Origin of the sequence: Ochrobactrum sp. S1502_03 (assembly GCF_044435015.1) — a bacterium.
Taxonomy (GTDB): Bacteria; Pseudomonadota; Alphaproteobacteria; order Rhizobiales; family Rhizobiaceae; genus Brucella; species Brucella chromiisoli.
The window spans coordinates 1-115,343 of sequence record NZ_JAYEXN010000002.1 but is presented as its reverse complement, the minus strand read 5'-3'; the positions used below and the strand labels follow the sequence as shown (position 1 = coordinate 115,343).

The following is a 115,343-nucleotide window of genomic DNA, read 5'->3' as shown; positions in this document are numbered from 1 at the left end:
GGTGCGGCTGCAAAACGCACAGACGCTTATGAATTTCATATCCGTCCGGGTTTTCCTGCGGCGAGATGGTAAAATGTCCGCCATCACGTGCAGCAAGACGATTTGCTGCCCGCAAGGCACCGACAACGCCTGTCGTCTCATTGGCATGCTGACCAGCACTGATCATCATCGGTGTTTCGTGGCCCGATACATAGGTGGCGCGCACTGTGCGCCCTGCACGTGTCTTCGCTTCAAAAGGCGATCCGCCAAGTTTCGCGATTTCACGGCGTATCTGATCAGCGGAAAGGGGAGCCTGCGCATTTTCCAAAACCTGCTCGGCAGTCAGCGCATCAGCTGTTGCAAGCGGACGTGTTTCCACTTTCACCACCGGACCAGCATCGCGAAAACGCACCTCCGGCACGATTTGCCCCGGCTGCAAGCCACGATCACCGACCGGGCGGCCAGACTTTTTCTGAAAAACTTCGAGCAACGAGAAATAAATATCCTCGTGCAGAGCTTCCGTCAGGCTCAAAGCCTCTTCATCATAGGGCAGACGGCGATCAGTAATCGGCAGACTGACCGAAATGTTCAGCTCTTCGAAGTAAGGTTCACCCCTGCCCCAATCATGGGTCGCAATGGTCGAAATCGTATCGTGAAACAGCTTTTCATAGGCTGTCTCGAAGCGTGCACTTTCAATACGACCGTCATGCTCGACGATCAGCCAGCCAGTTGGTGAAACAAGCGTTTCGCCGATAAAATCTTCATGCACACGATTGGGAGCGAAAACGCGATGAGTTTCGCTGCGGCCACCGGTAAATGTCAGATCGACTTCATAGAAGAAATCATCCTTACCGGATGCGCTGAAACTGATCTTTACATCTGGAAGGAGTGCTGACAGCGGATATGTTTCCAGCAAAAAGCGGTTCTCGACACAATTGTCATGGCGCGGATAGCGAATTGTTGCAGCCTTAAGGGTTGCCCCATCCACCTCTTCCAGAAAGAAATGCAGAAGCGGCTTATAAGACGAACGCAGGCGCGCCTCAATGCCTGCCTCACGCAATTTCGTTTCCGCAGCAAAGCGGCTTGGCTGATCATCGAACAGCCATCCCTCTAACTTAGCTCCGCGCATTTCCGGCTTTGAAAAGCGTTCGATCAACACATCAATTGAACGCTGGTAGGTCTTTTCAAAAATTACGCTCATCGTGAAGTCCTGCCGGTTGGATCAAGACTATCGCGCAGCCAGTCACCCAGAAGGTTGAGGCCAAGCACCGTGAAAAGGATTGCGAGGCCGGGGAAAAGGCTTACCCACCATGCCGTCTGAAGATAGGTACGGCCATCGGCCAGCATGCCACCCCAGCTAGGAATGGTTGAATCAATACCAAAACCGAGGAACGTCAGGCTTGATTCAAGCAGAATGTTATTGGCGACATTGAGCGTCATCAAAACGATAACAGGCCCCATAAGGTTTGGCAGCAGATGCTGGAAGATGATGCGCCAGTCTTTAACGCCGATGGAACGCGCTGAGAGGATAAATTCGCGCTCACGCAGCGACAAAACTGAGCCGCGCACCAGTCGCGCATATTGCACACATTGTGAAACGATCAGCAGGATGATTGTGTTGACCAACCCGCCACCGAGAATAGCCATGAAGGTGATTGCGAGCAGGATGAATGGCATTGCCAGCTGCACATCAACAAACCGCATCAGTGCCATGTCCCAGAAGCCGCGATAATAGCCTGCAACCAGCCCCATGATCGTACCGATGATCACCGAACCAATCACAGAGACAAAGCCAACGAACAACGAAATTTTGCCGCCGATAATGACGCGTGCCAGCACGTCACGTCCGAGCGGATCGGTTCCGAAAATATGCGCAGGATTCACAAATGGCGGCGTCAGACGTGCCAGAAGATCCACCTTGTTCGCGCCAGCCGGGAACAGATAACCGGAGAAGATAACGGCAAAACAGATGCCGCCTGTCAGCAGAAAGCCGACAATGAATTCCATGGTTGCGAAGCGTGAAAGCCGAAGGTTTGAGGTCTTTTTAACCGCTTGTGTAGCCATTGCTCTACTCCGTCCGAATACGCGGATCGACAAGGCCATATGCAATGTCTACCAGAAGATTGACGCCGATAATCATCATCGAAAGAATGGCAATCGTTGCCTGAAGAACCGGATAATCGCGGCCACCAACTGCATCAAAGGCAAGCGTGCCCATGCCCGGCCAATTGAACACTTTTTCAATGACCACGATGCCGCCCAAAAGACCACCAAACTGAAGACCAATGAATGTAATCAGCGGAATGGCGCAATTACGAAGAGCGTGCTTGTAAAGCACTTTGTTTTCACTCAGCCCCTTTGCGCGCGCCACCATAATATATTGCGATTGCAACGTTTCGAGCATCGAAGTGCGCACCAGACGGACATTGGTTGCCGTCAAAATAATGCCCATGGTCATTGCTGGCATAATGAAACTTGAGATACCGCTCATACCACTTGGTGGCAGCCATTGCAGCGAAATACCAAAAAGCAGAACCAGCATTGTCGCCAGCCAGAAATTCGGGAATGACAGGCCAACCAGTGAGCAAACACGGATAAGCTGGTCTGCCCATTTACCGCGCGAAACAGCTGCCTTGATGCCGAGTGGAATGGAGATCACAAGCGAGACAAACAGCGACGCGAACGCAAGCATCAGCGTTGCGGGCAAGGCTTTTCCGACTAGTACAGAAACCGGCGTACCGCCGAGGAAACTACGACCGAAGTCGAATGTGAGCAGCCCTTTGAGGAATTGCCAGTACTGAACGAGGAACGGTTGGTTCAAACCGAGCCCTTCTCGGATGCGCTCAAGATCAGCCTCTGTGACACTGCCCGCACCTTGCGTCAGCATCAGTGCAGGGTCACCCGTCAAGCGGATTGCATAGGCGACGAGCATCGTCATTGCGATCAGCACGAACAACGCCTGCAAAATTCGTTTTATCAGAAATCCGGCCACCAGAGCGCCTCCGAAATAAAGCGGCAAGCCGTTAACCGGCTTGCCGTATACATTTTGACTATTCTACAGTTACGTCTGTGAGGCGCAGACGGTTATCCGGTGCCGGCACAAAGTTCTTGACCCGCTTGTTCACGCCGTAAATCGCCTTGGAGCTATAAAGCGGCATTTCATATGCCTTATCAGCCGCATATTTGGCGATTTCCTGCAACATCTTTTCACGCTCACCGCGGTCGAGAACAGAGCGTTGCGCTTCGAGCATCTTGTCGAGCTGCTCGTCCTTTTCGTACGGGTTCCACTTCTCACCCGAATGATACATCGCGTAAGCCGTGTTATCGTAATCAAACGTCCAGCCGCCCCATTTCTGCTGGAACATAGCGCCGGTCTTGCCCTGTGGAATGACGTCATTCAGCAGCACATTCACGTCATATGGCTTGATGGTTGCATTGATACCAACCATTTGCAGGAAGCTTGCAACAGCCTGTGTCACTTCATTGAAGGTCGCATCATTACCACGAACGTCAATTTGCACCGTTGCGCCGGGCTGAACACCTGCTTCTTCGAGGAGCTTCTTGGCCTGATCAGGATCGTATGGCAGTGGCTTGAGTTCAGGATCGTAACCAAAAGACAATGCGCCCTGGAAGCTGGCAATTGGCTCTGCCTGACCGGCAAGGATCGACTGGATGATTGCATCGCGATCAACAGCCATAATCAAGGCTTTACGAACGCGCTCATCCTTTGTGATACCATCGCGCGTGTTAAAGCGCAGAGCATCGACAGTTGGACCAGCGGTTGTAACCAGTTCCAGATTTTCATCGCCTTCAATCGTCGGGATCATGCCGATTGGGATCGTTGGCGGAATAACGAGATCAACGCGACCGGCCTGAAGTTCCGCAACGGCAGTCGAAGGCTCTGTAATAAAGCGGTATTCAAGTTCTGAAATCTTTGGTGCGCCGCCCCAATGATCAGCAAAAGCCTCAAGTTTAATGTTTACCTTAGGCTCATAGGAAACAAACTTGAACGGACCAGTACCAACTGGATGCGTGTTGAAATAGTCCTCACCCTTTTCGGCGATATATTTCGGAGGCACGATCATTGCGCCATAGCCGGCAAGCTTGGTGATCAGCACCGGGTCAGGCGCTTTGAGGTGAAAATCAACGGTTTTGTCGTCAATCACTTCTACCTTTTCAATCGCCATATAATTGGAACGCTGCGGACCTTTTGCGCCTTCGTCACCAAGCAGACGATCAAAGGTGAACTTCACCGCTTCTGCGTTGAAGGGCTCGCCATCGTGAAACGTCACACCTTCACGCAGGTTGAAGCGGATGCGCTTGCCATCGTTCAGTTCTTCCCAAGAGGTCGCAAGGCCCGGTACGATTTTGAGATCAGGGCCGCGATAAACAAGGCCGTCAAAAATATTGGTTGCAACCGAAGCCCAGTTGACGAGAAACGTATCGATCGGATCCCAGCTACCCGGATCTTGCGGCGACGAAACAGTGAGCTTGCCTGCGGCGAAAGCCGGAGCCGATGCGATCACGGCGGCCGACAGAGCGGAAGCCAGAAGAGCGGCTTTCAGTGCTTTCTTTATCATTATTTTCCCCTTTGGGTTTGTTGGAGCATTTCCAGCAAAAGCGTGAAGCGGTTTTGCGTTGGATAATGCGATGGAAAAAGTTGCAGGAGTTCAGGCGCTTTCGGCAACGAAATGGCCTGGTGAAATCTCGCGGTGATTATAGATCGTCGGCTTTTCGTCGATCCGGCGCGTTGTGCTCGGAATTTCACCTTCAAGGGCTGCGCGCTCCGTACGCGCCGATGGATCGGCAACGGGAACGGCAGACAACAAACGCTGCGTATAAGGATGCGACGGCGTTTCAAAAACCTGCCGGCGCGAGCCAAGCTCCATGATTTGCCCAAGATAAAGCACAGCGACGCGATGGCTCATCTTTTCAACAACTGCCATGTCATGACTGATGAACAGATAGGCCAGTCCCTGCTCCTTTTGCAGATCCATAAACAGATTGATCACCTGCGCCTGAATGGAAACATCAAGCGCAGAAAGCGCTTCATCGGCAATGATCAGCTTCGGCTTTGAAGCAAGGGCTCGCGCAATACAGATACGCTGACGCTGACCGCCTGAAAACTCATGCGGATAACGCGAAGCATGTTCCGGGCCGAGGCCGACGCGTTCCAGCAACTCTGCCACCCGCGCATTGATCGCTTTGTTGTTATCAAGAAGGCCATGGGTGCGGATCGGTTCTGCGATGGAGAAGCCGACAGTCTTGCGCGGATCAAGCGAAGCGAACGGATCCTGAAAAATATATTGCACTTCGCGGCGCATCGCATAGCGCTCTTGCGCGCTCATCTGCGAATAGGCTTTGCCATTAAAACGAATATCGCCGGAGAGCGGTGATTGAAGCTGCTGGATCGTCCGGCCTATAGTCGATTTGCCCGAGCCGGATTCCCCAACAAGTGCCAGTGTTTCACCCGGATAAATGTCAAAAGCAACTTTTGAAACGGCATTGCAGACATGGGTGACTTTGCCGAACAGGTTTTTCTTGATCGGAAAGCGAACATAAAGATCATCAACAGCAAGAAGCGGCTTGTCGCTATAACGTGCGGTATCCTGAATGCGCTCTTCGCCTGACAGCACGGGCACACCATCGCGCATCATCATCACAGGCATACGCTTCGGAAACGTCTCGCCCGTCATACTGCCAAGTTTCGGAACAGCCGACAAAAGAGTCTGCGTGTAAGGGTGTTGAGGGGCTTCAAAGATACGGCCGACCGGGCCTTCTTCAACCTTCTTGCCCTTCCACATGACGACAACATCATCCGCCATTTCAGCCACCACACCCATATCATGCGTGATGAAAATGACAGCCATTTCGAGCTCTTTTTGCAAATCTTTAATAATATGAAGGATTTGGGCCTGAATGGTCACATCAAGTGCAGTGGTCGGTTCGTCAGCGATAAGCAACTTCGGGCGGCACGCAATGGCCATCGCGATCATCACGCGCTGACGCATACCGCCGGAAAGCTGATGTGGGTAACGCTTGAGAAGTCCTTCTGCATCCGGCAGGCGCACCATTTCCAGCAGACGCTTGCCTTCAGCCAGAGCAGCACTCTTTGACATACCTTCATGCAGCATCAGCACTTCTGAAATCTGGTTGCCGATGGTGAAGACCGGATTGAGCGAAGTCATCGGCTCCTGAAAGATCATCGCAATGTCTTTGCCGCGAATGCCGCGCATTGCTTTCTGATCGGCTTTCAGCAGATCGCGTTCACCTTCGGGACCATTAAACAAAATGCGCCCGTTGGGAAACTTTGCGCCGCTCATATCGGCAAGGCGCATGATCGAGAGTGAGGTGATCGACTTACCCGAGCCAGATTCTCCGACAACCGCCAGAGTACGCCCCGGCGACACCGAAAAACTCAGATCATCAACAACACGACTAGCTCCGAATTCAACACTCAGACCCTCAACCGACAGAAGAGGCTTGGACACAGTTCCGATCAAAATCGTTACTCTCTTATAGTGTTATCGCAGACCGCGTGGCCTGATTAAATGCACCTGACATGAAGCGCAGGAGAGCCGCCACTTCCGACAGCGTTTCTTCCGAAGGTCGGGCATTGGCTGTTGATTCAATCAACAAACGCTCTCGTATCTCCCGATAACGTTCGCAGGCCTCAGCCCCCTTCTCTGTAATTTTGACCGTCTTTTCCTTGGCTGCCTTGCCAGTGGTCAACAAGCCAGCTTTTTCGAGTTTACGGATCGCGTAAGTGGCAATGTGCGTGTCTTCGATATCAAGCACGAGACAAATATCAGCAAGCTTCTTCTCACGGCCACGATGACGGATCGAATGCAGAATCAGAACTTCAATCGGCGACAATCCGGGCATACCGGCAGCAGCCATGCAACGAACCATCCAACGCGAGAAAGCATGCGACGCAAGAATAAGCCCGTATTCAACTTCCGACATGCCGGGCGACCCGCCTTCGGCAAGGTGGGCAGAGGATACGATAGGACCCAGAGAAGCAACGGAACGCAGATGCTTTGGCAGAGAAACTTCATCGAAGCTCTGCTCATGCCCACTTGTCAGCGTTTCCGGCACAAACTCCATATCCCGATTGCTCCCCATTTCAATGCCCCCAGTTTGTTTGGATTTTATGTCACCATCTTATCGACATTTTGTCAATAAAGTGGAGCTATAAAATCTGTAATGATGGACTTGTCGACAATTTCAGATAAGGTGGCGCTGAATATCACTAAGAGAATACTGCGCTTTTCGCCCCAATACGCCTCTTGAAAGCCCGGTTCGCACGATATTTTAGAACCAGAAATCGCAAATTCCGATTATACGGATTGATATTGCGAAAAAAGATATAAAAATAGAAATAATTTCTCTATCATGCCTTATGGCTGCGATTTTCAACGCTACATTAGAATGGAATTCCTGTATTTTACATTTCATCGAATAATTTTACAGGTGGCCTCAAAATGAAGTTTGCAAAAATCCTCGCAACGGTCGGCGTTCTCCAGGCAGCCCTCCTCTCGACTGCACTTGCAGGCGAAAATCTAGACGCAATCAAAGCAGACGGTGTGCTCAAGATCGGCACAGAAGGCACCTATGCGCCATTCACCTATCACGATAAAGACAACAAGCTCGTTGGCTTTGACGTGGAAATCGGTGAAGCCGTCGCTCAGAAGCTCGGCGTAAAACCGGAATTCGTTGAAGGCAAATGGGATGGCCTGATTGCTGGCCTCGATTCCAAGCGGTATGACGCCGTTATCAATCAGGTTGGCATCACAGAAGAGCGCCAGAAGAAGTTCAACTTCTCCAATCCTTATATCGTTTCCAAAGTCGTTCTGATCGTCAATGACAAGAATGACACGATCAAAGACTTCGCCGACCTGAAAGGCAAAAAGTCAGCACAGTCGCTGACCAGCAATTATGGCAAGATCGCGAAGGAAGCTGGCGCGGAGCTCGTCGCGACCGACGGTTTTGACCAGTCGATCCAGCTTGTCTTGACGGGTCGCGCTGACGCCACGCTGAATGACAGCCTGTCATATCTGGATTTCAAAAAGCAGCAGCCAAACGCGCCAGTGAAAGTTGTTGCTGAAAAGAAAAATGCAGATGCTTCAGGAATTATCGTGCGCAAGGGCGACGATGATCTGGTTGCAGCACTCAACAAGGCACTCGACGAAATCAAGGCTGACGGCACTTACGAAAAAATTTCGCAGAAATATTTCGGTCAGGACGTTTCCAAGTAAGCTTTAGAGAATCGTCGCAAAGAAGCCGGAACGTGTTTCCGGCTTCCTTTCGTTGTGCATATATAGAATCTGTTTCGTCACATCTATTCCCTGAGTTTAATATTTAAGGATCGAACACGTGCCCGACTGGCTTCAACTCATGGCGGATTCACTGCCCACCCTGCTCTGGGCTGGGCTCAAGTTCACGATCCCTCTGACAATTCTGTCGTTTATTTTCGGACTGTCGCTCGGATTGCTGACCGCGCTGGTACGTCTGTTTGCACCAGTCTGGGTATCGTTTGTTGCGCGTTTCTACGTATGGATATTTCGCGGAACGCCTTTGTTGGTACAGCTATTCGTGATTTTTTACGGCTTACCAAGCGCGGGCATCTATCTTGATGCCTTTCCCGCAGCGGTGATCGGGTTTTCGCTCAATGTCGGCGCCTATAGTTCCGAAGTTATCCGTGCGGTTATCTCTTCAGTACCCAAAGGTCAGTGGGAAGCCGCCTATTCCATCGGCATGAGCTGGCGTCAGGCGCTGACCCGCACCATTCTGCCGCAAGCAACTCGCACAGCTGTGCCGCCCTTGTCGAACACCTTTATTTCGCTGGTAAAAGACACCTCGCTCGCCGCAGCCATCACGGTGCCTGAGCTTTTCCAGTCAGCACAGCGCATCGTCGCAACAACCTATGAACCGCTCATCCTCTACATAGAAGCCGCACTCATCTATCTGGCATTGAGCACCATCCTGTCCAACCTTCAGGCAAGACTGGAAAAACGCTTCAGGCGCTATGGTGGAACGATGGAGACAAACGCATGATCGAGCTGAAAAACATCGTAAAAAGCTTCGATAATGTTGTAATCCTCAACGACATTAACGTGAAGATTGCCGAAGGCACGGTAACGGCTCTCGTTGGCCCGTCGGGCGGTGGCAAGAGCACCTTGCTGCGCTGTATCAACCTGCTGGAAATTCCCAATTCCGGCACACTTATCATCGGCGGGCAGAGCATCACGCTTGACCCGGATCGCAAGCCGAGTTGGCAGGCAATCCAGTCCGTCCGCCGCCAGACGGGTATGGTATTCCAGAATTTCCAGCTTTTCCCGCACCAGACAGCAATTCAGAACGTCATGGAAGGGCTCGTCACAGTTCTCAAATGGCCAAAGGAAAAGGCCAGAGAACGGGCAATGGAACTGCTGACAAAAGTTGGCATGGCGCACAAAGCCGATGCGTGGCCAGCAACGCTCTCGGGTGGCCAGCAGCAGCGTGTTGCCATTGCGCGTGCACTTGCGCCTTCTCCGCGTGTTCTTCTGTGTGACGAACCAACGTCGGCTCTTGATCCAGAGCTCGCATCCGAAGTGGTGGATGTCCTGAGCAAGCTGGCCAAGGAAGGCACCACAATGGTTGTGGCAACCCATGATCTGCGTCTTGCCTCAAAGATTGCGCAAAATGTCGTGTTTCTGGAAGCGGGTTCGATTGTGGAAACTGGAAGTGCGCACGATATTTTCGTCAATCCGGCACGTGAACGCACAAAACAATTTGTGGCGACGATCAACGCAGCGCACAGCTACGACATCTAAACAGGCTCAAGCATCGCCCCAAAATCGAGGATCATTTTTTGGGCGATGCTTCGATTCAATAAGGGAGCGCATTTTTATGCGTCCCAATGGGCGCAACGGGTTAGAAGGGCTTCCGTTCTGCAAGGCCCTTTGTCCTATAAGTAATTTTAAATTCATTCGCGGTTTTATCGATTTTCCAACACCACTTTCCTGCCTGCCCCTTGGTAAATGTCCAAAGCACTGCTACATTAAGCACAACGTAAAAATTGAAGCGCCATGCTTGCGTCCTTTCAGGTTCGCGCGGCGCCATAAGGATAGAAACCTTGAAAAACCCCGAGGAGCGCCCTGCAGGATTGGCGCAACAAGGGGCGTCCGGCGGACAAACGGGCAATACACAGACCCGGAATCCGTCCGAGAACGGCAAGCGCAAACAGCGCAAGCAAGCCGTTCCAGAAGTCGGCAAGGCATCCAGCGCCTCCGAACAAGGACGCTCAGACACTGAAAACAAGGGCTCTCAAAGCCAGCGTAAACGCGCGCGCCGCCGCAATCGCGGCAAGGCTTCTCGTGATGCGCAGACGCCTGTGCAAAAGCTGGCTGTTGCAGCCCCTCCCGGGGCTGACGCAAAATCTGCCGAAGGCAAACCCGCTGGAAAGCTATCGAATCGTCGCCGACGCGCCCGCAAGAAAAAGCAGGCACGTCAGCAAGCGGGAGCACCCGCGCACACTGACAACGCAACGAAGGCACAAAGCACTGCTCCGCGCTCTGACAGCGCCGCAGTCCAGCCGCCCAAGCGCTACAATGCTGGTGCACACACCTTGCGCGCCAATGTGCAGGAAGCGCCACTTTATGCAGCACTTGATCTTGGCACCAACAACTGCCGCCTTCTGATCGCGTCACCTACCCGTCCCGGCCAGTTTCGCGTGGTGGACGCATTTTCACGAATCGTCCGTCTTGGTGAAGGTTTGAGCGCAACAGGTCGATTGAGCGAGCATGCCATGCAGCGCGCGATTGATGCGCTCAAAATCTGCCGGGATAAACTTGCGGCACGCAAGATCAGGCGGTCCCGCCTGATCGCGACCGAGGCCTGTCGGGCAGCGGAAAATGGCGAGGCGTTTCTTAATCGCGTTCGTCAGGAAACAGGGCTTGAGCTGGAGATCGTTGATCGTCAGACAGAAGCGCGCCTTGCTGTGTCGGGCTGTGGAACCCTTGTGGCGCGCGAAACGGAAGCGGTTGTATTGTTCGATATTGGCGGCGGTTCTTCGGAAATTGCCTTAATCGACATATCGCAGCGTCGCTCGCCCCGTTTGGCCGAGCATATCATGGCATGGACATCACTTCCGGTCGGCGTGGTTACGCTTGCCGAGCGTTTTGGAGGACGCGATGTCACGGAAGCAAGTTTTAACGCAATGGTGGAGCATGTAACGGAGCTGTTATCCAGTTTTTCCGAACGCCATTGCCTTGGCAGTCTTGCAACCAGCCCGCGTTTTCATCTTCTGGGCACCTCCGGCACAGTTACGACGCTTGCAGGCATTCATCTTGGGCTTGAACGCTATGATCGTCGTCGGGTGGATGGCATGTGGATGAATTCCGATGACGTTACACAGATGACGAGCCGCCTTTTGTCATGGGATTTCAACGCCCGCGTTGCCAATCCCTGCATTGGCGCGGACCGCGCAGATCTCGTTCTTGCTGGCTGTGCTATTCTTGATGCCATTCGCAATGTATGGCCGAGTGAAAAACTTCTTGTTGCTGATCGCGGTTTGCGCGAAGGCATATTGACCGAACTCATGTCGCGTGACGGTGCCTGGCGCCATAACCGCGCTCAGATCGCCAAGACCGGCGGCAAACCCGACTTAAGAAACAGGCATTAAAGATGAGCAAAGCAGGCGGAAACAAGGGCGGCACGAAAACCGGCGGACGCGGTGGCGCTGGCACAAGCAATCTTCGTGTTCGCGTGAAGAAAAAAGCCGGGACCATCAAGGAATCGTCGCGTCGCTGGCTGGAGCGACATCTCAACGACCCTTACGTTCACAAATCAAAGAAGGACGGCTATCGCTCACGTGCAGCTTATAAACTCATTGAGATTAATGATCGCTATGACCTGTTGAAAAAGGGCCAGCGTATTATCGATCTGGGTGCAGCCCCCGGCGGCTGGTCGCAGATTGCCGCCAAAATTGTTGGCTCAACCGATGAAAACCCGTTGGTTGTCGGCATTGACTATCTGCATGTTGATCCACTGCCCGGCGTCATTTTGCTTGAGATGGATTTTCTCGATGATACCGCTCCCGACAAACTTATGGAATCGCTGGGTGACAAGCCAGATCTGGTCATTTCCGATATGGCAGCGCCCACCACCGGGCACCGTCGTACCGACCATCTTCGCACCGTCCATCTGTGCGAAGTTGCGGCAGACTTTGCAGTTTCCGTGCTGAAACCGGGCGGGCATTTTCTCACCAAAACGTTCCAGGGTGGCACCGAAAACGATTTGCTGGCCATGCTGAAACAGAAATTCAAATCCGTACACCACATCAAGCCGCCAGCGTCGCGTGCGGAATCTGTCGAGCTTTATCTGCTGGCCCGCGATTTTAAAGGCTGACTTTATTTTCCGGCAATGCTGTCCGCAGCTTCGGCTGCAACAGCTTCGCGGGTCTTTTTTCTGTTTGTAACAGGCGTGGATAATTCATGGCCTGCATCGGGTGAGAGCCTTACAAACCAGAAGAAAGCCATCGCGGAAACAGCGGCAACCACGAAAAACGCGATATGGAAGTCGGCCAGCTCCAGCCCTTTTCCACGCAAACCCGTGCTCATTTCCAGAATACCGCCTGCAAGAGCCACGCCAAGAGCAATGGAAACCTGTTGCGCGACTGCGGTGATGGGGGTTGCCTGGCTGGTCTTGTCATCCGGGATCTCCGCAAAAGCCAGCGCATTTACGCCCGTGAAAAACAACGAACGGAAAAAACCACCAATCAGCAGAAACCCAATAATTAAACCATAAGGCATATCGGGGAAGAAAACCCCATTGGCTGCAATGAAAAATGCTGAAATCAGTGAACCATACATCAGGGTTCGGCGAAACCCGAACAGGTTGAAAACGCGTCTGGCACCAAATTTCATGCTGATAGCGCCAATGGCCGAAACGAACGTCATCATGCCGGACTGAAACGGCGTCATGCCGAAACCGAGCTGGAACATGAGCGGCAGCAGAAAGGGAATTGCTCCAATGCCAAAGCGGAAAACACTGCCGCCCAGAACAGCCGAACGAAACACCTGATTGTCGAAGAGTTTCAGATTGAGAAGTGCATGTTCGTTATGCCGCGCATGGATAATGTAGCCAATCGTCGAGGCCAGTCCAATAGCAACGATGATCAGACCGATCACCGGAGGCAGCGCTGGCAAGCTTACAACAGACAAACCAAACACCACCCCTGACATTGCAATACCAGAGAGCAAAAAGCCGGCCCAGTCGAGTGGCTTTAAAATGCGCTCGTCATTGTCCGGCAAAAAACGGGTCGCAAACCCGATACCCAATATTCCAATCGGCACATTAATCAGAAATATCCAGTGCCAGGAGAAAAAGGTTGTAATGAAGCCACCGACCGGGGGGCCAACCAATGGCCCAACCATTGCTGGGACTGTCAGCCACGCCATCGCAGACACAAGTTCACTTCGCGGAGTTGAGCGCACAAGCACCAGACGCCCCACAGGCGTCATCATTGCACCGCCCATCCCTTGCAGAAAACGCGACACGACAAATGCAGCAAGCGAGTTTGAAGCAGCACATGCCACAGAACCAACCACAAATATCGCAATTGCCGCTCTGAACACGTTTTTCGCGCCGAATCGATCAGCCATCCATCCGCTGACCGGAATGAACACCGCAAGCGAAACCAGATATGCGGTCAATGCCAGCTTTAAAGCGATTGGGCTTGTGCCAATATCAGCAGCGATGGCGGGAAGCGATGTAGAAATAACATTCGAATCCATATGCTCCATGAAAAGAGCAATTGCCAGCACGAGAGGAACGATGCGGTTCACGACTAAATCCGAATAAAAGCAGTTACTTAAATACTGCCATTAATAATTGTCTCACGCGCTTTATTTATAGAGAACTCGAAATTTTCCAAGCAATTGTATGTAACAATGCGGTGAGTATAGGATAATTTACACGCAAGAGCCTTGCGATGAAAAGTGGCAACCGCTTCCCCATAATGAAATATGTAAAAACAAAGAGATAGAGCGTCCGATTCAGCGCACGGCATGTTGGCAGCATGTTCAAAGACACCTCACGCAATCTTTCATTCGTTCACATTTGTGTAAAATGGGTTGCGCATCGCGTAACAGGCTGTTACATTTCGTTATAGTTCTCGTGCTTTAGAATCCGATGTGGAGGCGTCGCGGTTCAAGGAGGTAGAAAATGAATGACATTACAAGAACAGCCATCGTTTATGGAATGATGATCATTTCGTTGAATACAGCGCTGGCAATTGGTCTTCTTGGGCTGGACTTTCTGCGATAACCGCTGCGTCCGTGAAGTTTTATTTGCCCTCCAGGCAAGTCTTAAAAGAGTGTTCCTGCAATTTGCAGGAACACTCTTTTCATTTGTAAAGCATGCCGCGGAAAAGTGGGAGCCGCCTTCGCGGGGAAAGCACTCTACCCGACTGATTTCTATTCTCGCTACGATCCGAGAATAGATGTCGTGCAAACACCCTTAAGCAGTTTCTTCTTCAGAATTTCATTATGGTCATACGCACCTGCATGCGCCGTCCCAGATCCAGTCGCCGCGAATGCCATTCCAGGGATTTGCCTGCAAAAGCTCAAAGTGTGTGACTGTCATGACTACCGAATACGCTCTTCGCTCTTTGGATCGAAAAACACCGACTTATCCAGATTAAACGCAAGCGGTGAGCGCTGCCCGGCATCAATCCGCGCATCCGCACGCAACCGCGCAACCACTTGCTTTCCACCGATGCGCGTCACTGCAAAAGTATCGGAACCAGCAGGTTCGACCACGTCAATGAGGCAATTCCCTTCGACAACAGAACGCGCATTGCGATCCGCGCCATCGGGATCGGTCAACGCTTCTGGACGGATGCCGAAGATGATTTCCTTGCCGACATGATCAACAAGAGTTTTCGGCGCATTCTTGACAGGGAGCTTCAAGACCTCCCCGTCGCCCTGCTTGAGCAGAATGGCAAGCTCCTCTCCATTTTTCTCGACGCTCGCATAAAGAAGGTTCATGGCAGGCGAGCCCATGAAATCGGCAACAAACATATTGGTGGGATTGTTATAAATTTCGGCGGGCGTCCCGAACTGCTGCAAGATTCCGTCCTTGAGGACCGCAATCTTGCTTGCAAGCGTCATCGCTTCGATCTGATCATGCGTGACATAAACGATCGTGGTCTTCATGCGATGATGCAAACGCTTTATCTCTGTACGCATATCGACACGCAGCTTGGCATCAAGATTTGACAAGGGTTCATCGAACAGAAAGACCTGCGGGTTGCGCACCAGAGCGCGCCCCATCGCAACGCGCTGACGCTGACCGCCGGAAAGCTGGCTTGGTTTGCGATCAAGAAGATGACCGATTTGCAGAATATCGGCGACTTCCTGAATGGCCTTTTCACGTTCAGCCTTCGGTACTTTGCGAATTTCCATACCAAAAGCGATATTGCCGCCCACGGTCATGTTTGGATAAAGCGCATAGGATTGAAACACCATCGCGATATCGCGCTGCGAAGGATGCAGACCTGATACTGAGCGACCATTAATCGAAATATCACCAGACGTAATGGGCTCAAGACCGGCAATCGTGTTGAGCAAAGTGGACTTGCCGCAACCCGAAGGGCCAACCAGCACAAGAAATCCGCCTTCCTCAATTTCGATATTGATGTCCTTGAGCACGGAGACGCTGCCATAGGCCTTGTAGAGATTGGAGATTTTCAAAAATGACATATGAGACTTATCCCTTAACGGCACCGGACATCAGACCGCGCACGAAGTAGCGCCCGGAAACGATGTAAACGATCAGCGTCGGAAGAGCGGCCAGAATGGCTGCTGCAAAGTGAACGTTATATTCCTTGACGCCAGTGGAGGAGGAAACGAGATTGTTGAGTGCGACCGTCATAGGCGTTGAATGTGCGCCTGAAAAAGAAGCACCGAACAAAAAGTCGTTCCAGATATTGGTGAACTGCCAAATAACCGAGACGACAATGATCGGGCCTGAGGATGGAAGAAGAATGCGCCAGAAAATCTGGAAGAAACTTGCTCCATCAATCTGCGCAGCCCGCACCAGCTCGGTCGGAAATGCCTCGTAGTAATTGCGGAAATAGAGCGTTGTAAAGCCGATACCATAGACCACGTGAACGAGGATCAGACCCCATATTGTGCCTGCAATGCCGAGCATGCCAAGCACACGTGCCATCGGGATCAGCACAATCTGAAACGGAATGAAGCAAGAGAGCAGCAGCAATCCAAAGAAGATGTTTGAACCGCGAAAGCGCCATTTTGTGAGCACATAGCCGTTCAAAGCGCCCGCGACTGTTGAGATCGCAACCGCTGGCACAACCATCAGGATTGAGTTGATAAAAAATGGCTTGAGGCCGGTCGGCTGCACCCCGATCTGTGCAGTCGACCATGCCGAAAGCCATGGTTCAACCGTCCACTGCTGCGGCAAGCTCAACATGCCGCCTTGACGAATTTCTTCCAGCGGTTTGAATGAATTCACCAGCATCACATAAAGCGGCAACAGGTAGTAGATCGCAAACAGCAGCAGCGCCGAATAAATCAGGGCGCGTGTAAGCTTACCACTGTTGATCGCATTTTCCTGGGTCTGGACACTCATGAGCGTGAGCCTCCGCGCAATTCGGAATAAAGATACGGAATGATGATCGAGAAAATCATCACCAGCATGATAATTGCTGATGACGCACCGATACCCATCTGATTGCGGGTAAAAGTATAGGAATACATGAAAGTTGCAGGCAGTTCAGTTGCCTGTCCCGGTCCACCACCCGTCAATGCAATCACAAGATCATAGGCCTTGATCGCAAGATGGGCGAGCACCACGAAAGCTGACAGAAAGACCGGGCGCATCAGCGGAATAATAATGCGGCGATAAATCGTTGTCGTTGAAGCACCATCAATCTGCGCGGCCTTGATGATTTCATTATCAACGCCACGCAGGCCTGCAAGAAACATCGCCATGACGAAGCCTGAGGATTGCCAGACCGCCGCAATCACGAGGCAATAGATCGCCATCGTATTGCTCTTGATCCAGTTGAAGGTAAAACCCTCCCAGCCCCATAGCCGCATCGTGTGTTCAAGTCCAATGCCCGGATCAAGAAACCACTTCCAAGCGGTGCCGGTAACGATAAAGGAAAGCGCCATCGGATAGAGATAGATCGGGCGCAAAAAACCTTCGCCACGGATTTTCTGATCCAGCAAAATGGCCAGAAACAGGCCAATGACCGAACAGATAATGATGTAAAGCGATGCGAAGATCGCGAGATTTGTGACGGCACGCCACCAATGTGGCAAGGCCCACAGCTTTTGGTAATTCGACAGACCAACGAAGCCATAAGAGGGCAACATGCGGCTGTTGGTGACAGAAAGAACGCCCGTATAGATAATAAAACCATATACAAAGACGAGAACGATCAAAAAGCTCGGCGCCAGAACCAGCTTGGGCACCAGTTCCTGTAGTCGGCTGTTACGCTTCATGTCTGCGCCACCCATTTCTGCGCTGCGCACCCGGCGCCGTTCAATCGCGGCGCTCTTGATGCGGGCTATTGTTTCAACGGCATTTCTGTCTGCCGTTCACTGCAATGAATTTATTCAGCGAAAAATCCGCCAAAAGTTCAATGAATTGTCATGCTTGGAAAGACAGCGCCCGGACGTGCCGGGCGCTCACTTTTACTTACTTTGCGCCTTCAACAGCGGAGACCAGTTCCTTGACAGCGTCTTCAGAAGAAAGCTGACCGTTGAACTGACGGGTCACAACATCATAAATGGCGTTCTTCACCGAAGCCGGGTTTGCATAGCCATGGGCCATGGAACCGAGCATCGTGCCCTTTTCAGCCGCTTCCTTCACGTCAGCGATTGCCTTCTTTCCGCAGGCATCGAAAGCGGTGTCCGGCACGTCAGTCCGTGCAGGAGCCGATCCCTTGACCACGTTGAAAGCCGACTGGAATGCCGGGCTTTCGATAGCCGAGGCCATTTCGAGCTGTGCTGGGACCTTGTCTTCAGCAACCTTGAACATAGCAAACATATCAGAGTTGAAGGTTACTGCGCCTTGCGTTCCGGGGTAACGCATGCAGACAAAATCTTCGCCGGGCTTTTTTCCAGCCTTGACGAATTCGCCCTTTGCCCAGTCACCCATGAACTGAACACCAGCCTTGCCTTCGATGACCATGGCCGAAGCAAGGTTCCAGTCACGACCGGAGAAATTGTCATCCACATAGGAACGCAGCTTGGTCATGCGATCGAACGCCTGCTTCATCGTATCGCTGCCCAGCGCTTCCGGGTCGAGATCAATGAATGCTTTTTTGTAGAAATCCGGCCCGAAAGAAAGCACAACCGCATCGAAAATCGTTGCATCCTGCCAAGGCTGACCACCATGGGCGATTGGCGTAATGCCCTGCTGCTTGAAATTATCAAGAAGTGCAATGAGTTCGTCCCAATTGGTCGGCTCTTTACCACCGGCCTTGTCGAGAGCAGCTTTGTTGATCCACATCCAATTTGTGGAATGGATATTCACGGGCGCAGCAATCCAGTGACCGTCATATTTCGCAAAATCCTGCAAAGGCGCTGGAATGACCTTGTCCCAGCCTTCCTTGCCTGCAACTTCGTCAAGATTGCCAAGCGCACCCTGCTCGGCCCAATCGCGAATGTCGAAGCCGAGCATCTGAACGGCAGTTGGCGCATTGCCTGCGGTAACGCGGGCGCGCAGAACGGTCATAGCTTCCGTACCACCACCGCCTGCAACTGGCATATCTGTCCAGCTGATACCCTTGCTCTCAAGATCTTTTTTGAGAACATCAAGAGCCGCAGCTTCTCCGCCTGCGGTCCACCAGTGCAGAACTTCAACGTTCTGCTTGTCCTGCGCATTTGCAACCGGTGCCATTGCAGCAAACATTGCGCATGCTGCCGTACCCATTGCGGCTATTTTAAAAAATTTATGCATATGTCTACCTCCCGTAGAACTCCATAAAACAAAACACGCCGGATGATTACGGAAGCCTTGCCCCGCACACCCGCAACAGCCTTCACTCTGTTTTGAGACCTCCATCCCACTGTAATTCACGCAGCTCCACCTGCGATTGACAACGTTGTCTTTTTTGACCGAAAAAATAAACGTAAGACAACATATGCCCCTAGCATAGGCTCATGCACCCGATATGTGTCAATAAGATTTCCTCTGACAACCCCAAAATAGAGCAGGCAAGAAAGACATCAGCTGAAAAAAACAACCAAAAAATGTTGAAAAATGAGGCATTTACCCCCTCAAGTCCATTTCGTGCGCCAACATTTCATCTCGGTGTCAAAATGCAGAAAAATCAACGCCGCGATACTCAGGCACGCGTATAAATTTCCTGTGATATGGCTGGACATTCGCGATCAGAATGCATAATTTCCGTTCACCTGCACAATGGTGTGCGGGTTTGTTCTCGGGGCGGGGTGAAACTCCCCACCGGCGGTATGAAGAGCGATCTTCGAGCCCGCGAGCGCCTGAAACCAAAACCTTTTGGGTAAAGATTTCAGGGTCAGCAGATCCGGTGAGATGCCGGAGCCGACGGTTAAAGTCCGGATGGAAGAGAGCGAAAGAGCGTTAAACTCGGCTTGCGCGCGGGTTTGCGTTCCTTTGTGCGCCCTGATTCTAGTTTCGTGAGGAACCTATGAACCAGAGCTATCCGAACAAGACATCCTTCAAAATTGCCTTCATTCAGGCGCGCTGGCACGCCGATATTGTCGATGAAGCACGCAAAAGCTTCATCGCTGAACTCAAAGCCAAGACCGGCAGCAACGTGGAAGTCGAAGTCTTCGACGTTCCCGGCGCTTATGAAATTCCGCTTCACGCAAAAACACTTGCAAAGACAGGCCGCTATGCGGCGATTGTTGGTGCTGCATTTGTGATTGATGGCGGTATTTATCGCCATGACTTCGTCGCCACTGCCGTCATCAATGGCATGATGCAGGTGCAGCTCGAAACCGAAGTTCCGGTTCTCAGCGTTTCGCTCACGCCGCATCATTATCACGACAGCAAGGAGCATCACGACTTCTTCTTCAACCATTTCAAGGTGAAGGGTGTCGAAGCTGCACATGCAGCGTTGCAGATCGTCAGTGAGCGCGCCCGTATCGAAGCATTGGTATAATCCAACGCAGAGTGCGAAACCGTGAGCGTTGGTTTTCCAATAACCATATGCCCCTAAAAAGACAGCCGACCCTGCAAATGCGAGGTCGGCTATTCAGTGATGATGCGTTCTGGGTGGGTGTAGACATCAAAATCGTCGCCGCGCACCAGTGCGACGAGTGTCAGTTTGGCTGCTTGTGCCGTGCGAATAGCAAGTGCAGTGGGCGCTGAAATCGCAGCAAGCAGCGGCGCACCAAGAATAACCGCCTTCTGAACCATTTCGACAGAAACACGACTTGTCAGCGCGACGAGACCCTTGCTGGCAGATATATTTTCGCGTGCCAATGCACCAATCAGTTTGTCGAGCGCGTTATGCCTTCCAACGTCTTCGCGAACCATCAAAAGCTCCTCACCCGGCACATAGAAACCAGCGCCGTGCACTGCATGAGTCTGCGCATTCAATTGCTGCAAACGGCCGAGTTCACTCACTGCGGCGATGACCGAAACCGCTTCAAACATTGTTTGTGTTTCAATTCCGGCAAGCGGGCGGATGGCCTGATCAATGGAATCGATACCACACAAGCCGCACCCAACAGGACCGGCCATAAATCTGCGCCGGGCTGTGAGCATTTCATTGCGCGCATCAACCAGTCGCATCTGAATATCAATGCCTTTATCGAGCACTTCGATATTCAGATCCTCAATTTCCGAAAATTGACTTATGATACCTTCCGTCAGGCTGAAGCCGACGGCAAAATCTTCAAGATCAGCGGGTGTTGCCATCATTACGGCCTGTGTGGAGCCATTGTAGCTCATCGCAATCGGAACCTCTTCAGGTACCTCACGATCACTTTCTTGATAATTGGAGTGTCGGCGTGTCAGACGCGGCAAATTCTGGCTGATTTTATGTATCATCATTGCTCTCCCCGCAAACACATGCAAACTCACCCTCTGTCATAGCATTTACGGGCCACACCTCAACGACTTTGAAGCAACATGCTCAACCCTTGCGATACACCTTGCAAACAAGCTATATCAGCTAACCTCAGAAGGTCTGAAAAAGACGCAGCTCATTTTTAGGTGGAAAAGAATGGATATTCGCCAGATCGACGACAACTATTCGGTCACAGGCCAAATCACGCCGGATGACGTGCGTGATATTGCGGCCGAAGGCTTTCAGACGATCATTTGCAATCGTCCCGATGGCGAAGGCGGCGAGGATCAGCCTTCTTTTGCCGAAGTTGCAAAAGTTGCTGAAAAGGCTGGCATCAAGACCTATTATATTCCAGTGATCGGCGGCCAGCTAACGCAGGAAAATGTCGACGATATGGCTTCAGCAATTGCCGAAGCCGAAGGCCCTATTTTGGGCTACTGCCGCTCTGGAGCGCGCTCAACGAATATTTACGGGATCGTGCAGAACCAAAAGCGCGGATAAAGAACGAACGCAGACTACGCGGACGGTGCTGGCGCAAAGGCATTTGAACAGTCTTTGCAAACATGGCTATCACCGTCCAGACGTGTGAGAATGTGTGAGTTTTGTACGGCGACCATTATGCGCCGAATACTGGCGATAATAGCTCATGCCGGTGCGAATGGTCGTCGCAGCAACGCCGCCCGCCACCATCATCCAGCCAATGACCTGTGGCCAGTTGAAACTTTCTATTCCGCTGCTCAAAGCAACGATAACGACACCCGCCCAGAGAACCGCAGCGGTGCGACGCCAGAAAACGGGGTTGAGTTCATCAAAGACCGCCTTCCACAAAGAGTGAACAAGGCAAGCGAAGAAAACGGCGGCAGCCAAACCAATATTGAGCAACTCGACCGGGAGCCAGTGTTGCGTATCCAGCATTGTTTTCATCATCCAAGTCATGCCGGGATTTTATAAGACCAGCCCGAATGGCTATTGCCTGCAAATCCCCGGCGTTGTTTCCATGTGGCCATTCAGCTTTCGCTTTGTGGCGTCAAAGTGGTAGAAGCATGGAAACCGCGCTTTAATACAGTCACATATTATTGCGATCACGCGAAATATCGTGTTGAAATCATTGATCTATCTGACTTGAAGATGATGCCGTTCCCCTTCAAAACCTTTGATAGTCCTGGGTTTTTAAGCTTCAAGACTTTGGAAAAGGGTATGTAACGCGCTGTTAAAGCCACGGCACATAACAATATTGTAACAATTTGATATTGCAGAGCTTCCACAGCTATCAATGAGCGCGCCCCAGTCGGCGACCGACACGAGCCAACAAAATAACCGGAAGGATGCCGACCACAACAATTGCCAGCGCCGCAACAGAAGCTTCTTCATAAGTGCCGCGCGCGGCCTCGCCATAAAGATGCGTGGCAAATGTCTCAATGTTAAGCGGACGCAACAGAAGGGTTGCAGGCAGCTCCTTCACACAATCCACAAAGACCAGCAATCCCGCCGCCACGATTGCAGTCTTGGAAAGCGGTAGATGCACATGATAGAATGTGGCCGTCACACCGCGCCCCAGACTACGCGACGCCTGATCAAGTGATTGTGGAATGCGCTCGAGTCCCGCATCGATGCCACCCGCAGAAATCGCCAGAAACCGCGCAACATAGGCATAGACAATTGCAGCACCTGAGCCAATGAGCAGCAGTCCGGTTGATAGTCCGAACAGATAACCAAAGACCTGATCAAACAACCGATCAACTGCGCCCGAAACAATCATAATGCCGATTGCGATCACCGTTCCGGGGGCCGCATAGCCCATTGTGGAAAAACGATAAAACCAGCGCGATGCAGCACCGGGAAAGAGCCGCATTGCATAAGCGACCATCACACCCAATAACAGCACCAGAATGGTTGCGGTAGACGCGAGCATGACCGTGTTAAAGGCTTCTCCCGCAAGGCGCGGTGAGATGCCTGCAAAGCGCATACGTTTAATTGCTTCGATGACCAGATAGGTCGCAGGCATGATGAAGCCGATGATGATCGGCAGAGCACAAAGCACCGCCAGCCATAGACCTCTGAGTGGGGTTACTTTGAGTGGTTCAAACCCGCGCGAATGGCGAATATTGGATGAAAAGCGCTGCTTGCGGCGCGCCCAGCGCTCAACAGATACAAGGGCAACAACCAACAGCAAAAGCGCCAGCGCAAGTTGTGCCGCACCCGGCAGATCAAAGCGCGTCACCCAGGTCGTATAGATCGAAACTGTCAGTGTACGCACGCCAAGAAACTCGGCAGCACCAACGTCGTTGAGTGTTTCCATCAGGGCAAGACTTACCCCCACTGCAACCGCAGGGCGCGCGAGCGGCAGCGCCACGTGCCAGAAAATTCCTCTCCGGCTCACGCCCAAGGTGCGAGCAGCCTCGATCAAACTTGCCGACTGCGTGAGAAACATCGCGCGGGTCGGGATATAAACATAAGGGTAAAGAACAAAGCCCAGCAGAATGATGCAACCGGTCATTGATCTTATATCAGGCAGACGAAACTGGCGCGGCGTATCAAAACCCAGCACAAAGCGGATTGCACTTTGCACGGGGCCAATGGGATGCAGAATATCGAGATAGGCATAGGCGACGATATAAGTCGGCACTGCAAGCGGCAGCAAAAGCGCCCATTCCAGCATGCCACGTCCGCGAAAATCATAAGCCGTCACAAGCCATGCCGTGGATGTGCCAACCAACGCCGTGATAAGCCCGACCCCCACCAGCAGAATAACTGTGTCTTTGAAAGCAGAGGCAAAAATCGTCGAGAAAAGATGGCCCCACAAACCGGAAGAACCTCTGAACGCTTCCGTTATAAGCGCTAGCACCGGCAGACAAACAAGCAGCGCAATCAGACCGGAAAGCCACAGCCAACAGCGCCCGGAGCGGGTCCGATAAGGCAGGGATGACGATGCGGCTTGCGCTGTTTGCGGCATGCTTTCCTCATATTACAACGCCGGCGCAAGGATGTGCACCGGCGTCGTGTTTACAACAGTAATCGACTTTTAATTGTCAAAACCAACTTTGTCGACCAGTTCGCTGGCCTGCTTGCGGTGGGTAACAATTTCCGAAAGTGGAACCTGATCGATCTTCAGCTCGCCGAAGGATTCGACAATCGGATCGACCGAAGCACCCGGCTTCACAGGATATTCGTAATTGGCCTTTGCATAAAGCTGCTGAGCTTCGTCCGAAACGAGGTATTCAAGAAGCTTGACGGCTTCTTCCTTGTTTGGAGCGTTTTTGGCAACGGCTGCACCGCTGATATTGACCTGTGTTCCGCCATCCTTGAACGTTGGGAGAACGACCTTAATGCTATCGGCCCATGTCTTCTGCTCATCGCCACCCTTGCCTGACCGCATCAGTCCGACATAGTAGGAATTCGCAACCGCAATGTCACAAATTCCGCCAGCAATATCCTTGGCGCCGTCACGGTCACCACCGGCAGCCTTGCGCGCCAGATTGGCCTTGAGACCTGTCAGCCACTCTTCGGTCTTTTCTGCGCCATGATGCGCAATATAATCCGCAATCAGCGCCGTATTATAAGGGTGCTGACCGGCACGGATGCAGATCTTGCCTTTCCATTTCGGATCGGCCAGGTCTTCATAGTTAATCTGGTCCAGTTCGAGATCCTTGTCCGCATAGACCACACGCGCGCGCATCGACAGGCCGTACCAGTTGCCGTTCGCATCGCGAAGCTGTTCAGGAACAGCATCCTTCAGCGTCTGGGAATCAACTGCCTGCGTCAATCCCTTGTCAACGAGATCGACAAGATTGCCTGCGTCCACCGTCATAAGAATATCGGCTGGGGATTTATCACCTTCCGAAGCAACACGTTCTGCAAGACCATCTTTAAGGAACACGGTATTGACGGTTGTTCCCGTCTTTTCCTTATAGGCATCAAGCAAGGGCTGAATCAGGCCTGGTTCACGCGTTGTATAGATATTCACCTCATTTGCATTTGCAGCACCTGAGAGAAACGTCGCAGCCATAAGAGCCAGTCCAGCACGCGCGATCTTGGGCATATTACCTCCGATAAAATATGTTCATTTGGAACTATATGTGATGCAATCGGAATATATTGGCTGCATTTTGCAGGGTCAATCTTGCGGGGCAATAAATATGATAAATTCACTCATTATTTTGCAAATACCAGTGCTTTGTCCCAATCGACACGCACACGGACAGACGTTGTGCTCTCAGGCAGATGATGTTGGTTACGCACACGCACCCGTTCTTTACGATCAACGAGATTGATCAGCAGTTCTTCCGTCTCACCCAGATAGGTGCGAGTTTCGATATAACCGCGCAATCTATCGGGCGCATCATCGGAAATAATCGCGATGTCACGTGGCCTGACATAAACCAGCACATTCCCCGTTAACAAACGATCCTTTGGCAGATTAACCTCGCCGATTGCCGTTTCGATAACGTTACCGCGAACCACGCCCTCAAGCGCATTGAAATCACAGAAAAAATCCGCAGCATAACGGCTGCTCGGATGATCATGCAGATCCCGGGCCGGACCTTGCTGCACAATCTCGCCAGAGCGCATCAAAACAACCCGGTCACCTGTGGAAAGCGCTTCTTCGGCCTCATGTGTGACGATGATAACCGGTGTGCCAAGCGCGCGCAGAAGCGCCATGGTTTCTCTGCGAACCCGCGCGCGCAAACCACGATCAAGATTGGAAAAAGGTTCATCCATCAACAGCAGATCGGGCTTGGGCGCCAACGCCCTGATAAGGGCCACACGCTGCTGCTCGCCGCCTGACAACATGTGGGGATAGCGCTCGGCCATGGCTGAAAGACCGACAAGATCCAACAGTTCATTGACCCGCGCCAGCGCCTTGTCCTTATGCAGCTTTCGCAAGCCAAACATTACATTTTCCCGCACTGTCAGATGCGGAAACAAGGCATAGTCCTGAAAGACCACCCCGATATTGCGCTTTTCCGGTTCAACAAAAACCGAAGGACCAACCAAAGTGCGCCCACCCATGATCAATTGGCCTTCGTCGGGCGCGTCGATACCGGCGATAATCCGCAACAGCGAAGTCTTTCCACAACCGGAATGCCCCACCAGACAGATAATCTCTCCCGGCTGCACATCGAGCGAAATATGATCCAGCGCACGCACCGTTCCGAACTGACGCCCAATGCCTGAAAGTGTCAGTGCCGGGGCCGTTTCGTACTGTAGCTTCATGTCTTGTTGCGTGCGTGCATCCATAGAAGAGGCCGAGAGTCCTGTTTTCATCAAAGCGCATATAAAACGAGTTGAACGTCTTTGCCAATAAAACAAGAGAAATTACGTCAGGCATTTGCCAGAATACACTGACGATGAGAATAATTTGCCTCCTTATCCAGTTGAATAAGCTCGCAAATCACGCAATGCTGCACCCAACATATTTGCATGACAGGAGACGCACCATGGGGCCAATCACCGACAAAGTGACAACCGCTGAACGTTTGCCCTTGGAAACGAAGGTCGCCGTCATCGGTGCAGGCGTGATAGGGGTTTCAACCGCGCTTTTTCTGGCAGAACGCGGCATTCCTGTCGCATTGTTCGAAAAGGGCGAGATTGCGGGTGAGCAATCAAGCCGCAATTGGGGCTGGTGCCGCCGCACAGGTCGCGACAGCCGCGAACTGCCGCTGATCGTCGAGAGCATGCGCCTTTGGGAAACAATGAATGAACATACCGGGCGCGAAACAGGCTTTCGCGTGACAGGCATTGTTTATACTGCCGAAAAAGAAGAGGACGTTGAGCGCTATGATCAGTGGATCAGGATTGCGCGCGAACATGGTATTGAGACACAACTTCTCAGCAGCAAGCAGGCAACGGACATTGTACCGGGGCTCAAGCGTTCGCTCAAAGGCGGCATGATTACGCCACTTGATGGGCGCGCCGAACCACAAAAAGCGGTTCCAGCGCTTGCCGCAAAAGCGCAGGAACTGGGCGCTGTTATTATGCAGAACTGTGCTGTTCGCGGCATCGAAACCACCAATGGCCGGGTTTCAGCGGTTTTAACCGAGAAAGGCCGCGTTGCTTGTGAAGCGATTGTCGTAGCCGGCGGCGCATGGTCGCGACTGATCTTGTCAGGCTTTGATGCGCATCTTCCGCAGTTGAAAGTCCGTTCATCCGTATTCCGAACTGCGCCCATTGATGCGGGTATCGATCCGGCGATCGCGTTTTCCGACTTTGCGCTGCGCAAACGCCTTGATGGCGGCTATACGATTGCCAGTCTTGGCGGCTCGATAGCCGACATCGTGCCCGACAGTTTCCGCTTCTTCCGGGATTTCATCCCGTCACTCTCAACCGAATGGCGCTCATTGCGCTTTCGTTTCGGCGAACGGTTCTTTGAAGAGGCTTTTCAATGGAAACTTCGCCCGGCTGATCAAACTTCCATCTTTGAAAAAATTCGTATCCTTGATCCAGAGCCGCATCGCGCTGCCAATGCGCAAGTGCTGACCAAACTCAAGCAAGCAATTCCGTCTTTCGCTTCCGCTCAAATCGCACAGGAATGGGCAGGACTGATCGACACAATGCCAGATGTTATTCCGGTCATCTCGCCCTTGCCCGGCATTGATGGTCTTATTGTAGCAACGGGTTTCTCCGGGCATGGCTTTGGCATTGGCCCCGGAGCAGGGCGACTGGTGGCCGATATAGTGACCGGCGAAACGCCAGTCGTTGATCCATCCCCGTTCCATATTTCGCGCTTCTCCGATGGATCGAAACTACGCATCGAAAACTGGGGTTAACCCCAGTCAAAGCCGGTTAATTGTTCCCGCCGCCGCCATAACCAATGGCGCGAAATGGCTGGAGAATGTTTCTTTGTTCCATTCGCTCAGTGAACCGCCCACATGCAGCGCTGCAACGGGACGCCCATCAGGACCACGAATGGCCGCTCCAATCGCGATTTCGCCCTGCAAAACCTCTTCCGATGCAAGCGCATAACCATTCTCGCGCGCTTCCAGCACCTTCTCCCAGATAGCCTGAGGATCGGTGATCGTGCGCGGCGTAAACTTTCGTCGATTGGACCGCTCGATGATTTCATTCACCTCGTCGTCGCTCAACTGCGCCATGACCGCCCGTCCGCCTGACGTGCAATAAAGAGGCACACTGTTACCGATAAGGGTTGCGAAGAAAGCCTCGCGTTTACTTTGCAAGCGAAGAGCATAGACCAGTCTGAGATTGTCGCGCACGCTCAAATCGACGCGCTCACTCGCATCACGCCGCAACTCAAGCAGCGATGGCAGCGCGCGAACGATCACAGAATTAAGCCGCAAATAATCCAGTGTGTGATCGAGAATACGAATACCGGGTACATACCCCCGATCATTCGGATCGCGTTCGATATAGCCCTGCTGGCGCAAGGTATGAACGATGCGCTGAACGGCACTTTTGCCCATTCCGCATATTTTTGCGATCTCGTTGAGGGTGAGCGGTTTGCTGGTTCCGTGAAAAGCAGAAAGCACCTGCATGGCCCGCGCTATGGCGTTTACGAACAGCGGATCCTCCGCCTCTGTTTCCGGAACCGGACGCACTCCGTATTCCACTCTTTCAACATCGCGCATAGCCCCTCCTTCAAATCCCCTTGACACCCTATCAAAATGCCAGCTATCGTCAATAGCAATACTACCGTATTGCCTAACGATACTTATGTCAATCATGAGGAGTGACTGACGGGTGGATTGGAGGAGGAAAAAATGCGCGAAACACATCTGAATTTCGACGCGAGCAAAAAGGTTGGATGTCAAAGCCACCAGGCAGCCTTAACGCTGTCAGAAAAAACAACGGAACATCATCTGCAAATGGGAAAAACAATGTTTTATGAAAAGAACTCTCAGCCTTCATGGAAAGCGAAAGCGCAGCCAAAGCGCAGCTTAAACAGGTTCAGATCTGCTCTCGCAGGAATGGCAGCCGTACTGCTCGCCAGCTCTGCTGCATTTTCCTTGCCAGCACAGGCGCAGACAATCACAGCAGTCATGGAGGGGCTGCGGGTTCTTGATCCGGTCATCACAACCGCGCATATCACACGCAATCATGCTTATATGATTTATGACGTGCTTGTGGCCGTTGATGACAAGTTTCAGCCACAGCCACAAATGGCAAGCTGGACCGTTTCCGATGATAAAAAGACCTACACATTTACACTGCGCGACGGATTGAAGTTCCATGACGGCGCGCCTGTCACTGCCGCCGATGCCGTTGCATCGCTCAAACGCTGGGGCCAGCGTGATTCCGGTGGGCAAACGATCTTCAAGCTGACGGAAAGTCTTGAACCAAAAGACGACAAAACCATTGTCTGGACATTGAGCGAGCCCTTCGCGCCGCTTCTTGATACCATCGCCAAGCAGTCTGCACTTCCGCCCTTCATCATGCCTGCGCGCATCGCGGCAACACCGGCAGATACCGCAATCACCGAGCATATCGGATCGGGTCCATTCAAATTTGTGGCTGAAGAATTTCAGCCGGGCGTAAGTGCGAGCTATGTCAAGTTTGAGGATTATGTACCGCGCGATGAGCCACCAAGCTGGATGGCCGGTGGCAAAAAAGTCAATGTCGAGAAAGTCAAATGGGTCACGATGGCAGACTCCCAGACCGCCGTTAACGCGATCATGTCTGGCGAAGTCGATTTCATTGATCAGGTCCCTGTCGATCTGCTTCCGATCCTTGAGACCAGTGACGATATTGCAATCGAACTGCGCGATGATCTGGGTTATCAGGCCATTGGCCGCATGAACTTCAAATACCCACCTTTTGATAACAAAAAAGTCCGTCAGGCGGCTCTTAAGGCACTGAGCCAGAAAGACTTTCTGGCCAACATCGTCGGCAACCCGGAATATTACAAAGTCTGCGGCGCGATCTTCGGCTGCGGAACACCACTGGGTGATGAAACGGGCGGTGAGACGCTTGTGAACGGTGGTGATATTGAAGGCGCAAAAAAGCTTCTTGCAGAAGCAGGCTATGACGGCACACCTGTCGTCATTCTTCAGCCGACCGACGTTCGTGTCATTGCCTCCCAGCCTATCGTGGCTGCACAGGCTCTGCGAGCAGCAGGCTTCACTGTGGATATGCAGCCAATGGATTGGCAAAGCGTCGTCACGCGCCGTGCCAATAAGGGCAAGCCAAGCGAAGGCGGCTGGAACCTGTTCTTCACAAACTGGATCGTGCCGGAAGTTGATAATCCGCTCATCAGCCCGATGCTCAATGGCCGCGGCGATCAGGCGTGGTTCGGCTGGCCGAAAGACGATGAAATCGAAGTCATGCGTCAGGAATTCATTGACGCGACGACACCTGAGGAACGCAAAGCAGTTGCGAAGAAAATTCAGGTCCATGCGATGGATACTGTGAGCTACCTGCCGCTGGGCCAGTTCTATTCGCCACATGCACGCAGCAAGGCTCTCGAAGACATGGTCATGTCGCCGGTGCAGGTTTTCTGGAACGTGAAGAAGGCCGAATAGGCTTTTGCAACGGCTGCATAAAAGCGGCGGACACCAGACAGGCGGCGCGTTCTGATCGTTAAGAACTGCCGCCTCACAAAATCAGACAAGGGTGTGAACGTAGCGTTGCTTACATTTTACAACCTTCACACCCCTTTGACTAATTTCCGACAAGGACAACTCGATGTTCGGTTTCATCCTGCGTCGCATTCTTGCCGTCATCCCGGTGATGGCAATCGTCGCGATCTTTGTTTTCTTGCTTTTGCGTCTGACGCCCGGCGATCCGGCGGCAATCATTGCGGGTGATGCCGCAACGACCGAGCAACTGGACCGCATCCGTGAATCACTGGGGCTTAATCTGCCACTTCATGTGCAGTTTATAACGTGGCTCGGCCATCTGCTTCAGGGCGATCTCGGCACATCGCTGATCTCGGGAACGTCGGTCACAACAATGATTGGGCAGCGCATCTGGCCAACGCTCAACATCGCCGTGCTGACAATTGTCCTCTCGGTTGTCATCGCTGTACCGCTTGGCATTCTTGCGGCATGGCGTCATCGGAGCTGGATCGATTATGGTGTCATGACCCTATCGGTTCTGGGCTTTTCAATACCAGTTTTTGTGATCGGCTATCTGTTCATCCAGTTCTTCTCTATTGAGCTACGCTGGTTCCCGGTTCAGGGATACACGGCTCCATCCCAGAATTTCGGCAAGTTTCTATCACGCGCAGCCCTGCCCTGTTTCACGCTCGCTGTCATTTATGTGGCACTGATTGCGCGCATGACACGCGCATCGATGCTCGAAGTGCTTGGTGAGGATTATATCCGTACAGCGCGTGCGAAGGGTGTGCGCGAGAAAGTGGTGCTTTTTCACCATGCATTGCGCAATGCAGCCGTTCCAATCCTGACGGTGATCGGTACCGGCTTTGCCCTGCTTATCGGCGGTGTGGTGGTGACCGAAAGCGTCTTCAACATTCCGGGCATTGGACGTCTGACCGTGGATGCAGTGCTTGCGCGCGACTATCCGGTTATTCAGGGCATGATCCTGCTCACCAGTGCGCTCTACGTGTTTGTCAATCTGCTGATTGATCTCTCATACACCCTCTTCGACCCAAGGATCCGTTACTGATGTCAGCCTCACCCCGCCCGGCAGCACGCCTGCAATGGCTGCTCAATACCTTATCCTTTTCCAAGGCAACGCGGCTCGGAATTGGCCCGGTGGTCGCTGCCATCATTCTGATTGTGATTGTTGCCATAACGCTGGTTTCGCCATGGATTGTCCCCCATGATCCCATGGGCATGGATGCGCTGCAACGCCTCAAGCCTCCAACCGACACCTATCCGTTGGGCACTGATGGTTATGGCCGTGATCTCCTGTCACGTGTGCTGATGGGTGGACAGGTTTCACTGCTCATCGGTATTGGCGCGGCCATTATAAGCGTGTTGTTTGGCTTGTTCATTGGCCTGATTGCCGGTTTCTTCCGCTTTGCAGATGCCATCATCATGCGCATCATGGACAGCCTGATGGCAATCCCTTCAATCCTGCTTGCCATCGCGCTGATTGCGCTTAACGGTCCGAGCATCTGTTCTGTTCTTGCCGCCATCACCATTCCGGAAATTCCGCGCGTGGTGCGTCTGGTACGCTCCATCGTGCTCTCGGCGCGTGAAGAGCCTTACATTGAAGCAGCGCTTTCGCTTGGTTCTTCCACACCAAAAATTATCTGGCAGCATCTGATGCCGAATACCTTGGCGCCGCTGACAGTTCAGGCCACTTATGTTTGTGCCTCTGCAATCCTGACTGAAGCAATTCTGTCGTTCCTCGGAGCCGGTGTTTCAACCGAAATTCCAACATGGGGTAACATCATGGCCGAGGGCCGGCTTTACTTCCAGCTCAAGCCATCATTGATCTTCTGGCCGGGCCTGCTGCTGTCGCTGTGCATCCTTTCCATCAACCTTCTGGGCGATACAGCGCGCGATCTGCTCGATCCACGTCTGAAGAAACGCGAGGGCTGATCATGATATTCAAGAACTGCAATTTTGATAAAGAACCCACCGTTCTCGAAATAACCGATCTGAGCGTGAGGCTTGCAGGCAATAGCAATGCTGCACCAGTTCTCAATGGCCTTTCGCTTAAAATCCGCAAAGGTGAAACGGTCTGCCTTGTCGGCGAAAGTGGCTCAGGCAAATCTGTCACCTCGCTTTCGATCATGGGGCTTTTGCCAAAAGGCGCGCTGGAACCTGCGGGCGGGCGAATTGATTTGGAGGGCAAAAACCTTCTCGATCTTGGTCCACAGGCGATGCGTGCCATTCGGGCACGAAAAATATCCATGATCTTTCAGGAGCCGATGACCGCACTTAATCCGGTGTTGCGCGTTGGCGAACAGATCGAAGAAGTGCTGCGCACGCATTTGAACCTGCCTGCCAACGAAAGAAAAGCCCGCGTTCTGGACATCATGGAACAGGTGCACCTGCCCGACATCGACCGTGTCTATCGTTCCTATCCGCACCAGCTTTCAGGCGGCCAGCGCCAGCGCATCATGATTGCCATGGCACTGGTGCTTGAGCCGCAATTGCTGATTGCCGATGAGCCAACAACCGCGCTTGACGTGACCACGCAAAAACAGATCCTCAGCCTGATTTCTGAAATGCAGGAAAAGCACGGGACGGCCGTGCTTTTCATCACGCATGATATGGGAGTTGTCGCCGAGATTGCCGACACGGTTCATGTGATGAAACATGGCAATGTGGTCGAGCATGCCCCTGTCGAAACACTGCTGCGTGCACCACAACAGGATTACACCAAGAAGCTGCTGCAATCGGTGCCGAGCCTGACGCCGCGTGCGGCCCGCGATGTTGCTTGCGAGGCAATCGCGCTTCGCGTCAATGATCTTCAAAAGAGCTACGGAACCCACTCCGTCTTCGCAAAAGGCGATCACACCTTTGCGGCAAGTGATGTGAGTTTCACGATCAAACGTGGCCGCACATTGGGTATTGTGGGCGAAAGCGGCTCTGGTAAATCAACGGTAGCGCGTTGTGTGATGCGTCTGATCGAGCCGACATCCGGTGAGATTAAGGTGGCGGACTTTGATATTGCGCAACTCACCCAGCGCCAACTTAAACCCCATCGCAAACATATCCAGATCATCTTTCAGGACCCGTTTCGTTCGCTCAATCCACGTTGGACAATTGGCAGAAGCCTGATCGAAGGCCCGGTCAATATGGGCGTCGAAAAGCGCAAAGCGACAGCGCGCGCGGCAGAACTTCTGCAACTGGTTGGCCTGCCCGAGGATGCAATCAATCGTTATCCGCATCAGTTCTCAGGCGGGCAGCGCCAGCGCGTTGCTATTGCACGCGCGGTTGCGATGGAACCTGATGTGCTGGTCGCTGACGAAGCCGTTTCCGCGCTTGACGTTTCGGTTCAGGCGCAGGTGCTGCAATTGCTCGACGAATTGCAGGAAAAACTCGGCATTGCCATTCTTTTCATCACCCATGATCTGCGGGTCGCCGCGCAGATTTGTGACGATGTGCTGGTGATGCAGCACGGACGCGTCGTCGAATACGACACCGCGTTCAACGTGCTTTCCGCGCCAAAACACGTCTATACGCGCAGCCTTATCGATGCAGCCCCCGGCAGAGAATGGGATTTTGCCCAATTCCGGGAACTCGCCATCGCATGAAGCAAATCCTTCTAAACCAAATTCTAGTTTCCCATACCATGGATAAAATCTGATCATGACTAAACTCAATGCACTGACCGCCCATGAAATGATTGACGGCTATAAGGCCGGGCGCTTTTCACCCGTTGATGTTACCAAGGCCGTTCTTGAGCATATTGAACGCCACGAACCAGAATTGAATGCAATGTGGTTCGTCGATGCGGATGGCGCACTTGCTTCCGCAAAAGCCTCTGAAGCACGCTGGCAGGCCGGAGAGCAAATCATGGCCAATGGCGTGTCATTGGATGGCGTGCCGGTTACACTGAAAGAAAACATCGCCACCAAAGGCGATGCGATGCCGCTCGGCACAGCGGTGACTGAGTTGAAGCCCCTTGCAGCCGATGCGCCTCCGGCAGCGCGCCTGCGCGAAGCCGGTGCAGTCTTCATCGGTAAGACAACGATGCCGGATTTCGGTATGCTGTCATCTGGCCTTTCAAGTTTCCATAAGCTTGCACGCAATCCATGGAACACGGACATGAACCCCGGCGGTTCAAGTGCGGGTGCGGGTTCTGCCGGTGCAGCCGGATATGGCCCCATTCATCTTGGCACAGATATTGGCGGCTCTGTTCGTCTGCCTGCGGCATGGTGCGGTCTTGCTGGATTGAAGCCAAGCCTTGGGCGTATTCCTATTGACCCGCCCTTCATGGGCCGCGTTGTTGGACCAATGACCCGCACAGTTGCAGATTCTGCCCTTGCCATGGCCGTGCTATCGCAGCCCGATCACCGCGATCATATGAACCTGCCTTTTGCAGATATTGCATGGAGCGACCTCAAACGCGATGTAAAAGGATTGCGCATCGCGCTCCATCTTGATCCCGGCTGCGGCATGCCTGTTGATCCGCAAGTTTATGATGCTGTCAAAGCAGCAGCCGACGTGTTCAGTGCCAATGGTGCGATTGTTGAAACGCTTGATCCATGGATGAGCGAAGATATGCTCAACGGTTTGGATAGTTTCTGGCGCACCCGTGCAGGTATTGATGTTGCAGCTCTCTCCGATGAAAAGCGTGAGAAGCTGTTGCCGATCATTCGCACATGGGCGGAATCGGGTTTGGGCAAAAGCGGCGAGGATGTCTACAAAAGCTACACGAAAGCGTTGCAAATTCGTTCAACCACTGTCGCAGCCACATCCGCTTATGACTTCGTCCTCTCGCCCGTATCGCCAAATGTAAGCTTCCCGGCAGACTGGGCCTATCCATATGATAACGATGTTAACCGGGCTATGGCGCATATCAATTTCACGCTGCTTTACAGCATGAGCGAGCAACCCGCGATTTCTGTCAATTGTGGTTATGACAGCGCCGGGGTGCCAATTGGTTTGCAGATTTCCGGGCGTCGTTTTGACGACCTTGGCGTTCTGCAAATGGCGCATGCGTGGGAAGAGATGCGCGGACCCCAGCGCGCCTGGCCATTCTAAAACGCAGAGTAAGCCGGGCGGCGGAGACAAGCCCCTGCCCGTCTTAATCTTACCCCTTGCCGAAAGCCTGAGCTGCTACATATCCATCTTTATTGTATCAGTCAGGGAGACAAAGAATGGGTGAGGCAGGTATAGGCTGGATTGCAGCAATCATCATTGGGGGCCTTGCAGGCTGGATAGCTTCCAATTTCATGAATAGTGACACGGGCATATTCATGAATATCATTCTGGGTATCATCGGCGCAGCGATCGCCAGTTTTATCTTCGGCTTCCTCGGTGTGTCGTTCGGTGGCTGGCTCGGCTATCTGGTTGCCGGCTTTATCGGGGCCTGTATATTGATCTGGGTCGGCCGAGCAATCAGTTGATGCCCACTCAACATCGAAAAAGCCCCGGAACGCGGGGCTTTCTCTATTTTAACCGTCAAGATTTTAAGCGGCCATTGCCAACTTCTAAACAGCCCGTCAAACGCACCGCGCGCAAGGAATAGCCCTGCTCGGTGTCAGCACAATTATCATCAACTCAGCACCGACAGTAATTTGACACTGCGGTTCGGCTGGGCGTTTGCCTGCCCGTCAAGGGTGTTATGCGCATCGTAAGTACACAGGCGGCTCGTTCCACGCGCCGTGATAAATTTGGGTGATTTAACTTGATTATTAAATTCATATTTAATAGCTACTCCTGATCAGATCATAGAATAAATGGGCAGGCAGGCGTGCATTTCTTACATCCTCTCCGGGTTTTCCTGTTGCGCAGCATAGCAAAATCCCTGTTTGTGCTAATACTGCTTCATGTTGCACCACTGATGGCCTTTGCGGAAAATACTCCCGCCAAACGCATTGTCTCTCTCGGCTCCGATATAACGGAAATCATTTTCGCACTGGGAGCAGGCGACAGGATCATCGCTGTTGACCGAAGCAGTAAATATCCAGCCGAGACTGCCGCTAAAGCCAATGTCGGCTACCGGCGCAGCCTTTCGCCAGAGGGTATTCTGGCGCTCGACACGGACCTGATTATTGCATCTGAAGATATTGGTCCGCCGGAAACAACCGATGTGCTCAATCAATCAGCGGTCGAAATTCTCTATGTTCCCGTAGACAACACCCGAGAGGGACTGATCAAAAAAATCAGCCTCATTGCACAGCGTCTCGGTCGGAAACAGCAAGGTGAAACCCTGACGCAGACAGTCATCGATGATTTTGATGCGGCCACGGCTTATGCCAGCAGAATATCGGCAGACAAGCAAAAGAAAGTGGTCTTCTTTCATGGTTTGGCGCGTCTGAGCGGTGCGGGCAGCGACACGGCAGCCGATGCTTTTATCCGTTATGCAGGCGGGATCAATCCGCTTTCAGCCTATTCCGGCTATAAGCCTGTATCCGAAGAATGGCTGGCCAAGGCTGAACCGGACATTGTTTTGATGCTCTCTGACGGCAATGGCGGGCCAAGGCACGAAGATGTCTTTTCACACAAAGCGTTACAAGAAACGCCTGCCGCGCGCAGCCGGTCACTGATTGTACTGGAAGGACCATATATGCTGGGATTTGGCCCACGCACAGCCGATGCAATCCGAAAACTGGCTGCGGCGCTTTACGAGTAACCAATGAAGAAAGCCCCTCTATTGGAGGGGCTTTCTGATTTCATGTTTGCGAAATTATGCGAAATCTTCTGGCAGAAGTTCCTTTGGGAAATTCTGGTAAGAAACCGGGCGCAGGAAGCGCCGGATCGACATCGTGCCCACACTGGTTGCACCGAAGTTTGTGGAAGCCGGATATGGTCCGCCATGAACCATCGAGTCGACCACTTCAACACCGGTGGGGAAGCCGTTGACGAGAACACGGCCTGCCTTGCGTTCCAGCACCGGAAGGAGCTTCTGTGCAGAGGCAATGTCGCCAGCATCCATATGAATGGTCGTGGTCAGCTGGCCTTCAAAGCCGCGGGCAAGCTTTTCCATCTCATCGACTGAACCCACGCGGACAACCAGTCCGAGAGGACCGAACACTTCTTCACCAAGCGCATGATCGGACAGGAAGCGTTCACCGGTTGTTTCAAACAGGTTTGGCGAAGCCTGGCGACCCGACGACTCGGTTTCGTAGAGCGGCTTGACTGCATTGCGCGTATCAAAACGCTCTTTGCCTTCATGATATGCCTGCGCAATACCATCAGTCAGCATGGTCTGCGGAGCGACTTTCTTGAGCCCCTCAACAGTTGCCGCAGTGAAGCGATCGGCATCAGTACCATCAAGAACAACGGCGATGCCGGGATTGGTGCAGAACTGACCAGCACCCATGGTGAGCGAGCCAGCCCAGCCCTGTCCGAGCGTTTCGGCGCGCGCCTTCATGGCTTCCGGCAGCAGGAACATCGGATTAACCGAACCAAGCTCACCAAAGAATGGAATAGGCTCTGGACGCGCAGCGCAAAGGTCAAACAATGCACGGCCACCGGCGAGAGAGCCCGTGAAGCCAACAGCCTTGATATAAGGGTTCTGAACGAGCGCATGACCGACATCACGGCGACCGCCCTGAATGAGCGAGAACACACCTGGATGAACGCCGGTCTTCTTGATTGCGGCTTCTACGGCTTGCGCAACAATTTCACCCGTTCCCGGATGGGCCGAATGGCCCTTCACGACCACAGGGCAACCGGCTGCAAGCGCTGCTGCGGTATCACCCCCGGCAGTCGAAAACGCCATCGGAAAGTTCGATGCACCAAAAACTGCGACAGGCCCGATTGGACGCTGAACCAGACGAATTTCAGGACGCGGCGCTGGCTGACGATCAGGAAGCGCTGCATCAAAACGGCGATCAAGATAGTCACCCTTTTCGATATGGTCGGCGAACAGTCGAAGCTGGCCGGTGGTGCGTCCGGTTTCGCCTTGAAGTCGTGCTTCCGGCAAGCCGGTTTCCTGTGAGCCGATCACGACGATATCGGCAATGCGTGCTTCAATTTCATCAGCGATTGCGCGCAGGAACTGAGCACGTTCGGCACGGGTTGAATAGCCGTAAGACCAGAAAGCGTCTTCAGCTGCTTCACAAGCACGATTCACCAGATCAACTGTACCAACTGCAAACGAATGAGCAGGCCCACTTGCTGGTGAAGATTCAAAAGTGCCGGCTCCGTCGAGCCACTCGCCAGCAACAAGGTGTTTTCCTTTGGGCGTGAATGCCATTCGTTCATCCTCCTGTAGAAATCGACGTACAATTAAGCCAGTATCCGGCTACATCTAAATTGCACATACCTAATGATTGTATACCCTAAATCTTTGTATACAGTGTGTGCGCAGATATCAATTGCCTGTAGACACCTCCTGTCAGGCGCAGCCATGAAAGACGCATAATGAGCGAGACGACCATCCTGAGCATTGCTAACCTTCACGACCGCGTAGAGGCGATTTTTCGTAAAGCAGGGTTAAACGCTATACAGGCTGCTGCCGTCGCTCGTGTGATTGTTGCGGGTGAACGCGATCACTGCAAATCTCACGGCATATACCGTATCGAGGGTGCGCTTCGCACAGTCAAGGCCGGGAAGGTAAAAGCAGACGCAATTCCTGAAATCGTGAAAGATGAAGCCTCCAGCATCGTGCGCGTCAATGCGAATTTCGGCTTTGCAAACCCGGCTTTCGAGTTGGGCGTCCCTGTGCTTGCCGAGCGCGCACGTAAGAACGGCTTAGCCGCCCTCGTCATCAACGACTGCACGCATTTTTCGGCACTCTGGCCGGAAGTCGAAGCGCTGACGAGCGAAGGTCTCGCAGCACTCGTCATGTGCCCAAGCTACGCAACGGTTGCGCCAACCGGCGGCAACAAGCCGTTGCTCGGCACCAATCCTTTTGCCTTTGGCTGGCCGCGCAAGGAAACATCGCCTTATGTCTTTGACTTTGCAACCTCTGTTGCGGCGCGTGGCGAGATCGAACTGCATCGCCGCGCAGGCAAGCAATTGCCGGAAGGCTGGGCGCTGGATGCAGAAGGCAACCCGACGACCGATCCAGAAACTGCACTGGCAGGTGCCATGCTGCCGTTTGGCGGGCATAAGGGGTCGGCAATCAGCACAATGGTTGAACTGCTTGCTGCCATCATGATCGGCGACCTGACCAGCCCCGAAGTGCTCGATTTCCTCGGCACCACCACATTGTCGCCAGTGCATGGCGAGCTCATCATCGCATTTTCACCGGAAGCCTTTGCCAAGGGCCGACCCGGCGATCCATTTGCCCGTGCGGAAGCTTTCTTTGAGGCGATCGTCGGTCAGGGCGCTCGCCTGCCATCGCAGCGCCGCTTCAAGGCACGCGCGGAATCTGAAAGCGATGGCGTCAAGCTCACCAAAGCAGAAATCGACCAGCTTGATCTCCTTCTGGAAAAAGGTCTGGATGCCATTTCCTAAACCAAAAGCGGCTGGAATTTTCAGCCGCTTTTTATTTACGTCTAAATTTGTCTAACTCTTGTGCCCGTTGAAAAACCGGAATCTATTATGAATCGCGATATTAAGAGTCGCCTCCGCCGAAGCGCCCTTGAAACCCGCAAAATATTGATGATTACCGGCTCCCAGAAGCCTGGATCTCCAGAGGAAAAAGCATGAAGACTACCGCTCCGAGGCGCCTGAAGCGCTCAACTATTCCAACTGCACTCATATTCGCCCTATGCCTTTCTGCATCGCCGCAAGCTGTAGAAGCTGCGACACCCGCTGACACGCTGGTGATTGCAATGAGCATTGATGACATCATTTCGCTCGACCCGGCAGAAATTTTTGAAATTACCACATCGGAAATGCTGACCAGCACCTACGAACGTCTGGTAACGACAGATACCAAGGATCCGACTAAGATCATTCCACAGATCGCCGAAAGCTGGACTTTTTCTGATGATGGTAAGTCGATTACATTCAAAATCCGCGACGGCTTGAAGTTTGCTTCGGGCAATCCGATCACCGCGCAAGATGCGGCTTACTCCATACAACGTGCAATTAAACTTGATAAAAGTCCCGCTTTCATCCTCAGCCAGTTTGGCATTACGCCTGATAATGTTGAGCAAAATGCAGTAGCCGTTGACGATAAGACCTTTGTTTTCACCACCGGCAAGCCTTTTGCGCCAAGCTTTGTTCTCAACTGTTTGACCTCCAGCGTCGCCTCGCTCGTCGATAGCAAGTTGGTCAAGGAACATGAGCAGAAAACTGAAAAAACCGAGACATATCCCTATGAAACTGACTTTGGCTATGAATGGCTGAAGAACAATTATGCGGGATCGGGTCCGTTTGCACTCAAGCAATGGCGTGCCAATGAAGTACTTTTGCTGGAACGGAATGACAATTATACCGACGCCAAGCCTGCAATGAAGCGTGTGATCTACCGCCATGTGAAGGAAGGCATGTCGCAGCGGCTTTTGCTTGAGGCCGGCGACATCGATATCGCACGCAATCTGGAACCGGGAGATATTGAGCAGCTGGCAAAGGACAGCAAGTTCAACATCATCAACGCCCCCAAGGGACGCGTCTATTATCTGTCGATGAATCAGAGTGTCCCTGAACTCGCCAAGCCGGAAGTGCGTCAGGCACTGAAATATCTCATTGATTACGACACCATCGAAGGTACCCTGATCAAGGGAATTGGCCGCAAGCATCAGTCCTTCCTGCCGGTTGGCATGTTTGGCGCTACGGACGACAATCCGTTCGATTACAACGTTGAAAAAGCCAAGGAACTGCTTGAAAAAGCTGGATTAAAAGACGGCATCAGCGTCACCTTAGACGTCCGCAACAACCAACCTTATGTCGGCATTGCTGAAAGCATTCAGCAGACAATGGCAAAGGCTGGCGTGAATGTCGAGATTTTGCAGGGCGACGGCAAACTGACGACAACAAAAGTCCGCGCACGCAAGCACCAGCTTGCCCTCGGCATCTGGGGGCCGGACTATTGGGATCCACATACGAATGCCGTCACCTTCACCAACAATCCGAACAATGGCGATGAAGTTAATTTGCGGACCACTGCATGGCAGGCTTCATGGGACATTCCTGAACTGACTGCTGAAACTATGGCAGCAGCCGAAGAGCGCGACACGACCAAGCGCGAAGCAATGTACCACGATATTCAGAAGAAGTTTCAGGAAACAAGCCCGATCGCTGTTATCTATCAACAGATCGAAACAGCTGCAACGGGTGCGAATGTGCATAACTTCAACATGGTTGCTGATGCCAACTATGTCGCCACAGTAACAAAAGACTAATCAAAATGGCCGGGTGATAAATCACCCGGCCATCAAACTGCTGACAAACCTTCTGGACAGAGCGTGCGCGCTTAACCGTACCCGATTGCTCGCTCTATCTTTTTGTTTTTATGCGCATCTTGGTCAGAAAACCGTTTCACACTTTTCGGGATGCGCTCTAGGCTACATCCTTCGGACAGCACGAAGTTGTTTTCAATCTATGGCTATGTCAAGCCTTGTATGTCTGAACAGCGCCAGGCAGCTTGCTCCACTCGGCATACCACTTGTTGAACAGCTTGAACTGCGCTTCAACATAACCACGCTGGCTATCTGACAGGGCATCGCTTGCATTAAAGTGCAGCGTATATTCCTTGTCCCCCTTCAGAACCATCATGTGCTTGAAATAAAGAACGAGGTCCGGGCCTTCATCGAAAGACGAAAGAACGGCAAGCGCCTGTTCGAGTTCAAGCGCGCGCTGACGGGCGTCAGCGTCGCCTGCTGCTGCGGCCTGCGAAAGCTTACAAAGATGAATAACTTCTTTTGGAAGCACATTGCCGATACCTGTGATCGCACCTGTTGCTCCACAATTAACGAAGCCGTGGAACACAGCTGTATCAACGCCAACCATCAGCGTGACTTCATCATCGCGACTGGTGATGTTTTCGGCTGCATAACGCATGTCAGCAGGCCCACCAAATTCCTTGAAACCAACGAGGTTTGGATGCTCTGCACGCAAGGCGAAAAACAGATCGGCACGGGTTGAATAGCCATAATATGGGCTGTTGTAGATGACGGCTGGAAGATCGGGCGCTGCCGAAAGAACAGTCTTGAAGTGATCTTTCTGAGCCGCAACAACCGAACCACGCGAAAGAAGGCGCGGGATAACCATAAGGCCCTTGGCGCCGACCTTCTGCGCATGCGCTGCATGGGCGGCGGCAATGGTTGTATTCACGGCACCAGTGCCAACAACAACAGGAACCCCGGCGGCGGTCAGGCGTGCAACACCTTCCATACGCTGTTCATCTGTAAGGAGCGGCCAGTCGCCCATCGAACCACAATAAACGACAGCCGACATACCGTCGGCGATCAGTTCCTTACCCTTGCGCACCAGCGCATCAAAATCAGGCGTTCGATCATCTTTGCAAGGGGTCATCAAAGCCGGAATCACGCCGGTAAAGATATTGGCAGCCATGTAGAAATCCTCTCAGAGTATTGCCGACAAACAACTTAAGCAGGCAATGCTACAAACAAAACCAGAGCCATTGGCCTGTGATGGCGATTGCCATTTTCGGCCCTCCCTATCTGATATATCAGTTTGTATTTTATTTGTCGACAGGAATTACACGGCACTACAGGTTTATTTCCAGACGGTCTTCGCGCATGACGAGTTTCTGCACCTGACGCACGATCTGCTCGGCATGTTCATGCGCAAGCTGTTCCGCCAGCTTCATGTCGCGTGCAGCAATTGCGGCGATCATTTCTTCATGTTCCTCCACGAAACGGCGAGGCAATTGATCATTATAGGATTGATAATAGAGACGGAGAATGCGTCGGCCCTCATCCAACAAACGCTTGAAAAGATTTGTAAAATATGGATTACGCCCCGCCTCGGCGATTGCAAGATGAAGCTCTGCATTGGTCGCAATCATCAAAAGCGCATCCTGCGCTTCCACAGCCTTCGTGAACTCCACCTGATGTAACGCTATAATGTCCAGATCTTCCTGCCGATGATTTTTGGCGGCAAGCTGGGTCGTGGCGCGATACATCAAAGTCAACGCGTCGAAATAGGTGTGCATATTGAGGAAATCGATATTCGATACCATGGTCGAACGATTGGGCAGCGTATCGATCAGCCCCTCACCTGCCAGCCGCACCAAAGCTTCGCGGATTGGGGTGCGAGACATTTTAAACCGCTCTGCAAGCTGCACCTCATCAATTGGGCTGCCAGGCGGCAGCACCAGATCGAGGATTTCATCGCGCAGCAGGTCATAGACCATTTTCCCACCAGAACCGCGCTTGCGTTCAGGGATGGCGTTCATATCGCTTTCCGTCATCAGCATATCCTTTTGCGGTTATCAGGAGAAAGGTTCTGTTGGTCCCTTGGCAGGCTGCGTAAACCACTGCGCGCCTTCAGCACTCATATAAATATGATCTTCAAGACGCACGCCAAACTGTCCCGGTACAACAATCATCGGCTCATTGGAGAAGCACATGCCCGGTTGGAGCGGCAGCGAATTACCACGAACAATGTAAGGCGCTTCATGGATTTCCAGTCCCAGACCATGACCCGCACGATGCGGAAGACCGGGGAGCTGATAATCCGGCCCCAACCCATGCTTGACCAGTATGGCGCGAGCGGCATCATCAAGGCTGGAACAGGCAGCCCCTATCTTTGCAGCATCAAACACGGCCTGCTGCGCCTGCCGTTCAATCGTCCAGATACGCTCAAATTCGGCGGTCGGCGCATCCAGCATATAGGTGCGGGTGAGATCAGAGTGATAGCCATCGATCCGGCAACCCGTATCGACCAGAATGACATCGCCATTTTTATAAAACTGCTCACCATCCGCGCCATGCGGCAGCGATGTTGCCTCGCCAAAAGAGACAATGCAGAAGGTCGAGCCGCCATCAGCGCCCAATTCACGATGCTGCTCATCGATAAAGCGCACGACATCAGAAGCGGCAATGCCCGGACGAATGAACTGATGCGCGCGGCGATGCACTTCCAGTGTCAGCCCCATGGCATATTTAATGATATCGATTTCAGTCTGCGATTTTACGATACGCTGTTCGCGAATGAGCGGACCAGCGTCAACAAGACGCTCAGCACCGATTTCTCTACATAAAGCATTATAGACAAAGAGCGGCACAGCATCATCAACAGCGAGCGTTTCACCGGCTTTCAGCAGAGAAGCCACAAGGGCGACACTGTTTTGTTCTTCCTGCCAGATGCGGATTTCGCCAGCCAAATGCGGCAGGCTTTCCACTCGGCTCTGCTCAAAACCCGGAACAATATAGACAATCTCGCTTTGCGTTATAACTGCGCCAAGCAGGCGCTCGCTCGAATGCCAGACAAGGCCAGTGTAATAAAGCAGGCTCTCGGTGGACCCAAGCAGCAAGGCACCAATGTTTTTTTCGCTCAAACGACGGCGCAGTACATCAATACGCGCCAGCCGCTCATCATTGGAAATGCTTGGGTGTTGAGTGGTGAGAGACATTGCTTATTCCTTTCAGCCTCTGCCACGGACTCTGTGGCATGCTGAAAGGATAAATCTCTGTACGCAATTTGTCGACAGAATTAGATTTTACCAAACCGGTGCGCTTGAGCAGCCCCATCAACAACAACGGCAACAGCGTCGTCAACAGGATCGCAATGAACGCCATCGCCATGCCAAGCCCAATTGATCCCTGTTCAAACTGCCGCCAGATAAAAATGGAAATCGTCTGCATGCCGACGGGTGCCACCAGAATGGAAGCGACCAGCTCACGCGTTGCGACTGCAAAAACCAGCAGCATTGCGGTGATCAAGCTTGGTGCGATCAGCGGCAGCATGATGCGGCGGAAGGTCATAAAACTGCTTGCTCCGCACACGCGCGCTGCCGCTTCAAGATTGTCACCAATCTGATGAAACGCCGCTGTCGCATAGCGGATCGGCTGCGGCAACAGAATGCAGCAATAAGCAAGCAGCAGAATGAGCGGCGTATTGTAAGGCGAGATGAGCAGCGACGGCTGGTTCCAAGCAAGGATCAGTCCGACAGCCACCACAACCCCCGGAAGGGCGTTCGGCAACACAGTTAGAACATCAAGCCAGAAACGCCCACGGAAACGCATTTTCACAACTGCATAGGCAGCGATAGCACCCAGCAAACCTGTCAGAAGCGCACTTGCGACGCCCAAAGAAAGACTGTTTGTCAAGGCTCGCATAGCGCCCGCGCTGTTATCAGCGATATCTGCAAAATTATCGAAACCGAGATTGGACAGCGTCAGCCCGCCGGAAATGGTTTTCGACATGGCAGTTGCGAGAATGGCAAGGAGGGGTACACCGGCTGCCGCAAAAGCGACCACACCAAACAGGATAACGACCGGAACCCTGAACGCTCCAAGATCACGCTTGTCCTTATTCTGCGGTTTACCGCCAGTCGTCACATAAGAACGGCGTGTCAAAATCCAGCGCTGAAGCATGAAAGCCGCGAGCGACAACAAAACCAGTGCCAGCGAAAAGACAGCAGCCCCCGAAAGATCAATCGGCCAATCGGATATGCGCAGGTCGATTTCCGTTACCAGCACATCGAAGCCCGAACGGCTGCCGAGAGCGGCCGGTGTGCCATATTCCTCAATTGCTGAAGCGAAAACGAGCAGCAGGCTTGCTGCAAGTCCGGGCGTTGCCAGCGGCAGTGTGATGCGAAAGAACGCGCGCCAAGGCGATGCACCAAACACGCGGCCCACGTCAGAATAGCGCGCACCGACCGCTTCTATCGTGCGGGACACCGCAAAATAGACCAGCGGAAACGTGTTGAGCGCCATCACGAATGTCATGCCTGCAAGCGAAAACAGAAATGGTGCCAGGTTGAACCCTGTAAGCTGTTCAAGATAGCCGCGCGGCTGCAAAGTCATGATCCAGCCAAGCGTTGCAATATAGGGCGGGATCATGAAGGGTACGAGCATCAGCACGTCCCAGACCAGCGCCAACGGCACTTTGTAAAGTGCTCGGAACACAGCGAGCGGCACTGCGATAATAGCCGACAGCACGACGACACTGACACCGAGCAAAATGGTATTGCCGGTCATACGCATAAGCTTTGGATCTTCAAACAATGCTGGCAAATGCACAAAAGGCGCGCTGAACACACCCTGCCCTATCTGCGGGAAAATCGCCTGCAGAACGATGAAAATAAACGGAACCGCAACGACAATGGCAAGGCCGATGACGGCCACAAGCCCAAGCGGATTTGCAGCAGTAGCGGTCTTAGCACTCATGATTGCCTCTGCGGTATTCCCGCTGTCTGGGAAAATGACAGCGCTTTTAAAAATAAACAAAATGAAACGGCTCTCCCAATATTGAGAGAGCCGCCGGTTCATTACTTCTTCGCGCCAAAAATCGCGTTGAACTCTTTCAGCGTTTCATCACGATTGCCGTAAACGGCCGCTGCATCAATCTTCAGAATCTTTAGATCGTTGATCAAAGGACGATTTGCAGAAAGGTCGGAACGTGCGGGCATCAGATAGGTTTTTGCCACCATCTTCTGGCCTTCTTCCGAAAGCATGTAATCAATGAACTGCTTGGCTTCATCCTGATTTTTGGACCATTTAAGGATCATGGCCGGACGCGGCGCAATGACGGTGCCCGATGTCGGGAAGATCACGTCAATGGCCTCGCCTTTGGCCTTGCCTGCGAGGGAAATATAATCGACAGCGCCGAAAACAGCGGCTTTCGCGCCCTGAAGCACGGGGTTCAGCGCTTCTGCGTTAGCACCGGCAGCAACCGCACCATTCTCATGGAGCTTCTTGAAAAGATCCCAGCCCTGCGTTTCCGAAAGCGCTGCAACAAGCTCGAAAGTTGCACCCGACTGCGATGGATCTGGAAGGTTCACCAGATCTTTGTATTCAGGCTTGGCAAGGTCAGCCCATTCGGTTGGCTTTGGAGTCTTGCTGTTTGGATTCCATGCGATGCCAAGTGCCGAAACGCCCTGTGCAACAGCCGTTTCATTTTTCAGAAAATCGGGAACTTTTTCAGCATTTGGGCTTGTGTATGCCACAAGCCAGTCGCGCTTGGCGAAATCCGTTGCTGTATCCCATGAGGCTGAAATCAGAACGTCGACAACAGGGTTGGCGGCTTCAGCTTCGATACGCGCCATTACCTTGCCTGTCGTTGCCTGAAAGACATTGACCTTCGTGCCTGTCTTGGCTGTGAAACCAGCGGCCAGGCCTTCAATCAGTTTGCCGGGACCAGCTGAATAAACGGTGATGTCAGCAAATGCAGCCGTGCTTGCGAGCAGAGCTGCGGCAAATGCCATACCAGCACCGATAAGCGACTTCTTCATAAATCTCTCCTGAGATATGGGACGTGAAGTGATTGTTAGGCGAACCAGCGGAGCTCTTCAGCATTGATTGCTATGCCGACAGGAACACCGGGCGTGTGACGATGATTATCAAGATAGGTCAGTTCATGCCCCTCATGCTGTGAACCGATGCGGACAGTCGTCAGGTGCCCATCACCGCGAAACTGTGTGCGCAGAACGGTCGCAGGAATCGATGCATCACTCATTTCAACACTGCGAACCGAGCGTGACGGCAGCAGCACGTGCGTGGCCATTTCGGGAGCCGTAAGATGTGAAAGATGAATGTCCGTTTGCGCTATCCGATAGCCAGCGCTCGCTCGTTCCACCGGCATCACACAGCCAAGCCGAAGAAAATCGGCAACCGCTGGTGTGGTCGGCTGCGCAACGAGAATTTCGGGTGCCGCAAGCTGTTCGATAACACCGGCGCGCATGATCGCCACCTGATGCGCCAGTGAGAAAGCTTCGCTCTGATCATGCGTCACATAAATTGCGGTCAGACCGAGATTGGCGACAAGCTGGCCGATTTCATTGACCATGTTTTCACGCAATTCACGATCAAGATTGGAAAGCGGTTCATCAAACAGCACGAGGCCAGGTTCGGCAACAATTGCACGCGCAATCGCCACACGCTGCTGCTGACCGCCCGACATATCGCTGATCGAGCGATCACCAAAACCCGAAAGGCCAACCCGATCCAATGCCGATTTCACACGAGTCTCACGCTCGGCCCGTCCGACCCCACGCATTTCAAGCGGAAACGAGACATTCCTATAAACCGACATGTGCGGCCACAGTGCGTAATCCTGAAACACCATGCCAAGCTGACGCTTTTCCGGCGGAGAAAAGCGCCCCGTTGCAGCATCGGCAACCTTCACGCCATCAATCATGACGGAACCTGTTGTTGGTGCGAGAAGACCTGCCACCAGACGCAGCAATGTGGTCTTGCCACACCCCGATGGACCGAGCAGCGCAAGCGTCTGGCCTTTTGGCAAATTCAGATCAATGTTTTTAAGGATGATGCTTGAGCCATAGGCCAGGCTTATCCCCTCGGCCTGAACAGCAAAATCAGTGCATATATTTGAGACGTGTAACATTGCCCGCAATCTTTGATTGTTTGCGCGCTTTTATTCTGCCCCCATGACAGAGCGATGACAAAAACCACAAGGCACGGGCGTGATTTTACATTGAGCCTGTCATTCAGACGCATATGGCCAAATCACGACGCTTGCAGCATCGGGAATTCGTGCACAACACCTCTCTTATAAGAAGGGGCGCCAATCGTTGTCTTACCCGCTTCTATCAGAATGCAAACCAAAGCATAGACCACGCCATCTACCGGCACATAACGTGATATGGGTGCGGTGATGATCGATTATTGAAACAGTGCGCCTTCTATTACCAATTTCTAATTTTAGGCTCACAATCTACAAAGTAAAAAAGCAATAAACTTATGAATCTTCAATAAATATTGAAGTAACTATATTCGATACTCCCATAAGACAGTCCTTTGAAAAATGATATAACCGTGTAAAATTACAATCAAAATAAGACGACGAAACGAAGGGGAATGCGTGCTAAAATTTCAGAACAATGTTCTTGAGCTGATAGCCAGAGGCAATCCTCTGAAGCAAACGCTTGAGCAGTTGTGTCTTGGAATTGAAGGGCTGATTTTAAATGCCCGCACGATGATTTGCTCCGTCGATCAGGCGGGAATGCTGCATATGCTCGCCGCGCCAAATCTCCCCGATAGTTACGGCTATTCTTTCAATGGAATTGTCGTTGGGCCGAACGTCGGCTCTTGCGGTCGTGCCATTTATTACAAAGTGCCGGTCGTCGTTTCTGATATTGAAAATGATCCCAAGTGGGCAAGTTATAAGCAGCTCGCCCTGCCACTGGGGCTGCTTGCATGCACTTCAATCCCCATCCTCAGCGATACAGGCGATGCTCTGGGCGCATTGGCGGTCTATTTTGATGAGAAGCACACGCCATCGGCAGCCGAGCAAGAAATCATCGATATAGCTGTGGGGCTTTGCAAGCTTGCGATGATGCGCGAAATGCGAATCCTCAATTATGAGCGAAGAGCGACGGTGGATATTCAGACGGGCGTCGCCAATCGCACAGCCTTTGATGATGCGCTGTCGCAATTGCGTTGCGAATTACCCGGTAGCTGGGCCTTGTTTGTTATCGACATTGATAACCTCAAAGTCACCAACGATACGTTTGGCCATGAAGTGGGTGATGTGTTGATCAACACGATTGCCACGCGCATTGCAGCGGCTCTTTCGCCGGATATAACATTCCGTACGGGCGGGGATGAGTTTACCGTCATCATCCAGAACCATAAAGCACTCTACGACCTTGATCATGCGGCAGATCTTGTTTTTGAAGCTCTGTCTTCGCCTGTCCATTGTGACGGTCAGACAATCCTGCCACGCGTGACGATCGGCGGAGCAGTTCTTGCTGCTCTTGATACGCATCCGCAGACTGTGCGCCGGAATGCGGATTTTGCGCTCTCTCATGCCAAGGAAAATGCACGCGGCAGTTTTGTGCTTTATCAAGCCAATGTCGGCACCCGGATCGTTCACAGGCGAAACTCGATCAGGGAAGTGCGTGAAGCGCTCGAAGAAAAGCGTATTACGGCACATTATCAGCCACTCATCCGGCTTGATACGAAGGAAATAATCGGCTTTGAAGCATTGAGCCGTATGACAACGCCGTCAGGTGACATTCTTTCTGCGGCCATGTTTCAGGAATCTTTCTCCGATGTGCATATTGCATCCGAGATCACCCAATATATGCTTTCTATCGTCGCGCAGGACATAAGGCGCTGGCTGGACCTGGGCCTTCCCGTACAGCATGTCGGCGTTAACGTCACAGCAGCAGACTTCTATGTGGGTGATCTTGCTGCTTTCGTTTCAAAGACATTTGCCCAATATAATGTTCCGCTGTGCCATCTCATCATAGAGGTAACAGAAAACGCCTATATCGGGCAGCGCGACGATGTTGTTGCATCAGGTATTCGAAACCTTCGCTTACTGGGTGTGCGTATCGCGCTCGATGATTTTGGCACTGGCTTTGCTGCACTGGCCCATCTTCTCACCGTTCCGGTCGACATCATCAAGATTGACCGGTCTTTTGTATGCCGTCTTGTGCCCGGTGATCCAAGTGTCGCGATTGTAAAAGGCATTGTACAAATCGCCAGAGACTTGAACATCAAACTCGTCGCAGAAGGTGTTGAAACGCTTGAATTGGCAAAAACTCTCGAAAAAATGGGATGCCAGCTTGGGCAAGGCTATGCCTTTTCCAAAGCCGTAGAGTATGACACTGCCACCACTCTTTTACGCGATTATGGGCAAGATTATCAGCCCCGACACTCAGCCATCATACAGCCGTACAGCACAAAAAATTGACAGTTTTACCTGGACTGTGATCCAGTTTCATTTTGCCTTCGTATCAAGCTTTATGAATACAAACGTTTCCTTCAGCTCACAGACGTGGCAAAAGAAAATAGAGTGCTATTCGCCGCTTCTGGCTTTGTCGCATCTGAGCATATGGGATTCAACACGGATGACCGAGCGGACTGCTTCTGAAAATCAGCCCTCCCTGGAGGAATTGATGCTGGCGGTCAGTTCGCGGCGCGACATGGACGCGTTCGAGGCGATTTTCAAACATTTCGCACCGCGCGTTAAAGCCTATATGGCCAAATTGTCTGCCGATACGCAAACAGCGGAAGAATTGATGCAGGAAACCATGATTGCAGTCTGGAACAAGGCAGACCAGTTTGATTTTTCCAAAGGAGCCCTGTCTACCTGGATTTTCACGATTGCACGCAATCAACGCATTGATGCCATTCGGCGTGCGCGGCGTCCGCAATTCGACCCAACCGACCCGGCCTTCGTGCCCGATGAAGAGCAGCCTGCCGACATTCTGATTGCGCAGAAACAATCCGCCAATCAGTTGCGGGCTGCGATGGCGAACCTGCCAAAAGAGCAAAGCGCATTGCTCGAACTCGCCTATTTCGAGGAAAGCACCCACAGTGCGATAGCCAAAAAGCTCAATCTGCCTTTAGGAACCGTGAAATCACGCCTGCGGCTGGCATTTAACAAATTGCGTTCTGCGCTCGATAATTCGGGAGCGCAGTGATGAACATTCAACACCATCTAAGCGACGAACTTCTCTCAAGCTATGCAGCCGGAACACTGGCTGAAGGCTGGAGTATCGCTGTCGCAACACATCTCGCGCTTTGCCCTGCCTGCCGCTCCCGGCTTAAACAATTTGAGCAAATTGGCGGTGAGCTTCTCGAAACAGTCGCTCCGCAGCAAATCAAAATTGATTCATGGGATTCGATAAAAGACCGGCTCACAAATCAGCCGAAGATGCCCCCGCAACCCGTGCAACATCGCGGCTCACCCCTTGCAACGCCTGCCATTCTGCCTGAACCACTGCGCTCTTACGTTGGTGGCGATCTGCCTGATTTGAAATGGAAATCTCTTGGTCGTGGTGCTTATCAGGTGCCGATTGCGATCAATGATGGCGAAACCAATGTCAGGCTGCTGAAGATCCCGGCTGGCAAACCTGTGCCCGAACACGGCCACGGCGGACGCGAGCTGACGCTGGTGCTTTGTGGCAGTTTCGAAGATGAAACCGGCATTTTTGCGCGCGGCGATATTGAAGAAGCAAATGCCGATCTTGTGCATCAACCAATCGCTTCGAACGGCGGTGATTGCATATGCCTTGCCGTGACGGATGCCCCACTAAAATTCCAGGGTTGGCTGATGCGCATGGTTCAACCGCTGATAGGCATCTGAAAAAGGCGGCAAAATTGCCGCCTTTTTCATTTTCAGTTTAGAACCACGATGGCTGCATTCAAAGCAGTCGCCAAAAACAGCCAGACGATATATGGCAAAAACAACAATGCGGATATGCGATCAGGCTGCCATGCGCGGATGATGAACAACAGCACGCAAAGCCATGCGCCAATAATAACCACCAGTCCAAGCATCGTCATATGGGCACCGAAGAAAATAGGCGACCAGATAAAGTTCAGCACCATTTGACCAAACCATGGCCCGCGACGTTGCCAACCGGTGTCCTTCAACCAGGTTCGCCAGCCCGCAATCGCAATCAAGACATAGAGGATCGTCCAGATTGGCGCAAAAGCGCCGTTGGGCGGCGTAAACCACGGCTTTTGTAGCGATGCATACCATTCACCCGGAGGAAAACTGATACCCATCGTCATGCCAATCGTAATCGTCACAAGGACGAAGACCGCCAGAAGACCCAATTTCTGCATATTACTTCTCCAGTCTAGCCGACCAAACGCGACGTTACCCAATAGCCAATATAGGCCGAGACGGCAGACAGCACAGTCCCCCAGATCAGATCGACAATTGTCAGGGCCCATGACCAGTTTTTCAATGTGGCTTGATTGGTCAGGTCATAAGTCGCATAGGCAACAAATCCTAAAAGCGCACCGTTGAGCAACACAACAGCTCCACTTCCTGCGAGAAGTCCCGGTCGCACTGCGAAAAACACCAGTCCAAATACGAAAATCACGTAGAATACGACTGCTGGAGCGAGACGGAAACTTGGCGCAAGCATATCACCCATGGCAGGGCGATAAAACACATTGGCCATATTCGTCAGCCAGACTGAATCAATGGCCAGAAAAGCGAAGGCTGTGACCACATAAGCGACAATATAGGATTTCATCTAAACCACTCTCCAGTGCCAACCGGCTTAACTAAAACATTATGCATTCTGCGTTACTTTATGCGTGACCAACTGACATCACGGCACAAAAGACCTGCCAGAACGCAGCCATAGGTCGTCATTTTATCGCCGTTTACCTTTACGCTAAGCTTGTAGGTAAGGTTGCGCTGGGGATCAAAAGCAGTTCCAGAATATTGGCCGCCCGCAATCTGGTTTATGTTCATAACCAGACGGTCGCCGGCTTTTTCTTTTGGGGTTCCGGACCTGATCCACGTATTGGTGGCGCAAATATCCTTGCCACATTCTGCAATCTTGACCCGCGCCTTGCCATCGCCGCGCGCCCAGTTGCCGCTTATGTCGCCAGCCTGCGCAATCGACGGCGTTAACACGGCTATGCTCCCTATTATGCGTATCCATTGCATCGGTGCCTCCTGCATCCGTGGATTCATGTCATCAAGCATGTTCAATCGTATAAAGGCCGACATTGATCGCGCCTTCTTCAAACCCGCCCTCGCAGTAACAAAGATAATATTCCCAAAGCCTGCGGAACCGGTCGTCAAAGCCCAGCTTTTCGATCGAAGGCCAATTGGCAGTAAAACGCTGCCGCCATTCAGCCAGCGTGAGCGCATAAGAGTGACCGAAATGATCAATCTCTTTCAAAACCAGACCAGCTTTGGAGAGGTCGCGTTCAAGCACCTTGTCGGAAGGTAAAAAACCTCCCGGAAAGATGAACTTCTGAATGAAATCCGCCTTGCGGCGATAGTTTTCATAGCGTGCATCTTCAATTGAGATGATTTGCAAAACGGCTTTGCCGCCCGGTTTTAAACACCGCTTGAGCGTCGCGAAATATTCGGGCCAGTAAGCCTCACCGACAGCCTCAAACATTTCGATGGAAACGATCCGGTCAAACTGCCCTTTGACATCGCGATAATCCTGCAAGCGCAAATCAACGGCATCCTTAAGTCCCGCATTCTGAACGACAGCCTTGCCCCAGGCGAGCTGGGAGGGTGACAAAGTGATCCCTGTGACATGCGCATCGCCATCATCTGCAAGATGGGCTGCCAAGGCGCCCCAACCACACCCAATCTCGAGGATTTTTTCGCCCCCCTCAAGCGCCAGTTTGTCAGCAATACGCTTCAACTTGTATGCCTGCGCATCTTCAAGGCTATGCGTGTTTTCATTCCAGATGGCTGACGAATACAGCATCGTGTGATCAAGCCACTGTTTGTAGAAATCATTGCCAAGGTCATAATGCGCCTCGATATTCTTGCGGCTGCCACGGCGTGTATTTGCATTGAGCAAATGCCCCACACGGTGAACAATGCGCATGAAGCGTGAACCGTGCAGCGTGGAAACAAGTGTGTCGCGATTGCGCGCGGCAAAGCGGATCACCGCTGTTAGGTCCGGGGACGACCAGTCACCGTCGATATAGGCCTGCGCAAAGCCAATATCGCCGCCCGCTAACAAGCGACGCAGGCAGCGCCAGCTCTTGATAACGATTTTTGCTTCCGGTCCGGGCAATATACCTTGAGCAACAACGGATTGTCCCGAAGGCAAAACAAGGTTCAGACGGCCATATCGCACCTGACTGAGCAGCCGCCTTAACACACGCGCCGACGGGCTTAAAACCGAACGACCAACAGATATGGGGGCCGGGTAATGGGAAGACTCATCAAACTGGCTCATGCAACCCTGTTCCTCTCCCGAGACATGTCATGATGGATATGGGATATGGGATCCTGCGGTGGGCTTGGACGCTTGCGGAGTTTCATCCCCTTCGCCCAGATTTTCAGCGCTTCCCAGTGAATGCCGCCGACAACGCGCAACGTCAGAAATGGAATGGCAAAAAAGGCACGCAACAAAGCCATGTCACTGAGCTCCACACGACGCGCCAGATGACGCGCTGTCAGCACCAGACCTTCGTCATCAAAAGTGTTGATCCTGACTGCGAGCTTATCCGCCGGAGGCTGAACCTCGAATTCATAGCGCAGCTTCATATCCATGAAGGGCGAAACATAAAACGCCTTGTCGCAGGTCTGCACGATGCGCTCGCCCTGCTCTGCTTCGACCGGGATCATATAGCCGTGGCGCTGCTTAAACGTGTTATCGACTTCCCATAGAATAGCCGTGAGCCGATCTTCACGATTATAGCAAAAGAAAATGCTCAACGGATTGAACGACCAGCCGAGGATACGCGGCATCGTCAGAAGACGGATCGCGCCTCCATCGGGTTGCATACCTGTGCTGCGCATTGCATCTTCAATCTGCGCCCGCAAAGATGTTGCTGATCCATTGCCGCGATCTTTTTCGCAAAAAGAAAACAGATTGAACCGATTGACCGAAAACAGCCTGAGCCTGCGGTGAAGCACATCCAGTTCATCAAGATCGAGCAACAGTGAATAGATTTTATAGGCGAGCTTATGTTCCTTTGGCCGCAAGCGGGCATGGGTCACATGCCCCGGAAAAAGTGCAGATTTGAAAATACCGGTCATGCCAGCGCCCTTTCCCGGATCGTTACAGGCTGGCGAACAATACGCGCGCTTTCCTGCTCAACCCGCCATGGGCGACGCAGTCCGCCGAGGTCTTCCGCTACTGCAAGACCGGCCTGCAAACCGTCCTCATGAAAACCGGAACCAAAATGTGCGCCACAAAACCAGGTTCGGCGCTGTCCCTGCAACGACCAGACTTCCCTCTGCGCGCGATCCGTTGCCATATCAAAGATTGGATGTTCATAGATCTCGCGATGGATCACCAGATCCTCACGCGGCGCACGACACGGATTGAGCGTGACAAATGTATCGGGCGCAGTTCCCAAGGGCTGCAAGCGGTTCATCCAGTAGGTGATTGAGGGCTGCGACGAACCGTTGGCTGCATTGGTCAGGTAATTCCAGCTCGACCATGCCGCCCGGCGTTTTGGCATGAGCGAAAGATCGGTATGAAGAACCGCCTCATTGCGTGAATATTTAAATGCACCAAGAATGCGGCTTTCCTCTGCACTGGGATCGGCCAGCATCCGCAAAGCCTGATCGGCGTGAGTTGCGATAACCACATCGTCAAAGAAATGAACACCACCGCTTGCATCGGTCAATTCGACCGCATTTTCATGCCGTCGCACCCATTTTATGGGTGTTGAAAGCCGGATATTGTCGGCATAGGGTTGTGTAATGCGCTGCACATATTCACGACTGCCACCCTTGACTGTCCGCCAGATCGGGCGATCCCGCAAAGCAAGCAAGCCATGATTGCAGCAAAAACGAACAAAGCTCGCTGCCGGATATTGACCAACTTCCATGGCAGGCGTTGACCAGATTGCAGCCGCCATCGGATAGAGATGATCCTCCCGGAAAGCCCGGCCATAAGCATTTCGCGCAAGATAATCATCAAGCGAAATGCCGCCCATCATCTCCAGGTCTTTGGGAGCGTTACGGTAAAAGCGCAAAAGATCGCGGATCATAGACCAAAAACGCGGGCGAACGAGATTTGAGCGCTGTGCAAACAGGCCAAGCCCGGTGCCGCCGGAATATTCATAAGCGCCATTTCCAATGGAGACGGCAAAGGACATATTCGATGCGGCAGTCGGAACATCAAGTATTTTAAACAATGCCGTCAGATTTGGATAAGTCACTTCATTATAAACAATAAAGCCCGTATCGACCGCAACGGGGCCGGTGTTGCTTGCAAATTCGACCGTATTGCTATGCCCGCCAATGCGCTCCGCTGCTTCAAAAACGGTGACGTCATGGCGTTGCGATAAAAGCCATGCAGCAGACAGACCAGAAATACCGCTCCCGATAATCGCGAGCCTAAGACGTTTAGCGCCGCCCGGATGGTTTGTAATGTCCATAAGTCCCTCACTGTGCCGCATTTCTCTATCTTACGTTTTGAGAAGACGATTGGTTCAACGGATGCTGAAACTTTCTTGGTTTTTTTAAACGGCTTAGGAAACCAAACAGCGGGACCAAACGTATTGCATGGTATAAATCGTCATTCTGACCCAGGGTGCGCCATGCAAATCGGCCTTCTTTTGATTGTTGCTATCTTTCTGTCTCTCCTCATGAGCTTTGCATGGGCGCTGGAGAGAAAAACCGGCAAAAGCGGCTGGATCGATGCAATATGGTCGCTTTCGGTTGGTCTGGGCGCGATGGTCGCCGTACTTCTGGCCGACACCTCTTGGCCGCGCCGTTCAGCGATCCTGATCCTCATCCTTGCATGGTCGCTACGGCTTGCCTTGCATATTGGACAGCGAAGCATGTCCCACGGCAAAGACCCGCGTTATGCAAAGCTGATGAAGGAATGGGGCGATAGCGCACCAAAACGTCTGTTCTGGTTTTTGCAGATACAGGCTTTGGCAGCGTTTATTCTGGTTCTTTCAGTCTACCTTGCCACTGTTAGCCGCCCTGAATTCCCGCATTTCATCGATATGATTGCTGTCGCACTTATCGCAATCGCGATCACGGGCGAAGCGCTGTCAGACGCACAACTTGCGCAGTTTCGCAAAACGCCTGCCGCCAAAACCGAAATCTGCGAGACCGGGTTTTGGGCCTATTCGCGCCATCCAAACTATTTCTTCGAATGGCTTTTCTGGTGCGCATGGCCGTTCATGGCAATCACCGCATCACCATGGAGCTGGCTATCGCTGCTCGCCCCCATCCAGATGTACTGGCTGCTGGTCCACGTATCGGGAATTCCACCGCTTGAAGACCACATGATCAAATCACGCGGAGAAAAATTCCGCGCACTGCAACGCCGCGTCAATGCGTTTTTTCCCGGTCCCAGAAAGCCGGAGTCGTAAATCACGAACCTGCAAGTGAAGAAACTGGCATATACAATCAAAGCAGCCCATGCTCAATCTTCTCAAGCCCGTCAGGCAAGGATTATTCAATGAATGCAAATGCACTTGTCTGGTTGCGGAATGACCTGCGCCTTGCGGACAATCCGGCACTTGATGCAGCCGTCAAACTCGGCGGTAGTATAACCGCGCTTTATGTTCATGAAATCAATCCCCAATTGCGCGCGCCCGGCGGCGCTGTGCTCTGGTGGCTGGAACAGAGCCTGAATTCGCTTGAGAAAAGCCTCCATGCGCGCAATGTCGAACTGATTGTTATGCATGGCGACGCACTGAAAATCATTGAACAGCTCGTCGAAAAAAATGGGTTTAATGCTGTTTTCTGGAACCGGCGCTATGCCCCGCAAGAACGTGACGTGGATGCTCATGTCAAAACAGCTCTGAAAGACAAAGGGCTGAACGTTGCCTCTTTTGCGGGCAATCTTCTGTCCGAGCCATGGGAGATCAAAACAGGCAGCGGCGGCCCGTATCAAGTCTTCACGCCTTACGCAAAGACCCTGCGCCAGCAAGGCGTAACCCGCCCCATTTCATCGTCTGACTGGAAAGCTGTACCGTCCACGCTGCGAGATAAACCGGAAAGAGCGCCTTTCAGACAGCCTTTCTGGTCGAAGAAAATGGAGGGTCTGTGGGAAATTGGCGAGGCCGCAGCCATCAATCAGCTCTACCATTTCTTTGATAAGACCATCCGCAATTATGCGGGCGATCGTGACCGCCCCAATGTTGAAGGCACTTCCAAGCTCTCGCCTCATCTTCGCTTTGGCGAGATTAGTCCGCGTCAGGCATGGCATGCAACACTATCGTTGATGGATGAGAACCCGGATACCCAGACCGGCGGCGAGAAATTCCTGTCCGAACTCATCTGGCGCGATTTTCATTATCATCAGCTCTACTTTCGCCCGGATATTGCCGAAAACGATATGCGCAACACGCTTGCAGATATCGAATGGAAACATGATCCGGCATTGTTTGAGGCTTGGACAAAGGGCAATACTGGCGTGCCAATGATTGACGCAGGCATGCGTCAGCTTTGGGCAACCGGGTGGATGCATAACCGCGTGCGTATGCTCGTCGCCTCTGTCTTAAGCAAGAACATGCAGATCGACTGGCGCGAAGGCGAAAAATGGTTCTGGAACACGCTGGTTGATGCCGACATCGCCAGCAATCCGGGAAGCTGGCAATGGGTGGCAGGTTGCGGCATGGATGCAGCCCCCTATTTTCGCGTTTTCAACCCAGTTCTGCAAGGCGACAAGTTTGACAGCGAAGGCGCTTATGTACGCGAATGGGTGCCAGAAATTGCAACCCTGCCGGAGCGTTGGATCCATAAGCCTTATGCGGCACCCGAAGACGTGCTGCAAAAAGCAGGCATCGTTCTCGGCAAAACGTATCCGTTTCCTGTCTTTAAAGCACCGAAAGCTGAGAAATAGAGCATTTCCAAGGATTCAATCAAAACAGGAAATGCTTCTGGCCACGGCTAATTTGGTGATGCGCTCATCTGAGTGCTTCCAGCTCAGCGATGCGCGCGGCACTGTCATGCTCTAAAGCGCGCGTCATTTCGCGAATAATGGTTTCCGCAAGAACGAAAATCGACGCTGATGAATCCCATGCCGAAGGCACCGCAATCCGTCCCGCCAAGACATGCCGGGCAACACGGGCAATCGGTGACAACCACTGATCGGTTATCAAAATAATCTCAACCCCTCGCCCACGCGCTTTTTCCGCAAGGCTTAACAAGCTTTCCTGATAACGGCGAATGTCAAAGACAACAAGAACATCGCGTTTTCCCATATCCAGCAGCCGATCACGCCACATGCTTTCCTGTCCACCCAGATGGAAAACATGCGGCCGGATAATCGACATATGCGCTGTCATATATTGTGCTATCGGATCTGTGAAACGCCCGCCGATCAGATAAGCGTTTCCCTTGGAATTGCTCAGAGCAGCAACGATCTGCTGCAATTGCTTGTCGCCCAGATGCCGAAAACTTTCCCGAATATTATCAAGTGTATATTCCACTGCCGGATAGGCCGTATCCGTTGCCTTGTCAGGCTTTTCGTTGCGATGATGCGGCGATTGCAACTGTGCAGCAAGCTCATTTTGCAAATGCGCCTGAAACTCCGAATAACTTTGAAAGCCGAGCCTGTTTACAAACCGCAGAATGGTCGGAGAACTGACGCCTGCCTGTGCTGAAAATTCTGCCACTGTTTTCAGCCCCAGCATGGGATAATTGGCAATCAGAGTTTGCGCGGCACTGCGCTCTCCGGCGGGCATGCTTTCGAGCCGTTCGTTCAGCAACTCCGCGATGCTGGCCCCCATCGATGTGGCAATTTCCATTCCCGCAGCTCTTTTCAATTTCGCACAAAATTATGTTTGACAAAGCATCTTACGACGTATCAAATATTCCGCAATAGCGCATATTTTTAAAAACGTAACAAAAGTTACAGCGCAGGGGAATAGAGAGAATGGCCGACCAGCGAGATCATCAGGACCCGGCCCTAAAGCCGGTTCTGGTCGTCAACGAAGCGGGGGGAAGTCCCTATGTTTTCGTTTGCGAACATGCATCCAATTTCATGCCTGAGCACTTTGATGGGCTTGGCCTCGACCCTCAATCGTTAAACGCACACATTGCTTGGGATCCGGGTGCTGTGGCGGTTGCACGCCATCTTAGTCAACAGCTTGATGCCCCTTTGATAGAGGCGACCTATTCACGCCTGCTGATTGATTGCAATCGTCCACTTGAAGCGCGCGATCTTATTCCTGAAATCAGCGAAACGACGGTCATCCCCGGCAATCATGATCTCAATTCCCTTGAACGCACAGCACGAATTGACCTGTCGCACAGGCCTTTTCACCGCTGTATTGAAGAAGTCATCCATGCACGTGCCACACGTGGACTACCATCGTGGATCGTCACCATTCACTCCTTCACGCCAATCTATAAGGGCATCTCACGCCCATGGCAGATTGGCATTATTCATGATGCGGATGCGCGCATTGCAGAGCCTTTGATTGCTGCACTTAAGAAAAACAAGGCGCTGAACGTCGGCGTAAATGAACCCTATTCACCAGCCGATCGCGTTTATTACACCCTTGAGCGACATGCGCGACCGCGCAATGCACCCTGTGCAATGATTGAGATACGCAACGACGAAATCGTCACCCGTGAAGCGCAGGAAACCTGGGCTAAGCAACTTGCTGCGATTTTTAGCGATATTGAGCGCGTGATACCGTGAGGAGCGAAGCATAATGGCCGAACAACTAACTTTCGACACATTAAAAAAAGCCGTCGCAAATGACGAAATTGATACGGTTCTCGCCTGCTTCGTCGATATGCAGGGCCGCCTGATCGGCAAACGTTTTTATGCGGAATTCTTCGTGGAAACGGCCCATGATGAAACGCATGGCTGCAATTACCTGCTCGCCAATGACATCGATATGGAGCCGGTTCCGGGCTATGAAGCCGCAAGTTGGGACAAGGGTTATGGCGACTTCGTGATGAAGCCAGACCTCTCCACCCTGCGTCTTGCGCCATGGCTGGAAAAAACCGCGATCGTGCTTTGTGACGTGCTTGATCATCACGATCACAAAGATCTTGCGCATTCACCGCGTGCGGTTCTTAAAAAGCAGCTCGCCCGCCTGCATGAACGCGGCTATCGCGCCTATTTCGCATCGGAACTCGAATTCTATCTCTTTGATGAAACCTATAAAACCGCGCGCGCCAAACATTGGCAGGAGATGGAAACCGCCTCTCCCTACGTGCAGGATTATGTGATCCACCTGACCACCAAAGAAGAGCAGGTTCTGCGCGCCATGCGCAATCATTTAGGTGCTGCCGGTATCCCGGTTGAAAACTCCAAAGGTGAATGGGGGCCGGGTCAGCAGGAACTCAACGTTCGCTATGCGGAAGCACTTGAAATGGCCGACCGTCATGTCATCATGAAAAACGCCATGAAGGAAATCGCCGAGGCCCATGGCAAGTGCATCACCTTCATGGCCAAATATGATTATGACAAGGCTGGCAGTTCAAGCCATGTGCACAACTCTATCTGGAGTGCGGATGGCAAGGAGCCATTGTTTTTTGATCCCAAAGCACCACACACCATGACACCGCTGATGCGCTCATGGGTGGCAGGCCAGCTTAAATATGCGGCTGAATATACGTATTTTCTGGCGCCTTATATTAACTCTTATAAACGCTTTCAGGCGGGCACATTCGCGCCGACAAAGATCATGTGGAGTCAGGATAACCGCACAGCAGGCTTCCGGCTTTGTGGCGAAGGCAGCAAATCTATCCGCATCGAATGTCGGATTGGCGGCGCTGATCTCAACCCCTATCTTGCATTTGCAGCGCTCATTGCGGCAGGCTTAAAGGGCATCGACGAAGCGCTGGAACTGGAAGATCCTTTCGTTGGCGATGCCTATAGCGCAGTCAAACTCAAGGAAATTCCATACACGCTGCGCGAAGCGGCAGAAGCCCTCAAGAACTCGGCATTCCTCAAGGAAGCACTCGGTGAAAAAGTGGTCAATCACTATGTCCACACCGCCCACTGGGAGCAGATTGAATATGACCGTCGCGTAACCGACTGGGAACTGCATCGTGGTTTCGAACGCTACTAAACTTACATAAGGAATTGCCCGATGAGCGGCACGGCCAGAATTATCTCCCCTATCGATGGCTCGGTTTATGCAGAGCGCGCCTATGCCAGTGACACCGCGATCCATGCAGCAGTCACGGCGGCACGCAAGGCGCAACCCCAATGGGCAGCTTTAAACATTGCAGAACGGGCCGGTTATTGTCGTGCAGCTCTGGATGCGCTGGCTGCAATGCAGGATGAAATCATTCCTGAAATTGCCTGGCAAATGGGGCGCCCCACACGTTATGGCGGCGAAAATGGCGGCGTTCAGGAACGCGGCCAATACATGATCGACATTGCAGAAGAAGCGCTGAAACCTTATGTGCCTGCACAAAAAGATGGCTTTCGCCGCTATGTAAAGCATGTTCCGCTGGGCGTGGTCATGGTCATCGCGCCGTGGAACTATCCCTATCTCACCGCCGTCAATACGATCATTCCGGCATTGATGGCAGGCAACACGGTTCTGCTTAAACATGCAACGCAAACTTTGCTGACGGGCGAACGCTTCGCGCAGGCCTTTGAGAAGGCCGGCATTCCAAAAGGCGTTTTCCAGAATATCGTTCTCGATCATGCCTCTACAGAAAAACTGCTGGCATCAGACACCATCGACCATGTCAACTTTACAGGCTCCGTTGGCGGTGGCCGGGCTATCGAAAAGGCAGCCGCTGGCACTTTCATGACGCTGGGACTAGAGCTTGGCGGCAAAGACCCCGCCTATGTATTGCCCGACGTTAATCTCGACCATGCTGTTGCCAATCTGGTCGATGGTGCTTTTTTCAATTCCGGTCAATGCTGCTGTGGCATCGAACGTATCTACGTGCATGAAGCTGTTTATGACCGATTTGTCGATGGTTTCATCGATCTGACAAAGCAATATGTCGTCGGCAATCCACTGGATGCCGCAACAACGCTTGGACCGATGGCACAAGCCCGTTTTGCCGATCTTATTCGTGAGCAGAAAGCCGAAGCCCTGCGCAAAGGCGCGAAGGCTCATGTCAACATGAAGGTCGACAATGACACAGCCGGTTCGCCTTATATTGCACCGGAGGTGCTCACCCATGTTGATCACCAGATGAGCGTCATGCGGGAAGAAAGCTTTGGCCCCATTGTAGGCATCATGAAGGTGCGCAATGATGAGGAAGCGCTCGCGCTGATGAATGACAGCATTTACGGCCTCACCGCGTCGCTCTGGACAAGCGATACCGACCATGCAGCGGCACTTGGCGACCGCATCGAAACTGGTACCGTCTTCATGAACCGCTGCGATTATCTTGATCCGGCATTGGTTTGGACCGGCGTGAAGGATACCGGCAAGGGTGCTGCCCTTTCGCCTATCGGTTATGGCAACCTGACACGGCCAAAATCCTTCCACCTGCGTGAAAAAATCTGATCTGTTTCAAATATCTGGAAAGCATCGACATGACCGATCTGACTGCCAAATGGAATTTCCCGACCACCGTGCTTTTTGGACCGGGCCGTATTAAGGAACTGCCGGCCGTGCTGAAAGCAGCCGGTATCGAACACCCACTATTTGTCACCGATCCAGGACTTGCAAAACTTCCCGTGGTTGCTTCCACGCTTGCCATTCTTGATAAGGCAGGCGTCAAATATGCCGTCTTCTCCGATGTGAAGCCCAACCCGGTTGAAAGCAACCTCAATGCTGGCGTCAACGTCTTTAATGACGGCAAGCATGATGGTGTGATTGCATTTGGTGGCGGTTCCGCACTTGATCTGGGGAAGCTCATAGCCTTTCAGGCAGGTCAAACGCGCCCTGTCTGGGACTTTGAAGATGTTGGCGACTGGTGGACCCGCGCTGACAGCAGCGCAATTGCGCCGATTATTGCCGTGCCGACCACGGCGGGAACCGGCTCGGAAGTGGGCCGCGCGGGTGTTCTGACCAATGAAGCAACCCACACCAAGAAAGTTATTTTTCACCCCAAAATGCTCCCCGTGACGGTCATTGCCGATCCTGAGCTTTCAATCGGCATGCCGCCTTCCATCACTGTTGGCACAGGCATGGATGCGCTTGCGCATTGTCTGGAAGCCTATTGCGCGCCCGGTTTTCACCCCATGGCCGATGGCATTGCGGTTGAAGGTATCCGACTGGTATTTGAAAATCTGCCAAAGGCCTATGCCAATGGCTCTGACATTGAAGCCCGTGCCAATCTGATGGCGGCAGCCGCCATGGGGGCGACCGCATTCCAAAAAGGGCTGGGCGCGATCCACTCGCTATCCCATCCAATTGGTGCGCTTTACGACACACATCACGGCATGACCAACGCCGTTTTCATGCCTTATGTTCTGTATCATAACCGGGCTGCAATCGAAAAGCGCATTGAACGGCTTGCAAATTATCTGGGTATCAAAGGCGGATTTGACGGGTTCATTGACGCAATCATGAAGTTACGCAGCGATCTCGGTGTTCCCGACACATTGCAGGATTTTATCAAGGGTCTTGAAATGGACGAAGGCCGCAAGACACTGATCGCAGAAATGGCCATTGTCGATCCGACAGCAGGCGGCAATCCGATTGAACTCACGAAGCAGGGTGCGCTTGATCTGCTCAATGCTTCCCTCACAGGCAGAGCCTAACATCGAGAGCCCCGTGCATTTTTCCAGATGCGCGGGGCTCTTCTGAAAACGCATTTTAGCGGTGTTGGAAGAACGGCTTACTATTTTGTATATAAGCCCCTCGAACGTTCAAGGTGATGAAGCATGGCACCTTCCGCAGCATCCGGGTCTCGTTTAGCGATACTATCAAGAATTTCTTCATGCTCGACCAGCGTGTAGTTTTCCTTACCCGTCCAAATCAGCATATGAGTGTGATATTCGCGCAGCCAGGACAGCATAGACTCGCTCACCGCTACAAAAATCGGATTGCCGGATATTTTCGCAATACGGATATGAAACTCCATATCGGCTGAAATGAATGCATCCGCATCGCCCAACGATTCCCGCTGCCGCTCGACGATCGCACGAAGATCGGCAATGTCCTTATCGCTCGCTTTAAGGGCAGCTTCACGGGCAATACCGCGTTCAAAAAAGATACGCGCACTCTTGAGATGCTCCAGCGTATCAATCGATTGAGCGAGCATAATTTTCGCTGTAGGATCAACCTGCTGAAAGATAGACCTCGCAGTGAGCTTTAACACCTTTGCACGCTCGCCATGCGAAATGCTGACCAGCCCCATCTTGGCAAGTGACTGCATCGCCTCGCGGATCGCCGGGCGGCCCACACCAAAACGCTCCATCAGCACGCGTTCAGACGGCATTTCATCGCCGGGCGTCAATTCGCCAGACGTAATCATGTTTTCGAGCCGGTCAAAAACTTCGTCAGATAACTTGCGGCGAACGATGGGTTCTATGGGCTTGTTCATGGCATCTCACTGTTCATGAGCTTTCTCCCCCCTTATGCATCTTCAAGCGACGGGATGAAAGTTGTTACCCACATTCTCATCAATGGGCCAACAATTTTCCACTTGCAGATATTGGAATACTCATTATACCAGTTCGCTATCGGAGCCAAGTGCTTCAATCGCATCCTGGGAAGTGAGGAGAAATTTTCCGGCGAATGCGCGACATAAAATGTCAGAGCCTTTCTGACATGGGTGGAACACGAGAGCGAATCCCGAAAAGTGTGAAACGGTTTTCGGGATGCGCTTCAAAAAAGCAGCGAGCGACAAAGAACCCGATGAACATCTGTCTGACCTATCGCATTGAGACAACCGGCAGCATCGAAAAGATGGCCGCCAAAATCGCCAGCGATCAGTCGACCGGCACTTTTGTCGCCCTCCCCGGTGAAACGGAAGAATTAAAAGCCCGCGTTGCAGCGCGTGTGTTGGAAATCCGCCCCCTTGAAGACGCAACAGTTCCAGCCTGGCCAGAGCTTGAACCCGGACACGGCCCTATCAAGCGTGCTGATGTGGACATTGCTTTTCCGCTCGATGCGATCGGCACCGACCTTGCAGCGCTGATGACGATTGCCGTTGGCGGTGTTTACTCGATCAAGGGCATGACCGGCATCCGCGTGACCGACATGAAGCTGCCGGAAGCTTTCAAGGGCGCGCATCCCGGCCCGCAATTCGGCATAGCCGGAAGCCGCCGTCTGACAGGCGTTGAAAAGCGCCCAATCATTGGCACTATCGTTAAGCCAGCACTCGGCCTGCGTCCGCATGAGACCGCAGAACTCGTCGGTGAACTGATCGAATCCGGCGTCGATTTCATCAAGGATGATGAAAAGCTGATGAGCCCTGCCTATTCGCCACTTAAAGAGCGCATTGCAGCGATCATGCCGCTTATTCTCAATCACGAGCAGAAGACCGGCAAGAAAGTTATGTATGCTTTCGGCATTTCACACGCCGATCCTGATGAGATGATGCGCAATCATGACATGGTGCTGGAGGCTGGCGGTAATTGCGCGGTTGTCAACATCAACTCCGTCGGTTTTGGCGGCATGAGCTTCCTGCGCAAGCGTTCCGGTCTTGTGCTACATGCGCACCGTAACGGCTGGGACATCCTGACCCGCAATCCCGGCACTGGCATGGATTTCCGCGTCTATCAGCAGTTCTGGCGCCTGCTCGGCGTCGATCAGTTCCAGATCAACGGCATCCGCGTGAAATACTGGGAGCCGGACGAAAGCTTCGTCAATTCGTTCAAGGCTGTCAGCACGCCGCTGTTCGACCCGACCGATTGCCCGCTGCCTGTGGCAGGTTCCGGCCAGTGGGGCGGACAGGCACCTGAAACCTATGAGCGCACAGGTCGCACGACGGACCTTCTTTATCTTTGCGGCGGCGGCATTGTCAGTCATCCGGGTGGCCCGGCAGCTGGTGTTCGTGCCGTGCAGCAGGCATGGGAAGCAGCAGTCGCTGGCATCCCTCTTGAAACCTATGCCACGAACCATCCTGAGCTTGCAGCCTCGCTCGATAAGTTCGGGAAAGGAGGCGAATAATGACGAACAATCTTCTCCTGTCCTATTATGGCGACGACCTCACCGGCTCGACCGACGTTATGGAAGCCATGGCTTCCAACGGCGTTGACACTGTGCTTTTCATGAATGTACCGGATGAAAAGCTTCTGTCACGCTTTTCCCATTGCAAAGCCATCGGCCTTGCAGGCACCAGCCGCAGCGAAACGCCGGAATGGATGCAGGAACATCTCACGCCTGCATTCAACTGGCTGAAAAGCCTGAATGCTGCGATTGCCCATTACAAGGTCTGCTCGACATTCGATTCCGCACCGCATGTAGGCAATATCGGCAAGGCCGTGGAAATCGGCAAAGCGATCTTTAATCAGGCTTATGTGCCGCTGATAGTCGGCGCACCACAGCTCAAGCGATATACCGCTTTCGGCAATCTCTTTGCCGCCTATCAGGGTGAAACCTACCGTATAGACCGCCATCCGGTCATGAGCCGTCATCCCGTGACGCCAATGCACGAGGCGGACCTACGCGTCCATCTGGCACAGCAGACAGCACTAAAAACCGTGCTTGCGGACCTCGTAGCGCTTTCAGCCGCCGATGCGAATGACCGCTTGGATGCGATTGCCAAAAATGCTGACGGCATGTTGCTGCTTGACGTCGACAGCCACGAAAGCCAGTTGCAGGCGGGCGAACAGCTTTGGCGTTTGCGTCCTGATGCGGGCTGGTTTGTTGCTGGCTCGTCAGGCGTTGAATATGCGCTTCTGACTGCATGGGCCAAAGCCGGGCTGATCGGTGCGAAGAAAGAGTTTGCGCTTCCCGGAAAGGCGGACCGCATTGCGGTCGTTTCAGGCAGCGTGTCACCAACCACCGAGCGCCAGATCCGCCACGCGACCGCTTCCGGCTTTACCGGCATTGATCTCAATCCGCTCGATATTATCGGCGAAAACAGTGCTCAGGCTATCGAAACCGCCATTGCAGAAGGCCAGAAGGCGCTCAAGCAAGGCAACAGCGTGATCCTCAACACGGCGCTCGGCCCTTCGGCTGATCGCGGTGTAGAAATCGACAAGATCGCAGGCAGCCGCCACAAACTGGCGCGCAGCCTCGGCTTCATCCTCCGCAGCCTTGTCGAGCGCGAACAGCTTACCCGCGCGGTCATTGCCGGCGGCGATACGTCCAGCCACGCATTGCGTGAATTGCACGTCGATGCACTCACCACGCTTCTGCCGCTTCCACAAACACCGGGGTCGCCGCTTTGCACGGCGCACGGCGCTCACGCCGCCACCAACGGCCTCCAGATTGCTCTCAAGGGCGGTCAGGTCGGTTCTGACGGATATTTCAGCCAGATTCGCGATGGCTTGACCGCGTGAAACTGGAAGACTCATTGACTGGTTATGCCAGTTGGATACCAAAACTACGGGAAGGAAATACAATTATGACAGCTATCGCTTTGTTTGGAGCGGGCGGCAAGATGGGCTACCGTCTGGCCAAGAACCTCAAAGGTTCGCGCTTTGACGTTCGTCACATCGAAGTCAGCGACGCCGGTAAGGAACGCCTGAAAAACGAACTCGGCATCGACACCATTGATGCGGATGCAGGTCTGGAAGGCGCAGACGTCGTCATTCTGGCTGTGCCAGATACCATCATCGGTAAAGTTGCAGCAGGCATTGTTGACAAGCTCAAGCCCGGCACGATGGTTATTGCACTCGATGCAGCCGCACCATTTGCCGGTCACCTGCCGGAACGCGCAGACCTCACCTATTTCGTGACCCATCCTTGCCATCCACCAATCTTCAACGACGAAACCGACATGCAGGCAAAGAAAGACCACTTCGGCGGTCTGTTTGCCAAGCAGCACATCGTTTCAGCCCTGATGCAGGGCCCGGAAGAAGCTTATGCACTGGGTGAAGAAATCGCCAAGGTCATCTGGGCACCCGTCATGCGTTCGCACCGCGTCACCGTCGAGCAGCTTGCAATTCTCGAGCCAGGTCTTTCGGAAACCGTTTGCGCATCGCTTCTGGTTGTGATGAAGCAGGCCATGGACGAATGCGTTCGTCGCGGCGTTCCTGAAGAAGCAGCGCGCGACTTCCTGCTCGGCCACATGAATGTTCTTGGCGCCGTCATCTTTGGCGAAGTCCAGGGCGTGTTCTCCGATGCCTGCAACAAGGCAATCGAATTCGGTATTCCTGCGCTGATGCGTGACGACTGGAAGAACGTTTTTGAGCCGGAAGAAATCGCAGAAAGCATCCGTCGCATCACGTAATTACTATGAGGGAGGGCGCTAGCCCTCCCTTTTTCAGCCGTTTGGGAGACAGGCTTGATTTGGGAGGAAACATGCAGAAAATTGCGCAAATTTTGCAATTTCAGCAGTTTCGCCAATATTGAACACGAGCATGTCCCGAAAAGCAGGATAAAGGTTCAGTAAATGGCAGAATTGAATGGCGCTCTGATCGGCTGCGGCTTCTTCGCAATCAACCAGATGCATGCATGGAATGACGTCTTGGGTGCCAAAATCGTGGCGATCTGCGACCGCGATCCTGAGCGTTTGAAGATTGTCGGCGACCAGTTTGGCATCGAACGTCGCTACACGGATGCGCAGGCGCTGTTTGCAGATGGCGGCATCGACTTTGTCGACATCGCCACCACAGTTTCAAGCCATCGCGCTCTGGTGGAGCTTGCAGCGGCCCACAAGGTACCCGCAATCTGCCAGAAACCTTTTGCCAAAACGCTCGATGATGCAAAGGCCATGGTGAAGATCTGCGATGAAGCGGGTATTCCGCTGATGGTCCATGAAAACTTCCGCTGGCAGACGCCTATTCAGGCGGTACGCAAGGCGCTTGATAGCGGCGCTATCGGCACGCCTTTCTGGGGACGTTTCTCCTTCCGCTCCGGCTTCGACGTGTTTTCCGGCCAACCTTATCTTGCAGAGGGCGAACGCTTTATCATCGAAGATTTAGGCATTCACACGCTTGATATTGCACGCTTTATTCTGGGCGATGTGACCAGCCTTGTCGCACGCACCAAGCGCGTCAACCCCAAGATCAAAGGCGAAGACGTAGCAACCATTCTCATGGACCATGAAAATGGTGCAACCTCTATTGTCGATGTGAGCTACGCCACCAAGCTGGAGACAGATCCATTCCCGGAAACACTTATTGAACTTGATGGCGAGAAAGGCTCTATCCGGCTTTATCACGGCTACCGCCTTGAAGTGATAACGCCAAACGGCACCACGGTTTCCGACGTTTCGCCAAAGCTGCTTTCATGGGCCTCACGTCCATGGCACAATATTCAGGAAAGCGTTTTTGCTATTCAGCAGCATTGGGTGGCGCAGCTCGCATCGGGCAAAGAAACTTCCACATCGGGCGCGGATAATCTCAAGACTTTCGCGCTTGTTGAAGTCGCCTATGAAAGTGCCGCGAGCGGCAACCGCGTCGACATTACGGCATTGCTCAAATGAGCAACATCGATCCTTTTCTGCTCTATGGTACGCGTGAAGCAGAAGCTAAGCCGAAGCGTTTAAAAGCGGGCCTGCTTGAGGTTGATCTAAGCGATGGCAACCTTCGCACCATTCAATATGATGGCGTTGAAGTTCTGCGTAGCATCTCCTATCTGGTGCGGGATCGTGACTGGGGAACCTACAGTCCAGTAATTCACGATCTGAACGTCGAACAGACCGAAGCCGGCTTTACCGTCACCTATCAGGCGCGTTGCGAAGGGCCGGATGCGACCCAGCTCACCATTGATGTTCGCATTCAGGCAGAGAACGACGGCACGCTCGCTTTTGATGCTTTGACCAATAGCATGACAGGCTTTGAAACCAATCGCTGCGGCTTTTGCATCCTGCATCCGATTGTTGGCGTTGCGGGTTCGCCGATTAGTGTCGAGCATGTCGATGGTACGCTCAACAAAACCCATCTACCCGATCTGATTGAGCCATGGCAGCCTTTCAAGGATATGCGTGCGATCACCCATGAGGCCATGCCAGGCGTTTCAGCCGAGTGCCGCATGGAAGGCGATACGTTTGAGATGGAAGATCAGCGCAACTGGTCCGATGCATCTTATAAGACCTATGTGCGTCCGCTTGCTTTGCCATGGCCTTATCAGATCGAAGCCTTAAAACCCCAGCATCAGCGCATTGTGCTCAACATTACTGACACGCGCACAGCGAGACCAAATACCACCCGGTATGCCAAGCCGGTGAGCATTACGCTTGGTGACACAAGTGGCAAAATGCCGAATATCGGTATTATCATCACACCGGAAGAAGCCAAAGCAAGCCTTGCCGCGATTGATCTGTTGCAGGAAACTGGCCCGCAGGATTTGTTATTTCATTACGACCCGCTGGCAGGTCATAAAGGCTCGGCTTTTGCGGATTTTGCAGCCCTGGCAGCAAGCTATCAAGGACGAATTTCTCTTGAAATTGCATTGCCTTGTGAGAAATCGCTTATAAATGAAACGAAGCAAATTGCTTCTGACATGGAAGCGGCTGGCTTTGACCCGAATGCGGTCATTGTTTCACCTGCGATAGACCGGCAGTCCACGCCGCCCGGCAGCGAATGGCCACCCTGCCCGCCACTTGAAGATGTTTATGCGGCAGCAAAAACAGCTTTTCCGAATATGAAGCTTGGCGGCGGAATGCTGAGCTATTTCACCGAGCTTAATCGCAAGCGCGTTCCGGGCGACCTGATTGATTTCGTCACCCATTGCACCAATCCGATTGTTCATGCCGCTGACGATCTGAGCGTCATGCAGACATTGGAGGCACTGCCTTTCATCACCCGTTCTGTACGGGCGATCTACGGCGACAAGCCCTATCGCATCGGGCCGTCGACCATCCCCATGCGCCAGAACCCTTATGGCAGCAGAACGATGGACAACCCGAATGGTAAACGCATTGCCATGGCCAATCGCGACCCACGCCATAATGGAAAATTCGCTGAAAGTTTTGCAATGGCCTATGCCATTTCGGTGCTGAATGCTGGCCTTGACAGCCTGACACTTTCGGCCCTCACCGGCCCGTTCGGACTTATTGCAGATGACAACGAGCCAACAGCTAGGGGTGACAAGCGTCCGTTGTTCAACGCCGTAAAAGTGCTTTCGCAGCTTGCCGGGAAAAACTTCCAATTGTGCCAGTCTTCACGTCCATCGGACGTTCTTGCGGTTGCCGTAGAAGATAAGGTCTGGCTTGTTAATATTACATCCCATGAACAGGCCGTGGTCATTGCAGGCGGTGAGGCAATAACTTTAGCACCCTATGGCGTGCAATCATTGAGCAAATAAAAAACGGGCCGTTGGCCCGTTTTTTTTATTCTGAATTAACGGCGTTTTGCTGGCTGCTCGCCAAGCGTCATCCCGTGACGCTTTGAGAGCTCGGCAATCACAAGCTCAAGCTCCTGCGCCTTGCGCGTAGCATCCCAACCAAACTCAACACTGAGAATATCGGCGATTGCTGCGAGATTGGCGTTCGACAGCGCGCCATCAATCGCCAGCGTTGTCCGTCGCAGAACAACGTCTGAGAGATGCACAACCAGTTCATTACGCGCGATCCACGCAATTTCCGCACGGCTGATACTGTCGGTATCAGGCAAAAGCGTAACGCCAACTTTGGCTTCGTCCTGAATGATTGGCAATGCCGTTGTGCCATAACGCTGCAAAAGTGTCTCGACACGTTCGACTGCAAGCCCGGTTTCCTTGGCGTATTTTGCCACCCATGCGGTGCGCGCACGGTCATCTGCCGGGTAGTCCTTGCCGCCGCCGATGGTCAGAGTTCTGGTTGATTTGAGACGTTCGCGGCCAAAGCGCTTGAGCACCGTGTCTGCCACTTCTTCCGCAAAGCCGCGGAACGTCGTCCACTTGCCGCCGACCAGCGAAATAATCGCAAACGGACGGCCTGCATCCGGCTCAATAACCGGTGCGGAGTGGTCACGGCTGATAAGGCCCGGCTCCGACGCATTGGAGACAGGCAGCGGGCGAATGCCGCTATAGGTATAGACGATCTGGCTGCGATCGAATTTCAGCTTCGGCAGCAGCGAACGCAGGCTCTCGATGAAGTAATCGATTTCCTTGTCTTCCGCGAAAACCTCATCCGGGTTGTTTGCCGGAATATCCGTTGAACCGACCAGCGCAAGACCGTGATAATCATAGACAAGGCAGATACGACCATCATCCGCCTCAAAGTAGATCATGCGACCCTTTAGGCTTTTGACCAGTTCAGGGTGGTCAACGAGGATATGCGAACCCTTCGTTCCGCCGATCATCTTGGTTTCTTTACCAAGCGCCGCATTAACATGATCGATCCATGGACCGGCCGCGTTGATGACGATTTTTGGCTTAACCGTGAATTGCGCGCCATCCGGCCCTTCAAAACTCACTGCGCCGTCTGCGGCCGCAACAATGGCCGTGAAATTCGCTGCCGCACTTTTCGAATTGGCCTTCAAACCATCGCTGATCAGCTCATAAACCAAACGTTCCGGCTTACTGACCCATGCGTCATAATAAATGCCACCGCCAACGATTGACGGCGTCATATAAGGCATTTCTTTCAAAGCACTCTTTTTCAAAAGAAAATTGTGCTTTGGCATAACGCGCTCGCGCGCACCAAAATAATCGTAAAGACCAAGGCCGATTTTGATCAGCACGGCACCACGACTGCGTGGCGCAGTTGTCGAGCCAAACAGAGTACGAAGTGCTGCGGTGATGCCCTTCGTCCAGGAGAAAACCGGAATGAATGTCGGTAGCGGACGGACATTATGCGGCGCATTTTTGAGCAATATATTGCGCTCGACGGTTGATTGAGCCACAAGACCGAATTCACCGGTTTCAAGATATTTGAGGCCACCGTGAATAAGGCGCGAAGGGGCCGCACTCGTGCCGGAGCCAAAGTCGCCCTTATCAACGATGAAACAGCTTACGCCCTGTTCACTCAAGTCGCGATAGAGCCCCGCGCCATTGATACCCGCGCCCAGAATAAGCACATCAACACCGTCAGCTTCGAGTTGGCTGATGCGGTTCTTCATTTGGGCACTGTTTACGAAATCGTTCATTTCACTGTCTTCGCTGTCTTTTAGAGCGCATTTCGATCTAACTGAATCAGATCGGCGCTCTAAATCATTGTCTTAACGCGCATCTTTATCCGAAAACCGTTTTACACTTTTCGGGATGCGCTCTAATCTGTAAGCGCATCAATTTTGGACCAGATCGGCCCCATCGCGGATGCGATTTCCTTGAACAAGGCATAGCGCTTTTCATATTGTTCGCTGCGCGCAGCATCGGGGATATAGGTCCGGCCAATCGCATCAAGATCGCGCGGATCGCTGTAAACGTCGGCGAAAACGCCTGCACCCTTGCCTGCACAAAGTGCAGCCCCCCATGCTGCTGCTTCATCCGTATCGGTGACAGTGACCGGCATACCCAGCACATTGGCAAACATCTGCGCAAATGAAGGACTGCGCGACACGCCGCCCGTCAGACGGGCGCTCGAGATTTCAAAACCATCTTTCAAATGATCGACATGGATGCGGTGGTTAAAAGCAATGCCTTCCCAGACTGCACGCAGCATATCGCCACGTTCCTGCCAGCCACGCAGACCAAAGAACGCGCCGCTCGCCATCGCACCGTAAGGTGATCCGAACAGATAAGGGTGGAACAAAGCCGTTGAAGGCTTAGCCAATGCTGCGTCGATTTCTGGCCTCAGCATGTCATGAATTGAGCGTCCTGTTTCTTCCGCTTCACGACGTTCAGCCGGGCAGAGCTTGTCAAGAAACCAGTCATAATTTGCGGTCGAAGCAGGCGAAATGGACATGTTGTTCCACTCACCCGGCGCAATCCCATTGCGGCAGAACCAGCTCTTATCGATATTGGGCTTCGACGACAGCGTTTCATTGATCGAGTAGGTCCCGGCGACAACTGCAACTGTACCAATCTTGAGACCACCGACACCCAGCGCAGAAGCGGTCACATCATGCAGGCCGCCAACAACAGGTGTTCCAGCAACAAGCCCGGTACGGTTTGCGCAGCCTTGCGAAACACCACCCACGATTTCATCTGAACGCGACATGCGCGGCAGCGCATCCCAAAGTGCTTCGAGGCCGAAAAGTTTAAGCGCGTCCTGCGAATAATCCTGTGTTTTGTAATCGGTAAAAGACGTCGATGCTTCAGTGCGGTCAGTGCCGACTTCACCCGTCAGGCAGAAACGCAGCCAGTCCTTGCATGCAATCACATGGCCGATACGTGCGTAACGTTCAGGCTCATTTTCCCTGACCCAGGCCAGAATGGCGGAAGGAGCAGACGCGTGTGGCAGTTGACCAGTGATCGCAATTGACTGCTCTGCAACAGCGCTGTTTACCCAGCGCTCAGCCACGTCAACGGCACGGCTATCCAGCGACAGAATGCCCTTGCCAAGTGGACGCTGGTCCTTATCAAGCATGTAGATGCCATCGCCATGGGCCGTGGTGGCAATAGCGAGGATGTCAGAGGCAGGGCGTCCGCTTTTTGAAAGCGCTTCGGCAATCGCATCCGCAGTTGCATTCCAGAATTCGTCCATGTCACGCTCAACATGGCGCGGTTTTGGAAAATATTGGGGTACACGGCGACGGGCGACGGCAAGCGTCGTCCCATCAACGTCAAATATAACGGCCTTGGTGACGGTCAGTCCGCTATCAATTCCCAACAGAGACGGCATGGATCGTATTTCCTGATATATATGCGCTAAATTCTGAAGCCTTCCGGCTTATTCTTTCGTTCCGCCAGAACCGGCGATAACCACATTGATGTTCTGCGATTGCATTCGCTCAATGTGTTCAAGCGATGTCTTGTCATCAACGATAACGACATCGAAATCTTTCAATGCACCAAAATTATGCAGCGCCCTGCGCTCGAACTTCGTGTGATCGGTCAAGAGCACGCGCTTTGCCGCACATTCAAGCATAGCGCGCTTTGTTTCGATCATTTCCGGTGATTGGTGGAACAGCAGATCATCGGTAATTGCAGCAATCGAAATAAAAGCCACATCCGCACGCAGACGGCGGATTTCATGAATCGTCATCCCACCAACAAAGGCGTTGCACCAGTTATAAAGCTGACCGCCGAGACCGAGCAGCGTGACATCTTTCATGTCACGCACTTCGTTCATCAGGATCAGTGAATTGGTGATAACGGTCAATGGCCCCTTTTCCGGCAGATAAGGCACCATCTGTAGAACGGTTGTAGAGTCGTCAAAGAAAATGGCCTGACCCGGCTCAACAAACTGCATCGCGGCTTCGGCGATCAGTTTCTTCTCTTCAGACTGACGGGCGACGCGATAAAGATCGCTTGCTTCAATGAGGCTTGTGGGTGCAGCGGAAACGATACCGCGTGATTTACGAAACAGGCCGCGACTGACCAGTTCGTCCACATCACGATGTGCGGTCATAAGGCTGATTGCGAAACGCTCGGTCAGATCTTCAATCCGCACCGACCCTTCCGACATAATCAATTCTGCAATTTGCTGGCGGCGAACCAACTGACGTGCGTGCCTGCTGTCATTCGGCACCTGCTCAGTCAGAAGGCTATCAATGCTTGCTTTGTTGCTTGTAACCATGCTTACCACTCGTCCCCAGCCCGCTCAATGTATTGACCGGTCCCGATTCATAGCATCGGTACTAAAATACTTAGAGGAGCGCGGGGTTTAACCCGCGCCCCATCCATGTAGGTCTTACTGTTCCAGAACGAATGGAGCAGTGTACTTGTCAACATTGTCCTTGGTGATCAGGAAGCAATCGAAAAGCTGCTTTTCCTGGTCAACGCCGGTCTTGCCAGTCTTGATGAAGTTGTCGGCCTGCTTGACAGCAGCTTCCGAGAAGATCGCAACTGGCTGCAGAACGGTGTACTGCAGTTCACCAGCCTTGATCGCAGCAACGGCATCTGGCGAACCGTCGAAACCACCAACCTTGACCTGATCAAGCTTGCCAGCCTTTTTCAGAGCAGCGATTGCACCAAGAGCCATTTCGTCGTTACCCGAGATAACGCCGATGATGTCCGGGTTTGCCTGAAGCAGAGCCTGCATCTTGTCGTGACCCTGCGTACGGTTCCAGTTCGCAACGTCCTGACCAACCTTTACGAGGTCAGGATACTGCGAAAGAACTGTTTCATAGCCGTTCGAACGCGTGGCAGCATTGTTGTCTGACGGCGAACCGAACAGCTCAACATACTTGCCTTCTTCACCAACGCTCTCAACCCACTGCGTTGCACCAAGTGCTGCACCCTGTGCGTTGTTTGAAACGAGCTGAGCTTTAGCCAAGCCTTCCTGGTTGATTTCAGCGTTTACCAGAAACACTGGAATGCCAGCGGCAACAGCGCGCTTGACCGCACCGACCGAACCATCAGCATTTGCCGGGTCGAGAATGATCGCAACAGACTTGTTGGTAATTGCGGTGTCGATCAGGTTGCTTTCGGTGTTGGTGTCACCCTTGTGGCCGCCAACAACAGCCGAATAGCCGAGGCCTTCAGCGGTTTTCTTGGCGATTTCACCTTCGGTGTACCAGTATGGGTTCGAAGGATCGTTGACCACGATTGAAATCAGACCTTCAGCCCATGCGGTGCTGGCGATTAGCGGCAATGCTGCAGCAGCAGCAAACAGAACGCGCATACCCTTCTTAAACATGTCTCACTCCCGTAACAATTATCATTGAGTTATACCGGTTTCCCGGCGTTACCACTTCCAATGGGCGAGACTTTTAAATGTGGTCGCCGTCTTGGAAAGTTTTCGCTACCCCCGAAGAACCGGCTCCGCCCGGAACGGTGGACGGAGCCGTAACCATCAACGTCGGGAATATTGAATGCTGTTGAGCAGAACCGCGAGCACGATAACCGCGCCGGTAAAGACAGTCTGCCAGTAGGACGATACACCGATGATCACGAGGCCATCGGAAAGGAAGCCGATAACAAATGCACCCAGAAGCGTGCCCAGAATTGTACCGCGACCACCCGTCAGCGCAGCGCCACCGATCACGACTGCGGCGATTGCCGTCAATTCGTATGTTGTACCTGCGGTCGGACCAGCCGAAGTCAGCTGCGAAGACAGAACCAGACCAGCGATTGCAGCACAAATACCCGAAATCACATAGACCGAAATCTGCACGCGCTTGACTGGAACACCCGAAAGTTCGGCTGCACGTTCATTGCCACCCGAAGCATAGAGCCAGCGGCCAAATGCGGTGCGATTGAGCACGACTGCAACGATGATTGCCAGAACAGCAAGCACCAGAACGCCAATCGGCACACCAAAAAGCGTGTTGAAGCCAAGCCAGTCAAAACCGGTATTGCCGAGTTCAGGACGGCCACCGAGATTGTTGTAGGTCAGACCATTGGTCATCAGAAGCGCTACGCCGCGTGCGCAATAAAGCACACCAAGCGTCGCCACGAAGGCCGGAACGCGTAGATAAGCGATCAGGACCCCGTTGATGGCACCAACAAATGCACCCAGTGCACAGGTAATGATAACAACCGCCCAGACCGGGAAATAGAGGATCACGCCCAGCTCAGGAATATTGACGCCCTGCATGAGAAAGCCGGCAACAACGCCCGCAAGCCCCAATGTGGAACCGACCGAAAGATCGATGCCGCCGTTGAGGATAACCAGCAGCATACCAATCGCCAAAAGGCCAAAAATGGCCACATGCGACGACATGATCAGGAAGTTATTGACGGTAAAGTAATAAGGCGAGAGGAACGAGAAGGCTGCGATGATCGCAATCAACGCAAAGAACGCACGGCCTTCGAGCAGCAAATGCACGATGCTGGTTTTGCGCTTTGTCCCGGTGGACGCCGCCTTTTTGTCGTTGGTGCTCGTGACTGACATTCTATCAGTGCTCCATAATTATTTTAGTGACCGACCATGGACTCGCCGGAGGCGGCCATGATCTTTTCCTTGGATACATCGGAGCCGAATTCAGCCGAAATGCGTCCACGGTTCATAACGATGATACGATGAGCGATGCTGAGGCATTCGCCGACTTCAGATGTCGTATAAACGACTGCAAGCCCGTCCTTGGCCTTTTCAGCCAGCAGCTTGAACACTTCTGCCTTGGCACCAATATCGATACCGCGGCTTGGCTCATCCAGAAGGATAACCTTCGGCTCAGTTGCCAGCATCTTGCCGATAACGACCTTCTGCTGGTTGCCGCCAGAAAGCGAACCGATTGCGGCTTCGCCGCCATCCGTCTTGATGTGAACGTTCTTGATCGACTGGTCGACGATGTGCTTTTCACGCTTGGTGGAGGTGAAAAGCCCCTTTGTCATTTCACCGATGCTGGCCAGCGAAAGATTACGGCCAACCGTCATTGTCTGAACAAGACCGTCGCGCTGGCGGTCTTCCGGCACCAGAACCAGCCCCTGATCAATGCGCTGGGCAATTGTGAGCCCCGAAACATCCCGCCCTTCAAGGAGAATGCGGCCAGAACTGGCCTTGAGGCGACCTGCGACCGTTTCGAGAAGTTCGGTGCGGCCTGCGCCCATCAGACCGTAAATACAGACGATCTCACCGGCGCGCACATTCAACGACATGTTATCGACAAGCGCAAAATCACCGGACTTGTCCTGAACAGTCAGTCCTTCGACAGAAAGCGCGACATCGCCCCATTCGTAACCAGTCGGAGGCGAACCGAGATCAAAGTTCTCACCCACCATGTTGCGAACGATCCATTCAAGATCGATTTCGGCACGCGGCGCATAAGCGGTCATGGCGCCATCGCGCAGAACCACGGCATGATCAGTAATCTGCAATGCTTCTTCCAGATGGTGCGAGATATAAACAATCGCCACGCCACGCGCTTTCAGGTCACGAATGACCTTGAACAGCACTTCCACTTCCGAAGCGCTCAGCGCCGAAGTCGGCTCATCCATGATGAGAATGCGGGAATTGACCGAAAGCGCACGCGCAATTTCGACAACCTGCTGCTGGCCGAGACGAAGCTCTTCGACAAGGGTCAGCGGATCGATGTCTTCTTCAAGCTCCGCCAGAAGTTCGCGGGTCAGGCGTTCTTCTTCTGCGAAATTGACGCCTGTTGCACCACGAATTTCGCGTCCCATGAAGATGTTGTCGCGCACATTCATATTGGGCGCGAGACTCAGCTCCTGATGGATAATCGAAATGCCGCGATCGCGTGCTTCGGTCGAAGAATTGAAAACCACCGGCTCGCCATCAAGGATGATCGTGCCCGATGTCGGCTGAATGACGCCCGACAAAACCTTCATCAGCGTCGACTTGCCTGCACCGTTTTCGCCAAAAAGCGTGGTAACCTGACCGCGACGGATTTCAAAGTTCACGCCCTTGAGCGCATTGATACGCCCATAAGCCTTGGCAACGTCATGTGCGGAAAGAACGACTTCGCCGTGCTTGCCTTCAACTTTGGTCTGAGCGGTCATTTTACTTGCAATTCCACTGGCGTAACCAGCCAGTTCTTCGGGTTGACAAGCTTGAAAACGCCCGTGACCGAAACCGTCTTGCCGACGAGATTGTCAACATCAACGCCTTCGAGAACCTGCTTCTTCATCTCATTGTTGAGCGCGGAACCGGCATTCTGGAACTCAATCTGGTTCTTAAACTGACCGAATTCGATTGTGCCGGTTGCATCTCGCAGATCGGTGCCGTTGACAGCCGGACCGGTCTGAACACGAATTGCCATGCCTTCGGGGAAACCATCAACCTTGATGACGTTAAAGTTCGACTTGCGCTCTTCGACTGTGCCCGTGAACTTGACCGGGATAACCGGGTTCACGCTGCCAACACCGTATTTCTTGCCAGCCGCAACCTTGTCAGCAACAAGGGCAGCACCAACTTCGACAGCATCAACTGCACGTTCTACAACGCTTGCCTTGACCTTCGGAAATTCCGACGCGCCATAAGCTTCAGGTGAGAAAACCTGCTGACGGACATCGGCATCAGATCCGATCTTCACAACTTTCGTATCAAAACCAATTGCACCGATAACCACAACCGCAGCAACCACACTCCAAAGGGTTGCGCGGTTCATTTTGGCGGGTTTCTGTGAAACTTGATTAGCTTGTGTACTCATTATCAAACGCCTTCAGCAAATTATGCCGGATTGTCGTTGGTGAAACGGATGATGCGGCTGAACTTACACAGCCAGGAGAGTGCGTCCATGCTGCACTACCCTTGCTCCCACACATGAGAGGGAGCCAAAAGAGCGGGGCAAACAGGGGCAGAAATCTTAAACATTAAATCCTCCGCATGTCGCCGGCACCGCCCCTCCGCGTGGCCTGGAAACAAATATGCCGCCGTCATGTTCTATGATAGCAGCATGTTATCAACTCCAATAATCATGTTATAAAGACCCATATCTGTCAATCGCGTCTTTTCAGAACATCCCGAATTTCGCACAATCCTGCGCCAAAAACTCACAGAACTCCAGCACAATTCGCGTCCTGTAGCACCATTCTCAAGCAACCTCAACAAGGATAAAGACATTGACAACACATACGTCATTCTTATAAAATTACTAATAAAAACAACAAACTAATTGGGTAAAATACCATCTCTCCTTATTAAGCACCGTGCAGGAAACCCCTCTGCCAAACCGGCAAATTTTGCCGTCATCACCATTTGGTGAAAAAAAATGCTTGTGCACAAAAATTTTACAGACAGACCGATGCCGTTATGTTATCTCAATCATGAGCGAAGGCCTATTTTCATAAAAATCATGGGCCGCGAGCGACAAATTTTGTCGCGGGAGGAAATCCAAATGTCCGCAAAGGACCTGATTGGGAAAGCGTAATTCAGTCATGCGTGGTAAAGGTGATATAATCATCGGCATCGACGCGGGCACATCCGTCGTCAAGGCTGTGGCATTCGACCTGAATGGTCGTCAACTCGATTCGGCGGCTGTCCGCAACAAATACGAAACCGGTGAGCACGGTGCCGTTACGCAATCTCTTTCCCAGACATGGGAAGATTGTGCCAAGGCTTTGCGCGGCCTTGCCGATAAAATTCCAAATTTGAGTGAACGCACCGCCGCGATCTCCGTTACAGGTCAAGGCGACGGCACATGGCTTGTGGGACGCGATAACAAGCCGGTTGGCGACGCCTGGATCTGGCTCGATGCCCGCGCAGCAAACACTGTTACCAGACTTGCAGCAGGACCGATGAACCGCGCGCGCTTTGAAGCGACCGGCACAGGCCTTAACACCTGCCAGCAAGGCACACAAATGGCGCATATGGACAGTTTCGCACCGGAACTGCTCGATAATGCAGAAGTCGCCCTGCACTGCAAGGATTGGCTTTACCTCAACCTCACCGGCGTCCGTGCCACAGACCCCTCGGAAGCCAGTTTCACCTTCGGCAATTTCCGCAATCGCCAGTATGACGATGTGGTTATTGAAGCGCTCGGCCTCATTAAGCGCCGCAGCCTGCTACCCGAAATCGTGGATGGCACTCTGACGCAGCATCCGCTTTCCCCCCAAGCGGCAGCTGCAACAGGTCTGTTGGCCGGAACGCCGGTGAGCCTTGGTTATGTCGACATGGTGATGACCGCGCTTGGCGCGGGCGTCTATTGCGGCACAGCAGATGCAGGCTGCTCGACCATAGGCTCAACAGGCGTGCATATGCGCGCAAAACCCGTCTCCGACATTCATCTGAATGCGGAAGGAACGGGCTATGTTATTGCTCTGCCTGTTCCGGGCATCGTCACGCAGGTTCAGACCAATATGGGCGCGACGATCAATATCGACTGGATTTTGCAGATCGCAGCCGATCTTATGTCAACGGCAGACCAAAAAGTCTCGCTGAACGATCTCATCCCTCGCCTCGATGACTGGTTCAATGCCAGCCGCCCCGGCGCGCTGCTTTACCATCCCTATATCTCCGAAGCCGGAGAACGCGGTCCTTTCGTCAATGCCTTTGCGCGCGCAGGCTTTATCGGCCTTTCGAGCCGCGACCGCTTTCCTGAGCTGGTTCGTTCAGTGGTCGAAGGTCTCGGCATGGCAACACGCGATTGCTATGCTGCGATGGGTGATATGCCTGCCGAATTACGCCTGACGGGTGGCGCTGCACGCTCGCGTGCCCTGCGCAGCACCTTATCTGCAGCAGTCAACGCCCCTGTACGGGTTTCATCGCGTGAAGAAGCAGGTGCTGCCGGTGCAGCAATGATGGCTGCGGTGGCAATCGGCGCTTATCGGAGCATGGACGACTGCATTAACGAATGGGTTGCGCCTCTGCTCGGAGCAAGCGAAGCGCCGGATGCAACGCAGGCGACACGCTATGAAGAACTTTTCGACGCCTACAAAGATGCAAGATTGGCTCTGACACCCATCTGGGACAAGCTTGCAGCCGATCGGTAATCCGCCAATCGGTTGAAATAATAGTTTATTTTGCCGGAGTGCCGGCATCCGAAGGAGCATGAGATGGCTGAACCGGAAACCTACGATCTGTTTGTGATTGGTGGCGGTATCAACGGCGCGGGCGTAGCTCGCGATGCAGCCGGGCGCGGCCTCAAGGTTGTGCTTGCGGAAAAAGACGATCTTGCCGAAGGCACTTCGTCACGCTCTGGCAAGCTGGTGCATGGTGGTCTGCGTTACCTCGAATATTACGAATTCCGTCTGGTTCGCGAAGCGCTGATCGAGCGCGAAGTTTTGTTGAACGCCGCACCGCATATCATCTGGCCGATGCGCTTTGTTCTGCCACACAGCCCGCAGGATCGTCCGGCATGGCTGGTGCGTCTCGGCCTGTTTCTCTACGATCATCTCGGCGGTCGCAAGAAGCTGCCCGGAACCCGCACGCTTGATCTCAAGCGCGACCCGGAAGGCACGCCGATTCTCGATCAATATACCAAGGGCTTCGAGTATTCCGATTGCTGGGTAGATGATGCCCGTCTCGTTGTTCTCAATGCTCTGGGCGCTGCTGAAAAAGGCGCGACCATTCTAACCCGCACACCAGTCACCTCGGCGCGTCGCGAAAAAGGCGGCTGGATCGTTGAAACAAAGAATCGCGATACGGGCGAAGTGCGCAGCTTCCGCGCGCGCTGCGTCGTCAATTGCGCAGGCCCATGGGTGACAGACGTCATCACCAATGTTGCCGGTTCAAATTCTTCGCGCAATGTGCGTCTGGTCAAGGGTAGCCACATTATCGTGCCGAAATTCTGGTCCGGTGCGAATGCCTATCTCGTGCAGAATCACGACAAGCGCGTGATCTTCATCAACCCATATGAAGGCGACAAGGCGCTGATCGGTACCACCGATATCGCTTATGAAGGCCGCGCCGAAGATGTGAGCGCGGATGAGAAAGAGATTGATTACCTGATCACGGCGGTCAACCGCTATTTCAAGGAAAAGCTGCGTCGTGAAGACGTACTTCATAGCTTCTCCGGCGTGCGTCCGCTGTTTGACGATGGTAAGGGTAACCCATCGGCCGTCACGCGCGACTATGTTTTCGATCTGGATGAGACCAACGACGCACCTCTGCTGAACGTCTTTGGCGGCAAGATCACCACATTCCGTGAGCTTGCAGAGCGCGGTATGCATCGCTTGAAGCACATTTTCCCGAAAATGGGCGGTGACTGGACACATGATGCACCATTGCCGGGCGGCGAAATCCCGAATGCGGATTATGAAACCTTCGCAAACAGCCTGCGCGACAGCTACCCATGGATGCCGCGCAAACTGGTGCAACATTATGGACGCCTCTATGGTGCCCGCACCAAGGACATCGTCGCGGGTGTAAGTGATCTTGCTGGCCTTGGTCAGCACTTTGGTGGCAATCTTTACGAAGCCGAAGTCCGTTATCTGGTTGCGAAAGAATGGGCGAAAACGGCAAACGACATTCTCTATCGCCGCACCAAGCACTACCTGCAACTCAGTGAAGCCGAGCGCTCTGCTTTCATTGCATGGTTCGACAACGCTAAAATTTCCGCCTGAGGACACCATGGCCCTTACGCTTTCGCTCAATACCAATCCGCTTGTGAACCGCTTTGCTGAGCCGGATGATCTGATCGAAACTGTTGCGCGCGACCTGCGTCTGCGCGATCTTCAGCTTACGCATGAGTTCATCAATCCGAGCTGGCAGGCTCCGACCATTCGTCGCCTCACCCGCGATATGGACAAAGCCTTGCAGCGCACCGGTGTCCGCGTCACTTCCGGCATGACCGGCCCTTATGGACGCCTCAATCATTTCGGCCACCCCGACGCAGATGTTCGTCGCTATTATGTCGACTGGTTCAAGACATTTGCCGATATTATCGGCGATCTTGGCGGCAAATCGGTCGGCACGCAATTTGCGATTTTCACTTACAAGGATTTTGATAATCCTGAACGCCGCGAAGAGCTGATCAAGATCGCGATCGACTGTTGGGCAGAAGTTGCTGAACATGCGAGCCGTGCTGGTCTTGACTATGTTTTCTGGGAACCGATGAGCATCGGCCGTGAGTTTGGTGAAACAATCGCTGAGAGCATCAAGCTTCAGGATCGGCTGACCGCAGCAGACATGGCCATCCCGATGTGGATGATGGCCGACATTGATCATGGCGATGTAACCTCCTCAAATCCTGATGATTTCGACCCTTATGCATGGGCGCGTGCGGTTCCAAAAATCTCGCCGATCATCCATATCAAGCAAAGCCTGATGGATAAGGGCGGTCACCGTCCATTCACAGCGGCTTTCAATGCCAAAGGCCGTATCCAGCCGGAACCGCTGCTTAAGGCCTTTGCCGAAGGCGGTGCTGTGGACAATGAAATCTGCCTTGAGCTATCGTTTAAGGAACGTGAACCAAACGACCGTGAAGTCATCCCGCAGATCGCGGAAAGTGTGGCCTTCTGGGCACCGCACATTGACACTGGCGCGGGAGATTTGAAAATATAACTATAAGAAAACAATAAAGAATCGGGGAGCAGGCAGCAGAAAAATGGCAGATGCAGAGGATTCCTTAGCCCTTCGTGCCGCCTGGCTCCATTTTATCGGGGGGATGACCCAGTCAGCCGTCGCAAAACGGCTTGGACTTCCCTCTGTGAAAGCGCATCGATTGATCGCCAAAGCTGTTGCCGATGGTGCCGTGAAAGTGACAATCGACGGCGACATTACGGAATGTATCGATCTCGAAAATCGTCTCGCTGAGCGTTTTAATCTCGAATATTGTGAAGTTACCCCTGATCTGGGCGAGGAAGCCTTACCGCTCGTGTCGCTGGGTAATGCCGGAGCAGAATTTCTGCGCAGAGAGATCGAATTTGGCGACCATGAAGTGATCGGCCTTGGCCATGGTCGCACGCTTTCGGCAGCGGTCAATCACATGCCACGCGTGGCGGCAAAAGAGGTACAGTTTGTCTCGCTGCTTGGCGGCCTGACACGAAACTTTGCTGCCAATCCGCATGATGTGATGCATCGCATCGCCGAGAAGACCGGCAGACCAGCCTATGTGATGCCCGTGCCATTTTTTGCAAATACCGCAGAAGACCGCGAGGTTCTGTTGGCACAAAAGGGTGTAACGACAGTTTTCGAAATGGGCTGCCGTGCCGAGTTGAAAATCGTTGGTCTGGGTACAGTTGATGCCCATGCGCAGCTTGTCACATCAGGCGTGATCGAACTTTCTGAAATGGAAGAGATCGCAAGTCGTGGAGGCATCGGCGAAATGCTGGGTCATTTCTTCGATGCAAACGGTACGCGGCTCGAAACAGGCCTGACAGCCCGCACCATTGCAGCATCGGTTGAAAATGCAGATATGAGCCGCATCATTGGTCTGGCGGGTGGTCTTTCAAAAGCCCAAGCTATTCGCGCTGTGCTCAAAAGTGGACGCCTTTATGGTTTGATCACCGATGAGCGCACTGCAAGAGTGCTTGTGCAGTAAACACAAACTGATCGACAAAATATCACAAAATCACATTTTATATAGATTGGTTTGTGATTTTGTGTTTTAAGGTTGCGCGATCAGCAACCATGTTTTGAGATCGGAAACACCTTGAAACGCGACGACAGAAGACAGGCGATCATCAATCTGCTGATTGAAAATCATGCAGTCGATCTTGACGATCTGGCCGAACGTTTTTCTGTGTCCAAAATGACCATCCATCGCGATCTGGATTCCCTTGAAGAATCAGGCGTGCTGCGCAAAGTGCGTGGCGGCGCAACGATGGATGCCGGTTCTCAGTTTGAAAGCGATTTCCGTTTTCGCGTTCAGCAGGACAATGAAGCAAAGATTGAGATGGGGCGTGCAGCCCTTGACCTGATCGAGCCCGGCATGACCGTGATGATCAATGACGGTTCCACCGCTGCGGTTCTGGGCAGCATGTTGATTGAGAAGCGCCCGCTGACTGTGATCACAAACAATGCAGTCATCATCGAAAACCTCAAGGGTGAAGGCGGCATCAATCTGATCGCGCTCGGCGGCGTATTTTCAGCAAAGTTCAATGCCTTCTTTGGCCTGTTGACCGAGGAAGCCCTGTCAAAACTCAGCGCAGACATTGCCTTTATTTCCGCGCCTGCGGTCAATGGACGCCTCGTTTATCATATGGATGAAAATGTCGTCCGCACCAAGCGCGCCATGACCGCATCGGCAACCCGCACGTGCCTTCTGGTCAATCATCAACGGTTCCGCCGCACAGCCTTGCATGTGATGGCTGATCTTGGCGATTTTGATGCGATCATTACGGATAAATCTCCGGGCGATGCCCTTGTAGCCGAACTTGAGCCGGCAGGCATCAAACTGACAATTGCAGAATAAACACGAAAAGAAAGAGCATTCGAGCATGTCCAAATTCTGGGTTGGTACGAGCTGGAAAATGAACAAGACGCTTGCGGAAGCGCGCGCTTTCGCGACTGCATTGAAGGACGCCGACAGCGGTCGTTCGGCAGACATTCAGCGCTTTGTCATTCCACCGTTTACCTATGTTCGCGAAGTAAAAGAAATCCTGTCGGACACTTCCGTCAAGGTTGGCGCACAGAACATGCACTGGGCTGATCAGGGCGCATGGACCGGTGAAATCTCGCCGCTGATGCTGAAAGATTGCAACCTCGACATCGTTGAACTGGGGCATTCAGAGCGTCGCGAACATTTTGGAGAAACCAACGAAACCGTTGGCCTCAAGGTCGAAGCAGCTATTCGTCATGGCTTGATCCCGCTGATCTGCATCGGGGAAACGCTGGCAGACCGAGAAAACGAACGCGCTGCGGAAGTGCTGGCAGAAGAAGTGCGCGGAGCACTTTCTCAGCTTTCGGATGAACAGAAGAAAGCTGAAATCCTGTTCGCTTACGAACCCGTATGGGCGATTGGTGAAAACGGCATTCCAGCCTCGGCAGACTATGCCGATGCCCGCCAGGCGGAAATTATTGCGGTTGCAGAAGGTATCCTTGGCCGTCGTGTTCCTTGCCTTTATGGCGGCTCGGTCAATCCCGGCAACTGCGAAGAACTCATTGCCTGCCCGCATATCGATGGCCTGTTCATTGGCCGTTCGGCATGGAACGTGGAAGGCTATCTCGACATTCTGGCGAAATGCGCCAAAACCATCAAAGCTAATTAAGGAGCAATATCATGAAAGTAGCAGTAGCAGGCGACAGCGCTGGCGAAGGTCTGGCCAAGGTTCTTGCAGATCACCTGAAGGATCGTTTTGAAGTGTCCGAAATCTCCCGCACGGACGCTGGTGCAGACGCATTCTATGCAAACCTCTCGGACCGTGTGGCATCCGCCGTTCTCGACGGCACCTATGACCGCGCAATTCTGGTTTGCGGCACCGGCATCGGTGTTTGCATTGCAGCCAACAAGGTTCCGGGCATCCGCGCAGCGCTGACCCACGACACCTATTCGGCAGAACGTGCAGCACTTTCCAACAATGCGCAGATCATCACGATGGGCGCACGCGTTATCGGTTCTGAAGTTGCAAAGACCATTGCGGATGCGTTCCTTGCACAGACCTTTGACGAAAATGGCCGTTCGGCTGGCAATGTTGACGCAATTAACGAAGTCGATGCCAAGTACAACAAGTGCTGATTTTTTGACACGTTGAGACACAAAAAAAGCGGCGGGTTTTCCCGCCGCTTTTTTATTGCCGTAATCAGAAAATCTTAGCTGAACTTCGGGTCCAGCGAACCATCACGATAGCGCTTGGCCATTTCCGAGAGCGGGATCGGACGAATAGCCGAAGCATGGCCAGCCGTTCCGAACTGCTCGAAACGATCCTTACAGAGCTTGGTCATCGCAGCCATTGCAGGCTTCAAATACTTGCGTGGATCGAACTCGCTCGGATCTTCCTGCAACACGCGGCGGATCTGGCCCGTCAGCGCCATACGGTTATCGGTGTCGATGTTGATCTTGCGCACGCCATGCTTGATGCCGCGCTGGATTTCTTCAACAGGCACACCCCATGTTGGCTTCATCTTGCCGCCATACTTGTTGATGATTTCCTGCAAATCTTCCGGCACCGAAGACGATCCATGCATGACAAGATGCGTGTTTGGCAGCTTGCGGTGAATTTCTTCGATCACGTTCATTGCAAGCACGGAACCATCAGGCTTACGGCTGAACTTGTAAGCGCCATGCGAAGTGCCCATGGCGATTGCCAGCGCATCGACCTTGGTTTCACGTACGAATTTCACAGCTTCATCCGGGTCAGTCAAAAGCTGGTCATGCGAAAGCTGACCTTCTGCGCCGTGACCATCTTCTGCTTCACCCATGCCGGTTTCGAGCGAACCGAGAACACCAAGCTCACCTTCAACAGAAATGCCGCCAAGATGGGACATTTCACTGACCTGACGCGTAACCGAGACGTTGTAATCCCAGTCAGCAGGCGTCTTGCCGTCAGCTTTCAGCGAGCCGTCCATCATGACGGAGGTAAAGCCTGCCTGAATGGCGGTCATACACGTGGCAGCTTCGTTGCCATGATCAAGATGCACGCAAACCGGAATATGCGGATAGATTTCCGTAACAGCATCCATCATGTGACGCAGCATGATATCGTTTGCATAGGAACGCGCACCGCGCGAAGCCTGCAAAATAACTGGCGCATCGGCAGCATCGGCCGCTTCCATAATAGCAAGCGCCTGTTCCATGTTGTTGATGTTGAACGCTGGAACACCGTAGCTATGTTCAGCAGCATGGTCGAGCAATTGACGCAGCGTAATACGTGCCATCTGAGTTTCCTCCTAATTAATTGCGCGAACGCGCATAATATTCACCAAGAACATCGACTTCTTCCGCAACACCGAACACCAGCGCACTGCGCTCGTGATAGGTTTCGGGAACGATATCGAGGATCGGCGTGGAACCGTTGGTTGCCTTGCCACCAGCCTGCTGGCTGAGGAACGCAATCGGATTGGCTTCATAAACGAGACGCAGTCGGCCCTTTTCGTAACCCGGTCGCGCATCGTCCACATAGAAAAAGATACCGCCGCGCTGCATGATGCGGTGCATGTCGCCGACCGCTGCACCCAACCAGCGCATATTGAAATTGCGTCCGCGCGGACCGTCCTTGCCGTTGTAGCAATCATCGACATAGGCCTTCATGCCCGCCGAGAGATGACGATAAACGGATGCGTTATAGGCGAGATCGGATGTACGCTCCGGAAGCGTCACATTCTTGCGGGTGATCTGGAAGAGGCCGCTGACCGGATCAAGTGTCGCAAAAAGAACGCCTTCGCCGACCGAGAAGGCGAGATCAATCGAATTGCCGAACGAGACATAGCCTGCTGCCAACTGACGATTGCCGGGCTGAAGGAAAGGCTCTGCCGTATCCGCAGGGAAGATAGAGAAAATGGTGCCGAGCGGCGCGCCAAGACCGACATTGCCGGAGCCATCAAGCGGGTCGATTGCAACGGCAACCAGCCCATCAGCCTTGCCCGGAACAGGCAGGTCCGCTTCTTCCGACAAAACCGATGCAGCACCTGCTGCAATCAACAACTCGACAAAAAGATTGTGCGCGCCAACATCAATGCTCTTCTGCTGGTCCTGATCGCTGTTAACGCCAACGAGCTTGCCGGGATCACCAGGAATGGACCCTCGCGCAATACGGCCCGCAAGGCGACCGGATCCAGCCAGAATTGCTTTAATCACATTGCTTGTTGCAAGGCGCAGACTGTCCTGCCCCGCCCAGCCATCAAGATATTCACCGGCAGCTTCTGCATCAATGCGATCATTGTCGCCAGCCAGAACCAGTGGAGCGTAATTTCCTGCCATCGTCATTGACCCTGCTCCTGAACAAGAAGCAGTTCCAGCACGTGGGAAGCGAGGGAAACGGAATTCATTTACTGACAATCTCCATGCGGATGTCTTCAAGACACGCCCGATAATGGGCTGAGACAGGGAGGACGTAACACCGTTCTGATATCGTCACAATGATGTGGATAACATTATAACGATTTAAATGTTAGATTATGTTTTAAAATCATGTTAATTCACGACACGCACCGTCATTTCATCGGGTGACAGACATATATGGCGCCATATCGGCCCCGTGGCCGTATTGATCTTGCCTATAATGTGCCCGTGCCGGACATCGGAAAATGGCCAATCCTTGCTTAAAAAGACCGGCCTCACGTCAGACGAAAGCCCGTCTGATCTAGCTCCACTTCAACCCATTGAGCTTGGCCCGAAGCTTCTGGGTTATCTTGACGGCCACAAACGCAGCCGTTTTCTGGACACGTGGTTTCAACTGATTGTTCACGAGTGAACAGTCTCAGGTTGCGAAGGAACCCATAAAAAAAGGCCGAAAACCAATTGTCTCCGGCCTTTGATCTTAAATAAGACCTTCTTCTTTCAAAGCCTTCTGAGCCGCAGGGCGCGCCATGACGCGTTCGCGCAACGCGAGGACTTTTGGATAAGCAGAGAGATCAACGTTCAACATCAGGCCCCAGCCCATGACCACGGCGGCATATACATCTGCCTGCGTGAAGTCTTCGCCCAACCAGTAGGAATGACCATTCGCAAGCATTGCTTCTAACTGGCCCATGCGGCGATTGATTGAAGCAATTACTTTAAGCTTCGCATCATCAGAAAGATCAGGCGCAAACAAGCCACTGAAAGCCACGTGCAGATCACTGCAGAAACCGAGCGCCTCCTGTAAGCGCGCGCGTTCGATCGTGCCATAGGCTGGCTTGAAAGCTGCAACATCGGAATGATCACCAATATACTGGAGAACAGCAGCATTCTGCGTGATCACCACACCCGGTTCAATCTCAAGTGCAGGAACAGCACCACGTGGATTGATTTTAAAATAATCAGCACCGCTTGTGGTCTTCTTTTCCTTAAGATCAACCGCTTCGAGATCATAGGTAAAACCTGCCTCGATCAGAACGATGTGCGGGGCCAGAGAACATGCACCTGACTTATAATAAAGCTTCATTATTGACTCCGTTGGGATTTGTTTCCCGGCGGGATGTAGCACCTTTAAGCTGGGAGAAAATATTTCTGTATATCACAATATTGGGAGCAATTTTCTATTCCCGCTTCCCTCCGCGGATTCGTTTGTTCACACGCGCTATCGATAGCAATCAAACCCAGTCTGATCACCATAAACACCGCGCCAAAAGCAATGCCGTAAACGCTGGATGCACTGAACACATTGAACAGATACTCCCTCTCCCGGACCGATAAGCGCGGGAAACCACTCGCCCTTTAGCGCGGCAAATATTCAAGATTTGACATTTGATAGGTATAATTTGACAAATGTCATATACCTATATTGACATACGTCGAATTGTTTGTGATTTTTGCCATGCGTGGTCAAGGAGGATGCCGTGCAGACGTTCTTGAAAATTGAAAAACCAAAAAAATCGTTCGCAGAGGATGCCGCCCTTTACAACGGCATTGTCGCCTGCAAATCCACATTCCGCTTTATTCGGATGGGTATTCAGCAGCGCGACGGCAAAAAGATTTGGCTATGCCGCGAAGAAATTGAGTATTCCACGCCCGATGACGCTCTAAAATCTGGCATTTCCATCATCGAAGGCGCGCATTCCTACCGAACGCTTCGCGTTTTCGGAAGAAATCGCAGCCATCGCAGTCTTTATGGCATCAAACGGCGCGAACATGATAAATGGTTCAGACCTTCTGATTGATGGTGGAGACACACTTCTTTCACAAAGCAAATGGTCTCACGCTTGCTCGTTACCAAAATACGGCATTAAAATTTCAGAGCGGGAACTTATCTCTCGCCTTCAATAGGTGCAAAATGCAAAGATTTATTAACAATCCGGATGAAGTTGTCGAAGACACCGTCAAAGGCTTTATCAAAGCCCATAAAGATCTGGTCCGGTTGTCGTCGGAAAACCCGCGTGTTGTTGTCGCCCAAAATGCACCAATCGAAGGTAAAGTTGGCGTTATTACTGGCGGTGGCTCGGGCCATGAACCTGCTTTTATTGGTTACACCGGTAAAAATCTCCTCGACGCGGTGGCTGTAGGAGAGCTTTTCTCGTCGCCAACCGCCAAGAGCTTTTATGATGCAGCCCGCGAAGCCAATGGTGGAAAGGGTGTTGTCTGTCTCTATGGCAATTATGCCGGAGACAACATGAACGTGAAAATGGCGATAAAGCTTGCTGCCAAGGCCGGAATTGAAGTGCTGACTGTTGTCGCCAATGATGATGTCTGCTCGGCCCCTGCCAGTGAACGGGAAAAACGTCGCGGTGTTGCTGGCGAAATCTTCATGTGGAAGATCGGTGGTGCAAAAGCTGCATCAGGTGCTAGCCTTCTTGAAGTACAGGCAAGCGCGCAGAAAGCCATCGATAATTGCCGCTCAATCGGTGTTGGTCTTGGCCCGTGCACACTGCCGGCGGTCGGGCATCCAAACTTCACGATTGAACCCGGAACGATGGAAGTCGGTATCGGTCATCATGGCGAGCCGGGCGTGCGTGTCGAACCGTTGAAGCGCGCCGACGAGATTGCCCGGGACATGAGCAAGATCGTTCTCGACGATCACGATCTGCCGGAAGGCACCGAAGTTGCCGTTCTGGTTTCCGGGCTTGGCGCCACGCCAGTCAACGAGCTCTATATTCTCAACGATACCATTGAGCGGGAGATCACCGCACGCGGCCTCAAGATCTATCGTACCTATGTTGGCAACTACTTTACCTCGCTTGAAATGGTTGGCGCAACACTGACAGTCATGGCGCTGGACGATGAACTTAAGACGCTTCTGGATGTCGAAGCCCGGTGCACGGCAGTTCTCTAAGAAAGAAATATATCATGCAGACATTCAAAAATGCCGGATCGGGTGAAATCGTTCTTTCGCTTGCAGACAGAATTATCGAAAACAAAGCTTATCTCAGCGAAATTGACGGAAAAATCGGTGATGGCGATCACGGTGTGAATATGGCCAAGGGCTTTGGCCTTGCAGCCGAGCGCCTGAGAAATAAGGACGTCTCGCTTGCAGAAGGTCTTGATACGTTAGGCACAGTTCTGCTCACCGAAATCGGTGGGTCAATGGGGCCGCTTTATGGTGTGATGTTCAACGAATTCGCAGAAAAGCTGGAAGGCGTTGAGAATATCGATGCTGCCGCTTTCAGCGCGATGCTTCATGCCGGTCTTGAAGGCATCCAGTCAATCGGTTCAGCAAAGCTTGGTGACAAGACGCTGCTTGACACGCTGATCCCGGCAATCAATGCTTTTGACGAGGCCAATAACGATGGTCAGTCCTTCTCCGAGGCCCTTGATGCACTCTCGGTGGCTGCTGAAGCCGGTCGCGATTCCACGCTTAATCTCGTCGCAAAAATCGGACGTGCAAGCCGCCTCGGCGAGCGCTCGCTAGGGGTTCTCGACGCAGGTGCAACATCCTGCGCGCTGATTCTGACGGACTTGTCTGCGCAGGCAAAAAACCGTCTTCAGCAATAAGTCTGCATAGAATTTGAATTTGATGGCTGAAAACTGTGTGAGCAAACACGTTCAGCCATCAAATTCGCTCTATCATGTTGCAATCGCGATCACTTGCTTTCATCGTTGCGGCCGGAACGGAGGCAACAGAACATCGCATGACGCTCAAGCCCAACACATCGCGCAAAGTCGGCAAACCCCGGTCGAATGCCAGCGAAAATGCGACCGCTATCCCCATGCGTTACGGAGACGATCTTTATGTTTGGGCCTGCTGGCTTTACTATGAGGATGGCCTGACGCAGAGCGAGATTGCCGATGTTATGGGTATCTCGCGCGCGACCGTAAACAGCTATCTGGCTGAGGCGCGCGAAAAAGGGATCGTCAATATTTCTATCGGCGGCGGCTGGCTTGAATCCCTGTCTGTCGCGCAGGAACTCAAGCGCCATTTTGGTCTGACCGATTGCCTTATCATCCCTCACGATGACAATGCCCGTCCGCTGATTGATCGCCTTGGTGTGGCGGGTGCCCATGCTCTCAACAAGACGTTGAAATCCGGTGACACACTGGCTGTAGCCTGGGGCCGGACCGTACTTGCAGTGGGCGAGCATACTGATATTGCAGCCCTGCAGGATGTGACTGTTGTGCAGGCGACAGGCGGAACGACCGCATCCTTCCCCTATACGCCGGAACGTTGTGCTGCGGTGCTCGCAGAAGCCGTATCTGCGCGCTGTGTCAACATCACGGCGCCCGCCATGGTGCGCTCGCCAACAGCCCGTAATGTGCTGCTCGAAGAACCCCTGATACAAGAGCAGTTTGCGACACTGGAACAGGCCAATCGCATACTGTTTGGTGTGTCCTCGCTTCGATCCAATTCCACGATTCATACAAGTGGCTTTTTTGAATCCGTATCCTTGCAGCACTATCTTGCGGCAGGCGCGGTTGGTGTTGTTGCCGGGCGCTTTATTGATGAACGTGGAAAAACCGTTGCCGGGCCGCTGGATGGCCGCACAATCGGCATCTCACTTGATAAACTGCAAAAGATACAGACGCGGATTGCCGTGGCTGGCGGCTTTGACAAGGTGCCGGCGCTGCTTGCGGCCCTTCGCGGCGGTCATATCAATGTGCTGGTTACCGATGCGGCAACCGGACTTGGAATCCTGCGTGCAGACAGCGTCATCGATCTCGAAGCGCGCCTTTCGCAGCGCCCAAAGGCCAGTCAAATGCCTGCGGCGTTTCGCATGCGTGTGAAAAAGCTGCTCAACAATCCAAATGAGGTGGTTGAGGAAATGCTCGACGGCGCTGTGCGGGCGCATGGCAAATTCCTACAGCCCATCGGCACCTCCAACCGCGCGCTCGTTGCACGTGAGGGTCCCCGTGCTGGCAAGGTCGGACTGGTGATTGGTGGCGGTGCCGGGCATGAGCCATGTTTCCTCGGCTATGTGGGCAAAGGACTTGCCGACGCAGTGGCTGTCGGCAACGTGTTTTCCTCACCACCGCCCGACCCTATTGTTGCATGTGCACTTGCTGCATCCAAAGGCGAAGGGGTTCTCTTTGTCTATGGCAATTATGCCGGCGATGTCATGAATTTCGAGATGGCGGCTGAAATGGCCGAGGAAAAAGGTGTCAGGATTAAAACTGTTCTGACCACCGACGATATTGCCTCCTCACCCATTGATGAAAAGGACGGTCGGCGTGGCGTGGCAGGCAATTTCTTCGTTTTCAAGGTTGCAGGTGCGGCCTGTGACAAGGGGCTTTCACTGGAAGCGTGCGAAGTTGTGACACGCAAGGCCAACGCACGGACCTTCACCATCGGTGTTGCACTGGAACCCGGCTCATTGCCGCAAACAGGACGGCATAACTTCGAGATCGGGCCGGAGGACATGGAGATTGGCGTCGGCATTCACGGTGAGCCGGGTGTTTCGCGTGACCGAATTCGACAGGCTGATGAAATCGTTGATGGCATCATGGACAGAATATTCAATGAAATGAACGCCGTCTCTGGCGATCGGGTTGCCGTTTTGGTCAATTCATTTGGAGCCACACCGCTCATGGAGCTTTATGTTCTCTATCGACGTGTCGCCCAGCGGCTGGATGCCAAGAACATTCATATTGAAGCCAACTGGGTCGGGCATTACTGCACCTCTCTGGACATGGCAGGGGCTTCGATATCGATCCTTCATCTTGATCAGGAATTGAGCGAGCTGTTGCAGCATCCATGCGAAACGGCAAGCCTTAGAATAGGCTAAAACGCCGGTATTTATTGCCTTTTCTGTTCTGCCTATAAGTAAATTAGCATGCGCCTTATGATGAGCAACACGGCTTACGGTTGTAAGGTTCGAGGAGGAATTTCATGTCGGAAACTGCGGCTCGCCGTCTTGCAAACATGTTTGATGCAGTTTCAACTGCCATTGAAGCTGACAAAGATCGGCTTTCCGAACTTGATGGCACCATAGGAGATGGGGATCATGGCACAACCATGGCCCTTGGGTTTAAGGCGGTGAAGCGCGAATTGCTTCAGCTTGATCTGGATGATGCGAATATTTCAACCGTTCTCAATACGGCTGCGACAGCCTTTATCAACGCTGTGGGAGCATCCACCGGACCACTCTATGCAACCGGTTTTCGCCGCGCAGCGCAAGCAACAATGGAACGCAAAGACCTTGATTCCGCAACATGCGCGATCATTATCGAAGCAATCGGTGTGGGCATTCGTGAACGCGGCCATGGGCAGCGCGGCGACAAGACGATGCTTGATGCCTGGCTACCAGCTGCAGAAGCCGCGCAAATTGCTGTTCAGGAAGATCTGGACTTCCGCGCGTTTTGGGAAAACATAGTGGCGGCAGCAACTGCCGGTGCCAACTCGACCCGCTCCATGATTGCAACAAAAGGCCGTGCAGCGCGCCTGCGTGAACGCTCACTCGGGCATGTTGATCCGGGCGCTGCATCCGCTGTTATCATATTACAGGCGATGGCTTCGTCCGTGAAAGACTGACTGGAATAGACGAGGCCAAAAGCCTGTTATTCAACAAGCTTTGTGCCGAGTATATCTTTCGCGAGGTGACAAAAAAACGATACGCCGCGCTCAAGAATCTCATCGTTGAAGTTGTAAGTTGCCGTATGCAGACCAGAGCTATCGCCATTGCCAATCAGGAGATAGGCACCGGCTGTCTTTTCAAGCATGAAAGAAAAGTCTTCACTGCCCATAAACGGCTTATCCAGGTCTTCAAAACTGTCTTCACCAAAATGCTGAACAACCGTTGCTCTTGCCTGTTCAAAGGCCCTGGCATCATTAATCGTCGCCGGATACCCCGTCATCCAATCGAAACTCACATCGGCGCCATAGCTCGCCGCCTGCATCTTCGCCACTTGCTCGACCTTATCACGCAGCGTTTCGCGTATCATGGGATCAGTCGCGCGCATCGAAACTTCGAGTTTTGCCGTATCGGGAATAACATTACAGACCGCACCCGAATTAAAGGCACCAACGGTGATTACGCTTGCCTGATGAGGCGGGACATTGCGGGCAACGATAGTTTGCAACGCCATAACGATGCTTGACGCCACCACAATAGGGTCGATCGTCTTTTCAGGCTCCGCTCCGTGTCCACCGCTGCCCTTCACCGTCAGCGTCAAAGCATCGATGGACGCCGCAATCGGACCCGCTTTGGATGCAAGTTTTCCAGCTTCAAGCCCCGGCCAGTTGTGCAGCGCAAACACCTGATCACAAGGGAAACGCTCAAAGAGCCCCTCCTCGATCATCATTTGCGCACCGCCATAGTTTTCTTCGGCAGGCTGGAAAATGAAATGAACAGTTCCTGAAAAATCCTTATCCTGTGCAAGCGACCACGCGGCCCCCAATAGCATGGTTGTATGGCCGTCATGACCGCAAGCATGCATTTTGCCACTGTTCTTGCTCGCGTAAGACAGGCCCGTTTCTTCCAGAATTGGCAGCGCATCAAAATCGGCGCGAAACCCGATAGAACGGTTTGAGTTGCCGCGGCGCAAAGAAGCGACGATACCCGTCTTTGCAAGACCACGGTTTAACGCATAGCCCCACTTTTCCAGCGTCGAGGCGATAAATTCGGAAGTCTCCACTTCCTCCAGTCCAAGCTCAGGGATGCTGTGCAGATGTCTGCGGATCGCTTTGAGTTCGTCGATAAATGCGCCTTGATTTTTATCGGTCATGTTTGTTGTACTCAATTCATATGCAGGAACTGGCGCAAGCGTGGCGACTGTGGATGACTCATCACAGTCTCTGGCGCACCACGTTCTTCAACCAGCCCTTGGTGCAAGAAGATAACTTCGCTCGAAATATCGCGGGCAAGCGCCATTTCATGCGTCACCATGACCATGGTACGCCCCTCTTCAGCAAGCTTCTTGATAACCTGCAACACTTCCGTCACAAGCTCCGGATCAAGTGCCGAGGTTGGCTCATCAAACAGCATAACCTCCGGTTTCATTGCAAGCGCCCGCGCGATAGCAGCACGCTGCTGCTGCCCACCTGAAAGCTGCGTCGGATATTGATCCCGTTTAGGCGTGATACCCACTTTTTCCATCAAAACCTCGGCCTCGGCAATGGCTTCGGCTTTTGACATGCCCAAAACATGAACAGGGCCTTCGATTATGTTTTCAAGGATCGTGCGGTGTGACCAAAGATTGAAGCTCTGAAACACCATGCCCAGACGCGTACGGATGTGAACAAGCTGTCGAGGATCGGCAGCATGCGATTTTCCGTCCGGCCCGACCTTCGTGCGGATTACCTCCCCCGCAACTGCGATCTCGCCTTCATCCGGTGTTTCCAGGTAATTAATGCAGCGCAGCAAAGTGCTTTTACCGGAGCCACTGCTGCCGATCAGCGAGATCACATCGCCTTTTTTGGCTTCAAACGAGATGCCTTTGAGAACCTCGACACCAGCAAAGCTCTTGTGAATATTGCGGACGGTGAGTGCCATGGACGTCATTTTGAATTGCTCCTGAAACAGATCAGACCATAGACGCGCGTGAGCCACTCATGCGCCGTTCAACCACATTCATGATCCGGGTGAGGATGAACACAACGGTGAAATAAAGAATGCCTGCTGCGATCAGTGGCTCAAAGATCGACAAAGAACTGCGTTGAAGCGCGCGCGCGGTACCCATCACTTCCATGATGGTGATCGTTGAGGCGAGCGACGTCGATTTGAGCAGAATGATAAGATCACTGGTCAAAACGGGCATACAATGACGGAAAGCCAGCGGCAGCGTTATGCGACGTAGAATCTTGAACCGCGTCATACCAATAGAAAGTGCAGCTTCGATCTGGCCGCGAGGGATCGACTTGATCGCACCGCGAATGACTTCCGCATTATAGGCACCCTGATTGAGGCTCAGCGCGAAGACCGCATACCATAAGCCGTCACGCATGTAAGGCCAGAGGAAGCTATGTCTAACCCAGGTTCCGGGCAGGATTTGCCCAAGCCCGTAATAGATCAGATAAAGCTGCACCAGAAGCGGCGTGCCACGGAAAATGAACGTGTAAGTGAAAGCAGGCCATTTCAGGACGCGCTTTTTTGAAAGAAGCGCCAGAGCACTCAGTGTTCCAAAAACAAGACCGATGACACCCGCCGTTGCAGTCAAGAACAGCGTCAGCGGGAGCGCTTTGATAAGCGGCGGCAGGAACTCAATGATTTTTGCAATCGATTCCATTATCCGTGCCCCCGGCTCAGGCGCTTTTCGAGCTGTATAATGATCAGAACCGAAACCAGCGTGATGCACAGAAAGAGAAATGCTGTGAGGCCATAAAAGAAGACGTATTGCTTGGTCGATGCGGCTGCACGATAACCCGTATAAAGCAATTCATGGAATGAACCGAGAACCGAAATAATGGCGCTTTCCTTGGTGATTGAGAGCCAAAGATTACCGATACCGGGAACCGCATGACGCATCATTTGCGGGAAAGTGACACGCGTGAATATCTGGCGGCGGCGCATACCGATGGACAGCGCAGCTTCTATTTGCCCGCGCGGAATAGCCAGATAAGAAGACCGCAGCACTTCCGTCATGAACGCGCCGTTTACAAAAGCCAGCGCGATAATTGCCGCCCAGAAGGCACTGAACTGGAAATCGTTTCCGACAAGACCGCTCGCTTTGAGCAGCTTCTCGGCGCCTGTGGCGACAGAAAAATAAAGCAACAGGATAACAAGCAGCTCCGGCAAAGCCCGAACCACTGTCGTATATAATTCGGCGATAGCTTTTATGAAGCGATTGCGCGAGAGCTTCCCGGAGGCGCCAGCAAGACCAAAAACAAACGAGACTGCAAATGCCACGGCTGAGACCTGCAAGGTCATCATAAGTCCGTGCGCAAACTCGTCTCCCCAGCCCTCACTTCCCCAAGCGAGCAGTTGCCAATAAGAATCCATAACGATTCATCCGATCAGACAGGAAATCATTCAGAGCATTGTTCCCTTGGACCAAAGCGCAGAAAACAATCCGAAGTTTTGAAACGACGCATCGCAATTTCCAAAAAACAAATTCAGTTTTTTGGATCGACGCTGCAGGGCGAACGCCGCTACCGGCGTTCGCCCCTCATCAGGATTATTTCTGTTCGAAAATCCACTTGTCGACGAGTCCTTTCAGGGTGCCGTCCTTGTCGAGCTCGGCAAGCGCCGCATCGACTTTTTCAAGCGTCGCCGTATCGCCTTTACGCACCGCATAGGCAACACCTTCACCCAAAACCACACTCTTGGGCGCAACAAGCTTAATTTCGTAATCAGCGCCCTGCGGCGTTTTGAGGAAGTTCTGCACGAACAAATCCGGTGCGAGAACATAATCAACGCGGCCTGCAACCAGATCAGCAACCGAATTGTCTGCGGTGTCGTAGCTCTTCAAAGAAACATCCGGCAGATACTTGGTCATATAGGCCGACTGTACGCTCGATGTCTGAACACCAACGATCTTGTCAGCCAATGATGCCTGATCGACAACTTCGCCTGAACCGTCGCTTGCAGCAACCGTGCCAACCGTGTCTGTATCCGACTTCGCACCGACGACAACGGTACCTTCCGTATAATAAGGCGTGCTGAAATCAACGACCTTGCGACGCTCATCTGTGACGGAAAACGCACCGATAATGAAGTCCACCTTGTTTTCAGTCAGCGAAGGAATGAGACCATCCCATGCCATGGACTTGAATTCGCACTTGTCTGCGAGCTTCTCGCAAAGTGCGCGTGAAAGGTCTGCCTCCAGCCCTTCCCACTCTCCTGCCGCATTAACCTGTGTGAAAGGCATATACGGCTCCGGCGTCATACCGAGACGAAGCTTTCCTTCCGCCTGAGCGGCACCACCAGCCAATGCAACAAGCGCAATCGCACCTGCAATTTTCCCTTTAAAACCAACCATGTTCCCGTTCTCCTTATATTTTTGTAGCGGCCTGCCTTTGGATGAGAGCAGGCACAGGGAATGCAGAGAGAAAACGGCCCAGGAGCGAATGCCCCCGAGCCATCAGAATTATTTGCGATACCAGCGAAGCGACATGCACGAAAGGCCGGCGTCGATCTTGCCGATTTGCGTTGTCTTGAGCGGAACCACGTTATAGCCACTCTTTTCCAGCAACTCGATGGTGCGTGGGAAGTCGGAGCCTACCATCACCACGTCATTGACGCGCAATGCATTTGCAGCTGCCTCTTCACCTTCGGGCACGATCAACTGACGAAGGCCCGAAAAGACACCGGACTTTGCAAGGCGGCTCGTGGAAAGAACGGTTTCTTCATCAACCAGTGAGCAATCAGTTTTGAAATGAAGTACGCCTTCAGGGGTTGAGACAACCTCACCCTTGCGCCCAATCTTTTCAAGGCTGGCGATCAGTGCAGCTGCACCTGCTTTGTCGGTACGGGCGGAAAGGCCGATCATCACAGTTTTCTGTGTCGTCAGAACATCGCCGCCATCGGCAAAGCCCGGTTCCGGCAGTTCCACAACCGTATCAAACATCTTGCGCAGCGTCGGTTCGATCTTAGCCGTTTCGCCAACACGGGTCAGTGCGCCCGGACGAAGCAAAATTGCACCTTCAGTAAAGACGAGTGCAGGATCTTCAACAAAAATAGAATCGGGGAATTCTTCGAGTGCCGGAAGAATGGTGACCTCGACGCCTGCAGCACGCATGGCAGCAATATAGGCATCGTGCTCAGCCTTCACACCTTCATAGGTGGGATTGCCGCTATCCAGCGCGCGAAGACCATTCACCACAGAGTGCGAAGGCTCACGGACGATGATCGAATTGAACTCATAAACAGGTCTGTTGGAAGACATTGAAGGTTTCCCTTATTTAAGCTGGAGCCTATCTAACCGGCTCTTGATGTTGCGTAAAGCAAATGTGTGCCGTTTGTTGTGCGGCGCGAGAGATGAATGCCAGCCAACATGCACCGAACCGATCCGCCTGCAAGTTCGATCGTCGGGACTGCGAAAGGCATCAGCTTCGCGGTCTGTTCGATTGTCTCGATCTGGATCTTGCTCAATGCGGCATAGGCGCGTGCAGAAAGCGCCAGAACCCGGCCATCACGACCTTCCAGTTCAATGGCATTTCCTGCAAATTCACCAATCTGCTCAGCAGAGAGATGAATGAGCGTGCGACCGGTTTCCTGCAACCGATCAACAATGTCCTGACGACGGACCGGATCTGTGATCAGATCGGTACCCACCAGCGCGTAATCCGTACCAATGCACATCAGCACATTGGTATGATAAATCGGCCTTCCCGACGAATCGACCGCATCGAACACCATCGGTTCAAAGTTGAAATGTGTACAGAAACGCTCGAGCGCCACTTCATTGGTGCGGTTGGAACGGGCTGCATAGGCTACACGTCCAATATGGTCGAGAACCATGGCGCCGGTGCCTTCGAGATAGAAGTGATCGCGCTCCAAACCGGAGTAATCGATCACATCCTGAACGCGATAGTCGCGTTTGAGCATTTCGATAACATCAGGGCGGCGTTCTTTCTGGCGGCTTTCCGAAAACATCGGATAAATGGCAACATGCCCGCCCGAATGGGTCGAAAACCAGTTGTTTGGAAAAACGGAATCCGGCAGCGCTTGGGTTTCGTCTTCAAACAAATGCACCGTTACGCCCGCATCGGCCAAACCTTCTGCCATGGCTGTGACTTCGTCGAAGGCTGCTTTCGCAAGAACTTCAGCAGAGCGTTGTTCGTCGATAGACTGAAACGCATTGTCCTTTGCGGTTTGCGCATTGGGCGTAAAATGGTGCGGCCGGATCATAACGACCGATTTCGGACTCTGGACAGAGGGTCTGCTCATTCTCAGACTATTCTCACTGCTAAAACATGTCGCGGAAAAATTAACGGGTTTCCACAAGGGACATGCATGAAAACAAGGGGTTAAAACATATGGCGTTTCAGGAGACAGTTGACATTTCTGGCTCACCACCACGCCAGCTCAAACGATGTCGACGTGGACCTCGGCTGTATAATCAGACTTTTTGTCATCCGCTGAACATCCTTACCCTCACCTCCATCAGAACTCTGAGAAGCAGATTAGGAGAGCATAAAGTCAGTTAAAATTATAAAAGTGCTGGGTGAATTGTAAAAATTATAGCAATTTGCACAGTCAAAATGTAAAAAACGCTATGCATATTTTTGACGAACTGGATCACAAGCTCATTGCCATTTTAAGAGAGGATGGACGTGCGCCACTCTCGAAGCTGGCGACAATCCTCGGCGTTTCACGCGGGACCGTGCAGGCGCGTCTCGACCGATTGCTTGAGACAGGTGCAGCGCTGGGCTTCACCATACGCGTCCGGCAAGATTCCAGCGATGGAGTTGTGCACGCGATCATGCTGATCGAAGTGCAAGGTCGCTCAACAACCAAGGTCATAAAACTTTTAAGAGGTTTGCCACAGATACGCACGCTGCACACGACCAATGGGTCATGGGATCTGGTGGCAGAAATACATGCGGAAAGCCTTCACGAATTTGACCGCGTTTTGCGTGAAGTGCGAACAATCGAAGGCGTCCTGAACAGTGAAACCAGCATTCTGCTGAGCAGTGTTTAATTGATTTGCAGACGATAAGCTGGGCCGGTTTCGTCAAAGCCCACTGCAATGGTGCGTATCTTTAACAAGCGCGAGTTGTTGTTGCAATTAATCAGCCGATTGCGGCATCATGAGTGATAAAGCCCATTGGCATCACTGGTGACAAGATTATCCTGCATCAGGCATCAAACATCGAGCGCAAACCATGTTCGACTATTGTATCGTAGGTGGCGGCATCGTCGGCTTGGCGACCGCTTTGAAAATAGTCAAAAGCGAGCCGGATGCTCGCCTTCTTTTGTTGGAAAAAGAAAGCACGCTGGCCGCGCACCAGACCGGACATAACAGCGGGGTTATTCATGCTGGGATTTATTATAAGCCCGGCAGTCTGAAAGCCGAGCTTTGCCGCGCAGGTGAGCGCATCACGAAGCAATTTTGCGATGAAAATGCTATTCCCTACCGCACACCCGGAAAGCTGGTGGTTGCCACCAACCAGATCGAATTGCAGCGCTTAGACAATCTCGAAACAAATGCTGCGACGAACGGCATCAATTGCCGTCGATTGAATAATGCGGAGCTAATCGAGATCGAACCGTCTGTGACGGGGCTTGGTGCATTGCTCGTTGAGCAAACCGGGATCGTTGATTATCGCGCAGTCTCTCAGGTCATGGGCGATATTATCAGAGCTGCTGGTGGCACCATCCTATTCAACATTGAGGTTGATCGCATCGAAGAGCGTTCCGACAGCGTCCGTGTCCATACAGATAAGGATGTGTGGGAAAGCCGTTCTGTTATTGCCTGCGCCGGACTACAGGCAGACCGCCTCGCACAACGTTCGGGAAAAGCCGTAGACTTCCAAATCGTGCCATTTCGTGGTGAATATTACGCGCTAAAGCCGGAACTTAGCAATCTGGTCGAACGCATGATCTACCCGGTGCCTGATCCATCTATGCCGTTTCTCGGCATTCACCTAACCCCGATGATGGATGGCAGATTAACGGTGGGGCCAAATGCAGTTCTTGGAATGTCGCGCGAAGGCTATCACAAATTCTCGGTGAGCCTTGAGGACATCGCCACATATGCAAAATTCCCCGGCTTCTGGAAGGTCATTTCAAACCATCTTCGCTCCGGCTTGAACGAAATGAAGGACAGCGTATTTAAATCCAGTTATCTGGAAAAATGCCGCAAATATTGCCCGTCGCTTCGCGCTGATGACCTTCTGCCTTATCGCGCCGGAATACGTGCGCAGGCTGTCTCGAAAGATGGCGCGTTAATACACGACTTCAAATTTTTACGCTCAAAGCGCGTGCTGCATGTCTGCAATGCGCCCTCGCCTGCGGCAACCTCAGCGATCCCGATTGGCGAACTGATTTTCAGACACTTACATCAATAGGCTGCTCAGTTCGCCTCAATCACCCGAACATACTGTCCCCCGCCGATGTCAGTCAGTTGCGTCAATGGCGGCGGCTGATGCACATCATGAGAGCCAAAGCGCGTTGGATAAAATGCATAGCCTTGCGGTGCTTGAGGGGTACTTCTATCGTCAATGAGACGCGTGCCCGTCAGTTCGGCCACTGGATCGGGAATGGCTGAAATCAGACGACGCGTATAGGGATGCGTTGGATTTGAAAATACCCGGTCCCATGGCCCACTTTCGACAATCTGTCCAAAATACATCACAGCCACGCGGTCGCTCATATGTTCAACGACGCTTAGATCATGGCTGATCATGATATAGGACAGCTCCAACCGCTCTTTGAGTTCCAGCAGCAGATTGATGATCTGCGCGCGGATGGAAACGTCAAGTGCAGACACTGGTTCATCGAGAACAATAACCTTGGGATTGAGCAACAATGCGCGTGCGATCCCGATACGCTGACGCTGCCCCCCGGAGAATTCATGCGGAAAGCGCTTGGCTTGCTCCGGTTTTAAGCCGACAAGACGTAAAATTTCCTCCACGCGACCGTCTATTTCGGAGCGTGATTTTACACCATGAAGTTTTAACGGTGCCGCAAGCGACGTATAAACTGTCTGGCGAGGATTGAGCGAAGCAAACGGGTCCTGAAAAACCATCTGCGCCATTTTTGCACGTTCTAGCCGCGACGGCTCGTTTACGCCTGTAATTGGCCTGCCCTCGAAATAAATCTCTCCGCTCGTGGGTTTTTGCAATCCGACGATTGAGAGCGCAAGCGTGGATTTACCGCAACCGGATTCACCAACAATCGACAGGCACTCACCTTTAAGCAGCTCGAGGCTCATATGATTGACTGCATGCAGCAACTGCTTTGAACGGCTGAAAATGCCGCCACTCACCGGAAATCGAACACAGAGATCGTCTATGCGAACAAGCGGCTCCATGGGCTGAGTTGAACGCATCTCATTCATGATGGAAACACCTCACCAAGCCTGCATCCTGCAAAGGCGTCCATCCCGGCTTTTCAGCCCGACAAATATCCGTTGCACGCGTGCAGCGCGGTTCAAACCTGCACCCCGCAGGAAAGGCAGAAATCGACGGCACCACGCCGGCAATTTCCTGCAAGGGGCGCTGCCCTTGTTTTTGACGGGAGCCAAGCAGAGGAAGGGAGGCCAGAAGACCCTGCGCATAAGGATGCGATGGATGCTGAAAAAGGCTTGCCGTCGCTCTCTCCTCGACCAGATGCCCGGCATACATAACGCCGACCCGGCGGCACATTTTGGCAATCACACCCAGATCATGGCTGATCATCAGCACAGACGTTCCGCGCGCTGTGCAAAGCTCCTGCATGAGACGCAGGATTTCCGCCTGTACTGTGACATCAAGGGCCGTGGTGGGCTCATCTGCAATCAGCAAATCGGGGTTACAGGCAAGGGCAATGGCTATCATCACGCGTTGTCGCATACCGCCAGACATCTGATGCGGATAGTTCTTCACACGCTGATCAGGTGCAGGCACCTGCACATTTGCCAGCGCCTCAACAGCCTTACGCTCTGCTTCATGCCATGTTGCGCCCGCGTGCAGCACGAACATCTCCGCAATCTGTCGACCCACGGGTGAGACAGGATTGAGTGCTGTCATCGGCTCCTGAAAAATCATGGCGATGCGATTGCCGCGCAATTTGCGCATGTCACGCGATGACATTGCGCGTAAATCCTGCCCTTTGAAACGGATTGCCCCCCCTGTCACCGAGAGCGGTTTACGCAGCAACCCAATCATCGACAGCGCGGTTATGCTCTTGCCACAGCCAGACTCGCCGACCAAACCGAATGTTTCGCCAGCGCCAATTGTAAAAGACACATCTTCGACCACATTGTGCTGTGTTGCACCCGAAGCAATGTCGATGCGCAGGTTTTCCACCTCAAGAAGTGCGTGTTCGCTCATACCTTGCGCGTCCTCATATGCGGATCGAGCCAATCTCGCAGACCATCACCGAAAAGATTAAGCCCAAGCACGGTGAAAAAGATTGCCAGCCCGGGAAAGACGGCTGCCCAAGGCGCATTGACAATCAGTTCCCGCGCATCGGTGAGCATATTGCCCCAGCTCGGCTCTGGCGGACTGATGCCAAGCCCAAGATAAGAAAGCGCTGCTTCCGCAAGAATAGCGTCCCCCATGCCAAGCGTACCAATGACAAGGATTGGCCCAATCATATTGGGTACAATCTGTGTGATCATGATGCGCACATCACTATAACCAAGCATTTTAGCCGCCTGAATATAGCCCTGCTTTTTAAGAGACAGTGTCGAACTTCGCGCAATACGGCAAGTCCACGACCAGTTCGTCAGGCCCAGCGCAAGCAGCAGGCTTGGCAAGCCGGGCCCAAGCACGGCCATGATCGCAAGCGCAAAGATTAACGAAGGGATTGCCAGCATCAGATTGGTGAGGCCACTGACAAGATCGTCCCACCAGCCGCCGAAATAACCTGCCGAAATACCAAGGCTAAGGCCGATGACCGTATTGATACACTGCGATACAACACCAACAGTCAGGGAGACCTGCGCGCCATAAAGCAGGCGAGAAAACACATCACGCCCCTGCGCATCGGTCCCAAACCAGAACTGGGCGTCCGGCGGCAGCTCGGCATTCATGAGATCCGCATCCATCACTGGATGATAAGGCGCGATCCATGGCGCAAAAACCGCGCCCGTCACCATGATAGCGCAGATGAGGCCCCCAAAGACGAGATTGAAACGCAATTTCATCGGCCTACTCGTGGCTTATACGCGGATCAATGACCGCATAGAGAATATCAACAATCGTATTGATGATCAGAAACCACAATACGATCACAAGAATGGCGCCTTGCACGACCGGAATATCACGCATCGACACGCTGTCGATCAGCAGGGAGCCAAGCCCCGGCCATGAAAAAAGTTTTTCCACCACAACAGCCTGCCCCATCATCGAGCCAAACTGCAATCCGATCGTCGTTATAATGAGCACCAGCGCGTTGCGCATGACATGCCATTTGACAAGGCGGAAGCTGCTCATGCCTTTGGAGCGCGCGGTGCGGATAAAATCAGCACCCATCACTTCAAGAACGGCTGCGCGCGTGGTTCTCGCCAGAAGGGCAAGTGGCGCAACGCCCAAGGTGAGTGCAGGCAGGATCACATGCCTTATACCGCCATCGCCATAGCCAAAACTCGGTAACCAGCCAAGCGTCAGCGCAAAGAAATACATCAGAAGCAGACCAAGCCAGAATTGCGGCAGCGAAAGACCGGATACTGCACCAATCATGGTAACGCTATCCAGAATACTGCCGGGCCGGAGGGCTGCCAGAAAACCAAGCGGCACACCAACAAGGATCGCAAAAGCCATGGCTGCAAATGCGAGCTTCAGCGTCGGCCCCATACGCTCGTGAATAAGCGAGATGACAGGCTGCCTTGATCTGTAGGAAATGCCAAGATCGAACTGCGCAAGCTGCACCATATAATTGCCGAACCGGACATGAACAGGCTTGTCGAGGCCAAATTCCTCCGTGATCTTTTCGACTATTTTGGGATCGCTCATGCCCTTGCCATTCGCAATCAGTCCCGAGGCAATACTACCGGGGACCACGCTAAAAATGATAAAGATCAGCAGGGATACAGCAATGACCGTCGGTATCATCTGCAAGACGCGGCGGACAATAAAATAGAGCACACAGTCCTCTTTTCAGATCGAAGAGAAACCAGCTCGCCCCCAAAAGGCGAGCCGATCCAGATAGGCTCGATTTAACGCCCCGATGGAACCGTGTCGTCAACCCAGAGCTTTTCATAGGACTGAACCGCGAGCTCTGCCGAGTTCGGCTGAAGACCATGCAGCCATGGCTGATGCGCCATGACAGCCTTGTTATAGTTGAAGAACCAAACCGGCGCTTCCTCCTGCAACAGATTGTTGGCCTTCTTCAGAATCTCGTTTTTTTCTTCTTCGGTTTTAGCCAGCTTGGCCTCATCGACCAGCTTGTCGAAGTCCGCATTGGCAAATTTCTGATAGTTGCAAGCAGATTGCGGCGTCGTTGAATAGAAGCATTGCATCGCAGTCAGCGCATCAGGTCCACTTTCCAGCGACCACATATAAGCCTGAAAATTGCCCGCTGGAACCACATCGGCGAGAACAGAGGCCTCAACCGGCTTTGCCTTCACCTTGATCCCAACCTTATCCAGCATCGGAATGATGGCCTGAACAATCGTCAGGCCCCAGCTTTCATTCTGCGTCGCGGTCAATTCAAACTCAAAGCCATCCGGGTAACCGGCTTCGGCAAGCAGCGCCTTCGCCTTTTCAGGATCATAGGGATAAGGCTTCGCATCCTTATCGAAAGCTGGCGAAGAATTTGGCAGCCAGCCGACCGCACGATATGCCTTGTCTTTCACAAGACGCTTGATGATCAGATCACTGTCGATGGCATAATTGATCGCCTGACGAACACGCTTGTCCTGAAACGGCTTAAAATCCGGGTTGAAACCAACAGCACGCGTGTAAACTTCCGCGACTTCCACCATGTTCTTCGCAAGCTCGGGATCTGCAAGATAGGCGGTATATTGTGCAGGCCCAAGAACCGCGACATCAATCTCCTTGTTGCGGAAAGCCACATCACGTGCAGAGGCATCCCCCATGATCATGATATTGATCTTGTCCGCGTAAGGCTTTCCCTTTTCGTAATATTTATCCCACTTTTCAACCGTCAGACGGGAGCCGGGAATGTATTCCGCAAACTTGTAAGGGCCAAGACCAATCGGGTGACGTTGAAAGACATCGCTGTCGCCCTCTCCGGCCGGATAAATGGCCGTATTGTTGCGCATGAACTGGTAACCGGGATCTATCGGCTGTTTAAGGGTGATTTCGAGCGTGTGATCATCAATCTTTTTCAGGCCGGAAATTTCCGTTGCTTTGCCTTGGGTATAGTCTTCCGCGCCCTTTATTTCGGAAATATAGCGTGCCGGAGGAAATGCCTTCTTCGGGTCCATTATCCGGGTATAGCTCCAGATAATATCATCCGCCGTCAATGGCTTACCATCGTGAAAAAATGCGTCTTCCCGTAGCTTATATGTATAGACAAGCTTGTCATCCGAGACCGTTACATCTGTTGCAAGACCCAATACCGGCTTATTCTGATCGGCATCCCAATCATAAAGCGTGCGGTGAATAGCCTTTGCATAAAACTCATCCTGCGTGGCCGGAGATGCCTGAATATCAAGCGTCGAAAAACTATCCCCATAAGGGGCTACGAAATTAATAACGCCTCCGGAACGAGGCGCGTCGGCAGCGTAAGCGGCAGTGCCCGCCATCAAAACTGCGGACAATGCTGCAAGCAACGCAAATTTTCTCATATTCTTCCCCATCTTATCCTCTCACTTGATTTCTTATGATCAGTTCGGCGCTCTGAACACCACTTCGCCATCGCGAAGGGTGAGCACACAACGCGTATCGTTAAGGATTTCATCCGGCTTCGCATTGAGCATATTGCGGGAGAACACAGCGATATCGGCCACCTGACCGGGGATCAGCTTGCCTTTCACATGTTCGAGCTTCTGCGAGAAAGCACCATACTCGGTATAGACCTGAAGCGCTTCTTCAATACTCACCCGCTCCCGCGCATCCATGACCGTCCCTTTGCCGGTCTCACGCGTCAGCATCGAATAGATGTTCGGATAGGGATTGGGGTGACAGACAGGCGCATCGCTGCCCGTTGCGGGCTTGAAACCAAGATCTTTCCATGTCTTGAGCGGATAGCTCGACAGTGCTTTTTCTTCACCAAGAACCGAAATATAGGCGTCGCCAAAATCATAAATGAACACTTGCTGTGGGCATGGATAAATCCCCGCCTTTTTCATCCGCTCGTGCTGCTGTGGTGTGGAGAAGCCACAATGTTCAATGCGATGGCGACGGTCCGCATCGGGGTAAGCTGCAAGCGCCTTTTCATAAGCGGTAATCAGCTGCCCGATGGCAGCGTCTCCAATGGCATGGCAGGCAAGCTGATAGCCTTTTTTATGCGTGTCAAGCACCAGCGCTTCAAGCTCTGCATCGGGTAAAATCTGCACACCAATATTGTTATCATCACCAAGATAAGGCTTGCTCATCCAGGCTGTGCGACCGCCTGCGGAGCCATCAAGGAAAATCTTGACCGCACCAACCGTCAACATGTCATCGCCAACGCCGGACACAAGACCGGCTTCATAGCATTTTTCGACAATCGACGCTCCAGGATCGCCCAGAAGCACAAGCCAGGTGCGGACCGGCAATCGTTTGTTAAGCTTGGCGAAATTGTAGGCCCGAATTTCATCAAAGCCTGCAACCTGACCAACGGCTGCATCCATGACGCTGGTGATACCGTAAGAAAGCAGAAGATTGCCCGCAGCCTCAATGGCGTCGATCATCTCTTCTGTGGTTGCCTTTGGGATAGCCTTCCGCACAACGCCTTGCGCATTTTCTGCGACCATGCCCGTCAGCACGCCATTTTGCTGTTCAATCAGACCACCATCCGGCACCGGTGAATTTTCATCAATTCCCGCAAGCTCAAAAGCCTTCGAGTTGAAAATCGATACATGGCCGCAGGCACGCACGAGCATGACCGGATGATGCGGCGCCACAGCATCAAGCTCTGATTTATGCGGATGACGGCCAACATCAAGCTTGGTTTGATCATAGCCACGCGCCCTGATCCAGGTTCCGGCAGGCGTGGAAGCGGCTTGTTCGCGTATTGCATCGAGCAAGCTTTCCAATGTCGGTGCCACTTGCGATGTCGCATCAATCCAGTTGAGCGTGAGCCCCACTGATATGAGATGCAGATGTGCATCGTTTAAACCCGGCGTCGCAAACTGCCCCTCCAGATCAATCACATGCGTATTGTCGCCTTTGAGCGACCAGATCTCATCTTTGGTGCCCGTTGCAAGCACTTTGCCCTGCCAGATCGCCAGAGCTTCTGCTGTGCCCTCCTCATACCCACACCAGATCGTACCATTATGAAGTATGGTATCAGCACGCAAACCGGGCATTACAGACATTCAGGCATTCCCTTCTCGGAGCACGTTTCGATCTGATCCCATCAGAGCGATGTATCTCATTTTGTTGTTTTGACGCAGACTTATCCCAAAACCTGCCAATTTGAGAGAGGTATGCTTTAAGTCATCGCTTTTTTAGAAGATGATCAGACTCCTGCTCATCTCGCAACTGATAAAGCTATGAGTTTCTATTTTTTTAGCTTGCAACTTTTCCAGACTGGGGATGCACGATCAGATTGGACGTGCCCGTTCGGGCACGTGAATCGCGCCGGGCTTTCCGTGGAATAACAAGAGGGGCTTTAATGCGCTTAAACGATCTTCCAGAGCGCCTTTAAAGGCTACTTATGGATTTTATATTTGTCTGGAAACCAGCGTCAAAATCTCAGGAACGAGCGGCAATATCGCACCATGGAGGGCAATCGGCGATGTATGGCGGAGGGGGTGTCTGTCGAATGGATTCGACTATCACTTTGAAGTAAATTAATAATAAAGAAAATAATTATTTTTATTACACACAAATATATACGCAAAATAATTGTCTTTATCTTCGAATAGACAATTGATTATGGTTCGAATTCCAATCTGAAAAAAATCAAACATGCATCTAAGTCTTAAATATAACATATTTAATCCGTTATGGCCATAACCAAACACTTATTTGATCGGATTTTATGATGATTTTCTTTTTAGAAAAACAAAATTACCAGTTCTCTTCATTATTGCTATCTAATCAATAAAAAGGTTTTTCATTAGTCTACCGGCATCCATTTTCAGCTATCGTCGTCGGAATAATTAGGCTGTGCTTCAGATTGGACTTCCCCTTCAAAAGTGGAGTATCCGTTTTAATCAAGCAGTTTTATCGGACCACATTCGTTCCTGTTTAAGCAGCGCGTTCGCGATTATAATAAGCTTTCGCATGATTGCGGTTATGGCCACTTTTGCAGGTTTTCCTACTTCTCTTAAAGCGGTGTACTTTTGCTTTAAATCCGGATTGAAGCGCAGAGCAACTACGGCTGGCATGTACATTGTTGGTTTTCACGCGGAACTGAGCCGGTTGGGCGACTAATTTCCATCGAGAATTGAGCCATGTGAACCTACTCCCCCGCTATGAGCGATGGGAGCA

The 115,343-nt window shown here is 52.7% G+C and carries 98 protein-coding genes, 2 pseudogenes and 1 riboswitch (1 of these 101 running past the window's edge); of the genes and pseudogenes, 45 read left to right on the top strand and 55 right to left on the bottom strand.

Annotated elements, in window-relative coordinates:
* From VBH83_RS02580 to VBH83_RS02555, 6 genes are all read right to left on the bottom strand, one after another.
* On the bottom strand, positions 1–1,180 hold the 5' portion of the coding sequence (locus VBH83_RS02580; RefSeq protein WP_265984052.1) for a peptidase M14. Its footprint begins 566 nt before the window's first position; only the first 1,180 of its 1,746 coding nucleotides appear in the window; it begins with the start codon at positions 1,178–1,180; its stop codon lies off the left edge, out of view.
* Positions 1,177–2,043 carry an ABC transporter permease gene (locus VBH83_RS02575; protein ID WP_396996170.1) on the bottom strand — a complete coding sequence of 289 codons (867 nt, stop codon included), beginning with the start codon at positions 2,041–2,043 and terminating at the stop codon, positions 1,177–1,179. Before VBH83_RS02575 ends, VBH83_RS02580 begins: the two co-directional genes overlap by 4 nt.
* A 4-nt stretch (positions 2,044–2,047) precedes the next feature.
* Positions 2,048–2,971, bottom strand: a complete 924-nt coding sequence (locus tag VBH83_RS02570) for an ABC transporter permease (RefSeq protein WP_265984049.1) — start codon at positions 2,969–2,971, stop codon at positions 2,048–2,050.
* 58 nt (positions 2,972–3,029) lie between these two features.
* Positions 3,030–4,559, bottom strand: coding sequence for an ABC transporter substrate-binding protein (locus tag VBH83_RS02565; RefSeq protein WP_265984048.1), 1,530 nt, complete (start codon positions 4,557–4,559; stop codon positions 3,030–3,032).
* A 90-nt stretch (positions 4,560–4,649) separates the two neighbouring features.
* On the bottom strand, positions 4,650–6,470 hold the full coding sequence (locus VBH83_RS02560; RefSeq protein ID WP_396996168.1) for a dipeptide ABC transporter ATP-binding protein: 1,821 nt from the start codon (positions 6,468–6,470) through the stop codon (positions 4,650–4,652).
* Positions 6,471–6,495: 25 nt separating this feature from the next.
* Entirely contained in the window at positions 6,496–7,104 is a 609-nt protein-coding gene (locus tag VBH83_RS02555) for a winged helix DNA-binding protein (protein WP_396996166.1), read from the bottom strand.
* Between the two features lie 359 nt (positions 7,105–7,463).
* Here VBH83_RS02555 and VBH83_RS02550 point away from each other — a divergent pair, with 359 nt between their 5' ends.
* From VBH83_RS02550 to VBH83_RS02530, 5 genes are all read left to right on the top strand, one after another.
* The gene (locus VBH83_RS02550) at positions 7,464–8,237 is read left to right on the top strand and encodes an amino acid ABC transporter substrate-binding protein (protein WP_265984046.1); all 774 of its coding nucleotides are present in this window, start codon (positions 7,464–7,466) and stop codon (positions 8,235–8,237) included.
* A gap of 118 nt (positions 8,238–8,355) precedes the next feature.
* Positions 8,356–9,036 (top strand): amino acid ABC transporter permease, encoded by a 681-nt coding sequence (locus VBH83_RS02545; protein ID WP_265984045.1) that lies wholly within the window; start codon positions 8,356–8,358, stop codon positions 9,034–9,036.
* Positions 9,033–9,794, top strand: a complete 762-nt coding sequence (locus VBH83_RS02540; protein ID WP_265984044.1) for an amino acid ABC transporter ATP-binding protein — start codon at positions 9,033–9,035, stop codon at positions 9,792–9,794. The genes VBH83_RS02545 and VBH83_RS02540 overlap by 4 nt, the downstream gene beginning before the upstream one ends.
* A 302-nt stretch (positions 9,795–10,096) precedes the next feature.
* Entirely contained in the window at positions 10,097–11,644 is a 1,548-nt protein-coding gene (locus VBH83_RS02535) for a Ppx/GppA phosphatase family protein (protein WP_265984043.1), read from the top strand.
* Positions 11,645–11,646: 2 nt separating this feature from the next.
* Entirely contained in the window at positions 11,647–12,369 is a 723-nt protein-coding gene (locus VBH83_RS02530; protein WP_265984042.1) for an RlmE family RNA methyltransferase, read from the top strand.
* A 2-nt stretch (positions 12,370–12,371) separates the two neighbouring features.
* Here the strand turns inward: VBH83_RS02530 and VBH83_RS02525 are convergent, their stop codons facing one another.
* The 5 genes from VBH83_RS02525 to VBH83_RS02505 form a co-directional block, all read right to left on the bottom strand.
* Positions 12,372–13,808 carry an MFS transporter gene (locus tag VBH83_RS02525; protein ID WP_396996162.1) on the bottom strand — a complete coding sequence of 479 codons (1,437 nt, stop codon included), beginning with the start codon at positions 13,806–13,808 and terminating at the stop codon, positions 12,372–12,374.
* An 801-nt stretch (positions 13,809–14,609) separates the two neighbouring features.
* Positions 14,610–15,725 (bottom strand): ABC transporter ATP-binding protein, encoded by a 1,116-nt coding sequence (locus VBH83_RS02520; RefSeq protein ID WP_265984040.1) that lies wholly within the window; start codon positions 15,723–15,725, stop codon positions 14,610–14,612.
* 7 nt (positions 15,726–15,732) lie between these two features.
* Positions 15,733–16,614: a carbohydrate ABC transporter permease gene (locus tag VBH83_RS02515; protein WP_265984038.1), complete on the bottom strand. Its 882-nt coding sequence runs from the start codon at positions 16,612–16,614 to the stop codon at positions 15,733–15,735.
* On the bottom strand, positions 16,611–17,492 hold the full coding sequence (locus VBH83_RS02510; RefSeq protein WP_265984037.1) for a carbohydrate ABC transporter permease: 882 nt from the start codon (positions 17,490–17,492) through the stop codon (positions 16,611–16,613). Before VBH83_RS02510 ends, VBH83_RS02515 begins: the two co-directional genes overlap by 4 nt.
* 196 nt (positions 17,493–17,688) lie before the next feature.
* Positions 17,689–18,954, bottom strand: a complete 1,266-nt coding sequence (locus VBH83_RS02505; protein ID WP_265984036.1) for an ABC transporter substrate-binding protein — start codon at positions 18,952–18,954, stop codon at positions 17,689–17,691.
* Between the two features lie 476 nt (positions 18,955–19,430).
* A riboswitch (FMN riboswitch) is annotated at positions 19,431–19,594 on the top strand.
* A 72-nt stretch (positions 19,595–19,666) separates the two neighbouring features.
* On the opposite strand from VBH83_RS02505, the gene VBH83_RS02500 reads away from it, so the two are divergent.
* Positions 19,667–20,143, top strand: a complete 477-nt coding sequence (locus VBH83_RS02500; protein ID WP_265984035.1) for a 6,7-dimethyl-8-ribityllumazine synthase — start codon at positions 19,667–19,669, stop codon at positions 20,141–20,143.
* 89 nt (positions 20,144–20,232) lie between these two features.
* Here VBH83_RS02500 and fdhD read toward each other — a convergent pair whose 3' ends face one another.
* Positions 20,233–21,039 carry a formate dehydrogenase accessory sulfurtransferase FdhD gene (gene fdhD, locus VBH83_RS02495; protein WP_265984034.1) on the bottom strand — a complete coding sequence of 269 codons (807 nt, stop codon included), beginning with the start codon at positions 21,037–21,039 and terminating at the stop codon, positions 20,233–20,235.
* Positions 21,040–21,211: 172 nt separating this feature from the next.
* On the opposite strand from fdhD, the gene VBH83_RS02490 reads away from it, so the two are divergent.
* Complete coding sequence (locus VBH83_RS02490) at positions 21,212–21,556, top strand: TIGR01244 family sulfur transferase (RefSeq protein ID WP_265984033.1); 345 nt, start codon at positions 21,212–21,214, stop codon at positions 21,554–21,556.
* A 69-nt stretch (positions 21,557–21,625) separates the two neighbouring features.
* Here the strand turns inward: VBH83_RS02490 and VBH83_RS02485 are convergent, their stop codons facing one another.
* From VBH83_RS02485 to VBH83_RS02470, 4 genes are all read right to left on the bottom strand, one after another.
* Complete coding sequence (locus tag VBH83_RS02485; RefSeq protein ID WP_265984032.1) at positions 21,626–21,991, bottom strand: hypothetical protein; 366 nt, start codon at positions 21,989–21,991, stop codon at positions 21,626–21,628.
* Between the two features lie 334 nt (positions 21,992–22,325).
* Complete coding sequence (locus tag VBH83_RS02480; RefSeq protein ID WP_265984031.1) at positions 22,326–24,008, bottom strand: iron ABC transporter permease; 1,683 nt, start codon at positions 24,006–24,008, stop codon at positions 22,326–22,328.
* Positions 24,009–24,077: 69 nt separating this feature from the next.
* Entirely contained in the window at positions 24,078–25,094 is a 1,017-nt protein-coding gene (locus VBH83_RS02475; protein ID WP_265984030.1) for a Fe(3+) ABC transporter substrate-binding protein, read from the bottom strand.
* A gap of 113 nt (positions 25,095–25,207) precedes the next feature.
* Positions 25,208–26,293, bottom strand: coding sequence for an ABC transporter ATP-binding protein (locus VBH83_RS02470; RefSeq protein WP_265984470.1), 1,086 nt, complete (start codon positions 26,291–26,293; stop codon positions 25,208–25,210).
* A 200-nt stretch (positions 26,294–26,493) separates the two neighbouring features.
* On the opposite strand from VBH83_RS02470, the gene VBH83_RS02465 reads away from it, so the two are divergent.
* Complete coding sequence (locus VBH83_RS02465; protein WP_265984029.1) at positions 26,494–27,822, top strand: FAD-binding oxidoreductase; 1,329 nt, start codon at positions 26,494–26,496, stop codon at positions 27,820–27,822.
* 6 nt (positions 27,823–27,828) lie between these two features.
* Here VBH83_RS02465 and VBH83_RS02460 read toward each other — a convergent pair whose 3' ends face one another.
* Complete coding sequence (locus tag VBH83_RS02460; protein ID WP_265984028.1) at positions 27,829–28,638, bottom strand: IclR family transcriptional regulator; 810 nt, start codon at positions 28,636–28,638, stop codon at positions 27,829–27,831.
* 339 nt (positions 28,639–28,977) lie between these two features.
* On the opposite strand from VBH83_RS02460, the gene VBH83_RS02455 reads away from it, so the two are divergent.
* The 7 genes from VBH83_RS02455 to VBH83_RS02425 all read left to right on the top strand — a co-directional run bounded on the left by VBH83_RS02455 (position 28,978) and on the right by VBH83_RS02425 (position 37,228).
* Positions 28,978–30,528: an ABC transporter substrate-binding protein gene (locus tag VBH83_RS02455; protein WP_265984468.1), complete on the top strand. Its 1,551-nt coding sequence runs from the start codon at positions 28,978–28,980 to the stop codon at positions 30,526–30,528.
* Between the two features lie 163 nt (positions 30,529–30,691).
* Positions 30,692–31,633, top strand: coding sequence for an ABC transporter permease (locus VBH83_RS02450; protein ID WP_265984027.1), 942 nt, complete (start codon positions 30,692–30,694; stop codon positions 31,631–31,633).
* Positions 31,633–32,517, top strand: coding sequence for an ABC transporter permease (locus VBH83_RS02445; RefSeq protein ID WP_396996156.1), 885 nt, complete (start codon positions 31,633–31,635; stop codon positions 32,515–32,517). The genes VBH83_RS02450 and VBH83_RS02445 overlap by 1 nt, the downstream gene beginning before the upstream one ends.
* 2 nt (positions 32,518–32,519) lie before the next feature.
* Positions 32,520–34,181 (top strand): ABC transporter ATP-binding protein, encoded by a 1,662-nt coding sequence (locus VBH83_RS02440; protein ID WP_396996154.1) that lies wholly within the window; start codon positions 32,520–32,522, stop codon positions 34,179–34,181.
* 55 nt (positions 34,182–34,236) lie between these two features.
* Complete coding sequence (locus VBH83_RS02435; RefSeq protein WP_265984024.1) at positions 34,237–35,634, top strand: amidase; 1,398 nt, start codon at positions 34,237–34,239, stop codon at positions 35,632–35,634.
* Positions 35,635–35,750: 116 nt separating this feature from the next.
* A complete protein-coding gene (locus tag VBH83_RS02430) occupies positions 35,751–35,999 on the top strand; it encodes a GlsB/YeaQ/YmgE family stress response membrane protein (RefSeq protein WP_265984023.1) in 249 nt (82 codons plus the stop codon).
* 407 nt (positions 36,000–36,406) lie between these two features.
* Positions 36,407–37,228: a hemin ABC transporter substrate-binding protein gene (locus VBH83_RS02425; RefSeq protein ID WP_265984022.1), complete on the top strand. Its 822-nt coding sequence runs from the start codon at positions 36,407–36,409 to the stop codon at positions 37,226–37,228.
* Between the two features lie 54 nt (positions 37,229–37,282).
* On the opposite strand, the gene VBH83_RS02420 is transcribed toward VBH83_RS02425, so the two are convergent.
* Positions 37,283–38,797, bottom strand: a complete 1,515-nt coding sequence (locus VBH83_RS02420) for an aldehyde dehydrogenase (NADP(+)) (RefSeq protein WP_265984021.1) — start codon at positions 38,795–38,797, stop codon at positions 37,283–37,285.
* A gap of 167 nt (positions 38,798–38,964) precedes the next feature.
* Between VBH83_RS02420 and VBH83_RS02415 the strand changes: the two genes are divergently transcribed.
* Both VBH83_RS02415 and VBH83_RS02410 read left to right on the top strand, forming a co-directional pair.
* Positions 38,965–40,002: an Ldh family oxidoreductase gene (locus VBH83_RS02415; protein ID WP_265984020.1), complete on the top strand. Its 1,038-nt coding sequence runs from the start codon at positions 38,965–38,967 to the stop codon at positions 40,000–40,002.
* Between the two features lie 191 nt (positions 40,003–40,193).
* Positions 40,194–41,837, top strand: a complete 1,644-nt coding sequence (locus VBH83_RS02410; RefSeq protein WP_265984019.1) for an ABC transporter substrate-binding protein — start codon at positions 40,194–40,196, stop codon at positions 41,835–41,837.
* A 208-nt stretch (positions 41,838–42,045) separates the two neighbouring features.
* Here VBH83_RS02410 and VBH83_RS02405 read toward each other — a convergent pair whose 3' ends face one another.
* From VBH83_RS02405 to VBH83_RS02380, 6 genes are all read right to left on the bottom strand, one after another.
* Positions 42,046–43,008 carry a dihydrodipicolinate synthase family protein gene (locus VBH83_RS02405; RefSeq protein WP_265984018.1) on the bottom strand — a complete coding sequence of 321 codons (963 nt, stop codon included), beginning with the start codon at positions 43,006–43,008 and terminating at the stop codon, positions 42,046–42,048.
* 157 nt (positions 43,009–43,165) lie between these two features.
* Positions 43,166–43,870 carry a GntR family transcriptional regulator gene (locus VBH83_RS02400; protein ID WP_396996150.1) on the bottom strand — a complete coding sequence of 235 codons (705 nt, stop codon included), beginning with the start codon at positions 43,868–43,870 and terminating at the stop codon, positions 43,166–43,168.
* Between the two features lie 21 nt (positions 43,871–43,891).
* Positions 43,892–45,034: a Xaa-Pro peptidase family protein gene (locus tag VBH83_RS02395; RefSeq protein WP_265984016.1), complete on the bottom strand. Its 1,143-nt coding sequence runs from the start codon at positions 45,032–45,034 to the stop codon at positions 43,892–43,894.
* A complete protein-coding gene (locus VBH83_RS02390; RefSeq protein ID WP_396996147.1) occupies positions 44,997–46,793 on the bottom strand; it encodes an ABC transporter permease in 1,797 nt (598 codons plus the stop codon). The genes VBH83_RS02395 and VBH83_RS02390 overlap by 38 nt, the downstream gene beginning before the upstream one ends.
* A gap of 101 nt (positions 46,794–46,894) precedes the next feature.
* A complete protein-coding gene (locus tag VBH83_RS02385; RefSeq protein ID WP_265984014.1) occupies positions 46,895–47,857 on the bottom strand; it encodes an ABC transporter substrate-binding protein in 963 nt (320 codons plus the stop codon).
* Positions 47,858–47,892: 35 nt separating this feature from the next.
* Positions 47,893–48,969, bottom strand: coding sequence for an ABC transporter ATP-binding protein (locus VBH83_RS02380; protein WP_396996145.1), 1,077 nt, complete (start codon positions 48,967–48,969; stop codon positions 47,893–47,895).
* A gap of 477 nt (positions 48,970–49,446) precedes the next feature.
* Here VBH83_RS02380 and VBH83_RS02375 point away from each other — a divergent pair, with 477 nt between their 5' ends.
* The 3 genes from VBH83_RS02375 (at position 49,447) to VBH83_RS02365 (ending at position 52,683) form a co-directional block, all read left to right on the top strand.
* On the top strand, positions 49,447–51,285 hold the full coding sequence (locus tag VBH83_RS02375) for an EAL domain-containing protein (protein WP_396996143.1): 1,839 nt from the start codon (positions 49,447–49,449) through the stop codon (positions 51,283–51,285).
* A gap of 157 nt (positions 51,286–51,442) precedes the next feature.
* Entirely contained in the window at positions 51,443–52,018 is a 576-nt protein-coding gene (locus VBH83_RS02370; RefSeq protein WP_396996141.1) for a sigma-70 family RNA polymerase sigma factor, read from the top strand.
* Complete coding sequence (locus tag VBH83_RS02365) at positions 52,018–52,683, top strand: ChrR family anti-sigma-E factor (RefSeq protein ID WP_265984010.1); 666 nt, start codon at positions 52,018–52,020, stop codon at positions 52,681–52,683. The genes VBH83_RS02370 and VBH83_RS02365 overlap by 1 nt, the downstream gene beginning before the upstream one ends.
* Positions 52,684–52,715: 32 nt before the next feature.
* On the opposite strand, the gene VBH83_RS02360 is transcribed toward VBH83_RS02365, so the two are convergent.
* The 6 genes and pseudogenes from VBH83_RS02360 to VBH83_RS02335 all read right to left on the bottom strand — a co-directional run bounded on the left by VBH83_RS02360 (position 52,716) and on the right by VBH83_RS02335 (position 57,431).
* Positions 52,716–53,168 carry a TspO/MBR family protein gene (locus VBH83_RS02360; protein WP_265984009.1) on the bottom strand — a complete coding sequence of 151 codons (453 nt, stop codon included), beginning with the start codon at positions 53,166–53,168 and terminating at the stop codon, positions 52,716–52,718.
* Positions 53,169–53,182: 14 nt separating this feature from the next.
* A complete protein-coding gene (locus VBH83_RS02355) occupies positions 53,183–53,587 on the bottom strand; it encodes a DUF2177 family protein (protein ID WP_265984008.1) in 405 nt (134 codons plus the stop codon).
* Between the two features lie 53 nt (positions 53,588–53,640).
* Positions 53,641–54,009 (bottom strand): DUF2147 domain-containing protein, encoded by a 369-nt coding sequence (locus tag VBH83_RS02350; protein WP_265984007.1) that lies wholly within the window; start codon positions 54,007–54,009, stop codon positions 53,641–53,643.
* A gap of 31 nt (positions 54,010–54,040) precedes the next feature.
* Positions 54,041–55,273, bottom strand: coding sequence for a cyclopropane-fatty-acyl-phospholipid synthase family protein (locus VBH83_RS02345; RefSeq protein ID WP_265984006.1), 1,233 nt, complete (start codon positions 55,271–55,273; stop codon positions 54,041–54,043).
* A pseudogene (locus VBH83_RS02340) lies at positions 55,260–56,079 on the bottom strand (DUF1365 domain-containing protein). The gene VBH83_RS02345 and the pseudogene VBH83_RS02340 overlap by 14 nt, the downstream one beginning before the upstream one ends.
* Positions 56,076–57,431: an NAD(P)/FAD-dependent oxidoreductase gene (locus tag VBH83_RS02335; protein WP_265984004.1), complete on the bottom strand. Its 1,356-nt coding sequence runs from the start codon at positions 57,429–57,431 to the stop codon at positions 56,076–56,078. The pseudogene VBH83_RS02340 and the gene VBH83_RS02335 overlap by 4 nt, the downstream one beginning before the upstream one ends.
* A gap of 162 nt (positions 57,432–57,593) precedes the next feature.
* Here VBH83_RS02335 and VBH83_RS02330 point away from each other — a divergent pair, with 162 nt between their 5' ends.
* Entirely contained in the window at positions 57,594–58,379 is a 786-nt protein-coding gene (locus tag VBH83_RS02330) for a DUF1295 domain-containing protein (protein ID WP_265984003.1), read from the top strand.
* 89 nt (positions 58,380–58,468) lie between these two features.
* The gene (locus tag VBH83_RS02325) at positions 58,469–59,857 is read left to right on the top strand and encodes a cryptochrome/photolyase family protein (protein WP_396996137.1); all 1,389 of its coding nucleotides are present in this window, start codon (positions 58,469–58,471) and stop codon (positions 59,855–59,857) included.
* A gap of 64 nt (positions 59,858–59,921) precedes the next feature.
* Here the strand turns inward: VBH83_RS02325 and VBH83_RS02320 are convergent, their stop codons facing one another.
* Positions 59,922–60,764 carry a MurR/RpiR family transcriptional regulator gene (locus tag VBH83_RS02320; RefSeq protein ID WP_265984001.1) on the bottom strand — a complete coding sequence of 281 codons (843 nt, stop codon included), beginning with the start codon at positions 60,762–60,764 and terminating at the stop codon, positions 59,922–59,924.
* Positions 60,765–60,892: 128 nt separating this feature from the next.
* Here VBH83_RS02320 and VBH83_RS02315 point away from each other — a divergent pair, with 128 nt between their 5' ends.
* Genes VBH83_RS02315 through VBH83_RS02300 form a run of 4 tightly spaced genes read left to right on the top strand, consistent with a single transcriptional unit; the run spans position 60,893 to position 65,656 of the window.
* A complete protein-coding gene (locus VBH83_RS02315) occupies positions 60,893–61,663 on the top strand; it encodes an N-formylglutamate amidohydrolase (RefSeq protein ID WP_265984000.1) in 771 nt (256 codons plus the stop codon).
* 13 nt (positions 61,664–61,676) lie between these two features.
* On the top strand, positions 61,677–63,047 hold the full coding sequence (locus tag VBH83_RS02310) for a glutamine synthetase family protein (protein WP_265983999.1): 1,371 nt from the start codon (positions 61,677–61,679) through the stop codon (positions 63,045–63,047).
* Positions 63,048–63,068: 21 nt separating this feature from the next.
* Entirely contained in the window at positions 63,069–64,454 is a 1,386-nt protein-coding gene (locus VBH83_RS02305; RefSeq protein WP_396996134.1) for an aldehyde dehydrogenase family protein, read from the top strand.
* A 29-nt stretch (positions 64,455–64,483) separates the two neighbouring features.
* Entirely contained in the window at positions 64,484–65,656 is a 1,173-nt protein-coding gene (locus VBH83_RS02300; RefSeq protein WP_265983997.1) for an iron-containing alcohol dehydrogenase, read from the top strand.
* An 80-nt stretch (positions 65,657–65,736) separates the two neighbouring features.
* On the opposite strand, the gene VBH83_RS02295 is transcribed toward VBH83_RS02300, so the two are convergent.
* Positions 65,737–66,441 carry a transcriptional regulator NanR gene (locus VBH83_RS02295; protein ID WP_265983996.1) on the bottom strand — a complete coding sequence of 235 codons (705 nt, stop codon included), beginning with the start codon at positions 66,439–66,441 and terminating at the stop codon, positions 65,737–65,739.
* A gap of 314 nt (positions 66,442–66,755) precedes the next feature.
* Here VBH83_RS02295 and oiaX point away from each other — a divergent pair, with 314 nt between their 5' ends.
* From oiaX to VBH83_RS02270, 5 genes are all read left to right on the top strand, one after another.
* Entirely contained in the window at positions 66,756–68,012 is a 1,257-nt protein-coding gene (gene oiaX, locus VBH83_RS02290; RefSeq protein WP_396996131.1) for a 3-oxo-isoapionate-4-phosphate decarboxylase OiaX, read from the top strand.
* Entirely contained in the window at positions 68,012–69,349 is a 1,338-nt protein-coding gene (locus tag VBH83_RS02285; RefSeq protein ID WP_265983994.1) for a four-carbon acid sugar kinase family protein, read from the top strand. The genes oiaX and VBH83_RS02285 overlap by 1 nt, the downstream gene beginning before the upstream one ends.
* A gap of 65 nt (positions 69,350–69,414) precedes the next feature.
* On the top strand, positions 69,415–70,242 hold the full coding sequence (locus VBH83_RS02280; protein WP_265983993.1) for a phosphogluconate dehydrogenase C-terminal domain-containing protein: 828 nt from the start codon (positions 69,415–69,417) through the stop codon (positions 70,240–70,242).
* Between the two features lie 162 nt (positions 70,243–70,404).
* Positions 70,405–71,439, top strand: coding sequence for a Gfo/Idh/MocA family protein (locus VBH83_RS02275; RefSeq protein ID WP_265983992.1), 1,035 nt, complete (start codon positions 70,405–70,407; stop codon positions 71,437–71,439).
* On the top strand, positions 71,436–73,262 hold the full coding sequence (locus tag VBH83_RS02270) for a hypothetical protein (RefSeq protein WP_265983991.1): 1,827 nt from the start codon (positions 71,436–71,438) through the stop codon (positions 73,260–73,262). The genes VBH83_RS02275 and VBH83_RS02270 overlap by 4 nt, the downstream gene beginning before the upstream one ends.
* A gap of 35 nt (positions 73,263–73,297) precedes the next feature.
* On the opposite strand, the gene VBH83_RS02265 is transcribed toward VBH83_RS02270, so the two are convergent.
* The 7 genes from VBH83_RS02265 to VBH83_RS02235 form a co-directional block, all read right to left on the bottom strand.
* Complete coding sequence (locus tag VBH83_RS02265; RefSeq protein WP_396996128.1) at positions 73,298–75,025, bottom strand: glycerol-3-phosphate dehydrogenase/oxidase; 1,728 nt, start codon at positions 75,023–75,025, stop codon at positions 73,298–73,300.
* 122 nt (positions 75,026–75,147) lie between these two features.
* Entirely contained in the window at positions 75,148–76,662 is a 1,515-nt protein-coding gene (locus tag VBH83_RS02260; RefSeq protein ID WP_265983990.1) for an FGGY-family carbohydrate kinase, read from the bottom strand.
* A gap of 48 nt (positions 76,663–76,710) precedes the next feature.
* Entirely contained in the window at positions 76,711–77,559 is an 849-nt protein-coding gene (locus tag VBH83_RS02255; protein ID WP_265983989.1) for a DeoR/GlpR family DNA-binding transcription regulator, read from the bottom strand.
* A gap of 114 nt (positions 77,560–77,673) precedes the next feature.
* On the bottom strand, positions 77,674–78,621 hold the full coding sequence (locus tag VBH83_RS02250) for a D-ribose ABC transporter substrate-binding protein (protein ID WP_265983988.1): 948 nt from the start codon (positions 78,619–78,621) through the stop codon (positions 77,674–77,676).
* A gap of 156 nt (positions 78,622–78,777) precedes the next feature.
* Entirely contained in the window at positions 78,778–79,818 is a 1,041-nt protein-coding gene (locus VBH83_RS02245) for an ABC transporter permease (RefSeq protein ID WP_187547098.1), read from the bottom strand.
* A 23-nt stretch (positions 79,819–79,841) separates the two neighbouring features.
* Positions 79,842–81,383 carry a sugar ABC transporter ATP-binding protein gene (locus tag VBH83_RS02240; RefSeq protein WP_265983987.1) on the bottom strand — a complete coding sequence of 514 codons (1,542 nt, stop codon included), beginning with the start codon at positions 81,381–81,383 and terminating at the stop codon, positions 79,842–79,844.
* The gene (locus VBH83_RS02235; RefSeq protein WP_265983986.1) at positions 81,380–82,033 is read right to left on the bottom strand and encodes a DUF2291 family protein; all 654 of its coding nucleotides are present in this window, start codon (positions 82,031–82,033) and stop codon (positions 81,380–81,382) included. The genes VBH83_RS02240 and VBH83_RS02235 overlap by 4 nt, the downstream gene beginning before the upstream one ends.
* Positions 82,034–82,760: 727 nt before the next feature.
* On the opposite strand from VBH83_RS02235, the gene VBH83_RS02230 reads away from it, so the two are divergent.
* The 7 genes from VBH83_RS02230 (at position 82,761) to VBH83_RS02200 (ending at position 89,941) form a co-directional block, all read left to right on the top strand.
* Positions 82,761–84,314: an FGGY-family carbohydrate kinase gene (locus VBH83_RS02230; RefSeq protein WP_396996124.1), complete on the top strand. Its 1,554-nt coding sequence runs from the start codon at positions 82,761–82,763 to the stop codon at positions 84,312–84,314.
* A 63-nt stretch (positions 84,315–84,377) separates the two neighbouring features.
* Positions 84,378–85,886: a glycerol-3-phosphate dehydrogenase gene (locus VBH83_RS02225; protein WP_396996122.1), complete on the top strand. Its 1,509-nt coding sequence runs from the start codon at positions 84,378–84,380 to the stop codon at positions 85,884–85,886.
* Positions 85,887–85,893: 7 nt separating this feature from the next.
* Positions 85,894–86,826 carry a TIM barrel protein gene (locus VBH83_RS02220; protein ID WP_265983983.1) on the top strand — a complete coding sequence of 311 codons (933 nt, stop codon included), beginning with the start codon at positions 85,894–85,896 and terminating at the stop codon, positions 86,824–86,826.
* A gap of 43 nt (positions 86,827–86,869) precedes the next feature.
* Positions 86,870–87,805 (top strand): sugar-binding transcriptional regulator, encoded by a 936-nt coding sequence (locus VBH83_RS02215; RefSeq protein ID WP_265983982.1) that lies wholly within the window; start codon positions 86,870–86,872, stop codon positions 87,803–87,805.
* A 111-nt stretch (positions 87,806–87,916) separates the two neighbouring features.
* The gene (locus tag VBH83_RS02210; protein WP_265983981.1) at positions 87,917–88,678 is read left to right on the top strand and encodes a DeoR/GlpR family DNA-binding transcription regulator; all 762 of its coding nucleotides are present in this window, start codon (positions 87,917–87,919) and stop codon (positions 88,676–88,678) included.
* 25 nt (positions 88,679–88,703) lie between these two features.
* Positions 88,704–89,474 carry a triose-phosphate isomerase gene (locus tag VBH83_RS02205; RefSeq protein WP_265983980.1) on the top strand — a complete coding sequence of 257 codons (771 nt, stop codon included), beginning with the start codon at positions 88,704–88,706 and terminating at the stop codon, positions 89,472–89,474.
* An 11-nt stretch (positions 89,475–89,485) separates the two neighbouring features.
* Positions 89,486–89,941, top strand: coding sequence for an RpiB/LacA/LacB family sugar-phosphate isomerase (locus VBH83_RS02200; protein WP_265983979.1), 456 nt, complete (start codon positions 89,486–89,488; stop codon positions 89,939–89,941).
* A 74-nt stretch (positions 89,942–90,015) separates the two neighbouring features.
* Here the strand turns inward: VBH83_RS02200 and fba are convergent, their stop codons facing one another.
* From fba to gst, 3 genes are all read right to left on the bottom strand, one after another.
* Positions 90,016–91,080 carry a class II fructose-bisphosphate aldolase gene (gene fba / locus VBH83_RS02195; RefSeq protein ID WP_265983978.1) on the bottom strand — a complete coding sequence of 355 codons (1,065 nt, stop codon included), beginning with the start codon at positions 91,078–91,080 and terminating at the stop codon, positions 90,016–90,018.
* 16 nt (positions 91,081–91,096) lie between these two features.
* Complete coding sequence (locus VBH83_RS02190) at positions 91,097–92,128, bottom strand: class 1 fructose-bisphosphatase (protein ID WP_265983977.1); 1,032 nt, start codon at positions 92,126–92,128, stop codon at positions 91,097–91,099.
* Positions 92,129–92,681: 553 nt separating this feature from the next.
* Positions 92,682–93,287 carry a glutathione transferase gene (gst, locus tag VBH83_RS02185; protein WP_265983976.1) on the bottom strand — a complete coding sequence of 202 codons (606 nt, stop codon included), beginning with the start codon at positions 93,285–93,287 and terminating at the stop codon, positions 92,682–92,684.
* A 596-nt stretch (positions 93,288–93,883) separates the two neighbouring features.
* Between gst and VBH83_RS02180 the strand changes: the two are divergent.
* From VBH83_RS02180 to dhaL (VBH83_RS02160), 5 genes and pseudogenes are all read left to right on the top strand, one after another.
* Positions 93,884–94,021: pseudogene (locus VBH83_RS02180) on the top strand (SDR family oxidoreductase); the annotation flags it as partial.
* A gap of 94 nt (positions 94,022–94,115) precedes the next feature.
* Entirely contained in the window at positions 94,116–95,111 is a 996-nt protein-coding gene (locus tag VBH83_RS02175; RefSeq protein WP_265983975.1) for a dihydroxyacetone kinase subunit DhaK, read from the top strand.
* 14 nt (positions 95,112–95,125) lie between these two features.
* Positions 95,126–95,770, top strand: coding sequence for a dihydroxyacetone kinase subunit DhaL (dhaL, locus tag VBH83_RS02170; protein WP_265983974.1), 645 nt, complete (start codon positions 95,126–95,128; stop codon positions 95,768–95,770).
* 137 nt (positions 95,771–95,907) lie between these two features.
* Positions 95,908–97,995 (top strand): bifunctional sugar-binding transcriptional regulator/dihydroxyacetone kinase subunit DhaK, encoded by a 2,088-nt coding sequence (locus VBH83_RS02165; RefSeq protein WP_396996117.1) that lies wholly within the window; start codon positions 95,908–95,910, stop codon positions 97,993–97,995.
* Positions 97,996–98,099: 104 nt separating this feature from the next.
* Positions 98,100–98,741: a dihydroxyacetone kinase subunit DhaL gene (dhaL, locus tag VBH83_RS02160; protein ID WP_265983972.1), complete on the top strand. Its 642-nt coding sequence runs from the start codon at positions 98,100–98,102 to the stop codon at positions 98,739–98,741.
* A 26-nt stretch (positions 98,742–98,767) separates the two neighbouring features.
* Here the strand turns inward: dhaL (VBH83_RS02160) and VBH83_RS02155 are convergent, their stop codons facing one another.
* The 7 genes from VBH83_RS02155 to ctlX form a co-directional block, all read right to left on the bottom strand.
* Positions 98,768–99,934 carry a M20 aminoacylase family protein gene (locus tag VBH83_RS02155; RefSeq protein ID WP_396996114.1) on the bottom strand — a complete coding sequence of 389 codons (1,167 nt, stop codon included), beginning with the start codon at positions 99,932–99,934 and terminating at the stop codon, positions 98,768–98,770.
* 11 nt (positions 99,935–99,945) lie between these two features.
* Positions 99,946–100,710, bottom strand: coding sequence for an ABC transporter ATP-binding protein (locus tag VBH83_RS02150; protein WP_265983970.1), 765 nt, complete (start codon positions 100,708–100,710; stop codon positions 99,946–99,948).
* Positions 100,711–100,732: 22 nt separating this feature from the next.
* The gene (locus VBH83_RS02145; RefSeq protein ID WP_265983969.1) at positions 100,733–101,434 is read right to left on the bottom strand and encodes an ABC transporter permease; all 702 of its coding nucleotides are present in this window, start codon (positions 101,432–101,434) and stop codon (positions 100,733–100,735) included.
* Positions 101,434–102,147 carry an ABC transporter permease gene (locus tag VBH83_RS02140; protein ID WP_265983968.1) on the bottom strand — a complete coding sequence of 238 codons (714 nt, stop codon included), beginning with the start codon at positions 102,145–102,147 and terminating at the stop codon, positions 101,434–101,436. The genes VBH83_RS02145 and VBH83_RS02140 overlap by 1 nt, the downstream gene beginning before the upstream one ends.
* Positions 102,148–102,322: 175 nt before the next feature.
* Complete coding sequence (locus tag VBH83_RS02135) at positions 102,323–103,126, bottom strand: transporter substrate-binding domain-containing protein (protein ID WP_265983967.1); 804 nt, start codon at positions 103,124–103,126, stop codon at positions 102,323–102,325.
* Between the two features lie 108 nt (positions 103,127–103,234).
* Entirely contained in the window at positions 103,235–104,032 is a 798-nt protein-coding gene (locus tag VBH83_RS02130; RefSeq protein WP_265983966.1) for a dimethylarginine dimethylaminohydrolase family protein, read from the bottom strand.
* Positions 104,033–104,064: 32 nt separating this feature from the next.
* Positions 104,065–105,036, bottom strand: a complete 972-nt coding sequence (gene ctlX, locus VBH83_RS02125) for a citrulline utilization hydrolase CtlX (protein ID WP_265983965.1) — start codon at positions 105,034–105,036, stop codon at positions 104,065–104,067.
* A gap of 328 nt (positions 105,037–105,364) precedes the next feature.
* On the opposite strand from ctlX, the gene VBH83_RS02120 reads away from it, so the two are divergent.
* Together VBH83_RS02120 and lhgO are read left to right on the top strand one after the other, a co-directional pair.
* A complete protein-coding gene (locus VBH83_RS02120; protein WP_265983964.1) occupies positions 105,365–105,790 on the top strand; it encodes an Lrp/AsnC family transcriptional regulator in 426 nt (141 codons plus the stop codon).
* Between the two features lie 184 nt (positions 105,791–105,974).
* On the top strand, positions 105,975–107,159 hold the full coding sequence (gene lhgO, locus VBH83_RS02115) for an L-2-hydroxyglutarate oxidase (protein WP_265983963.1): 1,185 nt from the start codon (positions 105,975–105,977) through the stop codon (positions 107,157–107,159).
* A gap of 5 nt (positions 107,160–107,164) precedes the next feature.
* Here the strand turns inward: lhgO and VBH83_RS02110 are convergent, their stop codons facing one another.
* The 6 genes from VBH83_RS02110 to VBH83_RS02085 form a co-directional block, all read right to left on the bottom strand.
* Entirely contained in the window at positions 107,165–108,151 is a 987-nt protein-coding gene (locus VBH83_RS02110; RefSeq protein ID WP_265983962.1) for an ATP-binding cassette domain-containing protein, read from the bottom strand.
* Complete coding sequence (locus tag VBH83_RS02105) at positions 108,144–109,124, bottom strand: ABC transporter ATP-binding protein (protein ID WP_265983961.1); 981 nt, start codon at positions 109,122–109,124, stop codon at positions 108,144–108,146. The genes VBH83_RS02110 and VBH83_RS02105 overlap by 8 nt, the downstream gene beginning before the upstream one ends.
* Positions 109,121–109,942 (bottom strand): ABC transporter permease, encoded by an 822-nt coding sequence (locus tag VBH83_RS02100; RefSeq protein WP_265983960.1) that lies wholly within the window; start codon positions 109,940–109,942, stop codon positions 109,121–109,123. Before VBH83_RS02100 ends, VBH83_RS02105 begins: the two co-directional genes overlap by 4 nt.
* Before the next feature lie 4 nt (positions 109,943–109,946).
* A complete protein-coding gene (locus tag VBH83_RS02095) occupies positions 109,947–110,882 on the bottom strand; it encodes an ABC transporter permease (protein WP_265983959.1) in 936 nt (311 codons plus the stop codon).
* 71 nt (positions 110,883–110,953) lie between these two features.
* On the bottom strand, positions 110,954–112,549 hold the full coding sequence (locus tag VBH83_RS02090) for an ABC transporter substrate-binding protein (RefSeq protein ID WP_265983958.1): 1,596 nt from the start codon (positions 112,547–112,549) through the stop codon (positions 110,954–110,956).
* A gap of 39 nt (positions 112,550–112,588) precedes the next feature.
* The gene (locus VBH83_RS02085; RefSeq protein ID WP_396996384.1) at positions 112,589–114,214 is read right to left on the bottom strand and encodes an amidohydrolase; all 1,626 of its coding nucleotides are present in this window, start codon (positions 114,212–114,214) and stop codon (positions 112,589–112,591) included.
* Positions 114,215–115,343: the final 1,129 nt, after the last annotated feature.

Excerpts from the sequence above, each read along its gene's own strand:
- VBH83_RS02320 (WP_265984001.1), bottom strand. The coding sequence starts at position 60,764 with ATGGAAATTGCCACATCGATGGGGGCCAGCATCGCGGAGTTGCTGAAC.
- VBH83_RS02085 (WP_396996384.1), bottom strand. The coding sequence starts at position 114,214 with ATGCCCGGTTTGCGTGCTGATACCATACTTCATAATGGTACGATCTGG.
- VBH83_RS02215 (WP_265983982.1), top strand. The coding sequence starts at position 86,870 with ATGGCAGATGCAGAGGATTCCTTAGCCCTTCGTGCCGCCTGGCTCCAT.
- VBH83_RS02350 (WP_265984007.1), bottom strand. The coding sequence starts at position 54,009 with ATGCAATGGATACGCATAATAGGGAGCATAGCCGTGTTAACGCCGTCG.
- VBH83_RS02145 (WP_265983969.1), bottom strand. The coding sequence starts at position 101,434 with ATGGAATCGATTGCAAAAATCATTGAGTTCCTGCCGCCGCTTATCAAA.
- oiaX (WP_396996131.1), top strand. The coding sequence starts at position 66,756 with ATGAACATCTGTCTGACCTATCGCATTGAGACAACCGGCAGCATCGAA.
- VBH83_RS02475 (WP_265984030.1), bottom strand. The coding sequence starts at position 25,094 with ATGCCCAAGATCGCGCGTGCTGGACTGGCTCTTATGGCTGCGACGTTT.
- VBH83_RS02255 (WP_265983989.1), bottom strand. The coding sequence starts at position 77,559 with ATGGTTACAAGCAACAAAGCAAGCATTGATAGCCTTCTGACTGAGCAG.
- VBH83_RS02415 (WP_265984020.1), top strand. The coding sequence starts at position 38,965 with ATGAGCGAGACGACCATCCTGAGCATTGCTAACCTTCACGACCGCGTA.
- VBH83_RS02395 (WP_265984016.1), bottom strand. The coding sequence starts at position 45,034 with ATGTCTCTCACCACTCAACACCCAAGCATTTCCAATGATGAGCGGCTG.
- VBH83_RS02575 (WP_396996170.1), bottom strand. The coding sequence starts at position 2,043 with ATGGCTACACAAGCGGTTAAAAAGACCTCAAACCTTCGGCTTTCACGC.
- VBH83_RS02225 (WP_396996122.1), top strand. The coding sequence starts at position 84,378 with ATGGCTGAACCGGAAACCTACGATCTGTTTGTGATTGGTGGCGGTATC.
- VBH83_RS02345 (WP_265984006.1), bottom strand. The coding sequence starts at position 55,273 with ATGAGCCAGTTTGATGAGTCTTCCCATTACCCGGCCCCCATATCTGTT.
- gst (WP_265983976.1), bottom strand. The coding sequence starts at position 93,287 with ATGAAGCTTTATTATAAGTCAGGTGCATGTTCTCTGGCCCCGCACATC.
- VBH83_RS02120 (WP_265983964.1), top strand. The coding sequence starts at position 105,365 with ATGCATATTTTTGACGAACTGGATCACAAGCTCATTGCCATTTTAAGA.
- VBH83_RS02305 (WP_396996134.1), top strand. The coding sequence starts at position 63,069 with ATGAGCGGCACGGCCAGAATTATCTCCCCTATCGATGGCTCGGTTTAT.
- VBH83_RS02435 (WP_265984024.1), top strand. The coding sequence starts at position 34,237 with ATGACTAAACTCAATGCACTGACCGCCCATGAAATGATTGACGGCTAT.
- VBH83_RS02100 (WP_265983960.1), bottom strand. The coding sequence starts at position 109,942 with ATGAAATTGCGTTTCAATCTCGTCTTTGGGGGCCTCATCTGCGCTATC.
- VBH83_RS02175 (WP_265983975.1), top strand. The coding sequence starts at position 94,116 with ATGCAAAGATTTATTAACAATCCGGATGAAGTTGTCGAAGACACCGTC.
- VBH83_RS02105 (WP_265983961.1), bottom strand. The coding sequence starts at position 109,124 with ATGAGCGAACACGCACTTCTTGAGGTGGAAAACCTGCGCATCGACATT.
- VBH83_RS02295 (WP_265983996.1), bottom strand. The coding sequence starts at position 66,441 with ATGAACAAGCCCATAGAACCCATCGTTCGCCGCAAGTTATCTGACGAA.
- VBH83_RS02265 (WP_396996128.1), bottom strand. The coding sequence starts at position 75,025 with ATGAACGATTTCGTAAACAGTGCCCAAATGAAGAACCGCATCAGCCAA.
- VBH83_RS02165 (WP_396996117.1), top strand. The coding sequence starts at position 95,908 with ATGACGCTCAAGCCCAACACATCGCGCAAAGTCGGCAAACCCCGGTCG.
- VBH83_RS02410 (WP_265984019.1), top strand. The coding sequence starts at position 40,194 with ATGAAGACTACCGCTCCGAGGCGCCTGAAGCGCTCAACTATTCCAACT.
- VBH83_RS02550 (WP_265984046.1), top strand. The coding sequence starts at position 7,464 with ATGAAGTTTGCAAAAATCCTCGCAACGGTCGGCGTTCTCCAGGCAGCC.
- VBH83_RS02520 (WP_265984040.1), bottom strand. The coding sequence starts at position 15,725 with ATGTCATTTTTGAAAATCTCCAATCTCTACAAGGCCTATGGCAGCGTC.
- VBH83_RS02355 (WP_265984008.1), bottom strand. The coding sequence starts at position 53,587 with ATGAAATCCTATATTGTCGCTTATGTGGTCACAGCCTTCGCTTTTCTG.
- VBH83_RS02270 (WP_265983991.1), top strand. The coding sequence starts at position 71,436 with ATGAGCAACATCGATCCTTTTCTGCTCTATGGTACGCGTGAAGCAGAA.
- VBH83_RS02090 (WP_265983958.1), bottom strand. The coding sequence starts at position 112,549 with ATGAGAAAATTTGCGTTGCTTGCAGCATTGTCCGCAGTTTTGATGGCG.
- VBH83_RS02150 (WP_265983970.1), bottom strand. The coding sequence starts at position 100,710 with ATGACGTCCATGGCACTCACCGTCCGCAATATTCACAAGAGCTTTGCT.
- VBH83_RS02460 (WP_265984028.1), bottom strand. The coding sequence starts at position 28,638 with ATGCGCGATGTTGAAAGAGTGGAATACGGAGTGCGTCCGGTTCCGGAA.
- VBH83_RS02280 (WP_265983993.1), top strand. The coding sequence starts at position 69,415 with ATGACAGCTATCGCTTTGTTTGGAGCGGGCGGCAAGATGGGCTACCGT.
- VBH83_RS02470 (WP_265984470.1), bottom strand. The coding sequence starts at position 26,293 with ATGGATGCACGCACGCAACAAGACATGAAGCTACAGTACGAAACGGCC.
- VBH83_RS02190 (WP_265983977.1), bottom strand. The coding sequence starts at position 92,128 with ATGACGATGGCAGGAAATTACGCTCCACTGGTTCTGGCTGGCGACAAT.
- VBH83_RS02135 (WP_265983967.1), bottom strand. The coding sequence starts at position 103,126 with ATGGTTGGTTTTAAAGGGAAAATTGCAGGTGCGATTGCGCTTGTTGCA.
- VBH83_RS02335 (WP_265984004.1), bottom strand. The coding sequence starts at position 57,431 with ATGGACATTACAAACCATCCGGGCGGCGCTAAACGTCTTAGGCTCGCG.
- VBH83_RS02505 (WP_265984036.1), bottom strand. The coding sequence starts at position 18,954 with ATGCATAAATTTTTTAAAATAGCCGCAATGGGTACGGCAGCATGCGCA.
- VBH83_RS02200 (WP_265983979.1), top strand. The coding sequence starts at position 89,486 with ATGAAAGTAGCAGTAGCAGGCGACAGCGCTGGCGAAGGTCTGGCCAAG.
- VBH83_RS02140 (WP_265983968.1), bottom strand. The coding sequence starts at position 102,147 with ATGGATTCTTATTGGCAACTGCTCGCTTGGGGAAGTGAGGGCTGGGGA.
- VBH83_RS02360 (WP_265984009.1), bottom strand. The coding sequence starts at position 53,168 with ATGCAGAAATTGGGTCTTCTGGCGGTCTTCGTCCTTGTGACGATTACG.
- ctlX (WP_265983965.1), bottom strand. The coding sequence starts at position 105,036 with ATGAGCAGACCCTCTGTCCAGAGTCCGAAATCGGTCGTTATGATCCGG.
- VBH83_RS02370 (WP_396996141.1), top strand. The coding sequence starts at position 51,443 with ATGACCGAGCGGACTGCTTCTGAAAATCAGCCCTCCCTGGAGGAATTG.
- VBH83_RS02250 (WP_265983988.1), bottom strand. The coding sequence starts at position 78,621 with ATGTTTAAGAAGGGTATGCGCGTTCTGTTTGCTGCTGCTGCAGCATTG.
- VBH83_RS02430 (WP_265984023.1), top strand. The coding sequence starts at position 35,751 with ATGGGTGAGGCAGGTATAGGCTGGATTGCAGCAATCATCATTGGGGGC.
- VBH83_RS02300 (WP_265983997.1), top strand. The coding sequence starts at position 64,484 with ATGACCGATCTGACTGCCAAATGGAATTTCCCGACCACCGTGCTTTTT.
- VBH83_RS02455 (WP_265984468.1), top strand. The coding sequence starts at position 28,978 with ATGGCAGCCGTACTGCTCGCCAGCTCTGCTGCATTTTCCTTGCCAGCA.
- VBH83_RS02510 (WP_265984037.1), bottom strand. The coding sequence starts at position 17,492 with ATGAAGCGTAACAGCCGACTACAGGAACTGGTGCCCAAGCTGGTTCTG.
- VBH83_RS02330 (WP_265984003.1), top strand. The coding sequence starts at position 57,594 with ATGCAAATCGGCCTTCTTTTGATTGTTGCTATCTTTCTGTCTCTCCTC.
- VBH83_RS02325 (WP_396996137.1), top strand. The coding sequence starts at position 58,469 with ATGAATGCAAATGCACTTGTCTGGTTGCGGAATGACCTGCGCCTTGCG.
- VBH83_RS02385 (WP_265984014.1), bottom strand. The coding sequence starts at position 47,857 with ATGAAGAAGTCGCTTATCGGTGCTGGTATGGCATTTGCCGCAGCTCTG.
- fba (WP_265983978.1), bottom strand. The coding sequence starts at position 91,080 with ATGGCACGTATTACGCTGCGTCAATTGCTCGACCATGCTGCTGAACAT.
- VBH83_RS02245 (WP_187547098.1), bottom strand. The coding sequence starts at position 79,818 with ATGTCAGTCACGAGCACCAACGACAAAAAGGCGGCGTCCACCGGGACA.
- VBH83_RS02540 (WP_265984044.1), top strand. The coding sequence starts at position 9,033 with ATGATCGAGCTGAAAAACATCGTAAAAAGCTTCGATAATGTTGTAATC.
- VBH83_RS02450 (WP_265984027.1), top strand. The coding sequence starts at position 30,692 with ATGTTCGGTTTCATCCTGCGTCGCATTCTTGCCGTCATCCCGGTGATG.
- VBH83_RS02500 (WP_265984035.1), top strand. The coding sequence starts at position 19,667 with ATGAACCAGAGCTATCCGAACAAGACATCCTTCAAAATTGCCTTCATT.
- VBH83_RS02555 (WP_396996166.1), bottom strand. The coding sequence starts at position 7,104 with ATGGGGAGCAATCGGGATATGGAGTTTGTGCCGGAAACGCTGACAAGT.
- VBH83_RS02110 (WP_265983962.1), bottom strand. The coding sequence starts at position 108,151 with ATGAATGAGATGCGTTCAACTCAGCCCATGGAGCCGCTTGTTCGCATA.
- VBH83_RS02230 (WP_396996124.1), top strand. The coding sequence starts at position 82,761 with ATGCGTGGTAAAGGTGATATAATCATCGGCATCGACGCGGGCACATCC.
- VBH83_RS02400 (WP_396996150.1), bottom strand. The coding sequence starts at position 43,870 with ATGACGGAAAGCGATATGAACGCCATCCCTGAACGCAAGCGCGGTTCT.
- lhgO (WP_265983963.1), top strand. The coding sequence starts at position 105,975 with ATGTTCGACTATTGTATCGTAGGTGGCGGCATCGTCGGCTTGGCGACC.
- VBH83_RS02485 (WP_265984032.1), bottom strand. The coding sequence starts at position 21,991 with ATGACTTGGATGATGAAAACAATGCTGGATACGCAACACTGGCTCCCG.
- VBH83_RS02420 (WP_265984021.1), bottom strand. The coding sequence starts at position 38,797 with ATGGCATTCACGCCCAAAGGAAAACACCTTGTTGCTGGCGAGTGGCTC.
- VBH83_RS02240 (WP_265983987.1), bottom strand. The coding sequence starts at position 81,383 with ATGACCGCTCAGACCAAAGTTGAAGGCAAGCACGGCGAAGTCGTTCTT.
- VBH83_RS02235 (WP_265983986.1), bottom strand. The coding sequence starts at position 82,033 with ATGAGTACACAAGCTAATCAAGTTTCACAGAAACCCGCCAAAATGAAC.
- VBH83_RS02440 (WP_396996154.1), top strand. The coding sequence starts at position 32,520 with ATGATATTCAAGAACTGCAATTTTGATAAAGAACCCACCGTTCTCGAA.
- VBH83_RS02155 (WP_396996114.1), bottom strand. The coding sequence starts at position 99,934 with ATGACCGATAAAAATCAAGGCGCATTTATCGACGAACTCAAAGCGATC.
- VBH83_RS02445 (WP_396996156.1), top strand. The coding sequence starts at position 31,633 with ATGTCAGCCTCACCCCGCCCGGCAGCACGCCTGCAATGGCTGCTCAAT.
- VBH83_RS02490 (WP_265984033.1), top strand. The coding sequence starts at position 21,212 with ATGGATATTCGCCAGATCGACGACAACTATTCGGTCACAGGCCAAATC.
- VBH83_RS02315 (WP_265984000.1), top strand. The coding sequence starts at position 60,893 with ATGGCCGACCAGCGAGATCATCAGGACCCGGCCCTAAAGCCGGTTCTG.
- VBH83_RS02515 (WP_265984038.1), bottom strand. The coding sequence starts at position 16,614 with ATGAGTGTCCAGACCCAGGAAAATGCGATCAACAGTGGTAAGCTTACA.
- VBH83_RS02285 (WP_265983994.1), top strand. The coding sequence starts at position 68,012 with ATGACGAACAATCTTCTCCTGTCCTATTATGGCGACGACCTCACCGGC.
- dhaL (WP_265983974.1), top strand. The coding sequence starts at position 95,126 with ATGCAGACATTCAAAAATGCCGGATCGGGTGAAATCGTTCTTTCGCTT.
- VBH83_RS02390 (WP_396996147.1), bottom strand. The coding sequence starts at position 46,793 with ATGAGTGCTAAGACCGCTACTGCTGCAAATCCGCTTGGGCTTGTGGCC.
- VBH83_RS02220 (WP_265983983.1), top strand. The coding sequence starts at position 85,894 with ATGGCCCTTACGCTTTCGCTCAATACCAATCCGCTTGTGAACCGCTTT.
- VBH83_RS02405 (WP_265984018.1), bottom strand. The coding sequence starts at position 43,008 with ATGGCTGCCAATATCTTTACCGGCGTGATTCCGGCTTTGATGACCCCT.
- VBH83_RS02465 (WP_265984029.1), top strand. The coding sequence starts at position 26,494 with ATGGGGCCAATCACCGACAAAGTGACAACCGCTGAACGTTTGCCCTTG.
- VBH83_RS02530 (WP_265984042.1), top strand. The coding sequence starts at position 11,647 with ATGAGCAAAGCAGGCGGAAACAAGGGCGGCACGAAAACCGGCGGACGC.
- dhaL (WP_265983972.1), top strand. The coding sequence starts at position 98,100 with ATGTCGGAAACTGCGGCTCGCCGTCTTGCAAACATGTTTGATGCAGTT.
- VBH83_RS02310 (WP_265983999.1), top strand. The coding sequence starts at position 61,677 with ATGGCCGAACAACTAACTTTCGACACATTAAAAAAAGCCGTCGCAAAT.
- VBH83_RS02260 (WP_265983990.1), bottom strand. The coding sequence starts at position 76,662 with ATGCCGTCTCTGTTGGGAATTGATAGCGGACTGACCGTCACCAAGGCC.
- VBH83_RS02205 (WP_265983980.1), top strand. The coding sequence starts at position 88,704 with ATGTCCAAATTCTGGGTTGGTACGAGCTGGAAAATGAACAAGACGCTT.
- VBH83_RS02480 (WP_265984031.1), bottom strand. The coding sequence starts at position 24,008 with ATGCCGCAAACAGCGCAAGCCGCATCGTCATCCCTGCCTTATCGGACC.
- VBH83_RS02565 (WP_265984048.1), bottom strand. The coding sequence starts at position 4,559 with ATGATAAAGAAAGCACTGAAAGCCGCTCTTCTGGCTTCCGCTCTGTCG.
- VBH83_RS02380 (WP_396996145.1), bottom strand. The coding sequence starts at position 48,969 with ATGTTACACGTCTCAAATATATGCACTGATTTTGCTGTTCAGGCCGAG.
- fdhD (WP_265984034.1), bottom strand. The coding sequence starts at position 21,039 with ATGATGATACATAAAATCAGCCAGAATTTGCCGCGTCTGACACGCCGA.
- VBH83_RS02275 (WP_265983992.1), top strand. The coding sequence starts at position 70,405 with ATGGCAGAATTGAATGGCGCTCTGATCGGCTGCGGCTTCTTCGCAATC.
- VBH83_RS02365 (WP_265984010.1), top strand. The coding sequence starts at position 52,018 with ATGAACATTCAACACCATCTAAGCGACGAACTTCTCTCAAGCTATGCA.
- VBH83_RS02130 (WP_265983966.1), bottom strand. The coding sequence starts at position 104,032 with ATGTCTTCCAACAGACCTGTTTATGAGTTCAATTCGATCATCGTCCGT.